The organism is Flavobacterium phycosphaerae (genome assembly GCF_010119235.1).
Taxonomy (GTDB): domain Bacteria; phylum Bacteroidota; class Bacteroidia; order Flavobacteriales; family Flavobacteriaceae; genus Flavobacterium; species Flavobacterium phycosphaerae.
The window spans coordinates 2918406-3033748 of the sequence record NZ_JAAATZ010000001.1 but is presented as its reverse complement, the minus strand read 5'-3'; the positions used below and the strand labels follow the sequence as shown (position 1 = coordinate 3033748).

General features: G+C 38.7%; 76 protein-coding genes, 1 other RNA gene and 5 pseudogenes (1 of these 82 only partly in view). 54 read left to right on the top strand and 28 right to left on the bottom strand.

Translation table 11 applies throughout. The features are described 5' to 3' along the window. The 3 genes and pseudogenes from GUU89_RS13550 to GUU89_RS13540 form a co-directional block, all read left to right on the top strand. Positions 1 to 708: pseudogene (locus tag GUU89_RS13550) on the top strand (acetate--CoA ligase) (it extends 1190 nt beyond the left edge of the window). Positions 709 to 796: 88 nt separating this feature from the next. After that, positions 797 to 2702, top strand: a pseudogene (gene acs, locus GUU89_RS13545) (acetate--CoA ligase). A gap of 77 nt (positions 2703 to 2779) precedes the next feature. Continuing rightward, positions 2780 to 4558 carry a hypothetical protein gene (locus GUU89_RS13540; protein ID WP_162128411.1) on the top strand — a complete coding sequence of 593 codons (1779 nt, stop codon included), beginning with the start codon at positions 2780 to 2782 and terminating at the stop codon, positions 4556 to 4558. 50 nt (positions 4559 to 4608) lie between these two features. Here the strand turns inward: GUU89_RS13540 and GUU89_RS13535 are convergent, their stop codons facing one another. After that, the gene (locus GUU89_RS13535) at positions 4609 to 5133 is read right to left on the bottom strand and encodes a DUF7935 family protein (protein ID WP_162128410.1); all 525 of its coding nucleotides are present in this window, start codon (positions 5131 to 5133) and stop codon (positions 4609 to 4611) included. Positions 5134 to 5541: 408 nt separating this feature from the next. Between GUU89_RS13535 and GUU89_RS13530 the strand changes: the two genes are divergently transcribed. Further along, complete coding sequence (locus GUU89_RS13530) at positions 5542 to 7872, top strand: ATP-dependent helicase (protein WP_162128409.1); 2331 nt, start codon at positions 5542 to 5544, stop codon at positions 7870 to 7872. A 56-nt stretch (positions 7873 to 7928) separates the two neighbouring features. Then, entirely contained in the window at positions 7929 to 8549 is a 621-nt protein-coding gene (locus tag GUU89_RS13525) for an L-threonylcarbamoyladenylate synthase (RefSeq protein WP_162128408.1), read from the top strand. Between the two features lie 79 nt (positions 8550 to 8628). Here the strand turns inward: GUU89_RS13525 and GUU89_RS13520 are convergent, their stop codons facing one another. The 3 genes from GUU89_RS13520 to GUU89_RS13510 all read right to left on the bottom strand — a co-directional run bounded on the left by GUU89_RS13520 (position 8629) and on the right by GUU89_RS13510 (position 11007). Continuing rightward, a complete protein-coding gene (locus GUU89_RS13520; RefSeq protein ID WP_162128407.1) occupies positions 8629 to 9465 on the bottom strand; it encodes an OmpA/MotB family protein in 837 nt (278 codons plus the stop codon). 78 nt (positions 9466 to 9543) lie between these two features. After that, a complete protein-coding gene (locus tag GUU89_RS13515; RefSeq protein ID WP_162128406.1) occupies positions 9544 to 10545 on the bottom strand; it encodes a glycosyltransferase family 2 protein in 1002 nt (333 codons plus the stop codon). 15 nt (positions 10546 to 10560) lie between these two features. Then, positions 10561 to 11007 (bottom strand): type I restriction enzyme HsdR N-terminal domain-containing protein, encoded by a 447-nt coding sequence (locus GUU89_RS13510; protein WP_162128405.1) that lies wholly within the window; start codon positions 11005 to 11007, stop codon positions 10561 to 10563. A 78-nt stretch (positions 11008 to 11085) separates the two neighbouring features. Here GUU89_RS13510 and holA point away from each other — a divergent pair, with 78 nt between their 5' ends. The 24 genes from holA to GUU89_RS13395 all read left to right on the top strand — a co-directional run bounded on the left by holA (position 11086) and on the right by GUU89_RS13395 (position 41265). Further along, the gene (holA, locus tag GUU89_RS13505; RefSeq protein ID WP_162128404.1) at positions 11086 to 12090 is read left to right on the top strand and encodes a DNA polymerase III subunit delta; all 1005 of its coding nucleotides are present in this window, start codon (positions 11086 to 11088) and stop codon (positions 12088 to 12090) included. 178 nt (positions 12091 to 12268) lie between these two features. Beyond that, positions 12269 to 16219 (top strand): reprolysin-like metallopeptidase, encoded by a 3951-nt coding sequence (locus GUU89_RS13500; protein WP_162128403.1) that lies wholly within the window; start codon positions 12269 to 12271, stop codon positions 16217 to 16219. Positions 16220 to 16344: 125 nt separating this feature from the next. Continuing rightward, positions 16345 to 16527 (top strand): CAL67264 family membrane protein, encoded by a 183-nt coding sequence (locus tag GUU89_RS13495; protein WP_162128402.1) that lies wholly within the window; start codon positions 16345 to 16347, stop codon positions 16525 to 16527. A 48-nt stretch (positions 16528 to 16575) separates the two neighbouring features. Next, a complete protein-coding gene (locus GUU89_RS13490) occupies positions 16576 to 17028 on the top strand; it encodes a nucleoside deaminase (RefSeq protein ID WP_162128401.1) in 453 nt (150 codons plus the stop codon). A 13-nt stretch (positions 17029 to 17041) separates the two neighbouring features. Beyond that, entirely contained in the window at positions 17042 to 18439 is a 1398-nt protein-coding gene (locus GUU89_RS13485) for an FAD binding domain-containing protein (protein WP_162128400.1), read from the top strand. After that, positions 18436 to 20685, top strand: a complete 2250-nt coding sequence (locus GUU89_RS13480; RefSeq protein ID WP_162128399.1) for a xanthine dehydrogenase molybdopterin binding subunit — start codon at positions 18436 to 18438, stop codon at positions 20683 to 20685. Before GUU89_RS13485 ends, GUU89_RS13480 begins: the two co-directional genes overlap by 4 nt. A 21-nt stretch (positions 20686 to 20706) precedes the next feature. Further along, positions 20707 to 21618 carry an XdhC family protein gene (locus tag GUU89_RS13475; protein WP_162128398.1) on the top strand — a complete coding sequence of 304 codons (912 nt, stop codon included), beginning with the start codon at positions 20707 to 20709 and terminating at the stop codon, positions 21616 to 21618. Beyond that, the gene (locus tag GUU89_RS13470; protein WP_162128397.1) at positions 21615 to 22658 is read left to right on the top strand and encodes a molybdopterin molybdotransferase MoeA; all 1044 of its coding nucleotides are present in this window, start codon (positions 21615 to 21617) and stop codon (positions 22656 to 22658) included. Before GUU89_RS13475 ends, GUU89_RS13470 begins: the two co-directional genes overlap by 4 nt. Beyond that, positions 22655 to 22786 (top strand): hypothetical protein, encoded by a 132-nt coding sequence (locus tag GUU89_RS13465; protein ID WP_162128396.1) that lies wholly within the window; start codon positions 22655 to 22657, stop codon positions 22784 to 22786. The genes GUU89_RS13470 and GUU89_RS13465 overlap by 4 nt, the downstream gene beginning before the upstream one ends. A gap of 48 nt (positions 22787 to 22834) precedes the next feature. Next, the gene (locus GUU89_RS13460; protein ID WP_162128395.1) at positions 22835 to 23575 is read left to right on the top strand and encodes a sulfite exporter TauE/SafE family protein; all 741 of its coding nucleotides are present in this window, start codon (positions 22835 to 22837) and stop codon (positions 23573 to 23575) included. Between the two features lie 2 nt (positions 23576 to 23577). Continuing rightward, positions 23578 to 23832, top strand: coding sequence for a MoaD/ThiS family protein (locus GUU89_RS13455; RefSeq protein WP_162128394.1), 255 nt, complete (start codon positions 23578 to 23580; stop codon positions 23830 to 23832). Next, the gene (locus tag GUU89_RS13450; protein WP_162128393.1) at positions 23832 to 24914 is read left to right on the top strand and encodes a HesA/MoeB/ThiF family protein; all 1083 of its coding nucleotides are present in this window, start codon (positions 23832 to 23834) and stop codon (positions 24912 to 24914) included. Before GUU89_RS13455 ends, GUU89_RS13450 begins: the two co-directional genes overlap by 1 nt. Next, complete coding sequence (locus tag GUU89_RS13445; protein ID WP_162128392.1) at positions 24915 to 25361, top strand: molybdenum cofactor biosynthesis protein MoaE; 447 nt, start codon at positions 24915 to 24917, stop codon at positions 25359 to 25361. A 1-nt stretch (position 25362) separates the two neighbouring features. Then, a complete protein-coding gene (moaCB, locus tag GUU89_RS13440) occupies positions 25363 to 26277 on the top strand; it encodes a bifunctional molybdenum cofactor biosynthesis protein MoaC/MoaB (RefSeq protein WP_162128391.1) in 915 nt (304 codons plus the stop codon). Continuing rightward, on the top strand, positions 26267 to 27271 hold the full coding sequence (gene moaA, locus GUU89_RS13435) for a GTP 3',8-cyclase MoaA (RefSeq protein WP_162128390.1): 1005 nt from the start codon (positions 26267 to 26269) through the stop codon (positions 27269 to 27271). The genes moaCB and moaA overlap by 11 nt, the downstream gene beginning before the upstream one ends. A 218-nt stretch (positions 27272 to 27489) precedes the next feature. Further along, the gene (locus tag GUU89_RS13430; RefSeq protein ID WP_162128389.1) at positions 27490 to 31104 is read left to right on the top strand and encodes an MBG domain-containing protein; all 3615 of its coding nucleotides are present in this window, start codon (positions 27490 to 27492) and stop codon (positions 31102 to 31104) included. 150 nt (positions 31105 to 31254) lie between these two features. Continuing rightward, the gene (allB, locus tag GUU89_RS13425) at positions 31255 to 32580 is read left to right on the top strand and encodes an allantoinase AllB (RefSeq protein WP_162128388.1); all 1326 of its coding nucleotides are present in this window, start codon (positions 31255 to 31257) and stop codon (positions 32578 to 32580) included. Then, a complete protein-coding gene (gene alc / locus GUU89_RS13420; RefSeq protein ID WP_162128387.1) occupies positions 32562 to 33581 on the top strand; it encodes an allantoicase in 1020 nt (339 codons plus the stop codon). The genes allB and alc overlap by 19 nt, the downstream gene beginning before the upstream one ends. Further along, complete coding sequence (locus tag GUU89_RS13415) at positions 33581 to 34999, top strand: urate hydroxylase PuuD (RefSeq protein WP_162128386.1); 1419 nt, start codon at positions 33581 to 33583, stop codon at positions 34997 to 34999. The genes alc and GUU89_RS13415 overlap by 1 nt, the downstream gene beginning before the upstream one ends. Before the next feature lie 7 nt (positions 35000 to 35006). Next, a complete protein-coding gene (uraD, locus tag GUU89_RS14840; RefSeq protein ID WP_202924463.1) occupies positions 35007 to 35855 on the top strand; it encodes a 2-oxo-4-hydroxy-4-carboxy-5-ureidoimidazoline decarboxylase in 849 nt (282 codons plus the stop codon). Between the two features lie 56 nt (positions 35856 to 35911). Beyond that, complete coding sequence (locus GUU89_RS13405; protein WP_162128385.1) at positions 35912 to 37246, top strand: DUF6986 family protein; 1335 nt, start codon at positions 35912 to 35914, stop codon at positions 37244 to 37246. Between the two features lie 42 nt (positions 37247 to 37288). Beyond that, positions 37289 to 38983: an energy-dependent translational throttle protein EttA gene (gene ettA / locus GUU89_RS13400; RefSeq protein WP_162128384.1), complete on the top strand. Its 1695-nt coding sequence runs from the start codon at positions 37289 to 37291 to the stop codon at positions 38981 to 38983. Positions 38984 to 39061: 78 nt separating this feature from the next. Further along, a complete protein-coding gene (locus GUU89_RS15045; protein ID WP_235922052.1) occupies positions 39062 to 39532 on the top strand; it encodes a hypothetical protein in 471 nt (156 codons plus the stop codon). Further along, positions 39529 to 41265, top strand: a complete 1737-nt coding sequence (locus tag GUU89_RS13395; RefSeq protein ID WP_235922051.1) for a response regulator — start codon at positions 39529 to 39531, stop codon at positions 41263 to 41265. The genes GUU89_RS15045 and GUU89_RS13395 overlap by 4 nt, the downstream gene beginning before the upstream one ends. On the opposite strand, the gene GUU89_RS13390 is transcribed toward GUU89_RS13395, so the two are convergent. Then, a complete protein-coding gene (locus tag GUU89_RS13390; protein WP_162128383.1) occupies positions 41262 to 42512 on the bottom strand; it encodes a DEAD/DEAH box helicase in 1251 nt (416 codons plus the stop codon). The two genes, GUU89_RS13395 and GUU89_RS13390, sit on opposite strands and share 4 nt — an antisense overlap. A 122-nt stretch (positions 42513 to 42634) precedes the next feature. Then, entirely contained in the window at positions 42635 to 43672 is a 1038-nt protein-coding gene (locus GUU89_RS13385; RefSeq protein WP_162128382.1) for a formimidoylglutamase, read from the bottom strand. A 97-nt stretch (positions 43673 to 43769) separates the two neighbouring features. Between GUU89_RS13385 and GUU89_RS13380 the strand changes: the two genes are divergently transcribed. Then, the gene (locus GUU89_RS13380; protein ID WP_162128381.1) at positions 43770 to 44654 is read left to right on the top strand and encodes a GAS domain-containing protein; all 885 of its coding nucleotides are present in this window, start codon (positions 43770 to 43772) and stop codon (positions 44652 to 44654) included. A 46-nt stretch (positions 44655 to 44700) separates the two neighbouring features. Here the strand turns inward: GUU89_RS13380 and hutI are convergent. Next, a pseudogene (gene hutI / locus GUU89_RS13375) lies at positions 44701 to 45934 on the bottom strand (imidazolonepropionase). 68 nt (positions 45935 to 46002) lie between these two features. Between hutI and corA the strand changes: the two are divergent. Continuing rightward, the gene (gene corA, locus GUU89_RS13370) at positions 46003 to 47073 is read left to right on the top strand and encodes a magnesium/cobalt transporter CorA (protein WP_162128380.1); all 1071 of its coding nucleotides are present in this window, start codon (positions 46003 to 46005) and stop codon (positions 47071 to 47073) included. A 25-nt stretch (positions 47074 to 47098) separates the two neighbouring features. On the opposite strand, the gene nhaA is transcribed toward corA, so the two are convergent. The 7 genes from nhaA to GUU89_RS13335 form a co-directional block, all read right to left on the bottom strand. Continuing rightward, positions 47099 to 48241 (bottom strand): Na+/H+ antiporter NhaA, encoded by a 1143-nt coding sequence (gene nhaA / locus GUU89_RS13365; protein ID WP_162128379.1) that lies wholly within the window; start codon positions 48239 to 48241, stop codon positions 47099 to 47101. A 70-nt stretch (positions 48242 to 48311) separates the two neighbouring features. Then, on the bottom strand, positions 48312 to 50270 hold the full coding sequence (locus GUU89_RS13360; protein WP_162128378.1) for an OmpA family protein: 1959 nt from the start codon (positions 50268 to 50270) through the stop codon (positions 48312 to 48314). 18 nt (positions 50271 to 50288) lie between these two features. After that, complete coding sequence (locus tag GUU89_RS13355) at positions 50289 to 51200, bottom strand: PorP/SprF family type IX secretion system membrane protein (protein WP_162128376.1); 912 nt, start codon at positions 51198 to 51200, stop codon at positions 50289 to 50291. A gap of 55 nt (positions 51201 to 51255) precedes the next feature. Further along, a complete protein-coding gene (locus GUU89_RS13350) occupies positions 51256 to 58263 on the bottom strand; it encodes a T9SS type B sorting domain-containing protein (protein ID WP_235922050.1) in 7008 nt (2335 codons plus the stop codon). A gap of 330 nt (positions 58264 to 58593) precedes the next feature. Next, a complete protein-coding gene (locus GUU89_RS13345) occupies positions 58594 to 60552 on the bottom strand; it encodes an OmpA family protein (protein ID WP_162128377.1) in 1959 nt (652 codons plus the stop codon). An 18-nt stretch (positions 60553 to 60570) separates the two neighbouring features. Beyond that, entirely contained in the window at positions 60571 to 61482 is a 912-nt protein-coding gene (locus GUU89_RS13340; RefSeq protein ID WP_162128376.1) for a PorP/SprF family type IX secretion system membrane protein, read from the bottom strand. A gap of 55 nt (positions 61483 to 61537) precedes the next feature. Continuing rightward, positions 61538 to 72574 carry a T9SS type B sorting domain-containing protein gene (locus GUU89_RS13335; protein WP_162126031.1) on the bottom strand — a complete coding sequence of 3679 codons (11037 nt, stop codon included), beginning with the start codon at positions 72572 to 72574 and terminating at the stop codon, positions 61538 to 61540. Between the two features lie 630 nt (positions 72575 to 73204). Here GUU89_RS13335 and GUU89_RS13330 point away from each other — a divergent pair. The 3 genes and pseudogenes from GUU89_RS13330 (at position 73205) to GUU89_RS13320 (ending at position 76742) form a co-directional block, all read left to right on the top strand. Then, on the top strand, positions 73205 to 73690 hold the full coding sequence (locus tag GUU89_RS13330; RefSeq protein WP_162128375.1) for a SixA phosphatase family protein: 486 nt from the start codon (positions 73205 to 73207) through the stop codon (positions 73688 to 73690). Positions 73691 to 73692: 2 nt separating this feature from the next. Beyond that, positions 73693 to 75812, top strand: a pseudogene (gene ppk1 / locus GUU89_RS13325) (polyphosphate kinase 1). Positions 75813 to 75836: 24 nt separating this feature from the next. Continuing rightward, positions 75837 to 76742, top strand: coding sequence for a Ppx/GppA phosphatase family protein (locus GUU89_RS13320; protein ID WP_162128374.1), 906 nt, complete (start codon positions 75837 to 75839; stop codon positions 76740 to 76742). Positions 76743 to 76917: 175 nt separating this feature from the next. On the opposite strand, the gene GUU89_RS15040 is transcribed toward GUU89_RS13320, so the two are convergent. Genes GUU89_RS15040 through GUU89_RS13305 form a run of 3 tightly spaced genes read right to left on the bottom strand, consistent with a single transcriptional unit; the run spans position 76918 to position 79335 of the window. Next, the gene (locus GUU89_RS15040; RefSeq protein ID WP_235922049.1) at positions 76918 to 77496 is read right to left on the bottom strand and encodes a DNA polymerase III subunit gamma/tau; all 579 of its coding nucleotides are present in this window, start codon (positions 77494 to 77496) and stop codon (positions 76918 to 76920) included. A 59-nt stretch (positions 77497 to 77555) separates the two neighbouring features. Next, positions 77556 to 78638, bottom strand: coding sequence for a DNA polymerase III subunit gamma/tau (gene dnaX / locus GUU89_RS13310; protein WP_162128373.1), 1083 nt, complete (start codon positions 78636 to 78638; stop codon positions 77556 to 77558). A gap of 43 nt (positions 78639 to 78681) precedes the next feature. After that, positions 78682 to 79335, bottom strand: coding sequence for a hypothetical protein (locus tag GUU89_RS13305; protein ID WP_162128372.1), 654 nt, complete (start codon positions 79333 to 79335; stop codon positions 78682 to 78684). 102 nt (positions 79336 to 79437) lie between these two features. On the opposite strand from GUU89_RS13305, the gene rnpB reads away from it, so the two are divergent. Next, positions 79438 to 79745: RNase P RNA component class A (rnpB, locus tag GUU89_RS13300), an RNA gene on the top strand. A gap of 16 nt (positions 79746 to 79761) precedes the next feature. On the opposite strand, the gene rsmD is transcribed toward rnpB, so the two are convergent. Together rsmD and GUU89_RS13290 are read right to left on the bottom strand one after the other, a co-directional pair. Further along, positions 79762 to 80346 carry a 16S rRNA (guanine(966)-N(2))-methyltransferase RsmD gene (gene rsmD / locus GUU89_RS13295; protein WP_162128371.1) on the bottom strand — a complete coding sequence of 195 codons (585 nt, stop codon included), beginning with the start codon at positions 80344 to 80346 and terminating at the stop codon, positions 79762 to 79764. Continuing rightward, a complete protein-coding gene (locus GUU89_RS13290; protein ID WP_162128370.1) occupies positions 80343 to 81155 on the bottom strand; it encodes a DUF3822 family protein in 813 nt (270 codons plus the stop codon). Before GUU89_RS13290 ends, rsmD begins: the two co-directional genes overlap by 4 nt. A gap of 117 nt (positions 81156 to 81272) precedes the next feature. On the opposite strand from GUU89_RS13290, the gene GUU89_RS13285 reads away from it, so the two are divergent. Genes GUU89_RS13285 through kdsB form a run of 3 tightly spaced genes read left to right on the top strand, consistent with a single transcriptional unit; the run spans position 81273 to position 84598 of the window. Next, entirely contained in the window at positions 81273 to 82694 is a 1422-nt protein-coding gene (locus GUU89_RS13285; RefSeq protein ID WP_162128369.1) for an ATP-dependent DNA helicase, read from the top strand. Positions 82695 to 82719: 25 nt separating this feature from the next. Then, positions 82720 to 83835, top strand: a complete 1116-nt coding sequence (locus tag GUU89_RS13280) for a hypothetical protein (RefSeq protein WP_162128368.1) — start codon at positions 82720 to 82722, stop codon at positions 83833 to 83835. Between the two features lie 34 nt (positions 83836 to 83869). Beyond that, a complete protein-coding gene (gene kdsB, locus GUU89_RS13275) occupies positions 83870 to 84598 on the top strand; it encodes a 3-deoxy-manno-octulosonate cytidylyltransferase (protein WP_162128367.1) in 729 nt (242 codons plus the stop codon). A 31-nt stretch (positions 84599 to 84629) separates the two neighbouring features. Here kdsB and GUU89_RS13270 read toward each other — a convergent pair whose 3' ends face one another. Both GUU89_RS13270 and GUU89_RS13265 read right to left on the bottom strand, forming a co-directional pair. After that, positions 84630 to 85349 (bottom strand): potassium channel family protein, encoded by a 720-nt coding sequence (locus GUU89_RS13270; protein WP_162128366.1) that lies wholly within the window; start codon positions 85347 to 85349, stop codon positions 84630 to 84632. After that, complete coding sequence (locus GUU89_RS13265) at positions 85349 to 86011, bottom strand: spermidine synthase (protein WP_162128693.1); 663 nt, start codon at positions 86009 to 86011, stop codon at positions 85349 to 85351. Before GUU89_RS13265 ends, GUU89_RS13270 begins: the two co-directional genes overlap by 1 nt. Positions 86012 to 86069: 58 nt before the next feature. Between GUU89_RS13265 and GUU89_RS13260 the strand changes: the two genes are divergently transcribed. From GUU89_RS13260 to GUU89_RS13240, 5 genes are all read left to right on the top strand, one after another. Continuing rightward, positions 86070 to 86621, top strand: a complete 552-nt coding sequence (locus GUU89_RS13260; RefSeq protein WP_162128692.1) for a 1-acyl-sn-glycerol-3-phosphate acyltransferase — start codon at positions 86070 to 86072, stop codon at positions 86619 to 86621. Positions 86622 to 86681: 60 nt separating this feature from the next. Then, positions 86682 to 87695, top strand: a complete 1014-nt coding sequence (locus GUU89_RS13255; RefSeq protein ID WP_162128365.1) for a hypothetical protein — start codon at positions 86682 to 86684, stop codon at positions 87693 to 87695. Positions 87696 to 87792: 97 nt separating this feature from the next. Then, positions 87793 to 88935: a M14 family metallopeptidase gene (locus tag GUU89_RS13250; protein ID WP_162128364.1), complete on the top strand. Its 1143-nt coding sequence runs from the start codon at positions 87793 to 87795 to the stop codon at positions 88933 to 88935. Between the two features lie 58 nt (positions 88936 to 88993). Further along, a complete protein-coding gene (locus GUU89_RS13245; protein WP_121313528.1) occupies positions 88994 to 89476 on the top strand; it encodes an Lrp/AsnC family transcriptional regulator in 483 nt (160 codons plus the stop codon). A 246-nt stretch (positions 89477 to 89722) separates the two neighbouring features. Continuing rightward, a complete protein-coding gene (locus GUU89_RS13240; protein WP_162128363.1) occupies positions 89723 to 90244 on the top strand; it encodes a DinB family protein in 522 nt (173 codons plus the stop codon). Positions 90245 to 90331: 87 nt separating this feature from the next. On the opposite strand, the gene GUU89_RS13235 is transcribed toward GUU89_RS13240, so the two are convergent. The 5 genes and pseudogenes from GUU89_RS13235 to aroB form a co-directional block, all read right to left on the bottom strand. Next, positions 90332 to 90757 carry a DNA primase gene (locus GUU89_RS13235; RefSeq protein WP_162128362.1) on the bottom strand — a complete coding sequence of 142 codons (426 nt, stop codon included), beginning with the start codon at positions 90755 to 90757 and terminating at the stop codon, positions 90332 to 90334. 11 nt (positions 90758 to 90768) lie between these two features. After that, on the bottom strand, positions 90769 to 91743 hold the full coding sequence (locus GUU89_RS13230; RefSeq protein WP_162128361.1) for a deoxyhypusine synthase family protein: 975 nt from the start codon (positions 91741 to 91743) through the stop codon (positions 90769 to 90771). A 107-nt stretch (positions 91744 to 91850) separates the two neighbouring features. After that, positions 91851 to 93251: a type III PLP-dependent enzyme domain-containing protein gene (locus tag GUU89_RS13225; protein WP_162128360.1), complete on the bottom strand. Its 1401-nt coding sequence runs from the start codon at positions 93249 to 93251 to the stop codon at positions 91851 to 91853. A gap of 53 nt (positions 93252 to 93304) precedes the next feature. Continuing rightward, positions 93305 to 93484, bottom strand: coding sequence for a hypothetical protein (locus GUU89_RS13220; RefSeq protein ID WP_162128359.1), 180 nt, complete (start codon positions 93482 to 93484; stop codon positions 93305 to 93307). 56 nt (positions 93485 to 93540) lie between these two features. Further along, positions 93541 to 94607, bottom strand: a pseudogene (gene aroB / locus GUU89_RS13215) (3-dehydroquinate synthase). A 136-nt stretch (positions 94608 to 94743) separates the two neighbouring features. Between aroB and GUU89_RS13210 the strand changes: the two are divergent. The 9 genes from GUU89_RS13210 (at position 94744) to GUU89_RS13170 (ending at position 108733) form a co-directional block, all read left to right on the top strand. Continuing rightward, a complete protein-coding gene (locus GUU89_RS13210; RefSeq protein WP_162128358.1) occupies positions 94744 to 95034 on the top strand; it encodes a TIGR03643 family protein in 291 nt (96 codons plus the stop codon). Positions 95035 to 95043: 9 nt separating this feature from the next. Continuing rightward, a complete protein-coding gene (locus GUU89_RS13205) occupies positions 95044 to 95442 on the top strand; it encodes a DUF2452 domain-containing protein (RefSeq protein WP_162128357.1) in 399 nt (132 codons plus the stop codon). 36 nt (positions 95443 to 95478) lie between these two features. Continuing rightward, on the top strand, positions 95479 to 96132 hold the full coding sequence (locus tag GUU89_RS13200; protein WP_162128356.1) for a flavin reductase family protein: 654 nt from the start codon (positions 95479 to 95481) through the stop codon (positions 96130 to 96132). Continuing rightward, positions 96125 to 97639 carry a cryptochrome/deoxyribodipyrimidine photo-lyase family protein gene (locus tag GUU89_RS13195; RefSeq protein WP_162128355.1) on the top strand — a complete coding sequence of 505 codons (1515 nt, stop codon included), beginning with the start codon at positions 96125 to 96127 and terminating at the stop codon, positions 97637 to 97639. The genes GUU89_RS13200 and GUU89_RS13195 overlap by 8 nt, the downstream gene beginning before the upstream one ends. Continuing rightward, complete coding sequence (locus GUU89_RS13190; protein ID WP_162128354.1) at positions 97605 to 97751, top strand: DUF2256 domain-containing protein; 147 nt, start codon at positions 97605 to 97607, stop codon at positions 97749 to 97751. The genes GUU89_RS13195 and GUU89_RS13190 overlap by 35 nt, the downstream gene beginning before the upstream one ends. Continuing rightward, entirely contained in the window at positions 97741 to 99282 is a 1542-nt protein-coding gene (locus GUU89_RS13185) for a cryptochrome/photolyase family protein (protein ID WP_162128353.1), read from the top strand. The genes GUU89_RS13190 and GUU89_RS13185 overlap by 11 nt, the downstream gene beginning before the upstream one ends. Next, positions 99279 to 100580 carry a DASH family cryptochrome gene (locus GUU89_RS13180; RefSeq protein ID WP_162128352.1) on the top strand — a complete coding sequence of 434 codons (1302 nt, stop codon included), beginning with the start codon at positions 99279 to 99281 and terminating at the stop codon, positions 100578 to 100580. The genes GUU89_RS13185 and GUU89_RS13180 overlap by 4 nt, the downstream gene beginning before the upstream one ends. A 122-nt stretch (positions 100581 to 100702) precedes the next feature. Then, positions 100703 to 101875, top strand: coding sequence for a proline dehydrogenase family protein (locus GUU89_RS13175; protein WP_162128351.1), 1173 nt, complete (start codon positions 100703 to 100705; stop codon positions 101873 to 101875). 141 nt (positions 101876 to 102016) lie between these two features. Further along, the gene (locus tag GUU89_RS13170; RefSeq protein WP_162128350.1) at positions 102017 to 108733 is read left to right on the top strand and encodes a T9SS type B sorting domain-containing protein; all 6717 of its coding nucleotides are present in this window, start codon (positions 102017 to 102019) and stop codon (positions 108731 to 108733) included. A 329-nt stretch (positions 108734 to 109062) separates the two neighbouring features. Here the strand turns inward: GUU89_RS13170 and GUU89_RS13165 are convergent, their stop codons facing one another. Further along, positions 109063 to 110259, bottom strand: coding sequence for a pyridoxal phosphate-dependent aminotransferase (locus GUU89_RS13165; RefSeq protein WP_162128349.1), 1197 nt, complete (start codon positions 110257 to 110259; stop codon positions 109063 to 109065). Between the two features lie 129 nt (positions 110260 to 110388). Between GUU89_RS13165 and GUU89_RS13160 the strand changes: the two genes are divergently transcribed. Next, entirely contained in the window at positions 110389 to 111714 is a 1326-nt protein-coding gene (locus GUU89_RS13160) for a PDZ domain-containing protein (protein ID WP_162128348.1), read from the top strand. A gap of 30 nt (positions 111715 to 111744) precedes the next feature. Here GUU89_RS13160 and GUU89_RS13155 read toward each other — a convergent pair whose 3' ends face one another. Continuing rightward, the gene (locus GUU89_RS13155; RefSeq protein ID WP_162128347.1) at positions 111745 to 112179 is read right to left on the bottom strand and encodes a DUF1573 domain-containing protein; all 435 of its coding nucleotides are present in this window, start codon (positions 112177 to 112179) and stop codon (positions 111745 to 111747) included. A 282-nt stretch (positions 112180 to 112461) separates the two neighbouring features. Between GUU89_RS13155 and GUU89_RS13150 the strand changes: the two genes are divergently transcribed. After that, a complete protein-coding gene (locus GUU89_RS13150) occupies positions 112462 to 115089 on the top strand; it encodes a valine--tRNA ligase (protein ID WP_162128346.1) in 2628 nt (875 codons plus the stop codon). Positions 115090 to 115343 lie beyond the last annotated feature (254 nt).

Sequence of the window (115343 nt, the reverse complement as noted above, 5' to 3'; positions counted from 1 at the left end):
GATATGCAATATGATGGGTGTGGAGTATTTGTCTATCAAACCGGGTTCTTCGGGTAAAGCGGTTTCGGGTTATAATATTAAAATACTGGGTGAAAATGGTCAGGAGTTGTCAGCCAATGAAGAAGGCTATGTAGTAATTCAATTGCCGTTGCCTCCCGGGACTTTACTAAACATCTGGGGGATACTGAGCGTTTTCAGGCCGGGTATCTCAATAAGTTTCCGGGATTCTATTTCTCCGGAGATGGCGGATATAAGGATGAAGAAGGGTATATTTTCATTACCGGAAGGGTTGATGATGTAATCAATGTAGCTGGGCACCGCCTGTCTACCGCTGAGATGGAAGAGATAGTGGCTTCGCATCATTCGGTAGCTGAATGTGCTGTCATTGGTATTAATGATGAGTTGAAAGGGCAAGTGCCGTTAGCCATGGTGGTAACCAAGTCGGGAGAAGCTATTGAGCATTTTCAGTTGCAACATGAAGTCGTGCAATTGGTGCGCGAGCAAATAGGAGCTGTTGCCGCATTACGTGATGTGGTGATTGTGCAACGGTTACCCAAAACCCGTTCCGGAAAAATCTTGAGAAAGCTTTTGAGAAGTATAGCTGATGGTGAAAACTTTCAAATCCCGTCTACTATAGATGACGAAGCTATCATTGATGAAATAAGAGCTGATTTTGAAAAAGATAAAATCGGAAGTTTTAAAAAATAGCTATACTAACTTAGCAAGATATTTGAATCAAGCAGCAGCATAATAGTTATATTTACACTTAGAAATTGATTATAAAATAAGATTAACAATGAGTTACTACAAAATACTGAATTTAGAGCATTATTTTAAAATGTATAAAAAATCTATCCGTGAACCCCGAAAGTTCTGGGATAGAATAGCCGATGAAAACTTTACTTGGTACCAAAAATGGGAAAAGGTTTTTGAATTTGATTTTCAGGAGGCCAAGTTCAAGTGGTTTTTAGATGCTAAAGTAAACATCACTAAAAACTGTATCGACAGGCATTTGGCTCGTCGGGGCGAAAAAACCGCTATCATATTCGAACCCAATAATCCGGACGAAGCCGCACAGCATATTACCTATAATGAGTTGTATGCCCGAGTTTCTAAACTGGCCAATGTACTTCGCGATCAGGGTATTAAAAAAGGAGACCGAGTTTGTATTTATTTACCCATGATTCCTGAGTTATCCATTACCGTTTTGGCTTGTGCCCGAATCGGAGCCATACATTCCGTAGTATTTGCCGGTTTCTCAGCATCAGCAGTGGCGGCTCGTATTAATGACAGCGAATGTAAAATGGTCATCACGTCTGACGGAAGTTATCGTGGCAATAAAGCCATTGACTTAAAAGGAATTGTGGATGAAGCGTTAGAAAAATGCCCGTGTGTAGAGAAAGTATTAGTGGTGAATAGAACCAACACTGCGGTTACTATGAAAGAAGGGCGCGACCTTTGGTTACAGCCTTTACTGGATGAAGCCATTCCGAACAATGTAGCCGAAATTATGGATGCTGAGGATCCTTTATTTATTTTATATACCTCAGGGTCAACCGGGAAACCAAAAGGGATGTTGCATACCACCGCAGGATACATGGTGTACACAGCCTATACTTTTAAAAATGTTTTCAATTACGAAGAGAATGATATTTTTTGGTGCACCGCCGATATTGGTTGGATTACCGGACATTCCTATATTTTATACGGCCCTTTATTAAACGGAGCTACGACCGTTATCTTTGAAGGAGTACCGTCTTATCCTGATTTCAGCCGTTTTTGGGAAGTCATCGAAAAGCATAAAGTAACACAGTTCTACACAGCACCAACCGCTATCCGTGCTTTGGCTAAAGAGAATTTAGACTATGTGCAGCGATTTCCTTTAAGTACTTTAAAAGTTATCGGTTCAGTAGGGGAACCTATTAATGAAGAGGCTTGGCACTGGTACAATGACCATGTTGGAGGTAAGCGTTGCCCATTGGTAGATACGTGGTGGCAGACCGAAACCGGAGGGATTATGATTTCCCCGATACCGTTTGTAACACCCACTAAACCAACTTATGCTTCCTTACCTTTACCCGGAATTCAACCGGTCTTGATGGATGAATTGCGTAACGAAATAGAAGGTAACCAAGTAACCGGCAGTTTGTGTATTAAATTCCCATGGCCGTCAATGGCCAGAACCATTTGGGGGATCACCAACGTTTTAAAGAAACCTACTTCTCGGCTTTTCCGGGTAAATATTTTACCGGTGACGGTGCGTTAAGAGATGAAGTGGGATACTACAGAATTACCGGTAGAGTAGATGATGTAATCATTGTTTCCGGACATAACTTAGGAACAGCTCCAATTGAAGATTCTATCAACGAACACCCGGCGGTAGCAGAAAGTGCTATTGTAGGTTTCCCTCATGATATTAAAGGTAATGCGCTGTATGGTTTTGTCATTCTGAAAGAGAGCGGAGAAAGCCGTAATCAGGAAAACTTAGCCAAAGAGATTAACCAATTAATTTCAGATCAAGTGGGACCGATTGCTAAATTAGATAAAATCCAATTTGTTTCAGGCTTGCCCAAAACGCGTTCCGGTAAAATTATGCGCCGTATATTAAGAAAAATTGCCGAAGGGACTTGTCTAATTTTGGCGATATCAGTACACTGCTTAATCCCGAAATTGTCGAGGAAATTAAAAACGGAAAACTATAATCTCTAATAAATTGTAAAAATAGACCTTCTCATTGAGAAGGTTTTTTTTATCTTTACCTAAAACATACTAACTCTATATGAAAAAAATAGTTCTTTTTGTAACCGCTCTTTTTTTAGTGCTAACGTTCTCGGGCTGTAATCCTAATGATGGTACTTCCGGACTTGGGAATACCAACGATGATATCTTTGTTCAAGGTTTTGGCGGAAAAGTCGACCGCGATTTTATCGGACAAGTAGTTGACACCAACAACCAACCTATTCAAAATGCTGATATTACTATTGGAGATGCTACTGTACAAACCGATGTTAATGGTGTTTTTATCATCAAAAATGCTGAAGTGCGTGAACGTTTTGCTTACATCACCGCTAAAAAAACAGGCTATATTGACGGTTCTCGTTCCTTGGTTCCAACTACCGGAAAGAACAATGTGAAGATTATGTTGCTGCCTAACACCCCAGTGCAAACCATCCCCTCTGATACAGCGAGCGAAGTAGCTTTGCCTAACGGAACCAAAGTGGCCTTTGACGGCGCCTTTCAGGATGAAACAGGAAATGCCTATACCGGAGATGTTACTGTGGCTATGTTTCACTTAACGCCTTCTAATGCTAATATCAGCCAATTGATGCCGGGTATGCTTTGCGGACAAACTTTAGAGAATAAACAAGCGGTTATGCAAACGTTTGGTATGCTGAATGTAGAATTGCGGGGTACCTCGGGTCAAAAGTTAAACTTGGCCGAAGGACATACCGCCGAAATTACTATGGATATTGATGCCAGTCAATTGGCCACAGCGCCAACGACTATTCCGTTATGGCATTTTGATGAAACATTGGGCTATTGGAAAGAAGATGGAGAAGCGACCAAAGTGGGCAATAAATATGTGGGTACCGTGAGTCATTTTTCGTGGTGGAATTGTGATACTTTTTCTTCAACAGTTACGTTAACCGTTACCGTAGTGGATGCAGCCGGGCAACCGATTGCCAATGCAGGAGTAGGATTGGTAGTCAATGCCACTAACTTTACTTCATATGTTCAACCGACCTCTACGAACGGACAGGTTGCCGGGTTGGTGCCTGCCAATCAAACCATGACGCTGAATATTTATGATATTTGTGGTAATGTCATCTCTACCACTTCCATAGGGCCGTTTGTAGCGAATACTATCTTACCTAATGTAGTAATCACGAATGCGATGGCACAAGATACATTGGTACAAGGAAATTTAGTAAAATGCGACAATACGAATGTGACTACTGGCTATGTGATGATGTACTATGCTAATAAAAGTATGCTGGCAGCGGTAACTAACGGTACTTTTAGTTTTTCGACTTTGGTATGTGCCAATAATAACAATACATTTACGTTGCAAGGCTTTGATTATGAGAATACACAAACCACAGGAGATATCAATTACACCTTTACTTCACCGGTTACCAATATTGGCAATTTAACCGCTTGTAGTGCGGTAACCGAGTTTATTTCTTATCAAATTGATAACGAGCCGACGGTTTATTATTACAGTAGTAATACGGGTGGTTTAGGTCCAAATAATACGGGTCTTCTAATTATGGGTTCATTAGCCTCAAATACTACTACGCCACCAATATACATATCAGGGAATACTAATATACCGGGTGTATACACTACTAATGATTTTTTTATTGAAGGAGGTAATATTAGCTACAGCAGTTCCCCAACCGGAAATACAATAGTATTTACTTTAAGCCAATTTGGTGCGGTAGGAGATTATATTGATTTGACTTTTAGTGGAACTTTTTCAGAACAAATTGCTACTGGTCCTACTCCTATAACTCATACTATAACCGGCGTAGCACACGTTATTCGTAATAATTAACGCAAATTTTAAAACATAAAAAAGCCTTCTCCAACGAGAAGGCTTTTTTATTATCCTAAAACTTGACTGACTTCACTTTTCAGGAATGTCAGCGCTACATTGGTGGCGGCTTCATCCTGAAGTAAGTTGCTCAGTATTTTTTCTCTCAATTTATCGGCATCCGCTACTGAAGTGTCCAGAGCTGTAGTTCTAATATTTTGAATAATCATATTTTTGGCTTTCAATAGCATCGTCCAACACTCGTCGGTTACATATATTTGCTGGGCCAAATTGTGTTCGTATTCATGTTCGATATGATGTATCAATAAATTTTGATATTCCATTTTGTCATTGTTGTTTGGGGCTACTCTAATCAACAGTTTTGCCGGATTGATGCGTTCTAAATACAACGCCAAGCGCTCATAAGCCTGCAAACGCAAAGGCAAGGAATGTTTCTGATTTTCGCGCATCAACAAAAAATGCCGTTTCTTTTCTTCGTTTTGTACAAACATTTGGAAGAAATAATACGCCACACCGCCCGTAATCAAAGCCGGTAAGGTGTAAAAAGCCAATTCAAGGAGTTTATCTGAATTCATATTCTAAAAGCTAAATTTTGTTGACAAATATAAAAGAATAAATTTTTAGTTTAGAACAGAAGTCCGCAATTGTCCGCAAATGTCCGCTTTTGTCCTGAAATGTCCACTTTGAGCAGTTTTTTAGGGGTTTTGTTCGGTATTGGTTCGGTACTTGTTCGGTAGCGCTTCGGTAAAATGGGTCTTTTACCGAACAAGTACCGAAGAAAAACAAAGTAAAACCCAAACAGTTGTTTTGAAACAAGGTTTTAATCCCTTGATTTAAAGTTTTATGCCTCAGGAAAAATAGGAAGGTGAAATGTTGATAATTAGCGTTAATTGTATTGCAATTCAACCGAAGGAACATTAAATTTGTCCGGTTCTATATAAAAATTTAGTTCCAAAGAACCTTAGCACTTTAGCACCAAAAAAATGCAAAAATACATTTCCCAACTCAACGAAGCCCAACAAGAACCTGTTTTGCAAAAAGACGGGCCTATGATTATCATTGCCGGTGCCGGCTCGGGGAAGACTCGTGTATTGACGGTTAGGATTGCTAATTTGATGAGTCAGGGTGTGGATGCGTTTAATATTTTGGCACTGACTTTTACCAACAAAGCGGCGCGTGAAATGAAAAAGCGTATCTCGGATATTGTGGGGAGCAATGAAGCCAAAAACCTTTGGATGGGTACTTTTCACTCGGTTTTTGCTAAGATACTGCGAATAGAAGCGGAGAAATTGGGCTATCCTTCTAATTTTACCATTTACGATACGCAGGATAGTGTGCGTTTGATTTCGGCCATTATCAAGGAACTGCAATTAGACAAAGATATTTACAAACCCAAGCAGGTTTATAGTCGTATTTCTTCGTATAAAAACTCTTTGATTACTGTTAAAGCCTATTTCAATAATCCGGAATTGCAGGAAGCCGATGCCATGAGTAAAAAGCCCAGAATGGGTGAAATTTACCAGCATTATGTGGAGCGTTGTTTCAAGAGCGGGGCTATGGATTTTGATGATTTGTTATTAAAAACGAATGAATTGCTAAACCGTTTTCCTGATGTATTGGCGAAGTACCAAGACCGATTCCGCTACATTATGGTGGATGAGTACCAAGATACCAATCATTCACAATACTTAATCGTTAGAGCATTGTCTGACCGATTTCAAAATATATGTGTGGTGGGTGATGATGCCCAAAGTATCTATGCTTTCCGTGGCGCCAACATCAATAACATTCTCAATTTCCAAAAGGATTATGACAATGTAAAAACCTATCGATTAGAACAAAATTACCGTTCTACCAAAAACATAGTAGAAGCGGCCAATTCCATTATTGATAAAAATAAAACCAAACTCGATAAAGTAGTTTGGACGGCCAACGATTTTGGTCCGAAAATAAAAGTCCACCGCAGCATTACTGATGGGGAAGAAGGTCGCTTTGTAGCCGGTGAAATCTTTGAGCAAAAGATGCGTAACCAAATGATGAACGGACAGTTTGCCATTTTGTATCGAACCAATGCCCAATCCAGAGCGATGGAAGATGCCTTGCGCAAGCGTGACATTCCGTACCGCATATACGGTGGTTTGTCTTTCTACCAAAGAAAGGAAATCAAAGACGTGTTGTGTTATTTACGTTTAGTGATTAACCCGAAAGATGAAGAAGCGTTAATTCGAGTGATCAATTATCCGGCTCGAGGGATTGGGGATTCCACTGTTGAAAAATTGACAGTAGCAGCCAATCATTACAAGCGTTCCATTTTTGAAGTGATGGAGCATATTGATAAAATTGATTTAAAACTAAATTCGGGAACCAAGAACAAGTTGCAGGATTTTGTTACGATGATTAAGAGTTTTCAAGTCATTAACGAACAGCAAGATGCTTTTGTTTTAACCGACCACGTAACTAAGAAAACAGGATTAGTACAAGAGCTCAAAAAAGACGCTACGCCCGAAGGCATTGCCCGTATAGAAAATATTGAAACCCTGATGGGAGGTATCAAAGACTTCATTGAAGGCCAAAGAGAAATTGACGGTGCTCGTGGTGCTTTATCTGAATTTTTAGAAGATGTAGCCTTGGCAACCGACTTAGACAAAGATACCGGCGATGATGATAGAGTAGCCTTGATGACGATTCACTTGGCCAAAGGATTAGAATTTCCGTATGTTTTTGTGGTTGGTATGGAAGAAGATTTGTTCCCCAGTGCGATGAGTTTGAATACGAGAAGCGAATTAGAGGAAGAACGTCGTTTGTTTTATGTGGCCTTAACTCGTGCCGAACATCAAGCTTATTTGACCTATGCCCAATCGCGTTACCGTTGGGGTAAATTGACCGATGCTGAACCGTCTCGTTTTATTGAAGAAATCAAAGATGAGTATTTAGAATATATTAATCCTTCCGATGCCGGTGGCTATCGCTATAAGCCAACCATTGATTTGGATATTTTTGGCGACATGGATAAATCCAAAATGCGATTGGTTAAACCAACAGCCGGGACGCCACCAAAAAGATACGGAGAAGAGCCTGTTTCTTCGGCAAATATTCGTAAATTGAAACCGGTATCCGGTAATGCCCCGAGCAATACTAATTTGTTTGACAGTAAATTAACTATAGGCAATATCGTAATGCACGAACGCTTTGGTAAAGGAGAAGTCCTTAATTTAGAAGGCATTGGTGCGGATAAAAAAGCAGAAATCAAATTTGAAGTAGGAGGGATTAAGAAGTTACTGTTGCGATTTGCCAAACTGGATGTAATAGGCTAACTCCAATTTATAAACTGTCTGAAAATCTAATAATCTAATAGTCTAACAATCCAATTATGGCTGAATTCATAAAAATATACGAAGACAAACCGAGCGAAGCCGCTATCAAAAAAGTGGTGGATGTGTTGCGTAATGGCGGTTTGGTTATTTATCCGACGGATACTGTTTATGGTTTAGGTTGTGATATTACCAATACAAAGGCTTTAGAACGCATAGCTAAAATTAAGGATGTCAAATTGGAGAAAGCCAATTTTTCGTTCGTATGTAGCGATTTGAGCAATATTTCCGATTATGTGAAACAAATTGACACTTCGACGTTTAAGATTTTAAAAAGAGCTTTGCCGGGACCCTACACTTTCATCCTGCCCGGTAATAACGATTTGCCGAAAGAATTCAGAAAAAAGAAAACGGTGGGTATTCGGGTACCTGACAATAATATCGCTTTGGAAATTGTGAAAATGCTGGGCAACCCTATCGTTTCTACTTCAATACATGATGACGATGAGGTGTTGGAATATTCAACTGACCCTGAATTGATTTTTGAGAAATGGCAAAACCGAGTAGATTTGGTCATTGATGGTGGTTATGGCGACAATGTAGGGTCTACGATAATCGATTTATCAGGCTATGAACCGGTGGTACTTCGTGAAGGTAAAGGTGATCCGGATATCTTTTAGTATGCTGTAGTGTAATAACTGAAAATAAAAAAACGTCCTGATTTCTCGGGACGTTTTTCTTTATAAACTATTCAGTGAATTATTTCTTCTGATTCTTCATTTCTTTTTCAATCATGTCATAGAACTCGTCAATTTTTGGTAATACAACGATTCGGGTTCTTCTGTTCTTAGCACGATTATCAGCGGTATTGTTATCCACTAATGGAATGAACTCGCTACGACCTGCAGCAATCAATTGTGATGGTTTTACGCCTAAGTCTTTGGTTAATACTCTAACAATAGCGGTGGAACGTTTTACACTCAAGTCCCAGTTGTCAAGTAATACAGCGTTTCCGGTAAACGGTACATTATCCGTATGGCCTTCTACCATGCATTCAAAAGTTGGTCGGCTGTTAATCACTTTAGCTACTTTAGCCAAAACTTCTTTCGCTCTGTCGCTTACGGTATAACTGCCACTTTTGAAAAGTAATTTATCAGCAATAGAAATGAAAACCACTCCTTTTTCTACATTAATTTCGATGTCCGGGTCTGAAATCCCAACAGAGCTTTTTAAACTAGTTACTAAAGCCAACGTAACACTGTCTTTTTTAGTTAAAGCATCCTGAAGACGAGTTATTTTAAGGTCTTTCTCTTTTAAACTTTCTAATGATTTTTCTAAGTTTTGTGCTCCTTTGGTACTTAACATGGTCATTTCTTTTGAACTGTTAATTAAGTCGGAGTTGTTTTGTTTTAAATAGTCATTTTGTTTTGAAAGTGCGTCTTTTTCAGAAAGACACAGGTTCAATTTAACAGTAGTTGAATTCAATAAATCTTGACATTCTTTGTTTTGTGCTTCAAGAGCCGCAATTTTTTTCTTAGAGCCACAAGAGGTAAGGGTCAGGGCTACAAGCGAAAGTGCAAAAATTACTTTTTTCATAAGGAAGTGTGATTAAAATTTTAACAAAAGTACGGATTATTTTAAAGTGTAAGAGTATATTAGAATGATAAACTCTTGTTAAAATAGCTTGTCAAAAACGGTGCCACTCTTGACAAAGTAAGTAAAAACAATGCTTTTGGTTTTGTAGTAATTCGCGGCTTGACTAGGACCTCTTTTCTTTAACATTTTGTTAATCAGATGATAAAAATAAAAATGGGCTTTCAATATGGCCCAACAATGCGTCAATTTTCCTTTCAAAATAAATTGAATGCCCGCAATACCATCCAAGCAAAGTCTGAGGAATATAATAGGGAATAATTGGCCTTCGGGTAAGTTTTTGGTCAGCATCAAAAGCGAGTTTCTGAAATTCAGAAATGTTTTCTTAGGATTGCTTTCGTTTAAAGTTGCGCCACCCACGTGATACACCACCGACTTAGGAGTATATTTAGCTTTATAACCTAAATTAAAAGCTCGCCAGCATAAATCAATTTCTTCCTGATGCGCAAAGAAGTCGGCATCAAAACCATTTAGTTTTCGGTAAATCTCCTTGCGAATAAAGAAACAGGCCCCACTGGCCCAAAAGATTTCGATTTCGTCATTGTACTGCCCGTTGTCTTTTTCGATAGTGTCAAAAATACGACCGCGACAAAACGGATATCCGTATTTATCAATAAAGCCACCGGCAGCGCCTGCATATTCAAAATACTCCTTGTTTTTATAATCTAATATCTTCGGTTGTATAATTCCGATATTCTGTGCTGTATCAAAAATAGATAGAATTGGTTTGAGCCAGCCTTCTGTAACTTCAATATCGGAGTTGACCAGGGCATAGTATTCTTCTTCGACTTGCTCAAGTGCTACATTATAGCCATTGGCAAAACCATAATTACCTTCATTCTGAATAATCTTCACCGTTGGAAATTGGGATTTAATGACAGCTACAGAAGCATCTGTAGAAGCATTATCGGCTACATAAACCGTGGCTTCCTCAGAATACGCTACTACGGAAGGCAAAAACTGCTCGAGCAATTTGGCGCCGTTCCAATTGAGTATGACTACTGCTATTTTTTTGTCTGTCATTTAATTTCTGTTGGTCTATCTTTTAAAATCCGGCAGTTCTTTCAGAAAAACATAGTGCTCTTTCTCAAAATCCATTTGGCAAAAGTAATGATTTAGTCCGTTGGTTACCATTAGGAATTTCGCCTTTAATTTCAGGTTGTAACGTGCAATTTGGTCAAAAGTGTCTTGAGTGATTTTAACTTCCGGGGCTTTGCATTCTACTAATAAAAAAATGGCTCCGTCTGGTTCAAAAACTACGGCATCATAGCGCTTGTTTATATCGTTTACTTTAACCAGTTTTTCTACATTGATATAAGATTTTGGATAGCGTTTCTCTTGTAAAAGAAACTGTACGGTATGTTGTCGCACCCATTCTTCAGGAGTGAGCACCATAAATTTTTTCCTGATTTCATCAAAAATAGACACTTTATTTTCACTATTTTTGAGGCGAAACGTATAAGAAGGAAAATTGAGTTTTTGCATAAAGCAAAGTTAATTTGAAAATTCGAAAATTTAAAAATTAATATTCTGCCGATTGCAATTGCAACTGAACACTAGAAAATGGACGAAGTAGTCAAAATCATCAACGACATCAAAGCCGGAAATATCAAACCTATCTATTTTTTGATGGGTGAGGAGCCCTATTATATTGACAGAATCACCGAGTACCTGGAAAATAATATTTTGACAGAAGATGAAAAAGGGTTCAATCAAATGGTGCTGTATGGTCGTGACACTACGGTGGATGAAATTGTAGCTAATGCCAAACGTTATCCAATGATGGCTGACCGTCAGGTGGTAATTGTAAAAGAAGCACAGGAGTTGGCCAAAACCATTGATAAGTTGGAATCTTATGCCGAAAACCCACAGCCGACCACTGTTTTGGTTATGGCTTACAAATATAAAACACTGGATAAACGCAAAAAAGTTACCAAGACCCTTGACAAACATGGCTTAGTGTATGAAAGTAAAAAGATGTACGAAAACCAGGTGGGTGAATGGATTAAACGCGTTTTAAAAGGCAAAGGCTATGACATTGAACCCAAAGCCATGATGATGTTGGTTGAATTTTTGGGGAATGATTTAAGTCGGATTGCCAATGAGTTAAATAAACTCGAAATCATTTTGCCCAAAGGCAGTACCATTACACCGCATCATATAGAAGAAAATATAGGCTTCAGCAAAGATTTTAATGTCTTCGAATTCCGAAAAGCCATAGGCGAAAAAAACCAATTGAAAGCCTATCAGATTGCCGCTTATTTTGCCCAAAACCAAAAAGATAATCCACTGGTCATGACTACTGGTTTGGTATTCAGTTTCTTTTCTTCTCTATTGCAATACCACGGTTTAAAAGATAAATCTCCGGGCAATGTTGCCAAAGTACTGAAAGTCAATCCTTATTTTCTAAAAGATTACGATGTAGCCCTGCGCAATTATCCTATGCGAAAAGTTAGTGCTATAGTTGGAACTTTGCGCGATATTGATGTAAAAAGCAAAGGAGTAGGGGTTAATGCTTTACCACAAGGTGATTTGCTGAAAGAAATGCTGGTTAGCATTTTTAATTAAACCGGCAAGTAGGGATTCTCTTTAGTAAACTGTTCCTGATTTACCCCATTTACTACTATTAACGGAATTGCCTTATAAAACAATACTTTTTATTGTGAGTTACTGCAATTTGCTGATGCTATTTAATTAAATCCAATATATTTGCAAATTGTTTTAATATCATCATTACCAAATAATTATGAAATACTCACTACTCGCCATTATTTTATTAATTTCTACTGTTACCCTTGCGCAAAAAGACAGCAATTTATGGAAAGCTAATACTAAAGGCATAACGTCTACGATTGCTGAAAATAAAAAATCATTAACGCGCAAACAGTTATTTGAATTAGACATCAACGGACTAAAACAACGATTAGTCAATGCTCCAAAACGATTTGCCTCTAAAGAAAAATCAAATATTACGGTTTCCTTTCCTAATAGTGAAGGTCAATTAGAAAATTTCTATATCCAGGAAACTTCAAATATGGATGCCGCTCTAGCCGCAAAATATCCCGATATCAAATCCTATGTCGGACAAGGAATTGAAAATCCGACAGCCAGAGTTTACTTTAGTCTATCGCCACTCGGATTACAAAGTATGATTATTTATGCCGATCGTTCGGCCGTTTTTATAGAACCTTTTACCACCGATTTAAGCACTTATGTTGTTTACCGAAAAACAGATAAAGCCCTTTCATTGTTAAGTCCATTTGAATGTAAGGTCATTAATACAGTGCAAAACGGACTGCAAAGTGCTGATTTAGCTGCCAGACCTAATGCTGATGATGCTTTGATGAGAACCTATCGTTTAGCGCTTTCGGTAACCGGAGAATACACTGTTTATTTCGGAGGTACAAAAGCTTTGGCTTTAGCAGCAATGAATAACACCATGACACGTGTTAACGGCGTATTTGAAATTGATTTTGGGGTTCACATGAATTTGATTGCCAACAATGATGTCCTAATTTACACCAACGCTTCAACCGACCCTTATTCAGCCGCTGCTACAGGATCGGGAGGCGCTTGGAATACAGAATTGCAAAACAATCTGACCACAACAATAGGAAATGCCGCTTATGATATTGGTCACTTGTTTGGGGCTAGTGGTGGTGGAGGAAATGCCGGTTGTATAGGTTGTGTTTGTGTAGATGATACTGCCAGCACAACAGATGAAAACAAAGGAAGTGGATTTACCTCTCCCGGAGATGGAATTCCATCAGGCGATAATTTTGATATTGATTATGTAGCTCACGAAATGGGACATCAATTTGGAGCCAATCATACATGGACACACGGTGGTAATGAAGGAACCGGTACTCAAATGGAGCCTGGTTCAGGTTCAACGATTATGGGCTATGCTGGTATTACCACCCTTGATGTGCAACCTCACTCTGATGCTTATTTTCATGCAATCAGTATTCAACAGGTTACTAATTATATAAAAACAACTACCTGTCAAACCAACACCGCTACCGGAAATGCTATTCCAACAGCCAGCGCAGGATTAGATTATACCATTCCTAAAAGTACTCCGTTTATGTTAACCGGTTCGGGAACTGATACCAACGGTGATGCACTTACTTATATTTGGGAACAAATGGATTCACAAACCACGGCAGCAGCACCAAGTGCCACAAAAACTACCGGAGTTAATTTCAGGTCATATACCCCTACCACTTCGCCAACAAGGTATTTTCCAAAAATGTCATCGGTATTAACCGGTGCCACTACAACAGCAGGAACCGAAATTACGGTCGAAGCCTTATCATCTGTAGCTCGTACTTTAAATTTCAGGTTTACCGTTCGTGACAATCATGCCGGAGGACCTGCTAATAATAGCGATGATATGGTAGTAACCGTTAATGCAACGGCCGGTCCTTTTGCGGTAACCATACCTAATACGGCGGTTTCCTATCCGGCAGGAAGTGCCCAAACGGTGACATGGAATGTGGCCGGTACTACAACAAACAGTGTCAATTGTGCCAATGTAGATATTTTAATTTCAACTAATGGAGGTACTACATGGTCCACTTTATTAGCTGCGACACCCAACGACGGTTCAGAATCAGTGACTATGCCTGCTACCGTAGGAACCACTAACCGAATCATGATTAAAGGAACCAACCACATCTTTTTCGATGTTTCTAATACTAATTTTACCATTACAGCTGCTTCATCCGATACGACTCCGCCATCAGCGCCTACTTTAACCGCTTCTGGAACCACGGTGAATTCAACAAACCTCTCTTGGACAACTTCAACAGACAATGTTGGGGTAACGGGATATGAAGTATATCAAGGAGGTGTTTTGATTGGTACTACGACTACAGCCACCACTTTTGCAGTAACCGGATTGACTCCGGCCACAAGCTATGCTTTTACGGTAAAAGCCAAAGATGCCGCCGGGAATTTTTCAGCAGCAAGTAATACAGTGAATGTTACTACATTGTCTGATACGACAGCCCCGACAGCCCCTGTTTTAAGTGCCTCGGGAACCACGTCAACGACGACCAATCTGTCTTGGACAACGGCTACCGATAATGTAGCAGTAACCGGGTATGATGTGTATAAAGATGGTGTTTTATTAGGCTCGACAACCACTGCCACTACTTATGCCGTAAGCGGATTAATCGCTAATACCACCTATGTGTTCACCGTGAAAGCAAAAGACAATGCCGGTAATATTTCCTCAGCCAGTAACGCACTAAGTGTAACAACAACTTTATTTACCTATTGTACTTCACAAGGAAATAATGTGGCCGATGAAGTGATTGGAAGAGTACAATTAGGAACCATTGATAATACATCAACAGGAGGTACGGGTTATACTGATTTTACGGCTATTTCAACTAACTTGACCAGATATACTACACCAACCATTACAATTACACCAACTTGGACATCAACTGCCTATAGTGAAGGATATGCCGTTTTCATTGATTACAATAAAGACGGAGACTTTTTAGACAGCGGAGAAACGGTTTGGACAAAAGCACCGTCAACAACAACTCCTGTTTCGGGAACTTTTACCATACCGGCAACGGCTACGTTAGGAGCTACAAGAATGAGGGTTTCTCTTAAATTCAATGCTATTCCAACTGCTTGTGAAACTTATACTTATGGGCAGGTAGAAGATTATACCGTTGTAATTGTTGCCGATACCACAGCACCAACAGCACCAACAGGATTAACAGCTTCGGGAACAACGCAAAGAACCACCAATTTATCTTGGACAGCCGCTACCGATAATGCCGCCGTTACCGGATACGATGTGTACAAAGGAGCCGTTTTAATAGGTTCTACCACAACTGCGACTACTTTTGCTGTTTCCGGATTGACCTATGCTACCGCTTATGCCTTCACCGTTAAAGCAAAAGATGCTTCCGGAAATATTTCGGCTTCAAGTAATACGGCAAATGTAACTACACTAACGCCGCCTACCACAACAGCAACTGCTTGTAGTTCCTACACTTGGTCTGTTAACAATCAAACTTATACCACTACTGGAAATTATACAGGAATCAATGCAAGCGGCGATACAGAATTTTTGAATCTTACAATAACCTCTTGTGCTTCAGTTGTAACGGTTAAATTTAATATTGAAGGCTTTTATGATTTGGCAACACATGCTATGCGTCCGGTAAAAGCCAATCAAGGTATAGGTTCAAGCGCAACAGATGTAGATACTATAACATTAGAATTAAAAAGTGCCGGCAATGTTCTTGTAGGTTCAACGACTGCCGTACTGCAAACAAACGGGACTGCTGTTTGTAATTTTACTTCGGTACCCAATGGTTCTTACTATTTAGTGGTAAAACACAGAAATGCCATTGAGACTTGGAGTGCTACAACACAAGCGGTAAGTTCGACAACACCTTTAGTTTATGATTTCAGAACGGCTGCTAACAAAGCATACGGTAGCAATATGAAACTAATGGAAGCGGGAGTTTATGCTTTTTACAGCGGCGATTTAAACCAAGATGGCTTTATTGAAATTGCTGATTTTTCACCTCTTTTCAATGATAGTGATGCGGCTGTAGAAGGAAATGCTGCGACTGATTTGAATGGAGATGGCTTTGTAGAAATTTCGGATTTCTCTATTTTGTTCAATAATTCAGACAATGCTGTTGAATCAAAACAACCATAATAAATTTGTTTAGAATCAATAGAATATCTAATCCAATATATTTTGAAAGCATTCCGTAAGGAGTGCTTTTTTATTTAAAAAATTACCGATATTTGCCTCTGCTTTAAAATTAAATACCACAAATTATGGGAATGAATAAGAATACAGTTTTGGGTTGGGCTACCTTCATCATGATTATCATGGGCTTTATTTTAATTGGGCTTGGTGTATATCGTTACGCTGATGTTGCAGGTTGGGGATTCGGAGCTGTAGGAGTTGGTTTTTTGGCCAATGCCTGGGTGTTCAGTTCGCTCAAAGGAAGAGTTTAAATTAATAACAGATTAAGAATAAATATTATGTGTGCAAAAAATGAATTTATGCAAGAGGCTATCAACCTGTCTATCGAGAATGTAAAATCGGGAAAAGGCGGGCCTTTTGGTGCAGTAATCGTGAAAGACGGTAAAATTATTGCCCGCGGAGCCAATGGAGTAACTTCAACTAATGACCCTACAGCACACGCTGAGGTAGTAGCCATTAGAAATGCCTGCAAAGAATTAGGAACGTTCCAATTAGACGGTTGCGAAATCTACACCAGTTGTGAACCTTGTCCAATGTGTTTAGGAGCTATTTATTGGGCAAGACCTGATAAAATGTATTTTGCCAATACCAAAAAAGACGCTGCTGACATCAATTTTGATGACCAATTTATTTACGAAGAATTAGAATTGCCTTTTACTAACAGAAAGTTGCAAACCGAGCAAATGATGCGTGATGAAGCATTAGAAGCTTTCCAATTATGGTCTACAAGTATTGCTAAAATCGAATATTAATTCGTAATCCGCTATGATTCAATTTATATTAAATAATCGGTTGATTCAAACCGATAAATCGGCTAGCACTACCTTGCTCGACTTTATTCGTTACGACGAAAACCTGCGCGGAACTAAAATCGGTTGTCGTGAAGGGGATTGCGGAGCTTGTACGGTGTTGATTGGCTCATTAAAAGAAGGTAAAACCGAGTATGCCAGTGCCACTTCATGCTTAACGCCGTTAGCGAATGTTCACGGTAAACACATCGTTACTGTAGAAGGATTGAACTTACCCGAAAAACTAAATCAAGTACAACAAGCCATGGTAGATTGTTCAGGAACGCAATGCGGATTTTGTACGCCGGGCTTTGTGAATTCGATGAGTGGGTATGCTTTGACTTGCTCTGAACCTACAGTAGAAAGCGCTATCAGTTCTATTGACGGAAATATTTGCCGTTGTACCGGTTATAAAACCATTGAACGCGCTGCCGCAAAAGTGACCGAAGTGTTGTTGCAAAAAGACCAAAGTCAGCCTTTGTCTTGGTTAGTTGCCAATGATTTTGTGCCCGATTATTTTTTAACAATTGAACAAAGATTAAAAGAATTTCAAAGCGAATATACTTCGAATGGTCAAGTACCGATTGGTGGCGGAACCGATTTATACGTTCAAAAACATGACGAATTACACGACATGGATATGAATTATTTATTCGATAAAGAAGAACTAAACGGAATTACTTTCAATGGAAATAGTTGTCTACTGAAATCGTCTGCAACCGTTACCGATTTAATTGAAAACGAAACATTGTTAAATGCGATTCCGAATTGGTATAATTATCTAAAATTACTGTCGTCAACGCCAATTCGAAACATTGCTACCATAGCCGGAAACATTGCTAATGGTTCACCCATTGGAGATTTTACGATTATTCTTTTAGCCATGAAAGCCCAATTGACATTGACGAATAAAGAAAATGTCAGTCGACAAGTCATGCTGAAAGACTTTTATTTGGGTTACAAAACCTTAGATAAAAAAACGGACGAAATCATTTCCGAGATTGCATTTGAAGTCCCTACTTCCAGTAAATTCCATTTCGAAAAAGTATGCAAACGACAATATTTAGATATTGCCAGTGTGAATACTGCTATCACCGTTTCTACTAATGGGACTGCAATTACTGATGCTGATGTTTCTATGGGAGGCGTTGGTCCGATTCCAAAATATTTAGCCAAAACCAGTACTTTTTTAGTTGGAAAAGAGATAACTGTAGCAACAGTAAAAGAAGCAGAACAACTTTTGCAAACCGAGTTAGCACCTATCAGCGATGCTCGTGGTACCGAAGCATATAAAAGACTTTTGGCGCGCCAATTGTTCTTTGCCCATTTCATTACGCTATTTCCTGAAACCTTTAAAATGAACGATTTAGTATGATTAATATAGACGCTCATAATCACGTAAAAGGAAAGTCCATTTACTTAGATGATATTCAGGAGATTCACGGAACGCTTTATGCTTTGCCGTTTGATGCAACAGTAGCTCATGCTAAAATTAAAAGCATTGATTTAGAATTGGCACTAAAAGCCAAAGGCATAGTCGAAATTTTAACGGCAAAAGATATTCCCGGTCAAAATCAAATCGGAGGTATTTTTCCGGATGAACCTTTACTAGCCGATGGCGAAGTACATTTTCGAGGACAAGTTATTGCTTTGATTGTTGGAAAATCGGAACACGACTGTCGCATGGCAGCCAAACTAATTAAAGTAGTTTACGAAGAATTACCGGTAATCACCGATCCGAGAGAAGCGCAGAAGCAGGATAAACTTATCATGCCTCCAAGACAATTCAAGTTGGGAGATACAGCAACCGCTTGGTCACAATGCGAATACATTTTTGAAGGCAGAAGCGATGTCAACGGACAGGAACATTTATACATAGAAACTCAAGGTGCTTACGCCCGTCCCAAAGAAGACGGAAGTATCATTATTTCTTCTTCTACACAAGGTCCAACCGCTGTTCAAAGGATGGTGGCTCAAGTACTGGGAATCCCAATGCATAAAATTGAAATCGATACCGTTCGTTTAGGTGGTGGTTTTGGTGGGAAAGAAGACCAAGCAACCCCTTGGGCTGTAATGGTTGCTTTAGCGGCTCAACATTTACACAAACCGGTAAAAATGTCGATGCACCGCATGGACGATATGCGTATGACCGGAAAGCGCCATCCGTATTCGGCCGATTTTAAAATTGGTTTGAATAAAGACTTAAAGATTATTGCTTACGAAGTAACTCATTATCAAAATGCAGGAGCAGCAGCCGATTTATCACCGGCAGTTATGGAACGTACTTTGTTTCATTCTACCAATGCGTATTTTATTCCAAATGTAATTGCGAAAGCGTACAGTTGTAAAACCAATTTACCACCGAATACAGCATTCAGAGGTTTTGGCGGACCACAAGGGAAGTTTGTCATTGAAGCTGCCATTGTAAAAGCAGCGGAATCATTAGGAATAAGTCCTGCAGTCATTCAGAAAGCGAACTTGGTTAAAGAGGGCGATGAGTTATCGTATGGTCAAATTTTGCAACAAGTAGAAGCACAAAATGCTTGGGAAACCTGCATGAAAAGCTACGATTACGAAACTCAAAAGAAACGAGTAGAAGAATTCAATGCTAACAATACACGATTCAAAAAAGGTTTAGCGATTCAACCGATTTGCTTCGGAATTTCGTTTACCAATACCATGATGAATCACGCTCGTGCTTTGGTACATATTTATCATGACGGAAGCGTAGTAGTAAGTACCGGAGGTGTTGAGATGGGGCAGGGGTTGAATACCAAAATGCTCCAAATCGTGATAGAAACCTTTGGAATCAATGCGAATAAAGTCCGAATTGAATCAACAAATACATTACGCGTTGCCAATACGTCACCAACCGCTGCGAGTGCCGGAGCTGACCTGAATGGAAAAGCTTTACAAATGGCGTGTAACGCTTTGTTGGAACGATTGAAAGCTGTAGCTCAAAAAGAATATACCGACCAAATAATTGAATTAAAAGAGGAGATGGTTTATGCCAATGAGGTAAAAACTGAAATCACCTGGAATGCCTTAATCACCAGAGCATTTACCCAACGTGTAGCTTTGAGTGAAAATGCGCATTATGCTACGCCAACCATCCATTACGATAAAACCAAAGAAAAAGGACATCCGTTTGCATACCATGTATACGGCACGGCTATTCATGAAGTAACAGTCGATTGTTTGAAAGGAACCTACGATTTTGACAGCGTGAATATTGTACACGATTTCGGAAAAAGTATGAATCCAACGATTGACAACGGACAGATTGAAGGCGGATTGGTACAAGGAATTGGTTGGATGACTTTGGAAGAAATCATTTATAACGACCAAGGACGATTGGTTTCCAATGCACTGTCGACATACAAAGTTCCCGATATTTATTCGGTTCCGAAGGTGATTAACATTCAACATTTGGAAACTGAAGGTCACGAACTCGCCATTAAAAAATCAAAAGCTGTGGGTGAACCACCGTTGATGTATGGAATCGGAGCTTATTTTGCCATTCGCAATGCTGTGAAAGCTTTCAATCCCGATGCTGATTTAGCAGTAAACGCACCGTATACGCCTGAGAAAGTGTTGATGGACTTGTACAAGAAGTCATAAACCACCAATAATTTTCAGATTATGGTGATTGATTTCTATAAAAAAGTTCAGCAAGTACTTCAAGAAGAACAGCGACTGATTCTGATGGTAGTTATTGCCAATGAAGGCAGCAGCCCAGGAAGAAAAGGTTTTAAAATGTTGGTGTCCAAACAGCAAATGTTCGGTACGATTGGTGGCGGCATTATGGAACATAAATTGGTAGAGTTTGCGGAAAGTCTTTTAGATAAACCGCATTTTGAACCTTTCATAAAACATCAGATTCACGACAAATCGGCTCCTAAAGACCAATCGGGGATGATTTGTTCCGGGCAACAAACGATTGCTTTTTATGATGTTGATTCCAATTATTTTGCTTTGTTAGAAGAGATACTTTCCGATGAGGTTGTTACAATTAATTATTCTAATCATGGCGTCAAAACCCACAAACCTGAAGTTAGTGAATGGATGTTTTCAGAAACTAATTGTTTGATTCAAAAGGTTTACATTGTTGGCGGAGGCCATGTAGGTTTGGCGTTGAGCGAAGTGCTGTCTAAATTGGATTTTGAAATTCATCTGCTGGATCATCGAGAAAATTTAAATACGATGGAAGCGAATCATTTCGTCAAATCCAAAGCCGTAATCGAATTTGAATCCATAGAAAATCACATACCAGAAGGAGATAACGTTTATGTTGTAATTATGTCTTTCGGTTACCGAACGGATGATATTATTATTCGACGATTGCTGGGGAAAAATTTCAAATACATAGGGATGCTGGGCAGTGCGGCAAAGATTGAAACGCTATTCAAAAATCTCGAAGCCGATGGTTTTGACAAAAATCAAATTGCCAAAGTATACGCACCCATTGGCATTGATATTAAAAGTGAAACCACTTATGAAATTGCTGTTAGTGTGGCAGCCCAACTCATAAAAATCAGAAACCAAGACCGATGATTTCCGTAAACGAAGCCTTTTCGATTTTGAATAAAATCACTTTTTCTCCTAAAGAAAAGGAAGTTTTCTTATTGGAATCTCGGAACAATATTTTAGCGGAAACCTTGTTGTCACCCATTAACATGCCGCCGTTTCGGCAATCAAATATGGATGGTTTTGCACTTTGTCTTCATAATGCTTTGGAGTATGAAATCATTGGTGAAGTGAAAGCCGGTGATGAAAATCAACAGGAACTTAAACCCGGTCAAGCCTTAAAAATATTTACCGGAGCTGCCCTTCCTGATTCGGCACAAGCAGTCATTCAGATTGAAAAAGTTGCTGTAACCGGCAATCAATTACATCTTCAAGAACAAGTAATTCCCGAAACCAACGTTAGGCCATTAGGCTCACAAATCAAACAAAATGATGAGGCATTAGCAAAAGGAACGTTCCTCAATGCTGCAGCTATCGGTTTCTTAGCCGGATTGGGTTATACGAAAGTCAAAGTCTATCAAAAGCCAACTGTATCCATTGTCGTTACCGGAAATGAATTGGTTCAACCTGGGCAACCCTTGCCTTATGGCAAAGTCTATGAAAGTAATGCGATTATGTTGCAAACGGCTTTGTATAATGCTTATTATGTTGAGGTTAAACTGTATCAGGTTAATGATGATTTTGAAAATACGAAAGCTGTTTTAGATAAAGCTATATCAGAAAATGAGATAGTTTTAGTTTCGGGTGGTATTTCTGTTGGAGATTATGATTTTGTGGGCAAAGCATTAGAAAGTTTACAAGTAGAAACCTTGTTTTATAAAGTCAGCCAAAAACCCGGCAAGCCATTATTAGTGGGGAAAAAAGATGACAAATTAGTTTTTGCTTTACCCGGAAACCCAGCAGCAAGCCTGACTTGTTTTTATATCCATGTGTTGCCAACCTTACAACGATGGTCCGGAATGGCTATTTCCTACGAATCCAAAAGCACTAGGACTTTGGCACATGATTTTATAGTAAATAATTCACGTGACCAGTTTTTAAAAGCAACAAGCATGGGGAGGAAGTGACCATATTACCACATCAGGATTCTTCGATGCTCGATTCTTTTGCCACAGCCAATGTTTTAGTGTATTTACCTAATGGGAATTATCAAAAATTGAAAGGCGATAAAGTTGCGGTTTATCCCATTCAGTAAGCGGATTAGTTGCTATATTTGTTTTACATTCAAAATTCGTTTTTAGGTATGACTGATTTGATAAACTCCCCATTATTAATTGTTTTATTGGCTGTAGTAGCTTTTTTATATGCCAGTGTCGGACACGGAGGCGCCAGTGGTTATTTGGCTTTAATGAGTTTGTTCGCTTTTCCGGTAACCTTCATGAAACCCACCGCTTTGGTGCTGAATATTTTGGTTTCGGCCATTTCATTTTATTTTTTCTATAGAGAAAAAAAGTTTGAATGGAAATTGTTTTATCCGTTTGCTATCACTTCGGTTCCTTTTTCTTTTTTGGGTGGAATGATTGCTATTGAAACGCATTATTATAAAATAGCCTTGGGAACTGTACTGGTTTTTGCGGTTGCCCGTTTATTGGGTTTGTTTGGCAATGAAAAAACGGTACGAAAACCATTAAACATACCTTTAGCCTTATTCATAGGAGCTCTAATAGGATTTCTATCAGGATTACTCGGCATTGGCGGCGGCATTATTTTGAGTCCGGTCATCTTGTTATTAGGCTGGGCCAATATCAAACAAACCGCTGCGGTTTCGGCTTTGTTTATTTTTGTAAATTCTGTTTCCGGGCTTTTTGGATTTATGTCTAAAGGAGGAACATTGCCAAGTTCATCACTGACATTGATTATGGCAGCTCTCGTAGGAGGCATATTCGGAGCCTATTATGGAAGTAGAAAATTCAACACACTAACGCTACGAACGGTTTTGAGTTTTGTACTCGGCATAGCCATTTTAAAACTATATACTACCTAGTTATGAAGACTATAAAATGTACGGTAAAATATTATGGCATTATCAGGGATATACTAGAGACGGATAGTGATGTTGCTGAGTTTAGTGCATTCATTCCGACGCTGAATGATATAAAACTCGTACTCGAAAAATCGGCTCCCGAAATCAAAAAGGTGGAGTATTTGTTTGCCGTCAATCAGAAGATTGTTTCCAATTTGAAATTAGTGCTGAAACATAACGATGAGATTGCTTTGTTACCGGCTTTTTCAGGAGGATAATGCAGAATACAATGTACAGCAAACGATATGATAAACAAATCAAACTGCCTGAAGTAGGTATTTCAGGTCAGGAAAAGCTCGGCAAGGCTAAAGTATTAGTCATTGGTGCCGGTGGTTTGGGCTGCCCGGTGTTGCAAAATTTGGCTGCAGCCGGAGTAGGTTGTATCGGTATTGTGGATGGAGATGTTGTGGAAGAAACCAATTTACACAGACAATTTTTATACACCAAAGAAGACTGCGGAAAATTCAAAGTTACTGTCGCTGCTGAAGCCATTTCAAAGCAAAATCCGGAAGTTAAAGTGATTCCGTATGCAGATTATTTTACCAATAACAATGCCTTTCAAATCGTTTCCGATTACCAAATCATAGTGGACTGTACCGATACTATACCAACGCGTTATCTGATGAATGATGTTGCATTGGTGAAAGCAATCCCGATGGTGTATGCTTCGATTCACAAATTTGAAGGACAACTTTCTATTTTTAATTATAACAACGGACCTTCCTATCGCTGCTTGTTTCCGGAAAATGAGCCTATAAATACGATGGATACTTGTGCAGATTTGGGTGTTTTAGGTGTTTTGCCTAATGTACTGGGTGGTATGCAAGCTAATGAAATTTTAAAAATGATTTTGGGAATCGGCTCAGTTTTAAACGGCAGATTGTTGTTGTATAATGCGTTAGATAATTCTGTTCAAACAATTGATTTTCAAAAAAATGAGAATGAAATAAATAAAGGAATGCAAAACGGATTATCTATTTTAAATGCTGAACCAACAACTGAAATAGGCTTACTGTCTTCCTCCGATTTTTTTAGAGAAGCACAAAACAAAAACAATCTGGTGATTGACATTCGCGAACACTATGAAGAGCCAAAAGTAATGATAGAAAATTATAAGACTGTACCTTTGGGGCAACTGGATGACTTTCTGAAACACATCGACAAAAACCAAAAAATAATTCTCTTTTGCCAAAACGGAAGCAGAAGTAAATTAGCTTCAAACTATTTGCAAAAAAATGGATTTACCAATTTGTATCATCTAGAGAATGGCGTTGAAGCTCTACAAACAATAACTAGTTAAATGGAAACTACAAAACCAAAAAAATCATCTTTTCTTGATGGTGCCATTTCTGCCGAGTTCATCGGAAATTCTATTGCCAAGCATCAAAGTAAAACTACCATTGGCGCTCACAATATCTTCCTTGGTCAGGTTCGTGCCGATGTGATAGAAGGAAAACCGGTAGTAGCTATTGAATACTCGGCTTACGAAACTATGGCAGAGCAAGTTTTTTATGAAATCAGAGAAGAAGCTTTTGCCAAGTATGACTTAACTTGTATGCATATTTACCACAGCTTAGGATTGGTAAAAGCTGGGGAGATTTGTCTCTTTGTTTTTGTTTCGGCACCAAGACGAAAAGTAGTTTTTGAAGCGATTGAATTTTTAGTTGAAGCAATAAAAGCAAAGGTTCCGGTATTTGGTAAAGAAATTTTTGAAGACGAAACCTATACTTGGAAAAAAAACACTTAACATGGTCGATATCACCCATAAAATAACAACACTAAGAACAGCAGTGGCTCAAGCTATTGTAAAGGTAGGTTCAGCCGAAACCATACAAGCGGTTTTAGCAAAAAAAGTACCCAAAGGCGATGTGCTCGAAGTAGCCAGAACAGCAGGCTTATTTGCTGTAAAAAACACAGCAAGCGTCATTCCGGATTGCCACCCGATGCCGATTGAATTTACGGGAATTCAATTTGAATGTTTTGAAGATTACATCTCAATTGAAGTTACCGTGAAAACCATATACAAAACCGGTGTTGAAGTGGAAGCCATGCACGGGGCGTCTATCGTGGCCTTAACAATGTACGACATGCTAAAACCTATCGATAAAAAGGTAGAGATTTCGACAGTAAAGTTGTTGCATAAGAAAGGAGGGAAATCTGATTTCGGTACCAAAGAAAATTTCAATCTTTCAACCGCTGTCATTGTTTGTTCCGATAGTGTTTCGGCAGGAACTAAGCAAGATACTTCGGGAAAAGTGATCACTGAAAAGCTTCAAAAATTAGGATTGACCGTAGCACAATACGATATCATTCCGGACAAAATCGACGATATTCAAAGTCTAATTCATAAACATTTACAACAAAAAACCGATTTGGTTATTGTAACCGGAGGCACAGGTTTGTCACACAAAGATGTCACACCCGAAGCTGTAATTCCGTTATTAGACAGAAGAATTCCGGGAATAGAAGAAGCAATTCGGGCTTATGGGCAAGAAAGAACGCCCTTTGCTATGCTTTCACGAAGTGTTGTCGGATTCAAAGGCGATACTTTGATTATGGCGTTACCCGGCTCTGTTGGTGGAGCTTCAGAATCGATTGATGCGGTTTTTCCTTCTGTGCTACATTTGTTTAAATTATTGAACGGATTTGATCATGGAAAATAACCGGGAGTTGCAAGATTCTTTTGGACGAGAGCATACGTATTTGCGCATTTCGATTACCGAACATTGTAATTTGAGATGTGCTTATTGTATGCCCGAAGAAGGAATAGCGCTAACACCAAAACCCCATTTAATGACGGCTAATGAAATTATTCATATTGCCAAAACCTTTGTTGAATTGGGCGTGACCAAAATACGATTGACCGGTGGAGAGCCTTTGGTACGAAAAGATGCTAAAGACATTATCCTGCAATTAGGGAATTTGGGAGTCGATTTGACCCTTACGACTAACGGAATTCTGGTTCCGAATTTCATTGAAACGTTTAAAATTGCCGGAATCAAAACAATAAACATCAGCATTGACAGTTTAGTTAAAGAAAAATTCAACAAAATAACCCGAAGAAATTATTTTGAAACCGTTTTCGAAAATATAGATTTATTACTTACTGAAGGTTTTAGAGTAAAACTCAATGTAGTCTTGATGAAAGATTTTAACGAGGATGAAATCATTGATTTTATTGAATTGACTAAACATAAAAACATTCAAGTTCGTTTTATTGAATTCATGCCTTTTACCGGCAATCAATGGGATAAATCAAAACTGGTTTCTTATGCCGAAATTCTGGGAACCATACAATCCGAATATGCATTTAGCGAAATTGAACGTTTGACAGATGCTCTGAATGATACTGCGAAGAATTTTAAAATTAAAGCTCATTTGGGTAGTTTTGCCATTATCAGTTCGGTTACCAATCCGTTTTGTACTACCTGTAATCGTATTCGTTTAACGGCAGACGGCAAGTTGAAAAATTGTTTGTTTTCGAATTCTGAAACCTCTTTGCTCGAAACCTTACGCGCCGGAGAATCTATCCTTCCCTTGATTCATAAAAATTTACTTTCCAAAAAAGCCGTCCGTGGTGGTATGGATGACGATTTGAAATTTCAAAACCCTGATTTGTTTTCCCAAAACCGCAGTATGATTACTATTGGTGGTTAGTATTTAGCAAATAGTTTTCATTTTTATAAAATGCTTCTCTGAAGAATAAAATCATAAAATTTCATGTATTTAATCGATTAAAAGCGAATTAAACGATATAATTTGTCGTTTCGTCTACACTTAGTGTCTGTTCAACTTATTTCAAAGTAAATAACTTGATAGCTTGTAGATATTTGTGTTGGATAATTTCCCCAAATCTAACCCTTAAAGCTTTTATTATGAAATTAATTTTATGTAACCCCAAGAGTAAACTGCTCTTTTTTTTCTTGTTTTTAGTATTCTCTTCTAATACTATTTCAGCTGCTAATTACAGAGTTACCGCTATCAGTGTTGGTTCACAATCGACAACGGTAACATATGGAACAGTTTCAAGCACCACCTACACATTGACCCTTAGCGAGATAGGTAATGGAAATCCGGCTTCAACAAGTATACTGTCAATAAACTGGACGCCCCCTACAGGGGTAACCGTTTCAGGTTTAGGAACAATTAATTTAACCGGTGACGGGCAAACGGTAACTTTTACGGTTACTACATCGGCTAACACACCGGCAGGGACAACATCATTTACTATATCAAGTACAAATTATGCTGTGACATCAAGCGGAGCTAATTTTGTTGTAAGTAAAAGAAGCGTAACCATTACGGCTAATAATGCCAGTAAACCTTATGGTACTACACAATCTACTCCGGTTACAGGAGCCACCGCTTTTACGGTCAGTGGTTTAGCCGGTAGTGAAACGATTGGCAGTGTAACACTTTCTTATTCAGGGGGAGCTATCAGCGCATCATCATCAGTAGGTTCAACCTCCTCAATTATACCTAATACTGCTGTTGGTGGTACTTTTACAGCCAGCAACTATACTATTACTTATGTTAACGGAACCTTGACGGTTGTCAAAGCAACTCCAACAGTTACTCCAACTATTGGAACCTATACTTATGATGCAACTGCTCAAGGCCCCAATTCGGCAACCAATACCGGTTCAAGTACCAGTTATACCTATAGTTATATCGGTACTGGAACTACAAGTTACGGACCATCAGCGACTCGACCAAGTAATGCCGGAACTTATACCGTAACGGTTACGGTTGCTAGTAACACAAATTATAATTCGGCAAGTTCAGTAGCCACTGCATTTACAATTCAAAAGGCGGCACTTACAATCACAGCTTCCAATGCTTCTAAAAGCTATGGTACAACTTATACCTTAGGATCAGTGGCTTTCTCCGCTACCGGTTTATTAAGTGGACAAACTATAGGAGGTGTTACCTTAACCAGTACAGGAGCTGTTTCGTCAGCAGCAGTCGGTGCATACCTAATAGTTCCATCAGCTGCAACTGGTGGTACTTTTAATGTCAATAATTATACTATTACTTATGTTAACGGTACTTTGACGGTTGTAAAAGCAACTCCAACAGTAACACCAACTATTGGGACATATACTTATAATGCAACAGCTCAAGGCCCCAATTCGGCAACCAATACCGGTTCAAGTACCAGTTATACTTATAGCTATACCGGTACTGGCACCACTACTTATGGCCCATCAGCTATTCGACCAAGCAATGCCGGAACTTACACCGTTACGGTTACGGTAGATACTAACACAAACTATAATTCGGCAAGCTCAGCAGCCACTGCATTTACAATTCAAAAGGCAGTGCTTACGATTACAGCTTCCAATGCCTCAAAAAGCTACGGAACAACTTATGCCTTAGGAACATCCGCTTTCTCCGCTACCGGTTTATTAGGCGGACAAACCATAGGAGGTGTAACCTTAACAAGTTCAGGAGCTGTCTCGTCTGCAGCTGTCGGAACATACCCAATAGTTCCATCTGCGGCAACGGGTGGTACTTTTAATGCGGTGAATTATACTATTACTTATACAAACGGAACATTAACGGTTAGTACCGGTTCATCCGGTGGTGTCATATCAGGCGATTCAAGTATTTGTAGCGGAAGCACAGCCACACTGGTATTATCAGGTTATATAGGTAATGTCATTCGTTGGGAATATGGTGTAAGTCCGTATACCACTTGGTCAACAATAGCCAATACTAGTACAACTTATACCACAACAGCCTTGACACAAACTACCCAATTCAGAGCGGTTGTTCAAAATGGGAGTAGTCCTGCGGTAATTTCGACTATTGCTGCGGTAACTGTGGGTAATTCAACTTCATGGGATGGCAATGCTTGGAGCAACGGAACACCGGATGCGAGCAAAGCAGTAGTGCTTGCCGGAGCCTATACATCGAACGGTACCAATATAGAGGCTTGTTCCTTAACCGTAAACAACAATGCTGTGGTTACTATTGCTTCTGGTGATTCGGTTACATTGAGCGGAGCGGTAACGGTAGCTTCCGGAAGTTCATTGACTTTTCAAAACAACGCCAATTTAATTCAAAGCGGTACTACTAATACGAATTCGGGTACCGTAATTATCAAACGCGAAAGTGCTATGATTAAGCGCCTTGACTATACTTTGTGGTCATCTCCGGTATCAGGCCAACAATTACAAGCATTTTCACCACAAACCATGAGCAATCGATTTTATTCTTATAATTCGGCCACCAATGTCTATGATCAGATTGTTGCTCCCTCAACCATTAATTTCGAAACCGCAAAAGGCTATTTGATCAGAGCTTCTAATACGCAATCGGCGACCGAATTACAACCGTGGTTGGGTCAGTTTACCGGGGTTCCGAATAACGGAAATTATACCTTTACATTAACCGGTACTGGTGTTGGAAATCGTTTTAATTTAATTGGAAACCCTTATCCGTCACCAATTTATGCAGATGATTTTATCAACAATGCCAACAATGCTGTTACGATTACCGGTACTTTGTATTTCTGGAGAAAAATTAACGGGTCATTGACACCAAGCTATTGTACCCTTACCCCGCTGGGAGGATTTGTGAGTAACGGTCACCCGTCGGCAAATGCTTTTGGGCAAAATCCAAACATAGCTATAGAACCGGGACAAGGCTTTTTTGTTGAAGCTACCGGAAATGGGAATGGTACTGTACAATTTACCAATTCCATGCGAACCAATTCACATAATAATCTTTTCCTAAAAGCAGCCGCGTTCGAGCGCAATCGTATTTGGCTAAATGCTACAACAACCAACGGAGCTTTTTCACAAATGATGGTAGGCTATTTAACCAATGCTACTCAGGGAGTGGATAATTACATAGATGGGAAGTATATTAATGATGGCGAAATTGCCTTAACATCTTTAATAGGTACTACACCATACGCCATTCAGGGAAGAGCTTTGCCGTTTGATGCCGGGGATGTAGTTCCGATGAGTTTTAAAACAGCTACGGCCGGTGATTGCACTATTGCCATAGATCACTCTGACGGATTCTTTTCAGAGGGGCAGGAGGTATATTTAAGAGATAATGTTACCGGAACGGTGCACAACCTGAGTTCAGGAGGCTATACCTTTACATCGGAAGCCGGTACTTTTGACACCCGATTTGAATTGCTTTACCAATTGCCATTGGGAGTTTCTAATCCTCAATTTAACGCAAGTCAGGTAGTTATTTATAGAGATGCCGGAAATAATTTAATTATCAATACCGGTAATGAAAGTATGGCTACTGTAAAAATATTTGATATCAACGGAAAATTAATTCTGGAGAAAAGAGACATTCACAATGCACAAACTTCAATGTTTATTGGCTTGTCAAATGAAGTGGTATTGGTACAAATTACTTCGGAGAGTGGTACTATAGTGACCAAAAAATACCTATTACAAAGAATGACCCTTAAGAAAGATAAGCCGGCATTAGAAAAAACACAAATTGCCAACGATGAGTAGTTTTGTTAATTAAAGTAGATGTTTCTTTAAAAAGTCCCTGTTTTAATAGGGACTTTTTATTTTTTTTACCAAACATTACTGAAATCAACACTTGCTTATTTTTAATTTAAATCTATATTTGTAGGTTCGCAATTAAAAAAAGAAAACCCCTTGCACTCAAGAAAAATATACAGCAACCGCGTTTGGATTGACAACCAATTACAACCGGCCACCCTTTGTTTCGATAACGGAGCCATTACCGCTATTCATTTTGAAAAATCAGCTACTGCCGAAGACTTTGGCAATGCTGTGATAATGCCAGGTGTTATTGATGTACATGTGCATGTTAACGAACCCGGAAGAACCGAATGGGAAGGTTTTGACACTGCCACGCAAGCCGCCGCCGCCGGAGGAACAACAACGATTATCGACATGCCTTTAAATGCGAGTCCGGTAACGACCACTTTAAAAGCTTTTGAACAAAAGTTAGAATCAACCACCGGCAAAATGAATACTAATGTGGGTTTCTACGCCGGATTAATTCCCGGAAATTCACCACAGTTGGAAGCGATGATGCAAGCCGGAGTGGTAGGCGTAAAATGTTTTTTGACACATTCCGGAATTGATGAATTTCCGAATGTGACGGAGAAAGATTTAGACGAAGCGATGCCGATTATTGCTAAATACCAAGTGCCTTTGTTAGCCCATTGTGAGTTGTATGATGCCGAAGTGGAATGCGATTTTGAAAACAATCCAACTAGCTATCGACATTATCTCGCCAGTCGACCAAAGAAATGGGAGAACGATGCGATTGATTTAATGATTCGGAAATGCCGAGAGCATAATTGCCCGGTTCATATTGTTCATGTTGCTTCTGCGGAAGCTTTGGTCCAAATTGAAGCGGCTAAAAAGGAAGGATTGCCAATCACAGCTGAAACCTGCACCCAATATATTTACTTCAATGCAGAAGCCATTCCGGATGCGAGTTGTATATATAAATGTGCGCCGCCAATCAGAGAGAAAGCCAACAATGACCAACTAAAACAAGCTTTTTCAACTGGAGTTTTAGATTTCATCACGACCGACCATTCGCCGGCACCGCCCAATATCAAAGAAATGGAAAGTGGTAATTTAAAGAAAGCTTGGGGCGGTATAGCGGGAATTCAGTTTTTACTAAATGGTTCTTGGACAGCCATGAAAGAGATTATGACTTTGGAACAATTTATTCCGTTAGTGACATCAAAACCTGCGGATTTTATTAAAGCTAAAAACAAAGGAACCATTGAAATTGGTAAAGACGCGGATTTTGTGATTTGGCATCCGGAAGAAAGTGAAATCATCAGTGAAAATGACATTCTTTTCAGATATAAAATAAGTCCTTACATTGGGCAAAACTTATACGGAACCGTTTCCGAAACCATAGTAAACGGAGAAACAGTCTATCAAAATAAATCAATAAAAAATAAAAATAAAGGACAATGGCTTTTGCAAAAGTAACAGAGATTATCAAAGAATCACCGGCATTTACACAACTAACCGATTTGGCTGCAGAGCGTTTAGGCGGTAAAGTATTATATGCTACGGATGATTTTTTTGCCGAAAAAGAAAACCTAATTATGCCGACTCGAGGCATTTTTATTCATGATAAATATACCGACCGTGGAAAATGGATGGACGGTTGGGAAAGCCGAAGAAAAAGAACGCCCGGACACGATTGGGCTGTTATTCAATTAGCTACTTCGGGAAAAATTACCGGTTTTGATATTGATACTAATTTCTTTTTAGGCAACCATCCACCACACGCTTCCATAGAAGCAGTTAATTTAGAAAGTACTGACGGAATTACCGATTGGGAAAACGTAGCTTGGAAAGAAATTTTACCAAAATCACATTTAGATGCGGGTTCACAGAACTTTTATGAGTGTGAAAGTAATGAAATCTACACCCATTTGCGTTTGCATATTTATCCGGATGGAGGTGTAGCGCGTTTCCGTGTTTATGGCGAAGTATTCAAAAATTGGGATGCTGTTTCGGTAACAGAGGAACTTGATTTAGCTGCGGCTATCAATGGGGGACAGGCCATTGCTTGTAACGATATGTTCTTCAGTGCGATGAGCAATTTGATTATGCCAAACCGCGGTGTTAATATGGGTGACGGCTGGGAAACCAAAAGAAACCGAACGCCAAACAACCGTGATTGGGTTATCTTAAAATTGGCGCACAAAGGAATGGTTGACCGAATCATTGTCGATACTTGTCATTTCAAAGGAAATTATCCTGACAGTTGTTCTATTGAAGCTTGTGTTTCTGATAACGATGATGTCGTAAATAACACCGATTGGAAAACGTTATTGCCGCAACAAAAGTTGAGCGCCGACCATATTCATGAATTTGGTTCCGAAGTAAATGCTTTGGGAGCCATAACCCATATTCGTTTGAATATCTTCCCGGATGGTGGTGTAAGTCGATTAAGAATCTTTGGAAAAATCAGTAAGTAGTGAAAATCAACTTATTCATATTAATCATCTTGTATGTGGTCTACTTCAGTGTTTTGATTACGCTGGGATATTTGTCATACAAAATGCCGAAAATAAAGGTCAGTAAAGCAGATGAACATTCGGAAGATACGGAAGATATTAAGGTTTCAAGCCAAAATTATATTTACACAGGAATTCTGTTATCTATCGTAGGTATTTTGGTGAATACTTATTTTTTAGTACAAGGAACACCATTAGAAAGTCATATGATGGAATGGCTCAATATCGTCATTCGATTAATGCATATCACCTTCGGTATTGCTTGGATTGGCGCCTCTTTTTACTTTGTGTTTTTGGAGAATGCCTTAAACCGAACGGAAGACGTGCGCGATGAATTGGCCGGAAATCTTTGGGCTGTTCACGGTGGTGGATTTTATTATTTGGAAAAATATAAAATAGCGCCAAAGACTATTCCGAAACATTTACATTGGTTCAAATACGAAGCTTATTTTACTTGGCTTTCCGGTTTTTGCTTATTGTTTGTGGTGTATTATTTTAATGCGTCCGCTTTCTTAATCGATAAAAATGTTTTAGATATAACAGCTACTCAAGGTATTTTGACAGGAGTGGGTTCTTTCATAATGGCTTGGCTGCTCTATGATGTGATGTGTAAATCGCGTTTAATCAAAAATCAATTAGCATTTGCTTTGGTTGGTTTTGTTTTATTGATAGGCTTCGCTTTCTTTTATTGCCATGTGTTTAGCGCTCGTGCGGCTTATATTCATTTTGGTGCCATGATAGGCAGTTTGATGGTAGCTAATGTATTTTTCGTTATTATTCCCGGACAAAAAGAAATGGTGCGTTGCGCCAAACTGGTTATTCCGCTAGATCCAAGCCTAGGAAAAAAAGCCTTAGCCCGTTCGTTGCACAACAACTATTTTACCTTACCGGTGTTGTTCGTGATGGTGAGTAATCATTTTCCATCAACCTTTGGGTATGAATATCCATGGTTGGTTTTAGCTATTATTTCATTAGGTGCGGCCGGTGTAAAACACTATTTGAATTTAAAAGAAAAAAAACAACTCAACGTTTGGATATTACCGGTTTCGGTAATAATTCTATTGTCAGCTTGTTTCATCACTGCGCCAAGTACCAATCCTTACGAATGTAAAAAAGAGGTGAGCATTACCGAAGTTCAGGAAATTGTACAAAAGCGTTGTGTGCAATGCCACTCTTCCAATCCTACGGATGACACATATAAAGTGGCTCCAAATGGAGTAAAATATGATACTCCGGATGATATTTTCAAGAAAAAAGATTTGATTATGCAGCGCGTGGTAATTACCAAAACAATGCCGCAAAACAATAAAACCAACATCACTGAGGAAGAACGAAATACCATCCGATGTTGGATTGAACAAGGTGCAAACCTGAAATAAAAACGATATGAATTTACTAGCATTTAATACATTACCGGAAGAAACGGCAAAAAGAGAATTATTCGCTTGTTGTGGTTCGACAAAATGGACCAATTCTATGATGTCTCATTTTCCGTTTGCCTCCGAAAAACTATTGGTGGATTTGTCGGCTAAGATTTGGTACGACGACTGTGCCGAAAGTGATTGGAGAGAATCCTTTACACACCATCCGAAAATTGGCGATGTAAAAAGTCTGACTGAAAAATTTGCCGGAAAAGAACAAGCGGGAGTAGCCGTAGCCACTACAGAAACAATCGAAGCTTTGGCCAAAGCCAATACCGATTACGAAAATAAAAACGGTTTCATCTTTATTGTGTGTGCCACCGGAAAATCAGCCGAAGAAATGTTGCAAATTCTTTTGGACCGATTGCAAAATACTCCCGAAGAAGAGTTGCATATTGCCATGGGCGAACAACAAAAAATTTCTATCATTCGGTTTAAAAAGTTATTGACTGATGGCGATTTCAGTTTCTTGAAAGTAAGTCAAATCACCACGCATGTTTTAGATACAGCCGTTGGTTTACCGGGGAAGAATATTTCCATTCGATTGCAAGCGAAACGCAACAATGTATGGCAGACCATTGCTCAGGGAATTACCAATAATGACGGTAGAATTCCCGATTTATTGCCACAAGAAAGAAACCTAAAACCCGATACCTACAAAATGGTTTTCGATACCGGAAGCTATTATAAAAACCAAAACCTGAAAACATTTTATCCCGAAGTGGAAATTCAGTTTACTACTTTTGATGAAACCCACTATCACGTTCCGTTGTTAGTCAATCCTTTTGGATACAGCACTTACAGAGGAAGCTAAAACAAGATGATAGACAAAATAAATTTACAATTCACCATTTACAATTCACCATTATTATGACAATTCCTTCCAATAAAAAAGAACAATTGTTCCAAAGCTTGAGCAAAGCCAATAACACTTTTAACGAAATATATCCCGGCGACCGAAGCGAGCGTCAACCGGTGCACACGTTGTACGGCGGGGCCAATCTTTTCAAGTCGGATGCACCAATTGCGTTGGGACATAGAGCTTTAGAAATTTTAGAAACCTATGCACCCAATCATGAAGTTTTCGGAAAAGCTTTTGGCTTAACCGGAGGCAATGATTTCAGCAAGCGCATCTATGATAAAGTAGTAGCCAAATTGAAATCGGAAGCCATTGAAGATTTTCGTATTGATTTTGAAGACGGTTACGGAAACCGCAGTAACGAAGAAGAAGACGCTACAGCTGAATCAGCGGCGAAAGAAGTGGCTAAAGGGATGGCTGACAAAACCCTTTCTCCTTTCATCGGAATTCGTATCAAACCGTTTACCGAAGAAATGAGAGAGCGCGGTTTACGAACATTGGATATTTTCCTGAGTACCTTGGTAAAAGAAACGGGAGGGAAGCTACCTGAGAATTTTGTGGTAATGCTACCGAAAGTGACCATACCGGAACAACCGGAAACCTTGGCCAATTTCTTTACCATTTTAGAAGAAGAATTAGGCTTAACAAAAGGAGTTCTGAAAATGGAAATGATGGTCGAAACGACACAAGCCATTATGGATATTAACGGAACCAATCCGTTATACCGATTCATTAGAGCCGCTCAAGGAAGATGTATCGCTATGCACTTCGGAACTTATGATTATACTGCCAGTTGCAGCATCACGGCCAAATACCAAGAAATGGATCATCCGGTTTGTGATTTTGCGCACCACATGACTAAAGTAGCCTTGGCTCATACCGGAATTTGGTTAAGCGACGGCGCTACGAATACAATGCCAATTGGGCCACATCGTGGTGATTTAACTCCGGAACAAGAAGAAGAAAACAGACAAGTGGTCCACAGAGCTTGGAAAAAAGGATATGACCACATTCGCCACTCGTTATGGAATGGGTATTATCAAGGTTGGGATTTGAATCCGGCGCAGTTTCCTATGCGTTATGCTGCGGTATATGCCTTCTTTTTAGAAAGTTATGATGATGCGGTTGATCGTTTGAAAACTTTTGTGGAAAAAGCGGCGAGAGCGACTTTAATCGGTGATGTATTTGATGATGCCGCTACCGGACAAGGATTATTGAATTATTTCCTAAGAGCTTTAAACAGTGGTGCCATAACTGAAGAAGAAGTATTAGCAACGGGATTGACTTTAGACGAAATTCGCGGCCGTTCTTTCAAGAAAATTTTAGAAAACAGAAAGGCAAAATAATGTAACTTTGCCCCACAAAATTTTATATTAAAAACAATTACAATGTCAGACGATAAGAAAGTGATATTTTCCATGCAGCGATTGAGCAAATCGTATCAAGGAAGCGACAAACAAGTATTAAAAAACATCTATTTGAGTTTTTTTTACGGAGCTAAAATCGGTATCCTCGGATTAAATGGTTCAGGAAAATCTTCGTTATTGAAGATTATTGCCGGAGTAGATAAAAATTACCAAGGAGATGTGGTTTTCCAACCGGGCTATACCGTAGGATATTTGGAGCAAGAGCCACAATTGGATGAAACGAAAACCGTTATTGAAGTAGTTCGTGAAGGTGTGGCGGAAACGATGGCGCTTTTAGAAGAGTTCAACCAAATCAACGATATGTTTGGTTTGCCTGAGGTATATGAAGATGCTGATAAGATGGACAAACTGATGGAGCGTCAAGGACTATTACAAGATAGAATTGATGCTTGCGGGGCTTGGGAAATTGACAATAAATTAGAAGTTGCGATGGATGCGCTTCGTACACCGGAAGGCGATATGCCCATCAGTGTTTTATCGGGTGGAGAGAAACGTCGCGTAGCTTTATGTCGCTTGTTATTGCAACAACCGGACGTGTTGCTTTTGGATGAGCCTACCAACCACTTGGATGCAGAAAGCGTTCTTTGGTTAGAGCAACATTTGGCACAATATGCAGGAACGGTAATTGCTGTAACGCACGACCGTTATTTCTTGGATAATGTGGCAGGCTGGATTTTGGAATTAGACAGAGGAGAGGGTATTCCATGGAAAGGAAACTATTCGTCTTGGTTAGATCAAAAATCGAAACGTATGGAGCAAGAAGAGAAAGTGGCTTCTAAACGCAGAAAAACATTAGAAAGGGAGTTGGACTGGGTTCGTCAAGGAGCAAAAGGAAGACAAACCAAACAAAAAGCGCGTTTGCAGAACTATGATAAACTCTTAAACGAAGACCAAAAAGAACTAGACGAAAAATTAGAAATCTACATCCCTAATGGACCTAGATTAGGAACCAATGTGATTGAAGCCAAAGGTGTAGCCAAAGCTTTTGGAGAAAAATTATTGTATGATAACTTAAACTTCACGTTACCGCAAGCGGGAATTGTGGGTATTATTGGTCCGAATGGTGCCGGTAAATCAACCATCTTCCGAATGATTATGGGAGAAGAAAAACCTGATGCCGGAGAATTCAGTATCGGTGACACGGTGAAAATTGCTTATGTTGACCAATCCCACTCTAATATTGATCCGAATAAATCCATCTGGGAAAACTTTTGCGATGGTCAGGAATTGATTATGATGGGCGGAAGACAAGTGAACTCTAGAGCGTATTTATCTCGTTTTAACTTTGGCGGCAGCGATCAAAATAAAAAAGTAGCGGCTTTATCAGGGGGTGAGCGTAACCGTTTGCATTTGGCCATGACCTTGAAAGAAGAAGGAAACGTATTGTTGCTGGATGAGCCAACGAATGATTTGGATATCAATACACTACGTGCTTTGGAAGAAGGGTTAGAAAACTTCGCGGGCTGTGCTGTAGTAATCAGCCACGACAGATGGTTCTTGGACCGAATCTGTACGCATATTTTAGCCTTTGAAGGCAACTCTGAAGTGTACTATTTTGAAGGTGGCTTCTCAGAGTATGAAGAGAATAAAAAGAAACGTTTGGGTACTGATGTAACTCCGAAGCGAATCAAATACAGAAAGTTGATTAGAAATTAACTTAACGACTATAAAATCCCGAGAAATCGGGATTTTTTTATGAATAAATCTTTTATATTTGAGGTCTTAACTGACTCAATGTGTAAGACTAAGTTTTTTTATTCCTTTTTATTTTTACTGCTTTGTATTTCGACTGCTTTGGCACAAGAATATAAAGTTGAAAAAGCGGCTATTGAGAAACTACTCAATTTAGCGGTAGGTGAGTTTAATGAAGCTCAATATGACAAAGCGTTAGAGTATTCAAAACAAGCTTTGATAAAATCATTTGATATTAATGACAATTCATATATCGCGCAATCCTACAATACCATTGGCGGAATTTATAACGAGTGTTCGGAATCAGTTAAAGCGATAGAGTTTTATGATAAAGCTCTATTCTTTGCCAAAAAAACCAACAAAGACAAACTCTACAATTGGATTTACGGCAATTTGGGAAGCGTTTATTATTACAATCAAATTGATGTCCCAAAGGGTATAAATTATTACAAGAAAGCATTGTATTATGCTAAAAAATCAAAGATAGTACCGATATCAATTATATTAAAATGAATATCGCCAGTGCTTACTTTGCGATTGATGAGTTTGATGAGGGGAATCTGTATTTAGATGATATTAAGGATAATATACTGAAAAATGGGGACGAGGAATCCAAAATGAGGATGAACTCTCTCATGGGGATTTACACCACAAATCATAATAAAAAAGCTGAAGCGGAACAACATTATGTTACTGCCGAGAAAATTGCCAAAGACAACCAATTTAACTCGTACTTAATCAGTATTTATGAAAACCGTGTGCGTCATCATAAGCTTTACAATGAACCCGAAAAGGCTAAAGTTTACAAAGCCAAACTGGACTCGCTGAACAAAGTGCTTTATTCTGAAGACAAGTTAAACAATATTCAAAAAGCGGCGGTTCAAATTGAATTGGACGAGTATAAAATTCAATTAGATAAAATTGAAAAAGTAAACCAAAAGCATCAAAAGAGTTTAAAAGAATCGAAACTCATTGTTATACTTTTTATTGTTATTCTGGTTGTTTTATTGTTGCTTTTACTGACTCTGTATAAAAACATTAAACTAAGAGAGCAGGCCAATTTTGAACTGACACAGGCTAACGAAGCTTTAAAAGAAGCCAAAGAAAAAGCAGAAGAAGCCTCACAACTGAAATCACAGTTTGTTTCTACCATTACGCACGAGTTGCGAACACCGCTTTATGGCGTCATCGGAATTACCAATATTATTTTGGATGAACATAAAGAACTGGGCAACAGTCCGCATTTAAAATCCTTGAAATTTTCTGCCAAATATTTACTGTCGTTGGTGAATGATATTCTGCAAATCAATAAAATTGAAGAAAAGCGAATCGTTTTAGAAAACTTGATTTTCAATCTTACCGATGAAATTACCACTATCAAAAACTCGGTTGAGTATATCGCCGATAAAAACAACGATAAGCTTTCCATTGAAATTGATACCGCTATTCCCGAATTTTTAATTGGTGACAAACTGCGATTGTCTCAAATTGTGATGAACTTGGTGAGTAACGCCTTAAAGTTTACCAAAAATGGTGAAGTTGTCATCATGGCTGATTTGAAACGTGTAGAAGGGAAAACACATTTCATAGAGTTTAAAATTAAAGACACCGGAATTGGAATCGCCAAAGAAGATCAAGAGAAGATCTTTGACAAATTTGTTCAGATAGAACGAAAAGAAGAAGATTATCAAGGAACAGGCTTAGGATTATCCATCGTGTCCCGATTGATAGAACTATTTGACAGTGAAATTCTTTTGGAAAGTGAAGAAAACGTAGGGACTACTTTTATGTTTACCATTGGTTTTGAATACGACGAAGAAAAATCAAGGGAAATTATCAATAACATTGATGTTGATTTATCGTCCAGTCACTTGTATAATATTTTGGTAGTAGAAGACAATAAAATTAACCAAATGGTTACCAAAAAAATCATCCAGAACAGCAACATGAGTTGTACTATTGTTGATGATGGTTATGCTGCGCTGGTGGCTTTGGACAGAGAAACTTTTGATTTGGTTTTGATGGATATTAATATGCCGCTAATCAACGGGTTTGATACGACCAGAAAGATACGAGAAAAAGGAATTAAAACCCCTATTATAGCCCTTACCGCTTTTGATAAACAAGAAGTAATGGAAGAAGCATTGGCGGCCGGAATGAATGATATCATGGTCAAACCGTTTGAGCCCACAAAGCTTTATCAGGTGATTACTAATCAAGTAAAAAATAGCGAAAACGCCGGTTAATACCAGCGTTTTTTGTTTTTCTTAGAAGCTTCCGATTTTCTGGAATTAGTTCCTTCGGGTTTCTTTTTATTTCTTAAATCAGGTTTTGCATTCGGATCAGGTTCTGCGTCTTTCCACGGAAAAGGATGGTCTTTAATTACTTTTACATCCACCTTGATTAGCTTCTGAATGTCTTTCCAGTACGGTTCTTCATCTTTCCCGCAAAAAGAAATTGAGATACCGCCATTGCCGGCACGACCGGTACGACCAATACGGTGTACATAAGTTTCCGGAATATTGGGTAAATCAAAATTGATTACATAAGGCAAACTTTCAATATCAATTCCACGAGCGGCTATGTCAGTCGCTACCAAAACAGAGATTTCTTTGTTTTTAAAATGATCCAGCACGCGTTGTCTGGCGGTTTGCGATTTATCACCGTGAATGGCTTCGGCATTAACACCTTGCTTTTTCAGGGCTTTCACCACATTATCAGCTCCATGTTTGGTACGAACAAAAACCAACACATTGTTTAGGTTTTCATTGCGAATCAAATGGTACAATAAACCGCGCTTGTCTGATTTGTCAACAAAATAAATTTGTTGCTTAATGATTTCCGCGGTAGAAGATACCGGCGTTACCGAAACGTATTCCGGTTTATTTAAAAACGTATCAGCCAATTCACGAATCGCCATGGGCATTGTGGCTGAAAATAATAGTGTTTGTCTGTTGGTTGGAACCAGCTTGACAATTTTTCTAACATCATTGATAAAACCCATATCGAGCATCAAATCGGATTCGTCTAAAACCAAATAATGCAGGCTATCAAAATCTACAAAACCTTGTTTGTGTAAATCCAATAATCTTCCCGGCGTGGCAATTAAGATATCAACGCCTTTTTTGAGTTGGTCAACCTGCGGCACTTGCGAAACTCCGCCAAAAACAGTCAGCTGTCTTAAATTGGTGTATTTTCCATAGGTGTCAAAACTTTCTCCGATTTGAACGGCCAATTCTCGAGTAGGTGTTACTACTAAACAGCGAATTTCTTTTGTTTTTTTTGACGAACCTATCATTCTGTGTAGGTTGTGTATAATTGGAATAGCAAAAGCGGCTGTTTTCCCTGTACCTGTTTGTGCGCAGCCTACTAAATCTTTTCCGGCCAATATAATGGGAATCGATTTTTCCTGAATAGGAGTAGGACTGGTGTATCCTTCTTCAAAGACCGCTCTTTGAATACTTTTGGATAATGATAAATCTTCGAATAACATAAATTTTGCTTACGATTAAGTGTAAGCCGTGGCAAAGATAGGGTTAAAAAATTACGAATTAGGAATTACGAATTAGGAATTGGCAAATTGCAGAATCTTCAAATCTTCATATTGTCAAATTTTCAAATCAATTCCTTTCTTGATTTAATAAAATCGGTGACTAAGTAGCCAATAAGTTTTCCTATGAGATGGTTGTTTTTTTCTTCACCAAGTTCCGGTGCGCCTTCGCAAATGTGCAGGTATGAAGCGTTTTTATTTTTCCCGAAAAAGTTCACAAACTGACGCAATTCTTCCACTGAAAAACCACTCATGGTCATGGCGCTACTGGCAATATTTGGTAAAGCATCTAAATCGATTTCAATACCGTAAGCTTCACTTTTGATAAAATCTAATGCGGTGTTTAATTCTTGTTGGAAGTTTTTCTGTTGACGAACTTTAATTTCATCATATGTATTGTAATTCACCCGATCTTCCATTTTCTTTAAAATATCAACCACATTCTTAGAAGTATAGTTTTCGTGCAATCCGAAGATGAAATATTTTTTCAAAAAACCTTCTTCATAGGCATACGAAAAACCATTACCACTGTGTCTTCCTTCCAAAATCCTGAAATCGGAGTGAGCATCAAAATTCACGGCATTAATGGGTTTTCCTAATCCCAGCGCCGTTCCTTTAATATTACCGTAGGCATTGTTGTGTCCGCCACCAATGATAATCGGGATTTTGCCACATTTGATTATGGAAGTAATGACGTGAACCACTTCTTTATCTATTTTTTCAACCAAAGTGCTCAATAGTTTTCTGTCGGCGGTTTTATGAAAATCTAAGTCTTTGGCGGTTTCCATTTCTTGAGCCACGTCGAGTGTGCCCAATATAATGATTTGACTTCCTTTGCAAAAACGATTATGTTGAATATTAGCAATACTGCTGATAGCACTTTTCCAGGCTGAGGCGGCACCGGGTCGGCCAAAATTAGCTCTAACCCCTACATCTTCGGGAATACCGAACAAGACGTATTTGGCTTCGCTGTTTTTTAAAAAGTCGATGGGATTTTCATCTTTGGGAATGGTAATCATTTTTTCGCCAAATTTTACTTCCCCGCTTCGATGATTGGTCACCTTAGCCAAATCAGTGATGGTAAAAGGAATTACATTCTCCATAATGCTAAAATATTTCCTCAAAAATATAATAAAAATGCATAACTTACGTTACTAATAGAAATTGTATTAAATTTGTTAATTAAAAAAAATCTAAGAAATGGAAAATCAAAACAATAATTCAAAACTTAAAGGAATAATTGCCCTTTTGGCAGTTTTACTGATAGGTAGTTTGATTTATATTTTTAAACTTACTTCAGATGCTAAAACGTTGGAAACCACTGTTACCACTACGAAATCTGAAAAAGAAGCCGTCTTAAAAGACCTGGCAGCACTTAAAGCAACTTATGATGCTGCGATTGAAGAAAACACTTCCATGTCAGATGAATTAATTGCAGAACGTGACAAAGTGGTTAAGCTAATGGATGAATTGAAAAAGTCAAAGGGCGATAATGCTTCCTTAAGAAAATACAAAGACCAGTATAAAAATATGGAAGCCAAAATGAAGAATCTGATGCAGGAAGTAGAAGTCCTGAAGCAGCAAAATCAAACCTTGACGACCAATTTAGACAGTACCAAAGTAGTTTTGGAAGATTCTAAAAAATACAATCAGGTTTTGGTTGGTCAAAATGAAGAATTAGCCAAAACGGTTGAAAAAGGATCAAAACTAACCATTACCAATTTGAAAACGGCAGCTTACAAACAAAGAAGTTCCGGAAAACAAATAGAAACGGATAAAGCCAGTAGAACTGATGTGCTTCAAGTAAGTTTTACTATTGCTGAAAACAAAATTGCCAAATCAGGTGATAAAACCTATTATGTACAAGTGATTGATGCCAAAAATAATGTGTTGGGAGATAAAGCTACCGCTACCTTTGGAGAAAATACCTTGACCTACAGTTTCACAACTACCGTTCAATATGAAAACAAAACGGTTGATGTAAAAGAGCAACTGAAAGGAAAAGATTTTGCCAAAGGCACTTACTTCGTAAATGTGTTTGACAAAGGAGAGTTGGTTTCAAAAAGCAGTTTCAGTTTGAGATAAACTAATAATTATAAAAACAAAAAGTCCCGAGCAATCGGGACTTTTTTTATGAGATACTTTTTCCGTTCAGAATAACTTGTTCAATCAGATTGCTACCAAAAGCATACGGAATTTCATAAAACGAATTCAAAGGTTTTGTGATAATCAAATTCGCTTTTTTACCAACGGTAATACTTCCGTGAGTGGCTGAAATTCCCATAGCATAAGCGCCATTTATCGTGGCAGCATTGATAGCTTCTTCGGGGTCATTTTCATTTTGATACAAGCGGTAGCCACTACAAAATTCATATTTCCCGAAGGAGTTGTTCCCGGATTAAAGTCGCTAGCCAAAGCCAAGGGTAATCCTGCAGTAAGCATTTTTCTTGCCGGAGTATAGGGAATACTGATAAAGTAAGAACAACTGGGTAGCGCTACCGGCATGGTTTCGCTGTTTTTTAAGGCTTCAATATCTTCATCGGTAACAATTTCGAGATGGTCGACTGAAAGGGCTTTATGCTTCACACAAGCGGCAATTCCGTTAATAGCGGTAAATTGATTTACGTGTATTTTAGAACGCAAACCATATTTTTTACCGGCTTCCATGATGCGCTCCGTTTCGATTACCGAAAAATAACCGGTTTCCAGGAAGGCATCTATATAATCGGCTAGTTTTTCTTCAGCAATTTTAGGCAACATCTCGTTGATGATTAAATCGATATAAGCCGAATGGTTTTCTTTGTAAGCCATCGGAAAAGCATGTGCGCCCAGAAAAGTAGCTTTGATGGCAATGGGGTAGTTTTGTGATAGTTTTTAATCACACGCAACATCTTCAATTCGCCTTCAACAGTTAAGCCGTAACCCGATTTAATTTCTACGGCGCCGGTTCCTTGTTGCATTACTTCTTCCAATCTTTTTTTGGATTGGTTGTAGATTTCTTCTTCGGAAGTTTCGTTTAGTTTTTTAGCCGAATTTAAAATACCGCCACCACGATTGGCAATTTCTTCATACGTCAAGCCATTAATTCGGTCTACAAATTCTTGTTCTCTATTTCCGGCATAAACAATGTGGGTATGGCTGTCGCACCAGCTCGGTAAAACAATGCTTCCGGTTGCATCAATCGTTTCGACGTTTAATTTCGGGCAGTTTTCCATTGGTCCAAAAGCAGCTATAGTATCGTTTTCTATCAACAGAAATGCATTTTTAATGGAGGGTAAAATAGCCATCTCCGCACCGGAAACTTTGTCAATAGGTGTTTCTCTGACTTGCAAGAGTTCTTTTATGTTGATGAGTAACGTTTGCATACAATGATTTTTGGTAAAAATAGTTTGAAAAAAATAAATATGCTTAATTTTAAACAAAATTAGAGTTCGTGAGAAAAATTAAATACAAAAAAGGGAGAAAAGTTCAGCCGACTTTATTAGAATATACCGGAGTTCACAAGTATACTCAAACCGAAATTCAGTTGTTTGTGTATGACGACCCTGATTTGGCCGAGTATCATGAATTTGATATTAGCGAAATGCAAAAACATGTTGATTTTGAGAAAACCAATTGGCTTAATGTTCACGGATTAAATGACCCACAGGTGATTAAAGCCATTGGTGATTATTTGGGTGTTGACAATTTTATGCTCTCGGATATTCTGAATACCACTAAACGAACCAAGTTGGATGAATATCATGATACTTTATTTTTCAATGTTAAATCACTTTTGCCCGAAGAGGATTCGAATAATATCAATGTTGAACAAATCAGTTTTTTATTGAAAAACGGAATTTTGGTGTCGTTTCAGGAAAAGCGAAGTGATTTTTTTACGCACATCCGGGAACGAATCCGAACGCATTCCGGTATAGTAAGAACTAAAAAAGCAGATTATTTGCTCTACCTTTTGCTGGATGCTATTATGGAAAATTTCTACATTACCATCGAAAATGAAGAGGACAAAGTAGAAGAACTGATTAACTTGTCTAAAGAAAGCACCAACCTTTCTATTTTAGAACAAATAGAAAAACACCGTGACAATTATAACTTTTTAAAGCGTTCCATCATTCCGTTGCGCGATTCTTTATATTCGATTAAAAGCATAAAAGACGATAATGTTTTCAATGCAATTGAAGCTAATAATTTTACTTTTTTCGAAAGATTGCATCAAAAATGCTTAGAACTTTTGGAACAAATTGAATACGATTTAACCACTTTAGACAGCGCGGCCAATTTCTTTTTTTCGTCGCAAAGCCACAAAATGAATGAAGTAATGAAAACCCTGACGGTTGTTTCGGTATTCTTTATGCCGCTAACCTTTATAGTAGGTGTATACGGAATGAACTTTGATAATATGCCCGAATTGCATTGGCAATATGGTTATTTTGTTATTTTGGGCTGTATGTTACTCTTACTTTTGGGAATGGTTTATTATTTCAAAAAGAAGAAATGGTATTAAAGAATTACGAATTACGAATTACGAATTACGAATTACGAATTTTAAGATTTATTTTCAAATAAAGTAAACCAAGGATTCCGGCAATTAAGGACGAAATCAGTATCATGATTTTGGCATTGTTTATATGTTCACTATCAGAGAAGGCGAGGAGTGTTATGAAAATGGACATGGTAAAACCAATGCCTCCCAAAAAGCTGGCTCCTAAAATAGCTTTCCAATTCAAGTCTTCGGGAAGCTGACCAATTTTTAGTTTCACGGCAAGAAAACTAAACAGCCAAATACCAATTGGTTTTCCAACGATTAATCCCAATGCAATTCCCAAAGTATACTTATGGCTCAAAGCGGAGTGCCAATCTGAGGTTAGAATAATTGCGGTATTGGCTAAAGCAAACAAAGGCAAAATAAAAAAGGCCACCGGTTTGTGTAAAAAATGCTGCAATATATAGGAAGTCGATTTTTCATCTCCGTTACCAAAAGGTATGGCAAAGGCCAATAACACGCCGGTAATAGTTGCATGAACGCCCGAATTGAGCATGAAAAACCACATGGCTACACCACAAACCAGATAGGGAATTAGGTTGCGGACTTTCAATCGATTTAACAATAGCAAAAAAGCAAAGATTCCCAAGGCAATTAACAGATTGCTCCAAATTAATGTTTTGGTGTAAAAAACAGCAATAATCAAAATAGCTCCTAAATCATCGATTACGGCTAATGCGGTCAAAAATACTTTCAATGAAGTGGGCACTTTATTTCCCAACAAAGACAATATGCCTAAGGCAAAGGCAATGTCGGTCGCCATCGGAATTCCCGCTCCTGATTGAGTAACCGTTCCGTAGTTCAAGAACAAATATAGTCCGGCTGGTACAAGCATTCCGCCCAGCGCTGCGGCAATGGGTAGCAGGGCATTTTTCAGGTTAGATAGCTCTCCTATATAAACTTCTCTTTCTAATTCTAATCCAATCAATAAAAAGAAAATGGTCATCAAACCATCATTAATCCAATATTCAAGAGGATGATTGCTCAATTGGAAGTGCCAAAGGTGTAAATAGTTATCACTCCAAATAGAGTTCGCTAAAAGTAAAGACAAGAGCGTGCAAGCAATTAAAGTAAAACCACCTGCTTTTTCGCTATCCAGAAAATCCTTGAAAAGTTTGGTAATAATCATTTTTCAAAGATAAAAAAAGCCCCTTATATAAGGAGCTTTTGTTCTTGATTAAATCTTATTGGCGGTTAAATTATAACGCAGTAATAATAAATTGACTTCTTCTGTTAAGCTGGTGTTCCGCTTCGGTACATTGCACGCCATCGGCACATTTGTTCACGAGTTGTGATTCTCCGTATCCTTTAGCCGTTAATCTGTCGGCTTTGATACCGTTTTTGATTAACCAGTCTTTGGTTGATTTGGCTCTTCTGTCTGATAATTTTTCGTTGTAAGCAAAAGAAGCACGGCTATCGGTATGTGAACGAATATCAATTTTCATTGTCGGATATTGTTCTAATACATCGAGGATTTTTGCTAAATCGATGGCAGCATCAGGACGGATATTCCATTTATCTAAGTCAAAATAGATTAAGTTGATTCCGAATACATCGGCTAAATCCCCACCAATCGGAATAGGTTTAGCTGTTTTTTCAAGTTCGATGTTTAGCTCTGTTTTTCCGGTATCTTTCCCGATAATCACCGGAGATTCTTTGGTGTTGTATCCTTCCAGAGAAGCTCTTACATAATATTTTTCACCACATTCCACTTCGGTAAATTCGTATTTACCTTGAGTATCGGATACGGTTTCTTTGATTTTGTTGAAGTTACTGTCCATTAAAGTCAGGGCAACTCCCGGTAGAATAACTTTGGTATCCTGATCGGTTACTACACCAAATAACACTTGCTCACACCAGATAGGTCTGGTTTCCACAAATTTGTAAATATCATCATTGCCTTGTCCACCGTCACGGTTAGAGCTTAAGAATCCTTTTTTGGTTTTCGAATCAATGATTAAAGCAAAATCATCTTTAGGTCCGTTGGCTTCTTCTCCTACGTTGAGTACTTGCTTGAAGTTCAGCGAGCCGTCTTTAGGTACTTTAGTGATAAAAATATCCAAGGCACCCAGACCCGGTTGTCCGTCAGAGGCAAAGTACAATTCGTTGTCTTCATTAACAAAAGGATAGGTTTCACGTCCTTCGGTGTTAATGGCATCCCCTAAGTTTTCGGGAGTTCCGAAAGAACCGTCTTCTGTAATTTTTACGCGATATAAATCAGATAACCCGTGAGTTCCCGGCATATCGGAAGCGAAGTACATGGTTTTTTCATCAAAAGAAAGCGCAGGGTGAGCGGTTTGATAACTATCGCTGTTAAAAGGCAGCGGAGTTATGTTGGTCCAATTTCCGTCTTTATCAAGAGTAGCTTTGTAAATTTTAAGCAACGTTACTTTCCCGGCATCAAATCCTCTACCGTCAAGGTAGTTGTTACGGGTGAAGTAAGCTGTTTTACCGTCTTTGGTAAAAGCAGGAGTATCTTCATGGAACTTGGTGTTGATTTGTTTACCAAACTTATCTACGGCAGAAAGAGAGCCGTCTTCGCCCATATTGGCACTGTAAAGGTTGGTAAAATGTTCGCCTGTCCAAGAGTGTATTCTTTTAGAGAAATTCCCTGTATCACGCGCAGAAGAAAAGATTACTTTGGTGCCCATAAAAGCCGGACCGTAATCAGAGTATTTTGAGTTTATCCCTGCATTTTCGATTTTGTAACGACCGGAGTTTTTCTTGATTTCTGCCATATAATCTCTGTGTTTAGAGAGTATTTTGGCTCTGGCATCATTACTTTTTTTTTGCATGAATAAGGCCAACATAGCATCAGCTTTTTCATTTTCTTTAACTGCTCTGAGAGTTTGTGCATGACGGTAATAGAACTCGGGTTCCTGTTCCGGATTCATGGCATAAAGTTCACTGTAATACTTGTTGGCTTTTTCAAGCTCAGCATTAAAGTAGTAGGCATTCCCTATTTTGAGCAGCATATCGGGAGATTTATATCCTTTTTCATAAATGCGTTCATAGGTTTTGATAGCATCTATATAGGCTAATTTTTCATACTCCTTATTGCCTTTCACTTCTTTTTTGTTAGTAGCAGTGGAAGTCTGCGCATAACTATTCACACAAGTGATAGCTATCAGTACTAAATATATAAATTTATTTTTCATAATATAATCGTTGTGTTATTAGAAGAATCTAGGTGATGTCATTTTGCTGACTTTACTGAATAATTCAAATCTCAAAAATACCTCGTGAGACCCTGAATTGTAATGTTTAAGCTTAGTAGTTTCCATATCGTAGCTGTATCCTATGAACAATCCGTCTGTTATTTGGAACCCGGCCAAGGCACTTGCCGCGGCATCCCAGCGGTAAGCTCCACCTAGCATCAACTTGTCAAAGAACAAAAAGTTGGCCGAAGCATCTACCTGAAGCGGAGATCCTGTAACTACTTTGGTTAAGAAAGCAGGTTTGAACTTGATAGAAGGGGAGATGTCAAATACATACCCACCGATGAAATAAAAGTTCATTCTTTCTTGAAACACAGCAAATTCATTGTCGTTGTATTTTTTATCCTGCAAAAAGTTAGGTACCGACATTCCGAGATATAATTTATCAGAGTGCAAGTAGACACCGGCTCCCAAGTTAGGAGAGAAGTCATTGTTGACATTTTGCAAATGGTTGTCTGTATCATCTTGTGGATTTAATTTGTCTCTATCCAGATTAAAGAAGTTTCCGGATGCCTTTACTCCAAAATTCAATTTGTAAGATTCCGACATCTGAACGGTATAGGATACGTCAGCAGAGATAGTATTATCGTTAGTAGGTCCGATTTTATCATTTACAAAAGATAAACCAACTCCAAGATTACTATTGTTAATTGGAGTGTTTAAAGAGAAGGCGTTAGTAGTAGGTGCGCCTTCAAGTCCTACCCATTGGGTACGATGTAAACCAAAAATACTCATAACTCCTCTCGATCCTGCGTAAGCGGGATTGATATTGATAGTGTTATACATGTATTGGGTGTACTGGGCATCTTGCTGAGCAATCCCGGTGTAACACGTTAACATCAAAGCGAATATTAAAATTTTTGTTCTCATAATTTCTTTTTTAAATCCTGAGGACTTGGGCAAAATCCTCAGGAATTTGATTTATCTATCTAGTAAGGTATAAATATTTAGATTCGGTTACCGTGTTTCCGTTTCCGTCAGAATATTGTAAGATGTAGAAGTAAGTACCGGCAGGTAATTCATCTGATTTACTCACGGTAGATCTTCCTTCAGAAACCCCGGTAAATTTACGGGTGTTGTTATCGTAGTTTTTAGTTTCATATACTAAAACTCCCCAACGGTTGTATATCTCTACACTGTTTGGTTGGTGACAAGGCAAATCGATAAACTCGATGTCGAAATATTCGTTTACACCATCTCCGTTAGGAGTAAAGGCATTGTGAACAAGGATATCGTCACAAGCTTCTGGTTTACATTCATCATTTACATTCATTTTAACTTCGTAGACTCTTGGACAAGGGTCATTGGTAATGGCATAACTGAACGTATAATCACCAGTAGGAATTTGCCAAGCATTGAAAACAGTACCAGTAAAACCACCTACGTTGTTTACATTAGTCCATGTTCCGGTAGTAGGAGTACCATTAGGCAATAATGTCATCAAATCAATAGAGTCAAATTCAGCAGCGTTACATCTTTCAGCCGGAAATTCTTGAGCATCCGGAGTTGTTACAGTAATTACTTGCGAGTATGGAGCTGATAAGTTACCACAAGCATCAGTTGCTGTCCATGTTCTGGTAATAGTATAAGTGTTGTTTACTGTAGGCGATTGTACTTCTGTTAATACAGGTGTACCAACTACTCCAGAACAATTATCCGCAAAAGTTACACTTTGTGGAGCAGGAATAGCATCACAAGTCACAGACAGTGGACTCAATACAGTCGTCATTTCAGGGCCTTTCGTATCTTGAATTGTAATTACCTGAGTAAACGCTGATAATGTTTCATTAGAACAAGCATCATAAGCTATCCATGTATTGGTATAAGTACCTCTGTTAGGACAATCAGCCGCTACATAACTTCCGGGAGTTTTGATGTATCCTACATTCGCTGTACAATTATCAATAGCTTGTGGAGCAAGAGCTTGAGCATCAGTCAATCCTTGAGCATCATCACACTCTAAGGTTAAGTCTAAGCTGCCGGCCAATGTTGCCCATGTCGGTTTGATGTTATCTGATACGGTAATAAATTGTGTCTGTGTAGTAGTATTACCGGCACAATCAGTTAAAGACCAATGACGTACTATCGATAAAGATCCTGCACAAGCACCGACTACAGGCAGATCATCATAATAAGTGGCATTCAAGCCAGTTGAGCAGTTGTCCCCTTCATCAGTTACATCACCAGTAAATTGAACAGAAGCATCATAAGTACAAGTATCAGTCGTGTAGATAGTGATATCAGCAGGTTCAGTAAATGTAGGGAAGATGTTATCCGAAACCGTAATGGTTTGATCGTGAGTTGTATTGTTACCGGCACAATCGGTTAATGACCAAGTACGAACGATAGTATATGAACCTGCACAAGCACCCGCTACCGGAGCAGCATCAGTGAATGTAGCATTCAAATCAGTTGAACAGTTGTCCGCCTCATCCGTAACATCTCCAGTGAAAGTAATCGAAGCATTATAAGTACAATCGGCTGTGGTGTGGATAGTGATATCCGCAGGAGCTGTGAATGTTGGTTTGATGTTATCCGATACCGTGATGGTTTGGTCGTGAGTAGTATTGTTTCCTGCACAATCGGTTAATGACCAAGTACGAACGATAGTATATGAACCTGCACAATCACCTGCTACCGGAGTAGCATCAGTGAATGTAGCATTCAAATCAGTTGAACAGTTGTCCGCTTCATCAGTCACATCCCCAGTGAAAGTAACCGAAGCATCATATGTACAAGCATCAGTAGTATAGATAGTGATATCTGCAGGAACTGTAAATGTAGGTTTGATGTTATCAGATACCGTGATGGTTTGATCGTGAGTTGTATTGTTACCCGCACAATCGGTTAATGACCAAGTACGAACAATAGTATAAGAACCTGCACAAGCACCTGCTACCGGAGCAGCATCAGTGAATGTAGCATTCAAATCAGTAGAACAGTTGTCAGCTTCATCAGTCACATCTCCAGTGAAAGTAACTGAAGCATCATAAGTACAAGCATCAGTAGTGTAGATAGTGATATCTGCAGGAGCTGTGAAAGTAGGTTTGATGTTATCCGATACCGTGATGGTTTGATTGTGAGTAGTATTGTTACCTGCACAATCGGTTAATGACCAAGTACGAACGATAGTATATGAACCTGCACAAGCACCTGCTACCGGAGCAGCATCAGTGAATGTAGCATTCAAATCAGTTGAACAGTTGTCCGCTTCATCAGTCACATCCCCAGTGAAAGTAACCGAAGCATCATATGTACAAGCATCAGTAGTGTAGATAGTGGTATCTGCAGGAGCAGTGAAAGTAGGTTTGATGTTATCAGATACCGTGATGGTTTGATCGTGAGTTGTATTGTTACCCGCACAATCGGTTAATGACCAAGTACGAACAATAGTATAAGAACCTGTACATGCACCCGCTACCGGAGCAGCATCAGTGAATGTAGCATTCAAATCAGTTGAACAGTTGTCTGCTTCATCCGTAACATCACCCGTGAAAGTAACCGAAGCATCATAAGTACAAGCATCAGTAGTGTAGATAGTAATATCTGCAGGAGCTGTGAATGTAGGTTTGATGTTATCCGATACTGTGATGGTTTGTGTATGAGTAGTGTTATTATTTGAACAATCGGTTAATGACCAAGTACGAACAATAGTGTAAGAACCTGCACATTGACCAGCTACCGGAGCAGCATCAGTGAAAGTAGCATTTAAGTTAGTTATTGAACAGTTGTCCGCTTCATCAGTCACATCACCAGTAAATTGAAATGAAGCATCATAAGTACAAGTATCAGTCGTGTAGATAGTGATATCTGCAGGAACTGTGAAAGTAGGTGCTATGTTATCAGTTAAAGTGATTAACTGTGTATGAGTAGTAGTATTACCGGCACAGTCGGTTAATGACCATGTACGTGTTATTGCATATCCACCGCTACATTCTCCGGCTACCGGATCAGCATCAGTAAATGTAGCATTCAAATCAGTTGAACAGTTGTCAGCCTCATCAGTCACATCACCAGTAAATTGAACTGAAGCATCATAAGTACAAGCATCAGTAGTGTAGATAGTGATATCTGCAGGAGCTGTGAAAGTAGGCTTGATGTTATCCGATACCGTAATGGTTTGTTCGTGAGTTGTATTATTACCGGCACAATCGGTTAACGACCAAGTACGAACGATAGTATATGAACCTGCACATTGACCAGCTACCGGAGCAGCATCAGTGAAGGTAGCATTCAAATCCGTAGAACAGTTGTCCGCCTCATCCGTTACATCACCAGTAAATTGAACCGAAGCATCATAAGTACAAGCATCAGTAGTGTAGATAGTAATATCAGCAGGAACTGTAAATGTCGGTTTGATGTTATCAGACACGGTGATGGTTTGATCGTGAGTTGTATTGTTACCCGCACAGTCGGTTAATGACCAAGTACGAACGATAGTATATGAACCTGCACATTGACCAGCTACCGGAGCAGCATCAGTGAATGTAGCATTCAAATCAGTTGAACAGTTGTCCGCTTCATCCGTTACATCACCAGTAAATTGAACCGAAGCATCATAAGTACAAGCATCAGTAGTGTAGATAGTGATATCTGCAGGAACTGTGAAAGTAGGCTTGATGTTATCTGATACCGTGATGGTTTGATCGTGAGTAGTATTGTTACCTGCACAGTCTGTTAAAGACCATGTACGAACGATAGTATACGCACCTGCACAAGCACCCGCTACCGGAGCAGCATCAGTGTAAGTTGCATTCAAATCAGTTGAACAGTTGTCCGCTTCATCAGTCACATCACCAGTAAATTGAACCGAAGCATCATAAGTACAAGCATCAGTAGTGTAGATAGTAATATCAGCAGGAACTGTAAATGTCGGTTTGATGTTATCCGATACCGTAATGGTTTGATCGTGAGTTGTATTGTTTCCTGCACAATCGTTTAACGACCATGTACGAACGATAGTATATGAACCTGCACAAGCACCCGCTACCGGAGCAGCATCAGTGAATGTAGCATTCAAATCAGTTGAACAATTGTCAGCCTCATCAGTCACATCACCAGTAAATTGAACCGAAGCATCATAAGTACAAGCATCAGTAGTGTAGATAGTGATATCTGCAGGAACTGTAAATGTCGGTTTGATGTTATCGGAAACCGTGATAGTTTGATCGTGAGTAGTATTGTTTCCGGCACAATCGGTTAACGACCATGTACGAACGATAGTATATGAACCTGCACAAGCACCTGCTACCGGAGCAGCATCGGTGAATATAGCATTCAAATCAGTAGAACAGTTGTCTGTTTCATCAGTCACATCACCAGTAAATTGAACCGAAGCATCATAAGTACAAGCATCAGTAGTGTAGATAGTGATATCTGCAGGAACTGTAAATGTCGGTTTGATGTTATCGGAAACCGTGATTGTTTGATCGTGAGTTGTATTGTTTCCTGCACAATCGGTTAACGACCATGTACGAACGATAGTATATGAACCTGCACAAGCACCCGCTACCGGAGTAGCATCAGTGAATGTAGCATTCAAATCAGTAGAACAGTTGTCTGTTTCATCAGTCACATCTCCAGTAAAAGTAACCGAAGCATCATAAGTGCAAGCATCAGTAGTGTAGATAGTAATATCTGCTGGAACTGTGAATGTTGGTTTGATGTTATCCTCTACAGTAATGGTTTGCGTTTGTGAAATTGCTTTATTACCACATAAATCCATTAAGTTCCATGTACGAGTAATAATTTTTGAACCTTCACAAGTTCCATTTGTAATTAAATCATTAAAGGTTGCATTTAGATTTGTTGAGCAATTATCAGTTTCATCTGTAACATCTCCTGTAAATTCAACTGAAGTATCATAAGAACAATTAGCAGTCGTGTAGATAGTGATATCTGCAGGAGCTGTAAAAGAAGGTACAATATTATCAGTAATTGTTATAATTTGATTTTGTGGGATAGCTTGATTTCCGCATAAATCAGATAAACTCCAAGTACGTGTAATTGTTTTCGAACCTTGACAATTTCCATTGGTTACAACATCAGTAAACGTTGCGTTAAGATTAGTCGAACAGTTGTCCGCTTCATCAGTTACATCACCAGTAATAGCCACAGAAGCATCGTAAGTACAATTTGCAGTAGTGTAAATTGTAATATCTTCAGGAGCAGTGAATGTAGGTTTGGTAGTATCATTAATTATAATTGTTCTTGAAACAGGAGCTAAAGCTCTTCCGCAAGAATCTGTTGCAGTCCAGGTTTCGGTGAATGTTACATTACAAAAACCGGTAGTAGTTGAAGAAAATGTAGAAAGGTTTGAAGTCCCGTTAATTGAACATCCACCACTTAATCCATTAGTAAATGGAAGTGTGCTGGCAATAGGTAACCCTCCGCAAGAAGCTACGATGTTAGCAGGAGCCGTCATCGTTGGCAAAGCTGCTGGACTTACTGTAATTGTTCTTGAAACAGGCGCTAAAGCTCTTCCGCAAGAATCAGTTGCAGTCCAAGTTTCGGTTACGGTTCCGCCACAAGCATCAGGTGTTGCAGAAAAAGTTGACGGATTTGAAGTACCGCTGATTAAGCATCCTCCGGTTGATCCGTTTGAGAATGCAATAGTACTTGGAGCCGGCAATGAGCCACAAGCCACAGTTGTATTAGCTTTTGCAGTCATTGTTGGTAAAGCCGCAGGGTTTACCGTTATTATTCTTGAAACAGGAGCCAAGGCTCTTCCACATGAATCAGTAGCAGTCCAAGTTTCAGTAACTGTTCCACCACAAGCATTAGGAGTTGCAGAGAAAGTAGAAGGGTTTGAAGTTCCACTAATTAAACAACCACCACTTAATCCATTAGTAAATGGCAAAGTACTTGGTGCAGGTAATGAACCACAGGCTACTGTTGTAGCAGCCGGAGCTGTCATTGTTGGTAAAGCCGCTGGACTTACTGTTATTGTTCGTGTTTTAACTATTGTTCTGCCATAGGCATCTGTATAGGTCCACGTTTCAGTAACAGTACCGCCACAAGCACCAGCAGGTGTTTGTGTACTTAAAGTAGAAGTAACTGTACCACTGATCAAACATGTTCCTGAACTGCTGTTGGTATAGCTTAAAGAACTGGTAGTTGCTCCGCCACAGCCTACCGTGGTATCACTCGTATTGGAGAAAACGGCAATTGAAGGTATGGTAGCAGTAATAGTTCTTGTTTTTGATATAGTACAATTGTTAGCATCTTTGATGACAACTGTATAATCTCCGGGAACCAAACCGGTAAGATCTTGGTTGGTAGCTTGTCCTGCAGGCACTACACCGCCATTTGAAGCCGTCCATGTATAAGTAAAAGGAGCTGTTCCACCTGTAGGTGTTAAATCAATCGCACCAGTTGGTGAAGCACATTGTGATTGTATTAAAGCAAATTCACCATTCACACCACCATTAACTGTAATCGATGGTAGTTTTCCACATTTTGGAGAAATGTCATTTGGATTTAAAGGACATGCACCGCTAGGTGTTGTCCAAGCTTCCCATAGATTGGTAATCTTGATAACATCACCACAGTTATAGGTAATGGTGCCAAAATCTAACGAAGTGATGCTGTTTGAAGCAACAGGTCCTGCACATCCTGTTCGGGTTACAGAAGATATTAAAGCTCCTGTAGTACCGCTATAAATTTCTAGCGTTCCCCAAAAAGCAAAAACAGCTCGGGTTGAACCGGTTTTATTGTTGATGGACAAGGTCAGTGTTCTCGTTAATGGCGTTGTTGTGGCGCACGAGTTACATACATCTCCACCAGTCAATTTTGCTGCTACCACCTCAAGGTCATTTGATGTACACGAGGTGTTTGCCGGTGGAACTGATTGCGCGAATGTCATTGAGGTACATAGCAAGCTAAATACCAAAAACACAAACAGTTTTTTCGAAATAGTAATTTTTGATTTCATACAATTAATTTTAGTAGAATAATTTATTGAAAATTTGAATTTTGGGCTTGAAGTAATTTTAGTAGGCATTTTGGTAGATAGCGATTTTGGGTTATACTATATAGTTGGCTAAATTACGGTAACATGGCTTCACTACTGAATTTCTTCTACAAACAACTCGAAAACTCGTTAAAGTGACATTTTTCATTTATCCTTTGTTTCTTATCGATTTTTCTTTCTTTTTATCTTGTTTTTTTGCTTAGTATTTTATAAAAAGTTTTAGGATTATAACCAAAAAGCCACTCATTTGAGTGGCTTTTTTAAAGTTTGATTATAAAGGAGTTAACTTTTTTACAACGCAGTAATAATAAATTGACTTCTTCTGTTAAGCTGGTGTTCCGCTTCGGTACATTGTACGCCATCGGCACATTTGTTCACGAGTTGTGATTCTCCGTATCCTTTAGCCGTTAATCTGTCGGCTTTGATACCGTTTTTGATTAACCAGTCTTTGGTTGATTTGGCTCTTCTGTCTGATAATTTTTCGTTGTAAGCAAAAGAAGCACGGCTATCGGTATGTGAACGAATATCAATTTTCATAGTCGGATATTGTTCTAATACATCGAGGATTTTTGCTAAATCGATGGCAGCATCAGGACGGATATTCCATTTATCTAAGTCAAAATAGATTAAGTTGATTCCGAATACATCGGCTAAATCCCCACCAATCGGAATAGGTTTAGCTGTTTTTTCAAGTTCGATGTTTAGCTCTGTTTTTCCGGTATCTTTCCCGATAATCACCGGAGATTCTTTGGTGTTGTATCCTTCCAGAGAAGCTCTTACATAATATTTTTCACCACATTCCACTTCGGTAAATTCGTATTTACCTTGAGCATCAGATACGGTTTCTTTGATTTTGTTGAAGTTACTGTCCATTAAAGTCAGGGCAACACCCGGTAGAATAACTTTGGTATCCTGATCGGTTACTACGCCAAATAACACTTGCTCACACCAGATAGGTCTGGTTTCCACAAATTTGTAAATATCATCATTGCCTTGTCCACCGTCACGGTTAGAGCTTAAGAATCCTTTTTTGGTTTTCGAATCAATGATTAAAGCAAAATCATCTTTAGGTCCGTTGGCTTCTTCTCCTACGTTGAGTACTTGCTTGAAGTTCAGCGAGCCGTCTTTAGGTACTTTAGTGATAAAAATATCCAAGGCACCCAGACCCGGTTGTCCGTCAGAGGCAAAGTACAATTCGTTGTCTTCATTAACAAAAGGATAGGTTTCACGTCCTTCGGTGTTAATGGCATCCCCTAAGTTTTCGGGAGTTCCGAAAGAACCGTCTTCTGTAATTTTTACGCGATATAAATCAGATAACCCGTGAGTTCCCGGCATATCGGAAGCGAAGTACATGGTTTTTTCATCAAAAGAAAGCGCAGGGTGAGCGGTTTGATAACTATCGCTGTTAAAAGGCAGCGGAGTTATGTTGGTCCAATTTCCGTCTTTATCAAGAGTAGCTTTGTAAATTTTAAGCAACGTTACTTTCCCGGCATCAAATCCTCTACCGTCAAGGTAGTTGTTACGGGTGAAGTAAGCTGTTTTACCGTCTTTGGTAAAAGCAGGAGTATCTTCATGGAACTTGGTGTTGATTTGTTTACCAAACTTATCTACGGCAGAAAGAGAGCCGTCTTCGCCCATATTGGCACTGTAAAGGTTGGTAAAATGTTCGCCTGTCCAAGAGTGTATTCTTTTAGAGAAATTCCCTGTATCACGCGCAGAAGAAAAGATTACTTTGGTGCCCATAAAAGCCGGACCGTAATCAGAGTATTTTGAGTTTATCCCTGCATTTTCGATTTTGTAACGACCGGAGTTTTTCTTGATTTCTGCCATATAATCTCTGTGTTTAGAGAGTATTTTGGCTCTGGCATCATTACTTTTTTTTTGCATGAATAAGGCCAACATAGCATCAGCTTTTTCATTTTCTTTAACTGCTCTGAGAGTTTGTGCATGACGGTAATAGAACTCGGGTTCCTGTTCCGGATTCATGGCATAAAGTTCACTGTAATACTTGTTGGCTTTTTCAAGCTCAGCATTAAAGTAGTAGGCATTCCCTATTTTGAGCAGCATATCGGGAGATTTATATCCTTTTTCATAAATGCGTTCATAGGTTTTGATAGCATCTATATAGGCTAATTTTTCATACTCCTTATTGCCTTTCACTTCTTTTTTGTTAGTAGCAGTGGAAGTCTGCGCATAACTATTCACACAAGTGATAGCTATCAGTACTAAATATATAAATTTATTTTTCATAATATAATCGTTGTGTTATTAGAAGAATCTAGGTGATGTCATTTTGCTGACTTTACTGAATAATTCAAATCTCAAAAATACCTCGTGAGACCCTGAATTGTAATGTTTAAGCTTAGTAGTTTCCATATCGTAGCTGTATCCTATGAACAATCCGTCTGTTATTTGGAACCCGGCCAAGGCACTTGCCGCGGCATCCCAGCGGTAAGCTCCACCTAGCATCAACTTGTCAAAGAACAAAAAGTTGGCCGAAGCATCTACCTGAAGCGGAGATCCTGTAACTACTTTGGTTAAGAAAGCAGGTTTGAACTTGATAGAAGGGGAGATGTCAAATACATACCCACCGATGAAATAAAAGTTCATTCTTTCTTGAAACACAGCAAATTCATTGTCGTTGTATTTTTTATCCTGCAAAAAGTTAGGTACCGACATTCCGAGATATAATTTATCAGAGTGCAAGTAGACACCGGCTCCCAAGTTAGGAGAGAAGTCATTGTTGACATTTTGCAAATGGTTGTCTGTATCATCTTGTGGATTTAATTTGTCTCTATCCAGATTAAAGAAGTTTCCGGATGCCTTTACTCCAAAATTCAATTTGTAAGATTCCGACATCTGAACGGTATAGGATACGTCAGCAGAGATAGTATTATCGTTAGTAGGTCCGATTTTATCATTTACAAAAGATAAACCAACTCCAAGATTACTATTGTTAATTGGAGTGTTTAAAGAGAAGGCGTTAGTAGTAGGTGCGCCTTCAAGTCCTACCCATTGGGTACGATGTAAACCAAAAATACTCATAACTCCTCTCGATCCTGCGTAAGCGGGATTGATATTGATAGTGTTATACATGTATTGGGTGTACTGGGCATCTTGCTGAGCAATCCCGGTGTAACACGTTAACATCAAAGCGAATATTAAAATTTTTGTTCTCATAATTTCTTTTTTAAATCCTGAGGACTTGGGCAAAATCCTCAGGAATTTGATTTATCTATCTAGTAAGGTATAAATATTTAGATTCGGTTACCGTGTTTCCGTTTCCGTCAGAATATTGTAAGATGTAGAAGTAAGTACCGGCAGGTAATTCATCTGATTTACTCACGGTAGATCTTCCTTCAGAAACCCCGGTAAATTTACGGGTGTTGTTATCGTAGTTTTTAGTTTCATATACTAAAACTCCCCAACGGTTGTATATCTCCACACTGTTTGGTTGGTGACAAGGCTGGTCGATAAACTCGATGTCGAAATATTCGTTTACACCATCTCCGTTAGGAGTAAAGGCATTGTGAACCTCGATGTCATCACATCCAACTACAACACCGCCACATTCTTGAACCGGCATAATAACAGTTATGTTTTGTGGACAAGGACTACCATTATCATAAGTATAGATAAAAGAGTGATTACCTACAGCTACTTGATTGGCGTTAAATATTGATCCGGTTAATGTACCAACATTATCTACATTAGTCCAAGTACCATTTAAAGGTGTTCCAAGTGTCAAATAATTTTCCAAGTCCCATGTAACTGAAATATCATCGTCGTTACAAATTTTGTCAGGTGCTGTTATTACATCTCCAGGTTGAACTTGAATCGTCACGTCGATAGTTTGTGTAACGATGGTAACGTTTCCACATTCATCAGTTGCTGTCCATGTTCTGGTAATGGTATAAGCGTTATTTGTTACTGGAGTTTGCGTTTCAACAGGAGTTGGAACATTTACTGAAGAACAATTATCAGAGAACTGTAAAGCAGGTGTTGGCGGAATATTGTTACAAGTAACTTGTGGATTAGGATCAAAAGTTGTTGTATCTAAAACCGGTTTAGTCGTATCCTGAATAGTGATTACTTGGGTAAATGCGGCTAAAGTTGCATTTGAACAAGCATCGATAGCTACCCATGTATTGGTGTAAGTACCTCTGTTTGGACAATCGCCAGCTACATAACTACCTGGTGTTTTGATGTAAGTTACATTCGCGGTACAGTTATCAGTAGCTTGTGGAGCAAGAGCCTGAGCATTTGTCAATCCTTGCGCATCACTACATTCTAAAGTCACATCTAAGCTACCGGCTAATGTTGCCCATATAGGTTTGATATTATCAGACACAGTAATGGTTTGGTATTGTGTGGTAGTATTACCTGCACAGTCGGTTAATGACCATGTACGAGTTATAGTATATGAACCGGCACAAGCACCTACTACTGGAGCTCCATCTGTATATGTTGCCTCAAGACCAGTAGAACAATTGTCTGCTTCATCCGTAACATCACCAGTAAAGGTTACTGTAGTATCATAAGTACAAGTGTCAGTGGTGTAGATAGTAATACTCGCAGGAACTGTGAAAGTAGGTTTGATGTTATCCGATACCGTAATGGTTTGATCGTGAGTTGTAGTATTACCGGCACAATCGGTTAACGACCAAGTACGAACGATAGTATAAGAACCTGCACAAGCACCTGCTAACGGAGCAGCATCAGTGAATGTAGCATTCAAATCAGTAGAACAGTTGTCCGCCTCATCAGTCACATCTCCAGTGAAAGTAACCGAAGCATCATACGTACAAGCATCAGTAGTGTAGATAGTAATATCTGTAGGAGCTGTGAAAGTAGGTTTGATGTTATCCGATACCGTGATGGTTTGATCATGAGTAGTATTATTACCTGCACAGTCAGTTAAAGACCAAGTACGAACAATAGTATATGAACCTGCACAAGCACCCGCTACCGGAGTAGCATCAGTAAATGTAGCATTCAAGTCAGTAGAACAGTTGTCTGTTTCATCAGTCACATCACCAGTAAATTGAACTGAAGCATCATAAGTACAAGCATCAGTAGTGTAGATAGTGATATCTGAAGGAGCTGTGAATGTAGGCTTGATGTTATCCGATACCGTGATAGTTTGATCGTGAGTTGTATTGTTCCCAGCACAGTCGGTTAATGACCATGTACGAACGATAGTATATGAACCAGCACAAGCACCCGCTACCGGAGTAGCATCAGTAAATGTAGCATTCAAATCAGTAGAACAGTTGTCTGTTTCATCAGTCACATCACCAGTAAATTGAACCGAAGCATCATATGTACAAGCATCAGTTGTGTAGATAGTGATATCTGCAGGAACTGTAAATGTAGGTTTGATGTTATCGGAAACCGTGATGGTTTGATCGTGAGTTGTATTGTTTCCTGCACAGTCGGTTAAAGACCATGTACGAACGATAGTATATGAACCTGCACAAGCACCCGCTACCGGAGCAGCATCGGTGAATATAGCATTCAAATCAGTTGAACAGTTGTCCGCTTCATCCGTAACGTCACCAGTGAAAGTAACTGAAGCATCATAGGTACAAGCATCAGTAGTGTAGATAGTGATATCTGCAGGAGCTGTGAAAGTAGGTTTGATGTTATCCGATACCGTGATGGTTTGATCGTGAGTTGTATTGTTTCCTGCACAATCGGTTAACGACCAAGTACGAACGATAGTATACGCACCTGCACAAGCACCCGCTACCGGAGCAGCATCAGTGAATGTAGCATTCAAGCCAGTTGAACAGTTGTCAGCCTCATCAGTCACATCACCAGTAAATTGAACTGAAGCATCATAAGTACAAGCATCAGTAGTGTAGATAGTGATATCTGCAGGAGCTGTGAAAGTAGGTTTGATGTTATCCGATACCGTGATGGTTTGATCGTGAGTTGTATTGTTTCCTGCACAATCGGTTAACGACCATGTACGAACGATAGTATATGAACCTGCACAAGCACCCGCTACCGGAGCAGCATCAGTGAATGTAGCATTCAAATCAGTTGAACAGTTGTCCGCTTCATCAGTCACATCTCCAGTGAAAGTAACTGAAGCATCATACGTACAAGCATCAGTAGTGTAGATAGTGATATCTGCAGGAACTGTAAATGTAGGTTTGATGTTATCAGACACGGTGATGGTTTGATCGTGAGTAGTATTGTTTCCTACACAATCGGTTAATGACCAAGTACGAACGATAGTATAAGACCCGGCACAAGCACCCGCTACCGGAGTAGCATCAGTGAATGCAGCATTCAAATCAGTAGAACAGTTGTCCGCCTCATCAGTCACATCACCAGTAAATTGAACCGAAGCATCATAAGTACAAGCATCAGTCGTGTAGATAGTGATATCTGCAGGCGCTGTAAATGTAGGTTTGATATTATCCAATACCGTAATGGTTTGATCGTGAGTAGTGTTATTATTTGAACAATCGGTTAATGACCAAGTACGAACGATAGTGTAAGAACCTGCACATTGACCAGCTACAGGAGCAGCATCAGTGAAAGTAGCATTTAAGTTAGTTATTGAACAGTTGTCTGCTTCATCTGTTACATCACCAGTAAATTGAACCGAAGCATCATAGGTACAAGCATCAGTAGTGTAGATAGTGATATCTGCAGGAGCTGTGAAAGTAGGTGCTATGTTATCAGTTAAAGTGATCAACTGTGTATGAGTAGTTGTATTACCGGCACAATCGGTTAATGACCATGTACGTGTTATGGCATACCCACCGCTACATTCTCCGGCTACCGGATCAGCATCAGTGAATGTTGCATTCAAATCAGTAGAACAGTTGTCCGCTTCATCAGTCACATCACCAGTAAATTGAACCGAAGCATCATATGTACAAGCATCAGTAGTGTAGATAGTAATATCTGCAGGAGCTGTGAAAGTAGGCTTGATGTTATCCGATACCGTAATGGTTTGATCGTGAGTAGTGTTATTACCGGCACAATCAGTTAATGACCATGAACGAACAATAGTGTATGAACCTGCACAAGCACCCGCTACCGGAGTAGCATCAGTGAATGTAGCATTCAACTCAGTTGAACAGTTGTCCGCTTCATCAGTTACATCTCCAGTGAAAGTAACTGAAGCATCATAAGTACAAGCATCAGTAGTGTAGATAGTGATATCTGCAGGAACTGTAAATGTAGGTTTGATGTTATCAGACACGGTGATGGTTTGATCGTGAGTAGTATTGTTTCCTGCACAGTCGGTTAATGACCAAGTACGAACGATAGTGTAAGACCCGGCACATTGACCCGCTACCGGAGTAGCATCAGTGAATGTAGCATTCAAATCAGTTGAACAGTTGTCCGCCTCATCAGTCACATCACCAGTAAATTGAACCGAAGCATCATAAGTACAAGCATCAGTAGTGTAGATAGTGATATCTGCAGGAGCTGTAAATGTAGGTTTGATGTTATCAGACACGGTGATGGTTTGATCGTGAGTAGTATTGTTTCCTGCACAATCGGTTAATGACCAAGTACGAACGATAGTGTAAGACCCGGCACAAGCACCCGCTACCGGAGTAGCATCAGTGAATGTAGCATTCAAATCAGTTGAACAGTTGTCCGCTTCATCAGTTACATCTCCAGTGAAAGTAACTGAAGCATCATAAGTACAAGCATCAGTAGTGTAGATAGTGATATCTGCAGGAACTGTGAAAGTAGGCTTGATGTTGTCTGATACCGTAATGGTTTGATCGTGAGTTGTATTGTTTCCTGCACAGTCGGTTAATGACCAAGTACGAACGATAGTATATGAACCTGCACAAGCACCTGCTACCGGATCAGCATCAGTGAAGGTAGCATTCAAATCAGTTGAACAATTGTCAGCCTCATCAGTCACATCACCAGTAAATTGAACAGAAGCATCATACGTACAAGCATCAGTAGTGTAGATAGTGATATCTGCAGGAGCTGTGAATGTAGGTTTGGTAGTATCAATTATCGTAATGGTTTGAACGAAATTTTCTGATGCATTTCCACAAGTATCTGTTACTTTCCATGTATTAGTATAAGTACCAATAGTAGAACATGTACTTGAAGGTGCAAATTGACCATTAGTTTTAACAATATTAGTTAAAACGCTGTCACAATTGTCAGTAGCTGTTGGGAATACGGTATTTGCAGTTGCAAGTCCTTCCAAATCACTACATTCTAAAGTTTTGTCTAATGACCCTGCAAAAGTACTCCATATTGGAGCAATGGTATCTTGGATAGTAAATGTAGCTGAAGTTGTTTCAGAATTGTTACAACCATCCGTAGCTTTAAATATTACTGTAACAGCAGCAGAACAATCACTTGCAATAGAGGCAAAGTTGTTAGACCATGTTACATTAGAGCAACTGTCAGAGGCTACAGCACCACCATGATTATCTAACCATTGTTGTAATGCGCCTGAATTTCCACTACCATCACATTGTACAATTAAATCTGAAGCACTAGTTGTAATTTGTGGTTTTGTGGTATCAACAACTGTAATGACTTGTGTGAATTCAACAGAATTATTACCACAAGCATCCATAACACTCCAAGTATTGGTATAAGTACCAGTATTAGCACAATTGGTATTGGCTACGAAATTACCTCCTTTTTTAACTATATTAGTAACATCAGCATCACATAAATCAGACGCAACAGGGAATAGTGCCTGAGCATCTTCCAATGCTTGATTATCACTACATTCAACAGTCATATTCAATGTTCCGTTGGCTGTTGTCCAAATAGGAGCGGTGGTATCTTGAATCGTAATTTTTTGAGTAAATACTGTAGAAGTATTGCTACAAACGTCTTTAGCAATCCAAGTATTAGTATATGTACCGGCATTAATACAGCCTTGAGAGGCTACAAAAGCACTAGACGTTTTAGTATAAGTTACTGTTCCTGCACAATTATCAATAGCGATTGGCGCTAAGACTTGAGCTGCAGTTATACCTGCCGTATCACTACATTCTAGTGTTCTGTCTAATGAACCTGTAGCAGTATCCCAATTAGGAGCAGTTACATCCTGAATTTTTATGGTTTGATTTCCTGAAGTGGAATTACCACACATATCAGTAACAGTCCAAGTTCTGGTAATTACTTTATTATTCGGACAAGTATTAGCCGGTGTTAAGCAAACGCTTTTGAAACGGATGGCACCAAGTTCATTCCCTACTTTTTGAGCATAAACAAACCAAGTTCCGTTCATCGGACCGGTTAAATTTTCAAAACCGGAAACATAAGAAGTTAATCCGTTAATAGTATTCGCCCCGGAAAGATTTCCGTTTGGAGTAAGATTAACAGTTGAGCCGCTAGTGATTATATTGGCATTATTCCATTGTGGATAACCAGAAGCGTTAGGATAGAATATAGGTAAATATAATTCAGTTGTATTTGTGGTATCACAATTCCCTCCGTTACAGTACGGTCCAACAAGGACAACCCCTTGACCGCTTGGAGAAACTAAAGTGAATTGAACTCTACCTTTTCCTTGATTAGTGTCAAACGCTAAAGCTACTTTTTCAATATCTTTTGCAGTTAAATTATCAAAACCAGAAATATCAAAGGTGAAGTAATTCCCCGTTCCTGCATTTACAGAACCTTCAGTGAAGTTTCCGAAACAATCGTTGTCAACATAACTAACGGTTGGATTAGGATCACAATTATCGCTTGGATTTTTTACACCTCCAGTTGCTGTTGGATCAAGATTTACGTTACAATTTGCATCTGTGTTTATGGTAATATTATCCGGTGTTGTAAATGTTGGCGCTATATTATCGTCAACAGTTATGGTTCTCGATACTGAGGCTAATTCTCTTCCACAAGCATCAGTAGCAGTCCAAGTTTCAACAACTTTTCCATTACAATATCCTTCAACAGTAGTTGTAAAAGTAGAAGGATTTGAAGTTCCATTCAATAAACATCCTCCACTTAATCCGTTAGTAAACGGAATAGTAGTAGATTCTGGTACTGCACCACAAGTTACTGTAATTGGAGCTAATGCTGTCATAGTTGGTAAATCAGCAGGACTTACTATTATCGTTCTTGAAACCGGAGCCAAAGCTCTTCCACAAGAATCAGTAGCTGTCCAAGTTTCCGTAACAGTTCCCCCACAAGCATTAGGTGTTGCAGAGAAAGTAGAAGGATTAGAAGTTCCGCTTACTAAACATCCTCCGGTTAAACTGTTAGAGAATGCGATAGTAGAAGGAGCCGGTAAAGCACCACAAGCTACTGTTGTAGCGGCCGGAGCTGTCATTGTTGGTAAATCCGCAGGACTTACGGTAATCGTTCTTGAAACCGGAGCCAAAGCTCTTCCACAAGAATCGGTAGCGGTCCAAGTTTCCGTTACAGTTCCACCACAAGCGTTAGGCGTTGCAGAGAAAGTAGAAGGATTAGAAGTTCCGCTTACTAAACATCCTCCGGTTAAACCGTTAGAGAATGCGATAGTAGAAGGAGCCGGTAAAGCACCACAAGCTACTGTTGTAGCGGCCGGAGCTGTCATTGTTGGTAAATCCGCAGGACTTACGGTAATCGTTCTTGAAACCGGAGCCAAAGCTCTTCCGCAAGAATCAGTTGCTGTCCAAGTTTCCGTAACAGTTCCCCCACAAGCATTAGGCGTTGCAGAGAAAGTAGAAGGATTCGAAGTTCCGCTTACTAAACATCCACCGGTTAAACCGTTAGAGAATGATATAGTAGTAGATTCTGGTAAGGCACCACAAGCTACTGTTGTAGCGGCCGGAGCTGTCATTGTTGGTAAATCCGCAGGACTTACGGTTATCGTTCTTGAAACCGGAGCCAAAGCTCTTCCACAAGAATCAGTAGCGGTCCAAGTTTCGGTAACAGTTCCCCCACAAGCGTTAGGTGTTGCAGAGAAAGTAGACGGATTAGAAGTTCCGCTTACTAAACATCCTCCGGTTAAACCGTTAGAGAATGCGATAGTAGAAGGAGCCGGTAAAGCACCACAAGCTACCGTTGTAGCCGCCGGAGCTGTCATTGTTGGTAAAGCTGCTGGGCTAATTGTTATCGTTCTTGAAACCGGAGCCAAAGCTCTTCCGCAAGAATCAGTTGCTGTCCAAGTTTCCGTAACAGTTCCCCCACAAGCATTAGGCGTTGCAGAGAAAGTAGAAGGATTCGAAGTTCCGCTTACTAAACATCCACCGGTTAAACCGTTAGAGAATGATATAGTAGAAGGAGCCGGTAAGGCACCACAAGCTACTGTTGTAGCAGCCGGAGCTGTCATTGTTGGTAAATCCGCAGGACTTACTGTTATCGTTCTTGAAACCGGAGCCAAAGCTCTTCCACAAGAATCAGTTGCTGTCCAAGTTTCCGTTACAGTTCCCCCACAAGCATTAGGCGTTGCAGAGAAAGTAGAAGGATTCGAAGTTCCGCTTACTAAACATCCACCGGTTAAACCGTTAGAAAATGCTATAGTAGAAGGAGCCGGTAAGGCACCACAAGCTACTGTTGTAGCAGCCGGAGCTGTCATCGTTGGTAAAGCTGCAGGACTTACGGTAATCGTTCTTGAAACCGGAGCCAAAGCTCTTCCGCAAGAATCAGTTGCTGTCCAAGTTTCCGTTACAGTTCCCCCACAAGCGTTAGGCGTTGCAGAGAAAGTAGAAGGATTCGAAGTTCCGCTTACTAAACATCCTCCGGTTAAACCGTTAGAGAATGCGATAGTAGAAGGAGCCGGTAAAGCACCACAAGCTACTGTTGTAGCCGCCGGAGCTGTCATCGTTGGTAAATCCGCAGGACTTACGGTAATCGTTCTTGAAACCGGAGCCAAAGCTCTTCCACAAGAATCAGTTGCTGTCCAAGTTTCGGTAACAGTTCCCCCACAAGCATTAGGCGTTGCAGAGAAAGTAGAAGGATTCGAAGTTCCGCTTACTAAACATCCTCCGGTTAACCCGTTAGAGAATGAGATAGTAGAAGGAGCCGGTAAAGCACCACAAGCTACTGTTGTAGCAGCCGGAGCTGTCATTGTTGGTAAATCCGCAGGGCTTACGGTTATCGTTCTTGAAACCGGAGCCATAGCTCTTCCGCAAGAATCAGTAGCGGTCCAAGTTTCTGTTACAGTTCCCCCACAAGCATTAGGCGTTGCAGAGAAAGTAGAAGGATTCGAAGTTCCGCTTACTAAACATCCTCCGGTTAACCCGTTAGAGAATGAAATAGTAGAAGGAGCCGGTAAGGCGCCACAAGCTACTGTTGTAGCAGCCGGAGCTGTCATCGTTGGTAAAGCTGCAGGACTTACTGTTATCGTTCTTGAAACCGGAGCCAAAGCTCTTCCGCAAGAATCAGTTGCTGTCCAAGTTTCTGTTACAGTTCCCCCACAAGCATTAGGCGTTGCAGAGAAAGTAGAAGGATTCGAAGTTCCGCTTACTAAACATCCTCCGGTTAACCCGTTAGAGAATGATATAGTAGAAGGAGCCGGTAGAGCACCACAAGCTACTGTTGTATTAGCCGGAGCTGTCATCGTTGGTAAAGCTGCAGGACTAATTGTTATCGTTCTTGAAACCGGAGCCAAAGCTCTTCCACAAGAATCGGTAGCAGTCCAAGTTTCGGTAACAGTTCCCCCACAAGCATTAGGTGTTGCAGAGAAAGTAGAAGGATTCGAAGTTCCGCTTACTAAACATCCTCCGGTTAACCCGTTAGAGAATGAGATAGTAGAAGGAGCCGGTAAAGCACCACAAGCTACTGTTGTAGCAGCCGGAGCTGTCATTGTTGGTAAATCCGCAGGACTTACTGTTATCGTTCTTGAAACCGGAGCCAAAGCTCTTCCGCAAGAATCAGTAGCGGTCCAAGTTTCCGTAACAGTTCCCCCACAAGCGTTAGGCGTTGCAGAGAAAGTAGAAGGATTCGAAGTTCCGCTTACTAAACATCCTCCGGTTAACCCGTTAGAGAATGAAATAGTAGAAGGAGCCGGTAAGGCGCCACAAGTTACTGTTGTAGCAGCCGGAGCTGTCATCGTTGGTAAAGCTGCAGGACTTACTGTTATCGTTCTTGAAACCGGAGCCAAAGCTCTTCCACAGGAATCAGTTGCTGTCCAAGTTTCCGTAACAGTTCCCCCACAAGCGTTAGGCGTTGCAGAGAAAGTAGACGGATTAGAAGTTCCGCTTACTAAACATCCTCCGGTTAAACCGTTAGAGAATGCAATAGTAGAAGGAGCCGGTAAGGCACCACAAGCTACCGTTGTATTAGCCGGAGCTGTCATCGTTGGTAAAGCTGCAGGACTTACTGTTATAGTTCTTGTTTTGGTTATAGTTCTGCCATAAGCATCTGTGAATGTCCAAGTCTCGGTTACTGTACCACCACAAGCACCAGCAGGTGTTTGTGTACTTAAAGTTGAAGTAACTGAACCACTGATTAAACAAGATCCGGAACCACTGTTGGTATAACTTAATGAACTTGTTGTTGCCGAGCCACAAGCTACAGTAATATTACTAGTTGAATTAAACGTGGCAACAGCAGGTGTAGTTGCTGTTATAGTTCTTGATTTAGTTATTGTACAATTATTAGCATCTTTGATAACAACTGTATAAGTTCCCGATACTAGACCGGTAAGATCTTGATTGTTTGCTTGACCAACAGGTACAACTCCACCATCGGAAGCAGTCCATGTATAAGTAAAAGGTGATGTTCCTCCGGTTGGTGTTAAATCTATAGCACCAGTTGCAGAACCACATTGTGAACTTGTCAAAACAAATTCACCATTGACTCCACCATTAACCGTTATAGATGGTATCTTACCACATTTTGGAGAAATATTGTTTGGATCTAAAGGACAAACTTCACTTCCACTCGCCGTGGTCCAAGCTTCCCAGATATTAGAAATTTTGATAACATCACCACAAGTATAGGTAATGTCACCAAAACTCAAATAGGTTGTTGAGCCACCCGGTAAAGGTCCTCCACATCCTGTTCTCTGTACAGAAGAAATTAATGCACCGGTGGTACCACTATAAATTTCCAACATTCCCCAAAAGGCAAATGAAGTTCTTGTGGAACCGGTAGTGTTTTTAATTCCTAAAGTAAGTGTTCTTGTCAGCGTAGTAGCTGTTGGGCAAGAGTTACAAACATCTCCGCCGGTTAACTGGGCTGCCACAATCTCAAGGTCTTTCGACGTACATGAGGTATTGGCTGGCGGGAAAGCTTGCCCGTATGTCATGGAGATACTTAGTAAACTAAATATCAAAAAGGCATACAATTTTTTTGAAATAGTAGATTTTGATTTCATACAATTAGGTTTAGTAAAAATAATTTTTTGAAAACTAGCATTTTGGGCGTAGAGTATCTTTAATGTAGGCGTTTTTGGTAGGATAGATAATTGGGTTATACTATGTCAACAAAAGTAGGGCTGACTAACTTTATTCATCTATTTTCTCTGTAAACGACTCGAAAACTCGACAAAATGACGTTTTTCTTTCAATTTTCCGTCTTAGGGTAGCGGTTTTTTTTGGTTTTTTGTTTGATTTTTGACATGTTATTTGGGGTTTTAAGGTTAAATTTTCATTAAATAGATTGTTTTAACAGTTCGAAAGTAGTACATGTTTTTTAAATGACCAAAAAAAACATCGATAAAATGCATTATTTTATAGATAAAGTGCATTATTTAACTTTTTTGTAAGGTTTATTACTACATTTATTTATTAACACTAGCTTGTTTATAACATTTTTTCATTTTAACATTTTATTTTAGATATTAAAGTTACCCATTACAATTGTTAAATAACATGATTTATATCAGTTGTAATATTTTGGTTGGTCAATATTTATATAGAGAAGTGCACTAAACAGCAAACTCTTCAATAATGTTTTCATTATACATTTTAATACCTTAAATTTATACTTTCAAAATAGTTCAGATATGAAACAGTTAATCCTTGTTCGCCACGCTAAATCAAGTTGGGAAGCTCCTCTTCGCGACTTTGACAGGCCATTGACCGGTAGAGGTATTCAAGATGCACATTTGGTTTCATCTCATATAGGAAACGAAATTCCCAAATCGTTTTTGGTGTGGAGTAGTGCCGCTAAGCGAGCTTCGGAAACTGCCATGATTTTTGCCCAGAACCTTTCCTTTCCGGTGGAAAGTATACAGTTTAAAGATGACTTATACACTTTTGATGAAAGTAAGTTAGAGCAAATCATAAAGTCGTGTTCTGATGAATACGAACATTTGATTGTTTTTGGCCATAATGAGGCTATTACAAATTTTGTCAATAAATTTGGGAACGTTTTTATTGATAATGTTTCGACTGCCGGATTTGTGAATATTATCTTTGACAATCACAGTTGGAATGATATCGGAAAGGGCATTACTAAAAAAGTTATTTTCCCAAGAGATTTAAAATAATTATGAGCACAGAAAATAGTTTTCGCTACATAGACAGAGAAAAAAGTTGGCTGGCATTCAATGCCAGAGTATTACAGGAAGCCGCTGATGAAGCGGTTCCTTTGTTAGAAAGATTACGGTTTATAGGTATTTTTTCTAATAATTTAGATGAGTTTTTCCGAGTGCGTTTTGCCGCTATTCGTCGTTTAAGTTTATCAGGTGCGACCGGTGAAAAAATTCTCGGAGGGATTACGGCGCAACAATTGGTTAAAGACATTACCGAAATTGTGATTAAACAACAAGCGGAAAGTTTAAGAGTGTTGAAAATCATTGAAAACGAACTTGTAAAACAAAATATCATTATTGTTGATGAAACCGAAATCTCTCCGGAGCACGAGAATTTTGTCAGAGAGTTTTTTATTCAAAAAATAAGCCCCGAACTCGTTACAATTATCCTAAATGATTTGGCTGAATTCCCTTTGCTGAAAGATACTTCCGGCTACTTGGCTGTCAAATTGGTTATGAAAACCGAGTCAAAACCTACGATGCTGGGCTTAGTAAAAAAGCTAAACCTGAAGTACGATATGCTATTATCGAAATTCCTAAAAACACCAATCGTATAGTAGAACTTCCGGCTAAAAACGGCAAACAATATTTGATGCTTTTAGATGATGTGATTCGCTATAATTTGAGTAGCATCTTCAATATTTTTGATTACGAAAGCATTTCGGCACACATGATAAAAATTACGCGTGATGCCCAGCTCGACATTGATAGTGATATGAGTAAAAGTATGCTCGAAAAGATTGCAACATCCGTAAAAGATAGAAGAATAGGAGAGCCTGTTCGTTTTGTTTACGATCAACATATTGATAAAGATACACTGAAATTTTTCTTGAATAAAATGGGGATTGATGCTTCTGATGGAATTATTCCCGGCGGAAGATACCACAACCGTCGTGACTATATGAGCTTTCCCAATCTGGGTCGATTTGATTTATTGTATCCGCCACGAGTGCCGCTTCCGGTGGAAGGATTGTCGCTTGATGGAAGTATTTTGAATAAGATAGCCAAGAAGGATTATTTGGTTAATGCTCCGTTTCAGTCGTTTTCTTATCTTATTAAATTCCTGCGCGAAGCAGCTTTAGACCCTAAAGTTACGACCATAAAAATTACATTATACCGTTTGGCCAAAAACTCGCAAATCGTAAGTTCGCTTATTAATGCTGCCAAAAACGGCAAAAAAGTTACTGTGCAAATTGAACTCCAAGCGCGCTTTGATGAAGCCAGTAATATTTCTTATGCCGAGCAAATGCAACAAGAAGGTATCGAACTGATTTTTGGTATCAAAGGCTTAAAAGTGCATAGTAAGATATGTGTAATTGATAGAATTGAAGACGGAAAACTTAAACGCTATGGCTTTATTTCTACCGGAAATTTCAATGAAACAACAGCTAAGATTTATACCGATTTGACTTTGTTTACCAGTCATCAGCAAATTTTAAAAGACGTCAACAAAATCTTTGATTTCTTTGATGTGAATTATCGAATTCACCGATACAAGCATCTGATTGTGTCTCCACATTACACCCGTTCTAAGTTTTATAAACTGATTGACCGCGAAATAAATAATGCCAAAGTGGGCCGTCCTGCATACATCAATTTAAAGATGAACAGCCTTTCGGATTACCCTATTATTGACAAATTATACGAAGCCAGTAATGCCGGAGTGAAAATAAAATTGCAAGTTCGTGGCATTTGTTCGTTGATTCCCGGAGTAAAAGGCATGAGTGAAAATATAGAAGCGGTGAGCATAGTGGACTACTTTTTAGAGCACACCCGTTCCTATATTTTTTGCAATAATGATGATCCTGAGGTTTATATTTCCTCGGCCGATTTTATGACTCGTAACTTAGACGGCAGGGTTGAAGTTACTTGTCCTATTTATGATGAAGAAATCAAAAAGCAAATCATAGATACCTTTAATGTAGGATGGAAAGGAAATGTGAAAGCCCGTTTCCATTCCGATAAATTTGAAAACAAATACCGTGTTCGCAAAGAAGGTGAGCCTATTTTCCGAGCACAACATGAAACCTATAATTATTACCGCGATCGTTTAGAAGTAATTCAGGATAAAATATAAACCTCAAATCTTATAGCAAAAAGAATGATTTCAATCAAAAAATATGCAGCAATCGATATTGGTTCCAATGCCATGAGACTGCTCATTGCCAACGTAGTAGAACAACCCGATAAAGAAACGCAGTTCAACAAGAGTGCTTTGATTCGCGTGCCTATTCGACTTGGGCAGGATGCTTTTACTGTTGGTGAAATCTCAGATGAAAACATTAATCGAATGATTGATGCCATGAAAGCTTTTAAGTTATTAATGAAAGTATATAAGGTTGAACGATACAAAGCCTGCGCCACTTCGGCCATGCGTGAGGCCTATAATGGCAAGGATGTTGCTGATATTATTCGAGAAAAATCAGAAATTGATATCGAAATTATTGACGGTAAATCTGAGGCAGCTATCATTGCTTCTTCCGATTTGCATAACTTCCTGAAAACCGACCAAACTTACTTGTATGTTGATGTGGGTGGAGGTAGTACCGAGTTCTCTCTGTTTTCTGAAGGCAAAATGGTGGCATCCAAATCGTTCAAAAACGGTACAGTACGTTTACTCAACAATATGGTCACCGATATCGTTTGGCAGGAAATTGAAAAATGGATTAAAACCGTTACCGAAGACTACGATAATATCACCATGATTGGCTCCGGTGGAAACATTAATCGACTCTTCAAAATGTCAGGCAAACTGCAGGACAAACCACTTTCGTTCCTGTACCTGAACTCGCAATACCAATATTTAAACTCGTTATCCTACGAACAACGCATTGCTGAATTGGCAATGAACACGGACCGTGCCGACGTAATTATACCCGCAACGCGCATTTATTTGAATGCTATGAAGTGGAGTGGTGCCCGTCATTTGTATGTGCCAAAAATTGGACTTTCCGATGGTATCGTGAAAGCTATGTATCATGGAAAAATAAAATATGAAAACATTTAGAACACTCGGATTGGTAATAGCTCTTGTTATTATTGGATATCATCTCTTCAATATTGATTATGAAGATTTGAGGTTTAAAACCAATATGACCCACTATTTAGGAATTTTTGCCATGATCTTAGTGGCATTGAGTTTTTTATTGGGAATTTTAAAAGACAAAAAGCAGCCATAGGGGCTATACATCCAAATCAAACATCTTCTTTAAAAGTGCCAAGTTTGGATTGATTTCCACCAAACGGTTGTATTTGTCTTGGTTGGTAAAGGCTTTTTTGACCACTAAAGCCTCGTTAACTTTTACCTGAATTTGTAAATCGTGGTTGTGTAGTTTGCCACGTAAATATCCTAAAAGCTCCGGTCTTTCTTTTTCAAAATCTATTTTAGAACTTTCATTAGGTAACTCATGAATAATGGTAGTGCCGTCTAAAGTTGGGTCGTTAATCGTTAATAATGAAGCAATAATACGAAAGCCTTTGTCTTCCATTCGCTGAGCATATTTGAGCCATTGCTCCAGCATTTCGGTTTCGGTAAAAGCTTCATTGGGTAAATACGTATCCTCTTTAATGGTAGCTTTAAAATTTTCAGCCATTTCTTTTTTGGCTTTGATACTGGCTAACGATAAAGCGGAAACTTTGGATGTTGGTTGCTGATTACTAGTTGTTGGTTGTTCAGTTTTTGCGACAACTTCTTCTGATTTCTGGGTTGTGGTTACTGGAGGCTGAACAACTTCAACTTTCTCAATATTTTGAACTTCCAACTTTGTAGGTTGTACTTCTTGTATTGAAAAACTATTGTTGCGGTAATACGTTGCCGGAATTATGAAGTCAGCTTTTTTTTTTCTCCATCAAAAGTGATAGAGGCAATTTGCATCAGGGCCAGTTCAACTAAGAGGCGTTGGTTTTGACTGCTTTTGAATTTCAAATCGGAATCATTGGCAATATCAATTCCTTTTAATAAAAAGTCTTGAGTTACTTTTTGTGCTTGTTGTCCGTAGAGTTGTTGTGCAGCTTCACCCATTTCTAATAAAGAAAGTGTTGCAGGGTTTTTGGCTACCAATAAATCCCTGAAATGCGAAGCCAGTCCGGCTATGAAATGATGACCGTCAAATCCTTTTGATAAGATATCATTATAGGCCAACAGTACTTCCGGAATCTTATTTTCCAAAATCAAATCGGTCATGTTGATATAAGTCTCGTAATCCAGAACGTTCAAATTTTCGGTTACCGCCTGACGGGTTAAATTGTTACCGCAGTAGGAAACCACTCGGTCAAATATCGACAAAGCGTCACGCATGGCACCATCGGCTTTTTGAGCAATGATGTGTAAAGCGTCATCTTCAAAAGCTACGCCCTGACTGTTGGCGACTTCGGCTAAATGTTCTTTAGCATCTTTAACGGTAATACGTTTGAAATCAAAAATTTGACAACGCGATAATATAGTGGGAATGATTTTGTGCTTTTCAGTCGTGGCCAAAATGAAAATGGCATGCTTTGGCGGTTCTTCGAGTGTTTTCAAAAAAGCATTGAAAGCAGCCGAAGACAACATGTGCACCTCGTCAATGATATACACTTTGTACTGCCCGGTTTGTGGCGGGATTCTAACTTGGTCAATCAGATTACGAATATCGTCAACCGAGTTGTTAGAAGCGGCATCTAATTCAAAAACATTAAAAGCAAAATCTTCAAATGGATCATCATAACCCGGTTGGTTGATTTTTCGAGCCAAAATACGAGCACAAGTGGTTTTACCCACACCTCTCGGACCGGTAAATAAAAGGGCAGAAGCCAGGTGATTACTTTCTATGGCATTGAGCAAAGTGTTGGTAATAGCCTGTTGCCCAACAACGTCTTTAAACGTTTGCGGACGGTACTTACGCGCTGATACTACAAATTGTTCCATACGATTTAATCGGATTACAAATATAAAATAATAGTTGGTTTGGTTATGGAGTTATTCGGTTATTTGACTTTTTTTTACTAACAATTATAAGGAGTATGGTTAATAAAAGTAACATATTGGTTGTAAGTGAAATGATGGTAATTTTATTTTGAAATCTGTTTTTTGATTCTTCAGCTAATGAAATATGTGATGTTTTATATTGTCTAAGTTTTTCCAGTTGGTAAATGAAATTGCTAAGAGATTTGTTTTTATATTCCAATTCAAATAACCGGATTTCTGTTTCGCTTGGATTAACCAATTTGCCATTTATATTAATTTTGGGAGGAGGAGGAGGATAGCCAAATCCAAAATCCATCGATTGCGACGGAGAACACATACTGATATCTATGATTTTGTCTTTAGAAAGTTTTGAATACACAATCCAAAAACCTTTTTCAAATGGAAAAATTGAGCAATCACTTGTAGTTTTACCTGATATGATAGCTGATTTGAAATTTCCTTTAAAGAGTTCTATTATTCTAAAAGTATATGTTTCTTGTATACTGTCAGATTTGATTAATTCTCCATAAAAAACAATGTCAGCATTTTTCAGGCCTTTTTCAACCATTACTTCCTTCTCAATTTCAAAGCATTTGCAGGCAAAAGAAAAGTTCCAACAAATCATCAGGCTAAGAATCCAAATTTTATCAATTTTCATAATCACAAATTTGTACTAAATATAACAAATCCAACTTACGACTCAAATTTTCAATTCATAATTCATAATTTCTAATTCGTAATTCTTAATTACTACCTTTGCCTCGCAGACCGCCTTATCGCTTCAACTTGTTGAAGAGGAAAGTCCGGACACCACAGAGTAGCATAGCGGGTAACACCCGTCCGTTGAAAGGCGAGGACAAGTGCAACAGAAAGCAAGTACAGTTCGGCTGTAGTGAAACCAGGTAAACTCTATGCGGTGAAATTCCAAGTATATCGGCATTTAAGGGCTACTCGTCCGTTGTCGAAGGGTAGGAAGCTCGAACCAATGAGCAATTGTTGGTCTAGATAAATGATAAGGGTCCACCACAACAGTGGATACAGAATCCGGCTTATAGGTCTGCTTTTTTTGAATTACGAAGTTTTTTTAGCTTTCATCCTCCTCTTCAAAGTCTTCTGACTCTTCTTCATCACTTTCAAATTCGAAGAACGTAAAAACAGAACCGCCATAGTTTTTTTGGAACGAGTAATTCGCCATATGATCCAACTTGGTGTATTTGGAATGTTCAACAATGAGCATTCCTTCTTCATCCAATAATTCGTTTTCAAAGATAAGCTGAATGATTTTCTCGAATTCCTGCTGACTCATGCCATAAGGAGGGTCGGCAAAAATAATATCATAGTTACCGGTATGTTTTTCGAGAAATTTAAAGACATCACTTTTTATGGCCGTAATATCAAAGTCAAACTCCTTAGCCGTTTTTTTGATGAAATTTACACAACCCATATCGCCATCAACACAAAGAATCGGCGAACAACCGCGAGAGGCAAATTCGTAACTAATGCTTCCCGTGCCGGCAAAAAGTTCTAATACTTTCAGTTCCGAAAAGTTGAAATGATTGTTCAAGACATTAAACAGTGCCTCTTTGCTCATGTCTGTCGTAGGACGAACTGGGAGGTTTTTGGGTGGTGCTATGCGTCGGCCTTTGTATTTGCCCGAGATGATTCTCATGAATGTAATAGGATAAAGTGTTCGCGATTTTCGGTTTCCGAGAAAGGATTCGACATAAAGCTTACATCAAACAGGGAAACGTTGCGAACGTATTTATAAGCGATGTTGTAAAGCGAATCGCCTTCTGTGATTTTTCCAAGCAATTCCAATTTGAAGTTTTCCGGATTCAGGTGCAATTGTTCTGCAGTGAATAAAATATAGTACAGAAAATCTTCCGGTGTTTTATAATCAAAGGAATTGTAAAGTTGCAGTTGTTGATTTTGAATCACAACAATTTCAAAATGCGTATCGCTTACATGTACAAACATTTTGCGCTCTTCATTGTTTTTGGATACCTCCAATAATTTATTGACCAAAACCGTGTTGGCATGTTTGTAGTCAAAAGTACCAAAACGATCAATGAAATAATTGTTCATATTTACATACGGAATGTACACATTGTTCATTTCGTAGTTGGCCAATTCATCAAAAGCAAAGAAATCGGTTTCAAAAACTTTGGTATTAAATTGCAAATAGCTTCCCAAGTACTCTTCATCAAACAGCGCGGTAGGTACAAACGTCGATAAATTATTATTGTGAACAATAACGATATCATCATAGCCGGCTTTGAGTTCAGGATGGTTTTGAAAGGCTTCGGCAAACAAGTCTTCAATTTTGGTGGTAACATGCACTTTGCCCAAATCGATTTTTTGCAGCACCAAGGGTTTGTTTATCAACGTGTCAAACGTAGCAAAGGACAAGCCATTCAGTGAAACCTGAATCGCAAGTTTTTGATACATTTTATCAATAACGCTGGTGTTTTGCCACATACTTGTTTTTGCTTTTGTCGAATGGCAAACTTACAAATTTATACGCAACTTATATTATAGTATAAATTACAATTCTTAATCCTATATTTGAAATCCAATTTTCAGAATAAATCCTAAATGACTTCTTCCCAATTTTACAGTGTTTTGCGCAACCAGTTTCCGTTTCAGCCAACTGTAAAACAGGATATTTTTTTTCAACAGATTGCCGTTTTTTTAACCAATACCAATAAAGAAGAGCTTTTTGTTTTAAAAGGCTACGCCGGAACGGGTAAAACGACTGTGATTTCTACGATTGTTAATAATCTTGTTGCCATCAATAAAAAGTATGTTTTATTGGCACCCACGGGAAGAGCGGCAAAAGTCATTGCCAATTATTCAAACAAACCGGCTTTTACGATTCACAAGAAAATTTATTTCCCCAAGAAAGGCAAAAGTGGAGGCGTGTCTTTTACCATGCAAGCCAACAAACACAAGAATACCATTTTTATAGTCGATGAATCTTCAATGATTTCGGATGTGAATACCGAATCAAAGCTGTATGAAAACGGTTCATTACTGGATGATTTAATGTCTTATGTTTATAATGGTGACAATTGCAAACTCTTGTTATTAGGCGATACGGCGCAGTTGCCACCGGTACAGTTGGATGTGAGTCCGGCACTAAATACGGATTTGCTGGCGATGCATTACCATAAAGAAGTGTTCTCGATTGAGTTGGATGAAGTGATGCGTCAAGAAGAAAAATCAGGAATTTTATTTAATGCTACCGAGTTGCGAGAGATTTTGAAAAGCTCGTTTGTGGATACTTTTCAATTTAACTTAAAAGGCTTCAAAGACATTGTTCGTTTGACGGACGGTTACGATATACAAGATGCTATTCAAAGTGCCTACAGTAATTATAGTGTAGAAGATACGTGCTTTATTGTGCGTTCCAATAAAAGAGCGAATCAATACAATCAGCAAATTCGCAGTAAGATTTTAGACAAAGACAGTGACTTGTCGGTGGGAGATTACTTGATGGTGGTGAAGAATAATTATTTTTGGTTAAAAGAAACTGACGAAGCCGGCTTTATTGCCAATGGTGATATTATTGAAGTGCTGGAAATTTTCAGCTTCAAGGAATTGTATGGTTTTAAATTTGCCAAAGTCAAAATAAGAATGGTCGATTATCCCAACCAGAAACCTTTTGAAACCGTATTGCTTTTGGATACCATTACAAGCGAATCGCCTTCGTTGACTTATGATGAAAGCAATACGTTGTATCAGGAAGTGATGAAAGATTATGAAGGAGAACCCCAATACCGCAAATTCCTGAAAGTAAAAGGCAATGAGTATTTCAATGCGCTTCAAGTAAAATTTTCTTATGCCATTACTTGCCACAAATCACAAGGAGGGCAATGGAATACAGTGTTTATCGAGCAACCTTATTTGCCCGATGGTATTGATACCGATTATGTGCGTTGGCTTTATACTGCCGTCACTCGTGCCAAAGACAAGCTGTATTTGATTGGTTTTAAGGAGGAGAGTTTTGAAGATTGATTTTTTAACAATAATTTTTTTATATTTGAAAACCTTAAAATTTAATAATATGAAGAAATGTGCTTTAATAGTATTAGGTTTAACAGTTTTATGTTGTAGTCGTGATTATGATGAAGCCATTAAGACCAATGCTAAAACTAGTAATACAACTTTGTCAGCTCCAGTTTCTTTGCTTTGGAACGATAATGGGGTTAGATGGAGGTCTTTTATGCATTTACCCTTAATTAATGGGGTAGCAAGCACAGAACTGCCTTTATATGAATTGTCTGATTTGTCACAAGCAGATAATATTGGAAGTCCTGGGAATGTTTGGTCACCTCCATCTAATTCTCCAGCTTATAGTTATTTGGTGAAAAAATTAGAGACTAATGCTAATGTATGGATAAATGCACCACATGGACAATACCCATCATTCAAATTAGTCACCGAAGGATATAACAATTCAGAATATGGATTTTATCCCGGTTATGCTTTTTGGGTAGATTGGGTAAATGGTAATCCAATCAATTTTACCATCTTTAATAATGCTAAGAATCTTTCAAATTCGGATTCACTTCACGAAACAGGCTTAGTTTTTGAGCATTACCATAATCAATGGGGGTTAGCAAATTATGCTTTCACAGGGCAATATAATTTAAATTCGTTTATAAAAATTAAGCCAAGTTTTAATGCTATGTTAGTTGGACATGCAAGAAATAACGGTGCTAGTGAGCTAAAAACTTCTTATTTAACAGCTGATTTAAGAATTGAATATTGGAAATCAAATGCAAGTTATCCAACGAGAACGGATTTGCTAGGAGTTATTTTCTGTAATCCAATGAATGACGATTTAAATGGAAATGCTAATGACGCAATCTTTTGGAAGGATTGGACTGGTAATTGGGTTAATAACAGCGTTCAGACATCTGCTCGAATTCTTCTTCTCGCCAATAAATTAGGTTTGCCCTCTATAAATTCATTGGATGTACCTACTGAAATAACTTTTGATTACATACCTTTAATCCAAGAGTATTTACCTCCTCCCCCTCCTGGCTATACCTATAATGATGCTATAATAGTAGGTTTTGACGTTTATTCTTCAGTTCGTAATTCTGATATGACATTTAAATTATGGAATGTAAATCTCGAAGGTAATAATTAAAGAGATTTTATATGCAAAGGATAAATTATTAAGTATGAAAATCATCGCCGTTATTCCCGCCCGTTATGCTTCTACTCGTTTTCCTGCTAAACTGATGCAGGACTTGGGAGGCAAAACCGTTATTTCCCGAACTTATGAAGCAGCAGTCAATACCGGTTTGTTTGCTGATGTATTTGTGGTGACAGATTCGATTTTGATTTATGATGAAATTTTGAATAACGGAGGTAAAGCCATCATGAGTATCAAAGAGCATGAAAGCGGGAGCGACCGTATTGCAGAAGCAGTAGAGAATTTGGAGGTTGATATTGTAATTAATGTGCAAGGCGATGAGCCTTTTATAAATAAGGAACCTTTAGAAAAAGTCATTGAAGTGTTTCATAAAGATTTTGAAAAGAAAGTCGATTTAGCTTCCTTAATGGTTCAAATCACTGACCAAGACGATATCAATAATCCTAATAATGTAAAGGTGGTAACCGACCAAAGTGGTTTTGCCTTGTATTTTTCACGTTCGGTAATTCCGTATCCTCGTGATACTAATGCCGGAGTTCGCTACATGAAACACATTGGTATTTATGCTTTTCGCAAAGAAGCACTTTTAGCTTTTTATCGCTTACCAATGAAATCGTTAGAAGCTTCCGAAAAATTAGAACAACTACGGTATTTAGAATTTGGGAAACGAATTAAAATGGTCGAGACAACTCACGTAGGCATTGGCATAGACACCCTCGAAGATTTAGAAAAAGCAAGACAGTTTCTCAAATAAATCCTAAATCCCAATTCCTTAATCCTAAATGCTAAAACTCTTCACTCTCGTGATCAAAATAGCCTTTGTTTTTGATTTTGTTCGAAAAGAAATTCAGGAACAATACCACGAAGGATAAGAAAAACAACGCCTGAATGCTCACCAGTACTTTAGCATAAGTCGTTATCGGAACATAATCGCCAAAACCAATAGAGGAGGAGGTAACCATACTAAAATAAATTGGGTCGTACCAACCAACAAAAGGTCGATTCATATTGTTGCCACAAGAATACAACACCCCAAACGAGAATACAATTTCGATGTAATTAAAAAACAACAACAGCATCGAACGCTTATAAGAACGAGGCCGCGAAAGCATATCCGAAGCAAATATCAAAGTCGGAATGTATAAAACGGTTTCAAACAAAACATAAACCATTATAGTGATTAAAACAGCATTGCCTTGCCAATGATTCATGAGTATTAGCAGCGGAAATGCCACTTTGAGCAGCACATAAATATCCATTACCAAGTCTTGATATTCATGTCCGATTTTATGCGAATAATGTTTGATATAAAGTCCGGGAAACAACATTTGCGATAGCGAAAGCAACAAGCGCACAATTTTTTCAATACCGTTATCATCCTGATGGTCATTGTTCCAAATGGCACGAATGTTCAAAATTCGTTTCTGAATTGGCGTTACGTTAAACCGATTTCGGTCCCGTGTGGTTATTTTGCCCAGTAAAAGTTTCTTCAGGAATTTTTTCATTACGCCAGTTTTTTGATGGTAAACAATTCATTGTGTTCTTCTACCTTAGGATACATGCGCAACGAATAATTGCCGTTGAATTTGCTTTTATAATTCAGATTTCTTTGTACTTGCCGGTCATTAATCACCATAGTGTTAAACAAGATAAATCCATTCAGATTGAGTAACGAATTGATGCGATTGATGAAAAAATCTTCAAACAAAAAATTCGGCATCACGGTATCTTGAAAAATGTCAATGATTATTAAATCGTAAGTCAGTTTGGTTTTCAATACAAATTCAAAAGCGTCGTCAATTACCAATTCCAAATTAGGAATAGTATCCAACTTAAAGTACTCATTGGCAATTTCGATAATACTTTCGTCAATTTCAACGCCGGTTATTATACCGTTAAATTTAATTTCATCCACCAATGTTTTAATCACACTGCCTCCGGCTACGCCTAGAACCAAAACACTTTCAAAATTTCGAATGCGTTCAAAGCCTATGTATTTCAATCCTTTTCGCAAGATGCGCTGCAAACTGCCATACGAATAATTGGTGTGCTTGCTGTCTAAAACCAATTGTCCGTTGTTCCAAGTTACTTCTAAAGTTTTACTTACCGAAGAATTTTTCTTGTACACATTTACCGGAAGAAAGTAGCTGAAGAGTTTTTGCAACATCGAAAATAATTTGCTCAAAAATAAGTGATAAATGTTAAATTTACACAAAATAAAACAAGTGAAAAGGCGATTATACCAATTTATTTTTTTCAGACTACTGGGCTGGAAAATTGTCGGAACGGTTGAGGAGGAAGTCAAAAAGTGTGTTTTGATGGTGATGCCGCATACGTCTAATTTTGATTTCTTTTTGGGCTTGTTTTCCCGCGGAATCATAGGCGTAGAAATGAATTTTGTGGGTAAGAAAGAACTCTTCCTGTTTCCGTTTGGGTATTATTTCAAAAGTATTGGCGGCGCTCCATTGGACAGAAGTGGCGGTAAAAACTTAGTTGACGCCATAGCCGATGTATTTAATTCACGCAAAGTCTTCCGAATGGCTATAGCTCCGGAAGGAACCAGAAAGAAAGTGGACCAACTCAAAACAGGGTTTTATTACATTGCCTTAAAAGCTAATGTGCCAATAGTTCCGGTTGCTTTTGATTATGCCAAAAAAGAAGTCAGAATTGGGAATCCCGTTACCGTTTCAGGAGATTATGATACTGATATGAAACAAATTTTATCACATTTTAAAGGGGTTCAAGGCAAATTTCCCGAAAAACAATTCCAAGTGTAAAACCCTTTCTTTTTTTTTCTCGTAGATAGGATTGTCAATAATCAACAAAAACTATTTATTATGAAAAAAACTATTATTACTTCAGTCTTATTGTCTGCCATGCTATTCTCCTGCTCAGATGATGCATCCATGTCTAATAATGAATTAAAAGGATCTCCTAAAAAAGAATTCAAATTATTCACTACCAGCAACACTTCCGGTAAAGCTTCTGTTACCGATTTAAACACGGCTATGACGTACAGTTTCTCGGTGGCTTCTGCCGATGCTGACGGTGCTTACTATTTTAACGAAAGCGATGAATTCATTTTAGCTTCCCGTTCTAACAACAAAATCGAATTGTATGATGGTGTACAAGATGCCATTATGACCAACGCGTCAGCATTAGCTTTAGACATGTCCAGCGCCTCTGATTTTAATAATGCTAGAGAAATTGCCGTTTCCGGCGATTGGATTGTGGTTACTCAGGATCAAAGTGCCGCCAATGCCAATACTAACAAATTAGTAGTATATCAAAAAACCACGACCGGTATCAATTTAATGAATTCCTATACCGTTAACTTCAAAGTTTGGGGTATTCATTTAGAAGGTAATACGCTTTATGCTGTGGCCGACTTAACTTCAGACTTAGTAGTATTTGACAATTTCTTCGCCAATGCTAGTGGTGCTATTTTGCCAAGCAAAAGAGTTACTGTTGAAGGTTTGGTAAGAACGCACGGTATTACTTATTCTAAAAAAAGCAACACTATGGTCTTAACTGATGTAGGTAGTGCTACCTCTGATTCAGATGGGGGTATTATTGTCATCAGAGGATTTACCGATGTATTAGCCGCAACTGCCAATATGGGAACAATTGCTATGAACAATCAAATCAGAATTTATGGTTCGGCTACTTCGTTAGGAAATCCGGTTGACGTGGCTTATGACCATATCACCAAACAAATTTTTGTGGCCGAACGTTTAAATGGCGGCGGTAAAGTACTAACATTTAATTTACCAAATGCCAACGCTAATTTAGCTCCGGCCAGTTCCAGAGCAGAAGCCGGTGTAAGCAGTGTATACCTTTTAAGAGAATAATATTTTTGTTCTTATACTCAGAAAACCTTTGGTAATTTATCAAAGGTTTTTTTTATGCAAATGGTTTCCGTTACTTACTTTTGTGTAAATTTATTTTATGGATTATCTAGCTTTACACCAACAATACAAAGAAGAAAGTCTTTTCGGAAGATACATCACACTAAAACACATCGAACCCTTATGCTCCAAGTTTCGAGTTGAAGTGGTTGGTGAATCAGTTTTAGGAAAACCAATCTATAAATATGAAACCGGGACAGGAGCTAAACGAATTTTACTGTGGTCCCAAATGCACGGTAACGAAAGCACCACTACGAAAGCATTATTCGACTTCATCAATCTGCTTAACGACAATACTGATTTAAGTAAAAAACTCTTATCCGAATTCACCTTTTGTATGCTGCCAATGCTAAATCCAGATGGAGCAGAAGCCTACACCCGTGAAAACGCGAATGGTATCGATTTAAATAGAGACGCCCAAAATCAATCGCAACCCGAGAGCAAAGTATTGCGAAAAGTATTCGATGACTTCAAACCGGATTATTGCTACAATCTTCACGATCAACGTACCATTTTTGGCGTGGCCGATTCCGGGAAACCGGCTACCGTTTCTTTTTTAGCACCTGCCTATAACGAAAATCGCGACATCAATGACGTTCGAACAAAAGCCATGAACGTTATTGCGGCAATGAATAAAACCCTGCAACAGTTTATCCCCAATCAAGTTGGGCGGTTTGACGATTCCTTTAATCTTAATTGTGTAGGAGATACATTTCAGTATTTAAATGTGCCAACTGTTTTATTTGAAGCCGGCCATTTTCCAAATGATTATCAAAGAGAGACTACCCGAAAATACATTTTTATTGCCCTACTTGACGGACTGCTATTTCTTTACGACAACGATGTAGTTAGCAACGAAATCGAAGATTATTTAAAAATTCCGCAAAATAAAGTCGTTTTTTATGACTTTGTTTATAAAAATGTCAAAATAAATTATGATGATAACGAAAAAATTATCAATTTTGCAGCTCAATTCAAAGAAGTTCTGACTAAAGATGAAGTAACATTTGAAGCAAAAATTGCTCAAATAGATCATTTAGAAAATTATTTTGGCCATGTGGTTATTGATGCAAACGAAGCATTATATCAAGATGACTTAACTAATTTCCCGAATATCGAACAAAAGGCTGATTTTTATTTAGGAAAAAATATAAAAATAGTTAACGGTTCAGTAAGCCACTGACAGTTTGATTAGTAATCTTTGAATTGCCTAACAAGTTATAGTAAATAAAATCTTTTTTATGAGTAAGTTTCGCTTAGATGAAGTAGACCACCAAATCTTGGACATGTTGATTGACAACACCAGAATCCCTTTTACTGATATCGCAAAAAAATTATTGATTTCTGCGGGAACCGTTCACGTCAGAGTGAAGAAAATGGAAGATTCAGGTATCATTATGGGTTCTTCATTATCTTTGGATTATGAAAAATTAGGCTATTCTTTCATTGCTTATGTTGGAGTATTTTTGAACAACACTTCTCAAACTAAATTCGTTTTAGAAAGAATCAACGAAATCCCATACGTAACAGTAGCTCACGTAACTACCGGTAAATTCAATATCTTTTGTAAAATCAGAGCCAAAGATACTAAACATGCCAAAGACGTTATCTTCATGATTGACGATATCGAAGGGGTTTACAGAACTGAAACCATGATTTCGTTAGAAGAAAGTATCAACGACAAAAAACGTTTGATGCATACCATCTTTCAAGAATTAGACTAGTTTTAGTTAAAAATATAGTAAAACCTCAAGTGAAAACTTGAGGTTTTTTTATTAACTCAAAGTCAAAGTATAAATGATGTATTCCAATGTATAAATAGAGCATCCTCACGTATAAATAGAGCATCCCCAAGTATAAATGGAACATCCCCACATATAAATAGAATTCCCGATTCCGGTTTCTTCCTTTTTACTAAGGTGTTTTTACAAAAAAAATCACAACCTTTGTATTCACTAAAATCATCCATCATGAAACCATCACAATTACAACCTGACGAGTTTGCCGGACATTTTTCAACATACATCAATCAAGTTTCCGACGAATACACATTAACAGAAGAACTGGAAATTTCGGTTCATCGTTTCATAAAGTTTGTCCAAAATATCCCTATGGACAAATTTGACTACCGTTATGCCGAAGGCAAATGGACTATCAAAGACATCATCCTGCACCTTATTGATGCGGAACGAATTTTTGTTTACCGAGCTTTGCGTTTTGCCCGTAACGATAAAACCGCTTTACCAAGCTTTGACGAAAATGACTATGTAGATGAAGCCAATGCCAATAAAAGAAGCCTACAGGATTTACTAACCGAATTGCTAATTGTAAGACAAGGAACTTTAGCTTTATTCAAGTCATTTTCAGAAGAAGAATTGATGCGAAAAGGTACTGCTTCAAACAACCCAATGTCGGTAAGAGCTTTAGGATTCACTATCATTGGCCATCAAAATCATCACCAACGAATTTTTCAGGAACGCTATTTAAATTAAACTAAAAAGAAAAAATCCCAAACTCTATTCAGAATTTGGGATTTTTCTATAACTCGTAATTCGTAATTTTTAATTCGTAATTCTCAACTATTCTTCGTCGTCTTCGTCCTCTAAATTATTGTCGGAATCATCAAAATCTTCTTCATCGTCATCATCTGCATCAGTATCATCTGAACCGCCACCGTCTTTTAATAAATCAACTTCTTCGTCATCTTCATCCGCGGTGATGGCATCTTCATCATCATCAATTCCTTTGATTGGCTCAATTGGCTCGATTACCGAATCAAGATCATCTTCTTCGTCAAATTTCTCCATTCGACTAGCCAATTTAGTACTAACTTTTACTAAGTAAATAGTATCCTCAGTTCGTACTTCTACGGCTTCAACCAATTCGTTTTGTGCATTTCTAAAACGAATGATATCCGAGTCATCATACCCTTCTGGGAATTTCTCTACTAATAAATTTAGTATGTCTCCGGTTAGTTTAGCATAGTCTACAATAATTCTTCTCATAAAAAAATCTTTTATAAATCTAATAAGTAAGCAAAAATTAAGGGCGCTACAATGGTAGCATCCGATTCAATAATAAATTTGGGGGTGGTAATATCAAGTTTTCCCCAAGTGATTTTCTCATTTGGGACAGCTCCTGAATAGGAACCATAACTTGTGGTGGAATCTGAAATTTGGCAAAAATAACTCCAAAACGGAATGTCGTGCATTTCCATGTCTTGGTACAACATCGGTACAACACAAATCGGGAAATCTCCAGCAATACCGCCTCCAATTTGGAAGAAACCAACTCCTTTTCCGGAAGAATTCTTTGGATACCAATCGGCTAGCCACATCATGTATTCAATGCCGCTTTTCATCGTGGTGGGTTTGAATTCACCTTTGATGCAATATGAAGCAAAGATATTTCCCATTGTACTGTCTTCCCATCCCGGAACTACAAGAGGTAAGTTTTTCTCAGCGGCTGCTACCATCCAAGAATCCTTTGGATCGATTTCATAGTATTGTTCTAATACACCTGAGTTAATCATTTGGTACATGAATTCATGCGGAAAATATCTTTCGTCAGCTTTATCGGCTTTGTTCCAAATATGGAATAAATGTGATTGTAATCTACGGAAAGCTTCTTCTTCAGGAATACAAGTATCAGTAACACGGTTATAATGGTTTTCCAATAAATCCCATTCTTCCTGTGGCGATAAATCTCTGTAATTCGGAACTCTTTTATAAGAATTGTGAGCTACCAAGTTCATGATGTCCTCTTCAAGGTTGGCACCAGTACAAGAAATAATGTGCACTTTATCCTGACGAATCATTTCTGCTAATGATTTTCCTAATTCGGCTGTACTCATGGCACCGGCCAAAGTAATCATCATTTTACCATTGTCAAGTAAGTGTTCTTCGTATCCTTTAGCGGCGTCAACAAGGGCAGCAGCGTTAAAGTGAAGGTAATTTTTTTCTATAAATTGACTGATTGGTCCTTTGCTCATTTTGTAATAAAGTTGTTTGTTGTTTGCGGTTCAAAGAAAAACTTTTTTTCTAAAACCACAAACTGTTTTTTTAATTTAATTATGTTAAAAGTACTGTTTTTTCTGAACTATTGTTTTCCGTATCCCAATATTTTCAAGACATCTTCTGAACTTTGTTGTTCCGAGAAAACTTCGGTAGCCAAAATTCCGTTTTCATCACGGTCTATCAAAATATGTTTGGGTTGTGGAATCAAACAGTGGTGCAATCCGCCAAAACCGCCAATGGTTTCCTGATAAGCACCGGTGTTGAAGAAACCTATGTATAATGGTTTTTCTTTATTGTATTTGGGCAAATATACAGCATTCATGTGCTGCTCAGAGTTGTAATAGTCATCGCTATCGCAGGTCATTCCGCCAAGCAATACTCTTTCGTAAGTATCATTCCAACGGTTTACGGCCAGCATAACAAAGCGCTTGTTAATCGCCCAAGTATCGGGTAATGTTGTGATGAAAGAAGAATCAATCATGTTCCAATTTTCTCTGTCGTTCTGTTTCTTTTGGTACAAAACCTGGTATATCGCTCCTCCGGATTCACCCACCGTAAACGAACCAAATTCAGTAAAGATATGAGGAACATCTACTTCGGCTTCGTCGCAGGCAATTTTGATTTGGTTCAAAATCTCATCAATCATATATTGGTAATCGTACTCAAACGCCAACGAATTTTTAATGGGGAAACCACCGCCTATATTTAAGCTGTCCAAAGTTGGACATTCTCTTTTTAAAGCGATGTATACTTTCATACATTTCAACAATTCGTTCCAATAGTAAGCCGTGTCGCGAATCCCGGTGTTGATGAAAAAGTGAAGCATTTTCAGTTCCACTTGTTTGTTTTCCTGAATTTGTTTTCTGTAAAACGGAACGATGTCTTTATAGCCTATGCCCAAACGCGAAGTATAAAACTCAAATTTTGGTTCTTCTTCAGCGGCAATACGGATTCCTATTTTGAATTTGCCTTTAATTTGCTCTTGTAGTAAATCCAATTCCTCATAATTATCAATTACCGGAACCGTTTTAGGGTGACCATTATTGATTAAACGGGCAATGTTACTTACATATTCATCACGTTTAAAACCGTTGCAAACTACATAGGTATTTTTATTGATTTTGCCTTCTTCCATCAATTTCTCGACTATGTTGATGTCATAGGCCGAAGAAGTTTCGATGTGAATATTATTTTTAAAAGCCTCATTCATGATGAACTTGAAATGCGAGCTTTTGGTACAATAGCAATAGTAATATTTGGCATCGTACTTGTTTTTTTCCATCGACTTTCTGAACCAACCTTTGGCTTTATTGATGTTGTTGGAAATAGCCGGCAAATAAGTGAATTTTAAAGGCGTGCCGTATTGTTCTACCAATTTCATCAAATCGATGTTGTGAAATTGTAGTGTATCTTTGTTAAGCGTAAATTCTTCTTGTGGAAAGTAGAACGTTTGATTGATTAAGTCGAAATATTTAGTGTTCATTTAGGTACAGAATAAAAGATTAATTAGTTGTATAAAACAAAGTAATCTTGCATTCAAACCCTGATGTTTGCGTAAATAATAGGAAGTTTTTCTTGAAATAAAAAGATAATAGGTGAACACAAAGCAGCAAAATCACTTTTCAGTCTGTAAAAAGGATTAGGAATAGCGAAGGAATTTTGATTATTTTCCTGGCCAAAAACAGTATAGGCAGTAGTGTTGACACTCTTTTTCATTAGGGCAAATGTAAAAAATAAAATTCGCGAAATGCAACTATTAAGGCAAAAAAATATTACTGTTTGTAATCTTCAAATGATTTTATAATTAATTCAGTATCAACTTCTTGGTTGATTTTGATTTTACCGATATCTGCAAGCAAGGCAAATTGTATTTTTCCGTATTCATTTTTTTGTCATGAATGAGTAAATCGAAGATGGGTTGCAGGTCGTTTTCTTCAAAAATAATGGTTTCAAAAATAGCTTTAATACTGTTTTTAATTTCCAGATAAGCCGCTTCCGAAATCAAACCTTTTTGCCAGGAAACATAACTTTCTAATATCATGCCCACTGCAATGGCTTCACCGTGTAACAAGGTTTTTTTGTTTTTATTTTCTAAAAAATAACTCTCAATGGCATGGCCCAAAGTATGCCCGAAATTTAGCGCCTTCCTGATTCCGTTTTCAGTAGGATCTTGCATCACGATTTCGTTTTTAATTTCAATGGAACGATGAATTAAAGTATCGAAATCTGCAAAATCAGTTTGACTTAAATCTTTAAATTTTGCCCAATACGCGGCATCAAAAATCAATCCGTGTTTGAGCATTTCGGCTAAGCCCGAACGCATTTCGTTTTGTGGTAAGGTGGCCAAATACTCAGTGTCAATAAGTACCATTTGCGGAACATTAATCACGCCAATTTGATTTTTTAAATTACCTAAATCTACACCGTTTTTACCGCCAACCGAAGCGTCAACCATAGCTAAAAGCGTAGTGGGGATATGTAAAAAGTCAATACCTCTTTTGAAAGTGGAAGCCACAAATCCGCCAATATCAGTAATTACGCCGCCGCCAATATTAATGAGTAAGCTTTTTCTATCGCCGCCAAGTTCGGTTAATATCGTCCAAATTTCTACACAAGTTGTGATGTTTTTTTCGCTTTCACCGGGTTCTATTTCTATAATTTCGATTGCTTTGTCGGTAGCTAAATAAGGTAAAAAACGAGGCAGGCAATAGTCATTTGAATGGGCATCCGCTAAAATAAAAATGTTGGAATATTTTTTATCTTCTATATAGGCATTCAGAAATTCATATCCGTTTTCACCGAATACTATTGGATAGCCATTTGCGTTTATTGATTGCATCATTGTCTTAAATGTATTCAGCAAAATAAGGGATTTTTTTTCTAATACTGTAATAAGTTTTAGTAATGAACTTTTGTTTTTTAATGATAAATAAATTGTAGTTTTGTTTAATGTTTTTAAATAAAAAATAAACATAATGCCAATTACTGTAAAAACTAATTTAGATGACGTGGCTATCGACCGAATTATTGAGATGGCCTGGGAAGATCGAACTCCGTTTGAAGCCATACAATTTCAGTTTGGTTTAGCTGAAGCTGATGTAAAAGCATTGATGAAACGAGAGCTTAAATTCAGCAGTTATAAACTTTGGAGAGAACGTGTTGAAAACTGTAAAACAAAGCATTTGGCCAAGCGTGTAAAAGGAATCGACCGATTTAAATGCAACTTGCAACGGGCTATTTCTAACAATAAAATTTCTAAACGATAATTAATTACAATGGGAAAAGAACGACCTGATGCTGTAGTGTTTTCGGATGAACAAGGGTACAATGCTCGTTTACTGCCTTATGCTTCCAATGTTGGAGCACCGGTAATCAAAATGGATGACCTTGTATCTTGGAAGAGTAGGGGTATAACCAGCGTCAATAAAGAGTTTGAACAAAAGTTCAATGAGCTTAAAAGTCAATACCAAAAATTGATGGAGGAATATGAATGGAATGAACTAGTGTACAATGCCAGATTTTCTTTTGAGCCGGTGATTGGCGAAATTTATCATCTGTACAGAGGCGATGACGGCATAAATTTTCTGTCTCTGATTTCTCCCGAAGAATGGAACAAAGAACATATTGGAACATTCAAACTGAACAGCGATAAGAAATGGATAGTCCTTCATTAATACATTTTATTTACTAACAGTAAAAGCAATCAAATTATGCAAAAGTACATTTCCAAGGAACATATAGTAGCTATGGAAAAACAAAATCGAGTTCATTTTGTAAATAGTTTGGGAGGTTTTAAAAGTGTAGTGCTTGTCGGAACAGTTGATAATGCAGGAAATACAAACCTTGCTGTTTTTAGCTCTTTGATTCATATTGGAGCTAATCCGGCTTTGATGGCGCTAATTTTAAGACCAAGTCCACCGGAGCGTGATACCTTGAATAATTTGTTGGAAACGGGATTTTATACCATCAACCATATCAACGAAGACATATACAGAAAAGCTCATCAAACATCGGCTCGATATGATAAGGATGTTTCTGAATTTGATGAAACCGGCCTGACGCCTATTTATAAACAAGAATTTCAAGCACCTTTTGTAGCCGAAAGTTTTGTACAAATTGGTTTGACTTTTAAAGAGAAAATCGATATCAAAATAAATAATACAATTATGGTCATTGGTGAAATTACCGAGGTGTTTGTGCCGCAAAATTGTATGAGTAAAGACGGATTTTTGGATATAGAAAAAGCCAATACTATTACTTGTTCAGGTTTGGATAGTTATCACACTACAAAACGTTTAGATAGATTGAGTTATGCCAAACCGGGCAAAGAAATAACCAGCTTAATTTCTGATTACTTTGAGTAAGAACGCCATCAATATTGTTTGGTTCAAACGAGATTTGCGACTAACAGATCATGAACCGCTTTTTGAGGCGCAACAATCCGGATTACCCATTTTGTTGCTTTATTTTTTCGAACCTTCGGTAATGCATTATGATGACTCAGATGTGCGTCATTGGCGATTTATTTATCAGTCTATACAAGGCTTGCAAACGCAATTAGACACAATCGGAGCTAAACTTTACTTTTTTCATGCCGAAGTCAAAGCCGTTTTTAGCGAAATTCTAAAAAACTACGATGTAAAAAACGTGTTTTCGCATCAGGAAATTGGTAACAAAATCACATTTGACAGAGATATTCAAATACAACAATTCTTTTCTGAACACAACATTAAATGGAACGAATTTCAATTGCATGGTGTGATTCGAAAATTAAAATCGAGAAAAGATTGGGACAAACGTTGGGAACAAGTCATGCGAGAAACACCAAAAACAATCGACTTAAATGCGCTTCAAATCGAAACCTTACATGCTGATTTTTATGATGAATTAAAAGGAGAAAATTTGACTGCAGAAATCACATTACCTAACAATAATTTCCAACATGGTGGCGAATATTGGGCTTGGCGGTATTTAGACAGTTTTGTCAAAGAGCGCTATGTAAATTACAGTAAACATATTTCCAAACCCGATTTGAGTCGAAAAGGCTGCAGTCGATTATCGCCTTATTTGACTTACGGAAATATCAGCATGCGGATGGTGTATCAGTATACCATGCAACATTATCCAACATCATCCAATAAAAGAGCGCTGTCAAATTTTATTTCTCGCTTGCATTGGCATTGCCATTTTATGCAAAAGTTTGAAGACGAATGCCGAATGGAGTTTCACAACATCAACAGTGCTTTCGACGTAGTTGTTAAACCCAAAAATGAGGTTTATATTAAAGCTTGGCAAGAAGGTCAAACCGGAGTTCCCATTGTTGATGCTTGTATGCGCTGCGTGGCGACAACCGGATATCTCAATTTCAGAATGCGAGCTATGGTGGTGTCTTTTTTTGTATTTAACCTTTGGCAAGATTGGCGTGAATTGCATTTTTTGGCTCGACAGTTTTTAGATTACGAACCCGGAATACATTATCCGCAGTTGCAAATGCAATCGGGGGTGACCGGAATCAACACAGTTCGAATTTACAATCCGATTAAGAATTCGGAAGAACACGATAGCGAAGGTCTTTTCATCAAAAAATGGATTCCCGAATTAGCGAATATCCCGTCAAATTTAATTCATGAACCTTGGAAGTTGAGTTTAATCGAACAGCAATTATATCAGTGTGAAATTGGTAAAGACTATCCCGCGCCAATTGTTGATATTGAAGCCACACGAAAATTTGCCAGTGATATTATATGGAGTTTCCGTAAAACCAATGAAGTCAAAGAGGAAGGCAAACGAATTCTGAAAAAACACGTGACCAATCCCAATTCAAATAAAGGAACAAATGCGAGGAAAAAAAAAACAAAACCTACCAAGTAAAGTTTGCCTTGTTTGCAATCGACCTTTTTCTTGGCGTAAAAAATGGCAGAAAGTTTGGGAGGAAGTAAAATATTGCAGCGATAAATGCAGAGCTAATAAAAATGGAAACTAAAAAAGTACTTCGATTGATTTTGGGTGACCAATTAAACAGTAATCACTCTTGGTTTGAAACTGTTGACAATGCCGTGACTTATGTGTTAATGGAGGTGCGTACCGAAACGGATTATGCTAAACATCACATTCAAAAAGTAGTTGGCTTCTTTAGTGCTATGCGAGCTTTTGCAGCCGAATTACAATCCGAAAATCATAAGGTTATTTACATTCATTTAAATGACATAAACAATTTACAGTCTTTTGAAAAGAATTTGGATGCTTTGATAAGTCAACACCATTTCACGCATTTTGATTACCAATTGCCTGATGAATACCGTTTGGATGTATTGTTAGAAAATTTCTGCAATCGACTTCCCATTGAACATTCTGTGATTGATACGGAACATTTTTTCAGTATAAGAGAAGAATTAGGTGCTTTTTTCAATGGTAAAAAGATGCTGCTTATGGAAAGTTTTTATCGCGCCATGCGAAAAAAACACCACGTTTTGATGGAGGGTGAAAATCCTAAAACCGGCCAGTGGAATTATGACAGCGATAATCGAAAAAAATTGCCGAAAGAGCACAAACCAACTCCGCCTTTAGTGTTTGATAATGATGTTTCTCCAATAGTTTCGGAATTAAAAAGTACAGATATTGACACCATTGGAAGTATTGACGAAAAGCATTTTGTTTGGCCTATCAATAGGAGTCAATCGTTGGTATTACTTGAATTCTTTGTGACTGAATGTTTGCCGTTGTTTGGATCCTATCAAGATGCGATGACACCCAATGAATGGTCAATGTATCATTCTAGGCTTTCTTTTTCAATGAATTTAAAAATGATTTCGCCCAAAGAAGTCATTGACAGAGCTATTCAGGAATGGGAAAACCGTCAGCAAGAAATTGAGTATCATCAACTGGAAGGTTTTGTTCGGCAAATAATAGGTTGGCGCGAATATATGCGAGGGATTTATTGGATGAAAATGCCCGAGTATGCTGTTCTGAATTTCTTTAATCATACTGAAAAATTACCCGATTGGTTTTGGACAGGCAACACTAAAATGAATTGTCTTAAAGATGCCATTTCGCAATCGTTAAATTATGCATACGCGCATCATATTCAGCGATTGATGGTTACCGGAAACTTTGCTTTGTTAGCCGGAGTACATCCGGATGAAGTAGATGCTTGGTATCTCGGCATTTACATTGATGCCATCGAATGGGTCGAAATCACTAATACTCGTGGCATGAGTCAGTTTGCCGATGGCGGTATCGTGGGCACAAAACCTTATGTAAGTTCGGCAACTTATATTGATAAAATGAGTCATTATTGTGGTTCGTGTTATTATGATAAAAAGAAAAAAAACGGAGAAAAAGCTTGTCCGTTTAATAGTTTGTATTGGAATTTTTATGATAAAAATGAGTCAAAACTAGCTAAAAATCCTCGCATCGGAATGATGTACAATGTTTGGAGAAAAATGAATCCTGAAGACAAAATTAGTTTGTTAGAACAAGCGAATTACTATTTGAAAAATATAAATAACTTATGAAAAGAGCTGTAATTTGGTTTAAAACCGACTTGCGTTTGCATGATAATGAAACCTTAGTGAAAGCCATTGCCCAGAGCGACGAAGTGGTTCCGGTATATTGTTTTGATGAAGCACAGTTTAAAGAAACAGTATATGGTTTTCAAAAAACAGGAAGTTTCAGAGCCCAATTTTTAGTAGAATCGGTAGCTGATTTGGATAAAAACCTAAGAGCATTAGGTTCCGGATTAATTGTGGTAAAAGGAAAGCCTGAAGTTGAAATTCCTAAAATTGTGCAGCAGTATAAAGCTTTTAAAGTATTTGCCAAACGAGAAGTGGCTCATGAAGAAAAACAAACTGATGCACTAGTTCAGGATGAATTGTTTAAATTGAAATGTGAGTTTGAAACCTACAGTACCAGTACGTTGTACCATGCCGAAGATTTACCCTTTTCGATTAAAGACATTCCGGATGTGTTCACCAATTTCAGAAAAAAGACCGAAAAGGATGCTGCAATCAGAAACGTCTTTGAAAAACCTTTAGCTATAAAATCTCCCGAAATACCAGAGAGGAGTTTACCCACTTTAGAAGACTTAGGATTGCAAAAATCTAAGATAGATTCAAGAGCTGTACTTCGGTTTAAAGGTGGAGAAACTGAGGCATTGCTTCGGATGAATCATTATTTTTTTGAAACAAAATCAATCTACAAATACAAAGAAATGCGCAACGGACTGATTGGTGCTGATTATTCCTCGAAGTTTTCAGCTTGGTTGGCTTTGGGTTGTTTATCGCCAAGAGAGATTTATTTCGAACTAAAAAAATACGAGGCAAAGTACGAAGCTAATGAATCTACTTATTGGTTGGTTTTTGAATTGCTATGGCGCGATTATTTCAGGTTTATGATGAAAAAATACCATGCTAAATTTTTCCAACTCGCCGGCATTCAAAATAAAGGAATTGAAGTCAATAAACACAATCAAAGCCAATTGCAAGATTGGATTGAAGGAAATACCGGAGTAGATTTTGTTGATGCCAATATGCTTGAACTCAAACTAACCGGATTTATGAGTAACCGTGGGCGACAAAATGTAGCGAGTTATTTTTGTAATGATTTGAAACTCGATTGGCGTTACGGAGCCGCTTATTTTGAACAACAATTAATTGATTATGATGTGTGCAGCAATTGGGGAAATTGGGCCTATTTAGCCGGTGTTGGAAATGACCCTAGAGGCAATCGGTATTTTAATATTGAAAAGCAAGCCCAAGATTATGATAAAAACGCAGCATACAGAAAGCTTTGGCTGAATAATTTTTCTGAATAAACCTGACTTTAAATAGGATTATTCTCTTCAATTTTTACAGAATAGTTGATGCGTATTTTAAACGAGTTTTTCATAGAACAATCTTAAAACTCTTTTTATATTTGTGGCATTATTATAAAAAAATGGACAAGATTTTCAACAATACCAAAGTAGCTTTCGCACTAAAAACGGATACCGAGTTAGACAGGGCTTATTTTTTATTCAAAATGATTGATAATGAGCCTTTAGTACGCATTGGTACTGCCGTGACGAACTTTGCGTTGAAAGCGCATTTGCCGGTAGAAGGTTTAATTCGCGCTACTGTTTTTGATCATTTTTGTGGCGGAACTACAGAAGATGATTGTTTGACAGTAGTAGATAAGATGTTTACCAAAGGGGTCTCATCGGTTTTAGATTATTCGGTTGAAGGTAAAGAAGAGGAACAGCAATTTGATGCCGCTTTGGAAATGACCTTGAAAACCATTGAATTTGCCAAAGAACGTCAGGCGATTCCGTTTGCGGTATTTAAGCCAACCGGTTTCGGACGTTTTTATTTATATGAAAAATTAGGGGAAAAGCAGTCTTTAACTGTTGAAGAACAACAAGAGTGGAATAGAGTAGTAGAGCGCTTTGACAAAGTTTGTAAAGCGGCCCACGAGAAAGATGTAGCCTTGTTGATTGACGGAGAAGAAAGCTGGATGCAGGATGCTGCCGATGAGATTGTTACCAATATGATGCGGAAGTATAATAAAGAAAAATGCATCGTTTTCAATACGTTGCAGTTATACCGTTGGGATCGACTGGATTATTTAAAAAAACTCCATGAACTGGCTAAAACAGAAGGTTTCTTTATTGGAATGAAATTAGTGCGAGGGGCTTACATGGAAAAAGAAAACAAGAGAGCTGAAGAAAAAGGATATCCAACACCAATTTGTGAAACCAAAGAAGCTACCGACAGTAATTATGATAAAACGGTAGTTTATATGATGGATCATTTAGACAGTATGTCCATTTTTGCTGGAACCCACAACGAATTAAGTTCTTATAAATTAATCGAATTGATGGAAGCTAAAGGCATCCTGAAAAACGATAACCGAATTTGGTTTGGACAGTTGTATGGCATGAGCGATAACATTAGTTATAATTTAGCAGAACACGGCTACAATGTGGCTAAGTATTTGCCTTTTGGCCCGGTTCGTGATGTGATGCCATATCTCATCAGAAGAGCCGAAGAAAATACATCTGTTGCCGGTCAGACCAGCCGAGAATTAAACTTATTGAAGTTAGAAAGAGACAGAAGAAAAATAGAAAAATAACCAAAATGAACCTCAAATTATGGAGGTTTTTTAATCTTATTTTTTCGAAAAACATATTGTACTGCGGTTAAAATCAATATCTTTGAGTTTTGTTTTTTGAAAATAGCCCCAAAAAACAGGTACCTACTTAACAGTTTTAAAATGAAGCAAATTACTTTTTCACATAAGCTATTATTACTATTCATAACCTTAATTTCGTTTCAGGGATTTTCACAATGTTTTGAAATTGAAACTATTCTTGTTGATGCGTGTTCGGCAACTTCACCTTCAAACGATGAAGGATTTAATGAAATGGTCAGATTCAGAGTTGGAGCAACTCCTTTAAATACCAGTACATTGACGGTGAATTGGCCGGCAAATGGATGGACTGGTCTAATTCAAAACGCTACAACAGCCTCTAAAGTTGCCCTAATTAATAGTGCGATAGTAGCGGCAGGAAATTGTGGTCTGGTGCTTGAGCCCGTTGCAGGTGTATTGCCGGCAAACTCAGAAGTGCTGTTAGTGACAAGCCAAAATTTCACGGTCAATTACAATTCCTTTAGTTCACTTACGAGTACTTTATATATAATTTTTCAAAACAATACAGCAACAACAGGAGGACATTTTGGAAACTACAATGCGACTCCCGGTACCCGGACTTTATCTATGACTTTTGGTGCCGGTTGCTCTGATTCGGTTACTTATGAAAGGAGTAATTTGATTAATATTTTTGGTCTAAGTGGAGGAACAAATGCAGAACAAGACGGAGCAAGTGTTAGTTTTACTCCGGCAGGCAATCCTACTTATATAAACAACGGGTGTACGGCTCCCGTTCCTCCTTTTACAGTTGCCGCCAGTGTCAGTCCTAATAGTTGTGTTGCACCAGGTTCAGTAGTAAATTTGACAGGGGTTGCACAAGGATATCAGTCATTAGCTTGGACATCGACCAACGGCGCTGTTCCCAATCCAAATAATTTAAATACAACTTACACTGTTCCGATTAATGCAACAGGAACGATTAGTTTTACGCTTAGTGCAACAAACAGTTGTAATGTAACCATTTCGTCAACAGTAACAATATCAGTAGGAGCCGCTTCACCTCCAAGTGTTTCTCCCATAACTTATTGTCAAAATGCGACAGCTTCACCACTTACAGCCACTGCGAGTAGTGGAGGAACATTGAATTGGTATGGAACGAATGCTACCGGAGGAACGGCATCTGCAACTGCTCCGACACCATCAACCAGTGGCGCACCCGGTTCAGTAGTGCATTACTATGTAAGTCAAACTATAGGCGGATGTGAAAGCACAAGAGCTGATATAGCTGTTACTATAGGAAATGCTCCGACAACCGCTGCCTTTGTATTCTGTGATACTGCTAATTCTGGTCCCAATACAGTTGCATTTGATTTTAATAATATTGGTCCAACAGCCAGTTATTCCTATAGTTATACTATTGATGGTGGCACTCCGGTTACCGGAAGTATTCCATCTATCAATGGTTCTCATTTTGAAGTAAATGGTGTTTCTCCGGGTCAAGTAGTAGTATTTACGGTTTCATGGGATGGCATTTGTCAAGCTCCGTTAACCGCTTCGACTACAGTACCAACTTTCACTCAAGTCGGACCAATCTGTTCGGGTCAAACACTTTCTCCTTTGCCGACTACTTCTAATAATGGTTTTGTTGGAACTTGGTCACCGGCATTGAATAATACGGCAACTACTACGTATACTTTTATACCCAATGCTGCTCAATGTGCCTCAAAAACTACTATGACTATTGTGGTCAATCCCAATAATACAGTTAGTGCAGCATCAGCTACAGTATCATTGTGCGTTAATACTCCTTTGACAGCCATTACTCATACCACAACCGGAGCAACCGGTATTGGTTCAGCTATCGGCCTGCCTTCAGGGGTAACGGCCTCATGGTCATCTAATACCATCACAATTAGTGGCACGCCATCGGTTTCGGGAATATTTAATTATTCTATTCCATTAACTGGAGGAAGTTGTAGTAGTGTAAACGCAACGGGGACCATTACGGTAACAGCAAATAATACAGTTGGAGCGGCTTCTGCTACACCAACGGTATGTATTAATACACCTTTGACAGCTATTACTCATGCCACAACCGGAGCAACCGGGATAGGTACTGCCACAGGTTTACCCACAGGTGTAACTGCTACTTGGTCATCTAATACTATAACCATTAGTGGAACACCTACAGTTTCAGGAATATTTAATTATACAATTCCTTTGACAGGCGGATGCGGAACTATTAACGCAACCGGAACAATAACAGTAAGTGCGACCAATACACCAACTTTTACAGCGGTTGCCCCTATATGTTCAGGAGCTCCTTTAGCAGCTTTGCCTACCACTTCTAATAATGGTTACACCGGAACTTGGTCACCCGCTTTGAATAATACAGCAACTACTCTTTATACTTTTACCCCTACAACAGGACAATGTGCAACGACCGCTACCCTAACAATCACTGTAAATAGTGCTACTATAACGCCAACTTTTACAGCAGTAACGCCAATATGTTCCGGAGGTACTTTATCACCGCTACCAACCACTTCTAATAATGGAATTACCGGTGCTTGGTCTCCGGCATTAAATAATACTGCTACTACGACTTATACTTTTACTCCTAATACCGGTCAGTGTGCCACAACGACTACATTGCAAATAGTAGTCAGTTCCAATATTACTCCGACTTTTACCCCAATAAATCCGGTATGTTCAGGAACAGCATTAGCTCCTTTACCAACCACTTCTAATAATGGGATAATCGGTATATGGTCTCCGGCTTTGAACAATACAACTACAACAACTTATACTTTCACACCAAACGGAGGTCAATGTGCCACAAATCAAACCATAACAATCACCATTTTACAAAAAGTTACTCCAACGTTTAATGCAGTAACCCCAGTATGTTTTGGAGGTGCAATTACACCATTGCCAACTACATCTAACAATGGTATTACCGGAACTTGGTCACCTGCATTGGATAATACGACTACCACTACTTATACGTTTTTGCCAAATTCAGGCGAATGTGCTAACACTACTTCATTACAGATTGAAGTTGTTCCTCAAATTGTTCCAACGATTTCAGTTGTTGAGTCTTGTAATGCCAATACTATTACGGTTACAAATCCGTTAGGTTCTGATTATCAATATTCTTTGGATGGAGGGGTGTTTCAATCGAGCCCTTTTTATTTTAATGTTACCTCGGGAAATCATGTTTTGATTGCTAAACAAGTTATAGCCAATTGTACTTCTAATCCGTTGAATTTTACTGTAAATGCTGTAATCAATGATGTTGTAATTTCAACTCCGGCTCCGTTTCAATTATGTGACCCAAACAATGACGGAGTGGCTGTTTTTGATCTGACACAAACTATAAATTCTATTACCGGCGGAAATCCATATACCGTTAGTTTTCATGAAACAATTACCGATGCCAATGTTGACGGTACTGCAATTCCAAATCCGGCCAATTATTCTAATATTTTCAACTGGGCGCAAACCATTTATGTTAGAGTTGAATCACTTACTACGGATTGTTTTGGTGTAGTTCAACTCCAACTAATTGTCAACCCAACCCCTGAGGCGGTAAGCCCAACGGATTATCATTTGTGTGATTACACAGGAGCCGTAGGGTATGAGGCCTTTGATTTAACGACCAAAGTTCCTGAGATTTTAGGCAGTATTAACCCTGCTTTGACTTCGGTAACTTTTTATACCTCACAAACAGCGGCTGAAACCGCTACGGGTGCTATCTCGAATGTGATCAATTACATCAATGGTACGATCGATACCCAAACCTTGTATGTTCGAGTAGAGACAATCGCTTCGGGTTGTTTTGATATTGTGACCTTAACTTTAGTGGTTGATCCGCTACCGATAGTTCCTCCGATTAGTTATCCTCAGTATTCGCTTTGTGATGACAACAATCCGGGAGATTGTAAAGAGGTGTTTGATTTAGGTTCTAAAGTAGCCGATATCTTGAACGGACAAACGGGAATGAGCGTTACGTTCTACCCGAGTTTGACCGATGCTCAGAACAATACCAATGCCATCAGCACTTTGTTGTATGAGAATGTATTGCCTTGTGTTCAGACCTTAGGTATTCGCATTACCAACCAAGCCACCACTTGTTATGTTATCTCCACGATGGATATCCGCGTGAACCCACTACCGACACCGGTTCCGCCGACAGCACCGCTAACGGTTTGTGACGATAACCAAAATGGTATAACCTGTGATATCGATTTAACAAGCCTAACTCCGGATATCTTACAAGGAGCGGATTATGATATAACCTACCATGAGACCCAGACTGATGCCGAGATTGGAGGTACTACCATTCCTAATCCGTCAAGTTACTGCAACATCACTAACTTTGTGCAGATTATTTATGTGCGTGCAGAAGACCCAATCACAGGCTGTTACAGTGTTATTCCAATAGAGCTTAACGTAAATCCAAGCCCTGTTAAACCGGTTACTATCCCGGATTTGGTGACTTGCGACCAAGACAACAACCCACAGAGCGGCAGTACTATTGTTGATTTAACCAGCAAAACGGCCGCTATCCTGCTGCTTCAGGCACCAAACCCGGCAAGCAATTACACCGTTACGTATTATCTCAGCCAAGGCTTGGCCGATGCCGGCACTTCCCCGATTATTAATGCCGCTACGTATTTTGGTAGTGACACCCAAGTTATTTGGGTTAGAATAGAGGATAATGCAACGGGTTGTTACGCTTTAGGTTCCTTCCAATTGGTTATCAACAAACCATTATTGTTAATCACACCGCAACCACTGAGCAAATGTGATAATGATACGGCATCGAACAATTTGTATTACACTTTTGATTTAACGGTAAAAAACACCGAGATTAATCAAAATACAGGCTATACGGTTACGTATTACCCAAGCCTTGTGGATGCTCAGAACAATACCAATGTGATTACTACCCCGAGTGCGTATACCAATACCTCTGCGGCAGTACAAACCCTTGGCGTTTTGGTCACCACCACAGCAGGATGTAAAAGCATCACCACCTTAGACATCAGAGTACTTCCGGTACCTACGCCACAGAGCAACAATATTCCGGTATTGGCCGCGCAGTGTGAGGATGCTCCGGGTAGTGGTGTGGCTCAGTTTGATTTAACCCTGAATGAGGCTTATATAGCCAATGGCGATACCCATGTTGATTTCCATTACTTCCCAAGTCATGCTGATTTGGAAGCCAATACTAGTGAGATTTTAAATCCGACTACGGCCATAGTGGGCGACCCAAGTATAGCCGGAACGACCATCAATCAGGTGCAGTATGTCTATGTAGCAGTGACCAGTGATGTCTCTACGGATTACACCGGTAGAAAATGTTACAAAGAAGTACAACAAGGCTTTATAGTTAATCCATTACCGAGTATCAGTGCCATAGCGGATTATCAAATCTGTGAGGCCGACCCATCGGGAGTGAATGACGGTATAGAGGTTTTTGATTTAACGACTCAAAGTGCTGCTTTACTGCAAGGGAATCAAACCACACCGGTATCCGCTTACAGTGTTGCGTTTTATGAAGATGCCGCCTTAACAATACCGATAACAACGCCAAATGCGTATACTAACCTGACTAACCCTCAGACGATTTATGTGGAGATTACCAATACCACCACAGGTTGTAAGAGCGGTATGGGCAGTTTCAATATTTTGGTTAATCCAAAACCAACGATTAACTATACCATGGCCGATATGAAAGAGTGTGATTATGACGGGAATAACAACGGCACGATGCTGTATACACAGAACCCAACAAGTCCACTAGCTAGTTTGGCGGGTTATGAGGCCGACATCTTAGGGGCAACGCAAACAGCACCGACGTATATCGTAGAGTTCTATTACAACAGTCAGGCAGATGCTGAGGCAGGGAACTCGGGTAGTGCCTTGACTAATTTAGACACATATGAAGTACAAACAGGTACGTATTGGGTGCGTGTTGAGAATACCCTAACGGGTTGTTATGAGCTGGATTCATTTGATGTGGTTATAGAAAAACTGGCCGAGCCGGTAATTACCAGCAACACGGGTAGCAATATTGCTTGTGTGCGATGGAACCAAACGACAGTGAACAACAATTTAATCTTGAACAGCGGCATCACGGCACCGGGCTATACTTTTATCTGGACGGCCAATAATGTGGTGCAACCGGAGACTACCAGTACCCTTAGCGTAAATAATATAGCTCTTGCCGATACTCATGTAGTGTATACGGTACAGGCCGTTAGTTTATCTCCGATGTTGGGTTGTACTTCGGACATTACGGCGCTTTCTACCTTTGATGTTATTAAGTCGGGCCCTGCGGATAATATCACCGCTACGGTAACCAATGCCTTTGCGGAGAATCAGATTATTACCATTACCAATGACGGTTATGGAGTGTATGAATACAGTTTGGATGACGGTCCGAGACAAACGAGTCCTATCTTTGAGAATGTTTCCTTAGGAAACCATACAGTATATGTTTGGGATGTAAGAGACCCGAATGGCTATTCTTGTGGAGTAGAGTTTATCAAAGACGTACAAACGATAGATTACCCTCATTATTTTACTCCGAATGGCGATGGGTATCATGATACTTGGAATATCAGTGGGTTGCATGATCAACCGGGAGCTAAGATTTACATCTTTGACCGTTATGGTAAACTGCTCAAACAACTTAGTCCGTTGAGTCCGGGTTGGGACGGGACTTACAATGGTCACTTGTTACCTTCGGATGACTACTGGTTTACGGTAGACTTTGCTGAGGGCAGTAACATGCGTCAGTTCAAAGCTCACTTCTCGCTTAAACGATAAGACAAACAGAAAATAATAGATAAAAAAAACTCCTCAATTTCTTGAGGAGTTTTTTTATGGCAAGATGAAAAAGAAATCAATCAAAAGTTGTGGCAAAAAAATAGAATTAAAAATTTTGCCACATATTTTGTGGCAAAATTTTTTTAAAAAAAAAATTGCCACAACTTAAGATGAAATCTCCGTGCGTCCATATAGCCCCGACAGGAGCTGGCTACCGTGTAGCGCGGATGGCGGGAGGAGAGTTGTACCGATGCAGGGAGTGCCGCTGCTTAAAAAAAGAAAAACTCCTCAAGAGATTGAAGAGTTTTTTATTTAATTAAATAGGATAATTATTTTTGATTATAGACTTGTAAAGCGTCTTTTAAAATAGCTACGGAGCGAATCAAATCGTCTTTTTTCAACACATAGGCAATACGCACTTCATCTAAGCCAACCTTTGGAGTAGAATAGAAACCTGCTGCCGGAGCCACCATAACGGTTTCTCTATTATTGTCATAAGATTCTAAAAGCCATTGAGCGAAATCATCAGCATTCTTAACCGGTAATTTGGCAATACAATAAAAGGCTCCTTTTGGGGTGGCCACTTTTACGCCTTCAATTTTTTGTAACTCAGCAATCAAAGTATCTCTTCGGTCTTTGTATTCTGAAATCACATCGTCAAAATAACTTTGAGGAGTTTCTAAGGCGGCTTCGCTGGCGATTTGAGCATAAGTTGGCGGGCTCAATCGGGCTTGTGCAAATTTCATAGCCGTTGCCATTACTTCTTTGTTTTTGGATACGATGCAACCAATTCGGGCACCACACATGCTGTATCTTTTGGAAACGGAATCAATCATAATAGCATTTTCTTCCAGTCCGGGAACGTTCATTACCGAAAAATGCTTGTCGTTTTCATCATAAATAAACTCGCGGTATACTTCATCGGCAATCAAAAATAAATCGTGTTTTTTTACGATTTCGGCCAACTGCATAATTTCTTCCTTAGAATATAAATAACCGGTTGGGTTTCCCGGATTACATATTAGGATAGCTTTGGTTTTAGGTGTAATCAATTTTTCAAAAGCAGCAATCGGAGGCAAAGCAAAACCTTCCTCAATGGTTGAAATTACAGGCACTACTTTAACACCGGAAGCGGTTGAAAAACCATTGTAATTGGCATAAAACGGTTCAGGAATAATGATTTCATCATCAACATCCATTGTACTTCCCATAGCAAAAAGCAAGGCTTCAGAGCCACCCGTTGTGATAATGATATCGGCCACATCAATGGGTAAACCATGTGATTTGTAATATGCGGACAATTTGGTTCGGTAACTTTCAAAACCGGCAGAGTGGCTATACTCTAATACCGTGATATCGGCATTTTTTACCGCATTCAATGCTACATCGGGCGTTTTAATATCCGGTTGCCCAATGTTTAAGTGGTATACTATATTTCCTTTCTTTTTGGCAATTTCTGCATAAGGAACCAATTTTCGGATTGGCGATTCAGGCATGTGTTGGCCTTTTGATGATATTTTTGGCATGATTTATAATTTTGAGTTGCAAATTTGCGACATTTTTAGCTTGAAAACAATTCAAACCAATACTTTAATAAAACATAAAAATTATTTGGAGTAGATTTATTTTATTAAATTTATCCAAAATCAGATTCAATGCGGCTATCCTTTGTTTTATATTTTTTTCTGTTTTCAATTACCTCTGTATATTGTCAATCGGAATTTAAAATAAATAGCCCTAAGAAGAAAGTTGTTATTCCTTTTAAACTCATCAATAATCTGATTTTTATTCCCATCAAAGTCAATGGAGAAGAACTCACTTTTTTATTGGATACCGGAGTTGAAGAAACCATTCTTTTCAGTTTAGATGACAAAGAACAAATTCAGTTTTTTCATATTGAACAGTTAAAACTGAAAGGCTTAGGAAGCAATGATGCGGTGGACGCCTACAAATCTTCCAAAAATAAATTGGATGCCAATGGCTTTGTTGATTTGGAGCATGAGATTTATATTGTATTGGATCAGGAATTTAATTTTTCCTCTCAAGTAGGTATTCCGGTCAACGGGATTATTGGTTATCATTTTTTCAAAAATCATAAAGTTGAAATCAATTATGAAACCAAAAAAGTGATTGTTTACGCCGATGAAAATCAAAAAATTGCTAAACAATTAAAACGCAGCTATAAAAAAGCCTCTATCGCTGTAGAAGAAAGCAAACCCTATTTCATCTCTAACATTCAGCAGGACGACAAAACTATTCCTTCAAAACTGTTGTTAGATACCGGCAACAGTGATGCTCTTTGGATTTTTTTGAATAAAGCACAAAACTTTACCAAGCCCGAAAAGACCATACATGATTTTTTAGGACGAGGGTTTAGTGGTGATATATTTGGTCTTCGCGGCCGAATCAGTGGTTTTGATTTTGGCACTAAACAATTTAAGAATCCGATTGTAACTTTCCCCGATTCCACTTCAATCAAAAGTGTGAACTTTGTGCCTAACCGTATTGGTTCTATTGGCGGAGAAGTCCTGTCTCGATTTACCATCGTTTTTGATTATAAAAACAATGCTGTTTATTCTAGTCCTAATGGTAAAATTAACGACCCGTTTAATTTCAATATGAGTGGGATAGAAGTAGAGCATGCCGGATTAGAATGGACCAAACAAACTTTTGGAAGTACTGACGGAATCAAAGTGTATACCAGTGCCAGCGACGAGAGGGTACAAGACAAACTACAGATTCGTTTTGAACTAAAACCGGTTTTTAAAATTGCCAGTGTGAGAGTTAATTCGAATGCTGAAAAATCAGGATTGAAAAAAGGAGATAGGATTATGAAAATTAACGGTCGAAACTCCCAAGACTTAACCATCGAAAAGATAAACGAGCTGCTAAAATCCGAAGAAGGAAAAACGATAAAGATAGAAATCGAACGGAACAATATAACGTTGACTTATCAATTCCAACTCAAAAGTATTCTATAAAAAAACGTCCCGATATTCGGGACGTTTCTGTTATTGCATCATAGGGCTTTTGGTCTTTTTCTCCAGTAGATTTTCTACCGGTTTTTCAACGACCTCGCCTTTTATTTTTATGGCTACTCGGCCTTCTTCTACATTCACGGCGTTGCTTTCAACCGTAATCGTTTTTCTAATTGGGCCGGTGTGCATGTTGTATTTCACTTCAATTTTTCCGGTTTTTCCCGGTAATATTGGTTCTGTTGGTTTTGAGGGAACAGTACAACCGCAAGTCGATTGCACATTAGTAATAATCAGTGGGGCATCACCGGTATTGGTGAATTCAAAAATACGCAAACCACTGTCATCCTCTTTATTTACCGTTCCGTAATCAATGGTGTTGTCTTTGTCCTTAAACTCAATTTTGGCACCACTTTGGGCAAAAACTGCAGCATTTATAAGGAGTACCGCAATAAGTAGCTGTCTTTTCATAGGTCAAATTTTTATCTTTGGTTCGTAAATTTACTTTGTTTAAATTAATACACAAAAATTTAATTCTTAATTTTTTCTAAAGTCTTTATTAATTACTTTTGCAGTTCAGTTTACAAAATGTATGCCACAATAGTAGGAGCGAATGGTTAGGGCTTTATCAGTGGTCCATTTTCCCGCTTTCCGGGCTACGCGGTAGCCTCTGCAATCGGGGCTAAAAGAGAGAGGCATTGCACTTTTGTAATCTATGCAGTCTAACAATCTAAGAAGTATAACAATCTATATATGATTCCAGCTCAATTCAATGCCAAAGAAGTAGAAAAAAAGTGGTACGACTACTGGATGAAAAACAACTATTTTCATTCTAAACCCGACCATAGAACTCCGTATACCATCACCATTCCGCCACCCAATGTGACCGGAGTATTGCACATGGGACACATGCTGAACAACACCATTCAGGATGTGTTAATCCGTCGTGCCCGATTAAAAGGATTCAATGCCTGCTGGGTTCCAGGAACCGATCACGCTTCTATTGCTACAGAAGCCAAAGTAGTGGCCAAGTTGAAACAAGAAGGCATCAACAAGAATGATTTGACTCGTGAAGAATTCCTTAAACACGCTTGGGATTGGACCACTAAATACGGCGGAACCATCCTTGAGCAGTTAAAACAATTAGGGTGTTCTTGCGACTGGGATCGAACCAAATTCACCATGGATCCCGATATGTCGGCTTCTGTAATTCGTTCGTTTGTTGATTTATACAATAAAGGCCAAATTTATCGCGGTTACCGCATGGTCAATTGGGATCCGGAAGCCAAGACTACCTTGTCTGATGAAGAAGTAATTTATGAAGAACGTCAAGGGAAATTATACCATCTGAAATACCAAATTGTAGGTACTAATGAGTTTGTAACCATTGCTACTACACGACCCGAAACTATTTTGGGCGATACTGCCATTTGTATTCATCCGGATGATGAACGCTATACCCATTTGAAAGGCAAACAAGCTATAGTGCCTATCTGCAACCGTTTCATTCCTATTATTTTTGATGAATATGTTGATATGGAATTCGGTACCGGGTGTTTAAAAGTAACTCCGGCTCACGATGTTAACGATAAAGCGCTAGGTGAAAAACACAATTTAGAAATCATTGACATCTTTAATGATGACGCTACGTTGAACAGTTTTGGTTTGCATTATCAAGGCAAAGACCGTTTCGTAGTTCGTGAAGAAATTGCAAAAGAATTAGAGGATATCAACGCTTTAGAAAAAGTTGAAAATCACATCAACAAAGTAGGGACGTCAGAAAGAACCAAAGCGGTTATCGAACCGCGTTTGTCTGACCAATGGTTCCTCCGCATGGAAGATTTGGTAAAACCCGCCATCAAAGCAGTTTTAGAAACCGAAGAAATCAAATTATATCCATCACGTTTTAATAATACCTACCGTCACTGGTTAGAAAACATACGCGACTGGAATATCTCCCGTCAATTGTGGTGGGGACAACAAATTCCGGCTTATTACTATGGTGATGGCAAGGAAGATTTTGTAGTAGCCGAAACCAAAGAAGAAGCCTTAGTTTTAGCCAAAGCCGCCAGCAAGAATGACCAATTAACCGCCTCTGATTTGATTCAGGATGCCGATGCTTTAGATACTTGGTTCTCGTCATGGTTATGGCCAATAGCCGTTTTTGGCGGAATTATGGATCCTGAAAATGAAGATTTCAACTACTATTATCCAACCAATGATTTAGTAACCGGACCGGATATTTTGTTCTTCTGGGTTGCCCGTATGATTATTGCAGGTTATGAGTATACTGGCAAAAAACCGTTTACTAATGTTTACCTAACCGGTTTGGTACGCGACAAACAACGTCGTAAAATGTCAAAATCTTTAGGAAACTCGCCTGAACCTTTGGAACTGATTGAAAAATTTGGTGCCGATGGAGTGAGAGTAGGGCTGTTGTTAAGTGCTTCTGCCGGAAACGACATTATGTTTGACGAAGAGTTATGCAACAACGGAAAAGCTTTTGCTAATAAAATTTGGAATGCTTTCCGTTTAATAAAAGGCTGGGAAGTAGCTGATATTACCCAACCCGAAAGCTCTAAAGTTGCCATCGAATGGTATGAAGCCAAGTTGAAACAAACTTTAGTTGAAATTGAAGATCACTTTGAAAAATACCGCCTGTCTGATGCCTTGATGGCAATCTATAAATTGGTTTGGGATGATTTCTGTTCGTGGTTCCTGGAAATGATAAAACCGGGGTACCAACAACCTATTGACCGAGCTACTTTCAACAAAGCGATTGAAATGTTAGAGGCCAATTTAAAACTATTGCATCCTTTTATGCCTTTCTTAACTGAGGAAATTTGGCAACACATTACAGAAAGAACTCCGGAACAAGCGTTAATCATTTCGGTTTATCCAACCATGACTGCGTTTAACCAAGAGTTGATTGCCGACTTTGATTTTGCCATGGAAGTAATTGCCGGCGTGAGAACCATTCGTAAAGACAAAAATATTGCTATGAAAGATGCAGTAGATTTGAAAGTGGTTAACAACGAAAAAGCATCAACTTATTTTGACAGTGTAATTACCAAATTAGGAAACATCACTACTTTAGAATACATCAATGATAAAATTGACGGCGCCTTAACTTACCGTGTAAAATCGAATGAATACTTTATTCCGGTTTCAGGTACTATTGACGTTGCTGCCGAAATTATAAAACTAACCGAAGAATTGAAATACAATCAAGGTTTCTTGCGCAGTGTACAAAGCAAACTGGCCAACGAGAAATTCGTAGCCGGAGCTCCTGAGCAAGTCATAGCTAACGAACGTAAAAAAGAAGCTGATGCGCTGGCAAAAATTGCCACCATTGAGCAGAGTTTAGCCAGTTTACAATAATATAAAAAGCCTCGAGAAATCGGGGCTTTTTTAGTAACAGATGGTTCTACATTCTCTAAGGTGCTTTCCGTTGTTCCTATAATGCTTTCCGCATACCCTATGATGCTTTCCGCTATTTCTGTATTGCTTTCCGCCCTCCCTAAGACCTTTTCCGCTTTCCCTAAGGTGCGTTCCGTCGGCGGAAGGGTTCAAAGAGGACACGGAAGAGACTAAGAAGTTGGCGGAAAGAGTCAAAAATGTTGGTAAAACCACAT

Excerpts from the sequence above, each read along its gene's own strand:
- GUU89_RS13530 (WP_162128409.1), top strand. The coding sequence starts at position 5,542 with ATGCAAAAATACATTTCCCAACTCAACGAAGCCCAACAAGAACCTGTT.
- GUU89_RS13170 (WP_162128350.1), top strand. The coding sequence starts at position 102,017 with ATGAAGCAAATTACTTTTTCACATAAGCTATTATTACTATTCATAACC.
- GUU89_RS13480 (WP_162128399.1), top strand. The coding sequence starts at position 18,436 with ATGATTAATATAGACGCTCATAATCACGTAAAAGGAAAGTCCATTTAC.
- GUU89_RS13200 (WP_162128356.1), top strand. The coding sequence starts at position 95,479 with ATGCAAAAGTACATTTCCAAGGAACATATAGTAGCTATGGAAAAACAA.
- GUU89_RS13540 (WP_162128411.1), top strand. The coding sequence starts at position 2,780 with ATGAAAAAAATAGTTCTTTTTGTAACCGCTCTTTTTTTAGTGCTAACG.
- GUU89_RS13335 (WP_162126031.1), bottom strand. The coding sequence starts at position 72,574 with ATGAAATCAAAATCTACTATTTCAAAAAAATTGTATGCCTTTTTGATA.
- nhaA (WP_162128379.1), bottom strand. The coding sequence starts at position 48,241 with ATGATTATTACCAAACTTTTCAAGGATTTTCTGGATAGCGAAAAAGCA.
- GUU89_RS13520 (WP_162128407.1), bottom strand. The coding sequence starts at position 9,465 with ATGAAAAAAGTAATTTTTGCACTTTCGCTTGTAGCCCTGACCCTTACC.
- GUU89_RS13450 (WP_162128393.1), top strand. The coding sequence starts at position 23,832 with ATGCAGAATACAATGTACAGCAAACGATATGATAAACAAATCAAACTG.
- GUU89_RS13220 (WP_162128359.1), bottom strand. The coding sequence starts at position 93,484 with ATGAAAAAGAGTGTCAACACTACTGCCTATACTGTTTTTGGCCAGGAA.
- GUU89_RS13495 (WP_162128402.1), top strand. The coding sequence starts at position 16,345 with ATGGGAATGAATAAGAATACAGTTTTGGGTTGGGCTACCTTCATCATG.
- GUU89_RS13160 (WP_162128348.1), top strand. The coding sequence starts at position 110,389 with ATGCGGCTATCCTTTGTTTTATATTTTTTTCTGTTTTCAATTACCTCT.
- GUU89_RS13230 (WP_162128361.1), bottom strand. The coding sequence starts at position 91,743 with ATGAGCAAAGGACCAATCAGTCAATTTATAGAAAAAAATTACCTTCAC.
- GUU89_RS13330 (WP_162128375.1), top strand. The coding sequence starts at position 73,205 with ATGAAACAGTTAATCCTTGTTCGCCACGCTAAATCAAGTTGGGAAGCT.
- kdsB (WP_162128367.1), top strand. The coding sequence starts at position 83,870 with ATGAAAATCATCGCCGTTATTCCCGCCCGTTATGCTTCTACTCGTTTT.
- GUU89_RS13525 (WP_162128408.1), top strand. The coding sequence starts at position 7,929 with ATGGCTGAATTCATAAAAATATACGAAGACAAACCGAGCGAAGCCGCT.
- GUU89_RS13535 (WP_162128410.1), bottom strand. The coding sequence starts at position 5,133 with ATGAATTCAGATAAACTCCTTGAATTGGCTTTTTACACCTTACCGGCT.
- GUU89_RS13240 (WP_162128363.1), top strand. The coding sequence starts at position 89,723 with ATGAAACCATCACAATTACAACCTGACGAGTTTGCCGGACATTTTTCA.
- GUU89_RS13430 (WP_162128389.1), top strand. The coding sequence starts at position 27,490 with ATGAAATTAATTTTATGTAACCCCAAGAGTAAACTGCTCTTTTTTTTC.
- GUU89_RS13165 (WP_162128349.1), bottom strand. The coding sequence starts at position 110,259 with ATGCCAAAAATATCATCAAAAGGCCAACACATGCCTGAATCGCCAATC.
- GUU89_RS13455 (WP_162128394.1), top strand. The coding sequence starts at position 23,578 with ATGAAGACTATAAAATGTACGGTAAAATATTATGGCATTATCAGGGAT.
- GUU89_RS13225 (WP_162128360.1), bottom strand. The coding sequence starts at position 93,251 with ATGAACACTAAATATTTCGACTTAATCAATCAAACGTTCTACTTTCCA.
- alc (WP_162128387.1), top strand. The coding sequence starts at position 32,562 with ATGGCTTTTGCAAAAGTAACAGAGATTATCAAAGAATCACCGGCATTT.
- GUU89_RS13510 (WP_162128405.1), bottom strand. The coding sequence starts at position 11,007 with ATGCAAAAACTCAATTTTCCTTCTTATACGTTTCGCCTCAAAAATAGT.
- GUU89_RS13475 (WP_162128398.1), top strand. The coding sequence starts at position 20,707 with ATGGTGATTGATTTCTATAAAAAAGTTCAGCAAGTACTTCAAGAAGAA.
- GUU89_RS13390 (WP_162128383.1), bottom strand. The coding sequence starts at position 42,512 with ATGTTATTCGAAGATTTATCATTATCCAAAAGTATTCAAAGAGCGGTC.
- GUU89_RS13180 (WP_162128352.1), top strand. The coding sequence starts at position 99,279 with ATGAAAAGAGCTGTAATTTGGTTTAAAACCGACTTGCGTTTGCATGAT.
- GUU89_RS13290 (WP_162128370.1), bottom strand. The coding sequence starts at position 81,155 with ATGTGGCAAAACACCAGCGTTATTGATAAAATGTATCAAAAACTTGCG.
- GUU89_RS13235 (WP_162128362.1), bottom strand. The coding sequence starts at position 90,757 with ATGAGAAGAATTATTGTAGACTATGCTAAACTAACCGGAGACATACTA.
- GUU89_RS13470 (WP_162128397.1), top strand. The coding sequence starts at position 21,615 with ATGATTTCCGTAAACGAAGCCTTTTCGATTTTGAATAAAATCACTTTT.
- moaA (WP_162128390.1), top strand. The coding sequence starts at position 26,267 with ATGGAAAATAACCGGGAGTTGCAAGATTCTTTTGGACGAGAGCATACG.
- GUU89_RS13350 (WP_235922050.1), bottom strand. The coding sequence starts at position 58,263 with ATGAAATCAAAAATTACTATTTCGAAAAAACTGTTTGTGTTTTTGGTA.
- GUU89_RS13490 (WP_162128401.1), top strand. The coding sequence starts at position 16,576 with ATGCAAGAGGCTATCAACCTGTCTATCGAGAATGTAAAATCGGGAAAA.
- GUU89_RS13255 (WP_162128365.1), top strand. The coding sequence starts at position 86,682 with ATGAAAAAAACTATTATTACTTCAGTCTTATTGTCTGCCATGCTATTC.
- GUU89_RS13360 (WP_162128378.1), bottom strand. The coding sequence starts at position 50,270 with ATGAAAAATAAATTTATATATTTAGTACTGATAGCTATCACTTGTGTG.
- GUU89_RS13155 (WP_162128347.1), bottom strand. The coding sequence starts at position 112,179 with ATGAAAAGACAGCTACTTATTGCGGTACTCCTTATAAATGCTGCAGTT.
- dnaX (WP_162128373.1), bottom strand. The coding sequence starts at position 78,638 with ATGGAACAATTTGTAGTATCAGCGCGTAAGTACCGTCCGCAAACGTTT.
- GUU89_RS13485 (WP_162128400.1), top strand. The coding sequence starts at position 17,042 with ATGATTCAATTTATATTAAATAATCGGTTGATTCAAACCGATAAATCG.
- GUU89_RS13185 (WP_162128353.1), top strand. The coding sequence starts at position 97,741 with ATGGAAACTAAAAAAGTACTTCGATTGATTTTGGGTGACCAATTAAAC.
- GUU89_RS13460 (WP_162128395.1), top strand. The coding sequence starts at position 22,835 with ATGACTGATTTGATAAACTCCCCATTATTAATTGTTTTATTGGCTGTA.
- GUU89_RS13515 (WP_162128406.1), bottom strand. The coding sequence starts at position 10,545 with ATGACAGACAAAAAAATAGCAGTAGTCATACTCAATTGGAACGGCGCC.
- GUU89_RS13205 (WP_162128357.1), top strand. The coding sequence starts at position 95,044 with ATGGGAAAAGAACGACCTGATGCTGTAGTGTTTTCGGATGAACAAGGG.
- GUU89_RS13270 (WP_162128366.1), bottom strand. The coding sequence starts at position 85,349 with ATGAAAAAATTCCTGAAGAAACTTTTACTGGGCAAAATAACCACACGG.
- rsmD (WP_162128371.1), bottom strand. The coding sequence starts at position 80,346 with ATGAGAATCATCTCGGGCAAATACAAAGGCCGACGCATAGCACCACCC.
- GUU89_RS13385 (WP_162128382.1), bottom strand. The coding sequence starts at position 43,672 with ATGGAGAATGTAATTCCTTTTACCATCACTGATTTGGCTAAGGTGACC.
- GUU89_RS13395 (WP_235922051.1), top strand. The coding sequence starts at position 39,529 with ATGAATATCGCCAGTGCTTACTTTGCGATTGATGAGTTTGATGAGGGG.
- moaCB (WP_162128391.1), top strand. The coding sequence starts at position 25,363 with ATGGTCGATATCACCCATAAAATAACAACACTAAGAACAGCAGTGGCT.
- GUU89_RS13355 (WP_162128376.1), bottom strand. The coding sequence starts at position 51,200 with ATGAGAACAAAAATTTTAATATTCGCTTTGATGTTAACGTGTTACACC.
- GUU89_RS13305 (WP_162128372.1), bottom strand. The coding sequence starts at position 79,335 with ATGAAAATTGATAAAATTTGGATTCTTAGCCTGATGATTTGTTGGAAC.
- GUU89_RS13265 (WP_162128693.1), bottom strand. The coding sequence starts at position 86,011 with ATGTTGCAAAAACTCTTCAGCTACTTTCTTCCGGTAAATGTGTACAAG.
- GUU89_RS13405 (WP_162128385.1), top strand. The coding sequence starts at position 35,912 with ATGACAATTCCTTCCAATAAAAAAGAACAATTGTTCCAAAGCTTGAGC.
- GUU89_RS13340 (WP_162128376.1), bottom strand. The coding sequence starts at position 61,482 with ATGAGAACAAAAATTTTAATATTCGCTTTGATGTTAACGTGTTACACC.
- GUU89_RS13445 (WP_162128392.1), top strand. The coding sequence starts at position 24,915 with ATGGAAACTACAAAACCAAAAAAATCATCTTTTCTTGATGGTGCCATT.
- GUU89_RS13245 (WP_121313528.1), top strand. The coding sequence starts at position 88,994 with ATGAGTAAGTTTCGCTTAGATGAAGTAGACCACCAAATCTTGGACATG.
- GUU89_RS13345 (WP_162128377.1), bottom strand. The coding sequence starts at position 60,552 with ATGAAAAATAAATTTATATATTTAGTACTGATAGCTATCACTTGTGTG.
- GUU89_RS15045 (WP_235922052.1), top strand. The coding sequence starts at position 39,062 with ATGTGTAAGACTAAGTTTTTTTATTCCTTTTTATTTTTACTGCTTTGT.
- GUU89_RS13175 (WP_162128351.1), top strand. The coding sequence starts at position 100,703 with ATGGACAAGATTTTCAACAATACCAAAGTAGCTTTCGCACTAAAAACG.
- holA (WP_162128404.1), top strand. The coding sequence starts at position 11,086 with ATGGACGAAGTAGTCAAAATCATCAACGACATCAAAGCCGGAAATATC.
- GUU89_RS13285 (WP_162128369.1), top strand. The coding sequence starts at position 81,273 with ATGACTTCTTCCCAATTTTACAGTGTTTTGCGCAACCAGTTTCCGTTT.
- GUU89_RS13500 (WP_162128403.1), top strand. The coding sequence starts at position 12,269 with ATGAAATACTCACTACTCGCCATTATTTTATTAATTTCTACTGTTACC.
- GUU89_RS13320 (WP_162128374.1), top strand. The coding sequence starts at position 75,837 with ATGATTTCAATCAAAAAATATGCAGCAATCGATATTGGTTCCAATGCC.
- GUU89_RS13250 (WP_162128364.1), top strand. The coding sequence starts at position 87,793 with ATGGATTATCTAGCTTTACACCAACAATACAAAGAAGAAAGTCTTTTC.
- GUU89_RS13190 (WP_162128354.1), top strand. The coding sequence starts at position 97,605 with ATGCGAGGAAAAAAAAAACAAAACCTACCAAGTAAAGTTTGCCTTGTT.
- uraD (WP_202924463.1), top strand. The coding sequence starts at position 35,007 with ATGAATTTACTAGCATTTAATACATTACCGGAAGAAACGGCAAAAAGA.
- GUU89_RS13150 (WP_162128346.1), top strand. The coding sequence starts at position 112,462 with ATGATTCCAGCTCAATTCAATGCCAAAGAAGTAGAAAAAAAGTGGTAC.
- GUU89_RS13210 (WP_162128358.1), top strand. The coding sequence starts at position 94,744 with ATGCCAATTACTGTAAAAACTAATTTAGATGACGTGGCTATCGACCGA.
- GUU89_RS13380 (WP_162128381.1), top strand. The coding sequence starts at position 43,770 with ATGGAAAATCAAAACAATAATTCAAAACTTAAAGGAATAATTGCCCTT.
- ettA (WP_162128384.1), top strand. The coding sequence starts at position 37,289 with ATGTCAGACGATAAGAAAGTGATATTTTCCATGCAGCGATTGAGCAAA.